Source organism: Flagellimonas olearia (genome assembly GCF_009184425.1).
Classification (GTDB): Bacteria; Bacteroidota; Bacteroidia; order Flavobacteriales; family Flavobacteriaceae; genus Flagellimonas; species Flagellimonas olearia.
The window spans coordinates 230,687-346,029 of the sequence record NZ_WELG01000001.1; the positions used below are offsets into that span (position 1 = coordinate 230,687).

At 44.2% G+C, this 115,343-nt stretch carries 82 protein-coding genes (2 of these 82 running past the window's edge); 54 read left to right on the top strand and 28 right to left on the bottom strand.

The window, feature by feature from the left end:
* A protein-coding gene (locus F8C76_RS00935; protein ID WP_152130061.1) for a bifunctional 4-hydroxy-2-oxoglutarate aldolase/2-dehydro-3-deoxy-phosphogluconate aldolase crosses the window boundary here: on the top strand, nucleotides 1–376 show its 3' portion. 257 nt of this gene lie to the left of the window's left edge; 376 of the gene's 633 nt are visible here — the last part of the coding sequence; its start codon lies beyond the left edge, outside the window; it ends in the stop codon at nucleotides 374–376.
* 26 nt (nucleotides 377–402) lie between these two features.
* Here the strand turns inward: F8C76_RS00935 and F8C76_RS00940 are convergent, their stop codons facing one another.
* On the bottom strand, nucleotides 403–1,689 hold the full coding sequence (locus tag F8C76_RS00940; RefSeq protein ID WP_211372092.1) for an Nramp family divalent metal transporter: 1,287 nt from the start codon (nucleotides 1,687–1,689) through the stop codon (nucleotides 403–405).
* 255 nt (nucleotides 1,690–1,944) lie between these two features.
* Between F8C76_RS00940 and F8C76_RS00945 the strand changes: the two genes are divergently transcribed.
* The 7 genes from F8C76_RS00945 to F8C76_RS00975 all read left to right on the top strand — a co-directional run bounded on the left by F8C76_RS00945 (nucleotide 1,945) and on the right by F8C76_RS00975 (nucleotide 11,601).
* A complete protein-coding gene (locus F8C76_RS00945) occupies nucleotides 1,945–3,186 on the top strand; it encodes an amidohydrolase/deacetylase family metallohydrolase (protein WP_152130062.1) in 1,242 nt (413 codons plus the stop codon).
* Nucleotides 3,187–3,222: 36 nt separating this feature from the next.
* A complete protein-coding gene (locus F8C76_RS00950) occupies nucleotides 3,223–4,842 on the top strand; it encodes an L-lactate permease (protein ID WP_152130063.1) in 1,620 nt (539 codons plus the stop codon).
* A gap of 152 nt (nucleotides 4,843–4,994) precedes the next feature.
* On the top strand, nucleotides 4,995–6,779 hold the full coding sequence (locus F8C76_RS00955) for a PQQ-dependent sugar dehydrogenase (RefSeq protein WP_211372093.1): 1,785 nt from the start codon (nucleotides 4,995–4,997) through the stop codon (nucleotides 6,777–6,779).
* Between the two features lie 350 nt (nucleotides 6,780–7,129).
* Nucleotides 7,130–7,735 carry an MCP four helix bundle domain-containing protein gene (locus tag F8C76_RS00960; RefSeq protein ID WP_129656232.1) on the top strand — a complete coding sequence of 202 codons (606 nt, stop codon included), beginning with the start codon at nucleotides 7,130–7,132 and terminating at the stop codon, nucleotides 7,733–7,735.
* Nucleotides 7,736–7,960: 225 nt separating this feature from the next.
* Nucleotides 7,961–9,253, top strand: coding sequence for a Glu/Leu/Phe/Val family dehydrogenase (locus tag F8C76_RS00965; RefSeq protein ID WP_152130064.1), 1,293 nt, complete (start codon nucleotides 7,961–7,963; stop codon nucleotides 9,251–9,253).
* Nucleotides 9,254–9,296: 43 nt separating this feature from the next.
* Nucleotides 9,297–9,716: a GreA/GreB family elongation factor gene (locus tag F8C76_RS00970; protein ID WP_129656234.1), complete on the top strand. Its 420-nt coding sequence runs from the start codon at nucleotides 9,297–9,299 to the stop codon at nucleotides 9,714–9,716.
* A gap of 16 nt (nucleotides 9,717–9,732) precedes the next feature.
* The gene (locus F8C76_RS00975; protein ID WP_152130065.1) at nucleotides 9,733–11,601 is read left to right on the top strand and encodes a SulP family inorganic anion transporter; all 1,869 of its coding nucleotides are present in this window, start codon (nucleotides 9,733–9,735) and stop codon (nucleotides 11,599–11,601) included.
* Here the strand turns inward: F8C76_RS00975 and F8C76_RS00980 are convergent.
* Nucleotides 11,584–12,285: an arylesterase gene (locus F8C76_RS00980; protein ID WP_152130066.1), complete on the bottom strand. Its 702-nt coding sequence runs from the start codon at nucleotides 12,283–12,285 to the stop codon at nucleotides 11,584–11,586. The two genes, F8C76_RS00975 and F8C76_RS00980, sit on opposite strands and share 18 nt — an antisense overlap.
* 41 nt (nucleotides 12,286–12,326) lie before the next feature.
* Between F8C76_RS00980 and F8C76_RS00985 the strand changes: the two genes are divergently transcribed.
* The 4 genes from F8C76_RS00985 (at nucleotide 12,327) to F8C76_RS01000 (ending at nucleotide 16,910) form a co-directional block, all read left to right on the top strand.
* Nucleotides 12,327–13,004 (top strand): ABC transporter ATP-binding protein, encoded by a 678-nt coding sequence (locus F8C76_RS00985; protein ID WP_152130067.1) that lies wholly within the window; start codon nucleotides 12,327–12,329, stop codon nucleotides 13,002–13,004.
* A 2-nt stretch (nucleotides 13,005–13,006) separates the two neighbouring features.
* Nucleotides 13,007–15,544, top strand: a complete 2,538-nt coding sequence (locus tag F8C76_RS00990) for an ABC transporter permease (protein ID WP_152130068.1) — start codon at nucleotides 13,007–13,009, stop codon at nucleotides 15,542–15,544.
* A gap of 162 nt (nucleotides 15,545–15,706) precedes the next feature.
* A complete protein-coding gene (locus tag F8C76_RS00995) occupies nucleotides 15,707–16,615 on the top strand; it encodes a DnaJ C-terminal domain-containing protein (protein ID WP_129656237.1) in 909 nt (302 codons plus the stop codon).
* A 1-nt stretch (nucleotide 16,616) separates the two neighbouring features.
* Entirely contained in the window at nucleotides 16,617–16,910 is a 294-nt protein-coding gene (locus tag F8C76_RS01000) for a chaperone modulator CbpM (RefSeq protein WP_152130069.1), read from the top strand.
* Between the two features lie 7 nt (nucleotides 16,911–16,917).
* Here the strand turns inward: F8C76_RS01000 and F8C76_RS01005 are convergent, their stop codons facing one another.
* From F8C76_RS01005 to F8C76_RS01015, 3 genes are read right to left on the bottom strand one after another with little or no spacing between them, the layout of a single operon-like run.
* A complete protein-coding gene (locus tag F8C76_RS01005; protein WP_129656239.1) occupies nucleotides 16,918–17,589 on the bottom strand; it encodes an ABC transporter ATP-binding protein in 672 nt (223 codons plus the stop codon).
* A 14-nt stretch (nucleotides 17,590–17,603) separates the two neighbouring features.
* Nucleotides 17,604–18,866, bottom strand: coding sequence for an ABC transporter permease (locus tag F8C76_RS01010; protein WP_152130070.1), 1,263 nt, complete (start codon nucleotides 18,864–18,866; stop codon nucleotides 17,604–17,606).
* On the bottom strand, nucleotides 18,863–19,948 hold the full coding sequence (locus tag F8C76_RS01015) for an efflux RND transporter periplasmic adaptor subunit (protein WP_152130071.1): 1,086 nt from the start codon (nucleotides 19,946–19,948) through the stop codon (nucleotides 18,863–18,865). The genes F8C76_RS01010 and F8C76_RS01015 overlap by 4 nt, the downstream gene beginning before the upstream one ends.
* Nucleotides 19,949–20,235: 287 nt before the next feature.
* Between F8C76_RS01015 and F8C76_RS01020 the strand changes: the two genes are divergently transcribed.
* Nucleotides 20,236–20,865, top strand: a complete 630-nt coding sequence (locus tag F8C76_RS01020; RefSeq protein WP_152130072.1) for a hypothetical protein — start codon at nucleotides 20,236–20,238, stop codon at nucleotides 20,863–20,865.
* Nucleotides 20,866–20,889: 24 nt separating this feature from the next.
* Here the strand turns inward: F8C76_RS01020 and deoD are convergent, their stop codons facing one another.
* The 4 genes from deoD to F8C76_RS01040 all read right to left on the bottom strand — a co-directional run bounded on the left by deoD (nucleotide 20,890) and on the right by F8C76_RS01040 (nucleotide 23,117).
* Nucleotides 20,890–21,594, bottom strand: coding sequence for a purine-nucleoside phosphorylase (deoD, locus tag F8C76_RS01025; RefSeq protein WP_152130073.1), 705 nt, complete (start codon nucleotides 21,592–21,594; stop codon nucleotides 20,890–20,892).
* Between the two features lie 9 nt (nucleotides 21,595–21,603).
* Complete coding sequence (gene deoC / locus F8C76_RS01030) at nucleotides 21,604–22,242, bottom strand: deoxyribose-phosphate aldolase (RefSeq protein WP_152130074.1); 639 nt, start codon at nucleotides 22,240–22,242, stop codon at nucleotides 21,604–21,606.
* A 1-nt stretch (nucleotide 22,243) separates the two neighbouring features.
* Nucleotides 22,244–22,648, bottom strand: a complete 405-nt coding sequence (locus tag F8C76_RS01035; RefSeq protein WP_152130075.1) for a hypothetical protein — start codon at nucleotides 22,646–22,648, stop codon at nucleotides 22,244–22,246.
* An 88-nt stretch (nucleotides 22,649–22,736) separates the two neighbouring features.
* Complete coding sequence (locus F8C76_RS01040; RefSeq protein WP_249042332.1) at nucleotides 22,737–23,117, bottom strand: hypothetical protein; 381 nt, start codon at nucleotides 23,115–23,117, stop codon at nucleotides 22,737–22,739.
* Between the two features lie 107 nt (nucleotides 23,118–23,224).
* Between F8C76_RS01040 and F8C76_RS01045 the strand changes: the two genes are divergently transcribed.
* Nucleotides 23,225–24,046: a universal stress protein gene (locus F8C76_RS01045; protein ID WP_152130077.1), complete on the top strand. Its 822-nt coding sequence runs from the start codon at nucleotides 23,225–23,227 to the stop codon at nucleotides 24,044–24,046.
* Nucleotides 24,047–24,049: 3 nt separating this feature from the next.
* Here F8C76_RS01045 and F8C76_RS01050 read toward each other — a convergent pair whose 3' ends face one another.
* Nucleotides 24,050–24,457 (bottom strand): hypothetical protein, encoded by a 408-nt coding sequence (locus tag F8C76_RS01050; RefSeq protein ID WP_152130078.1) that lies wholly within the window; start codon nucleotides 24,455–24,457, stop codon nucleotides 24,050–24,052.
* An 87-nt stretch (nucleotides 24,458–24,544) separates the two neighbouring features.
* Between F8C76_RS01050 and F8C76_RS01055 the strand changes: the two genes are divergently transcribed.
* The 6 genes from F8C76_RS01055 (at nucleotide 24,545) to F8C76_RS01080 (ending at nucleotide 30,679) form a co-directional block, all read left to right on the top strand.
* Nucleotides 24,545–26,074 carry a sensor histidine kinase gene (locus tag F8C76_RS01055; protein ID WP_152130079.1) on the top strand — a complete coding sequence of 510 codons (1,530 nt, stop codon included), beginning with the start codon at nucleotides 24,545–24,547 and terminating at the stop codon, nucleotides 26,072–26,074.
* Nucleotides 26,052–27,098, top strand: a complete 1,047-nt coding sequence (locus F8C76_RS01060; RefSeq protein ID WP_152130080.1) for a response regulator — start codon at nucleotides 26,052–26,054, stop codon at nucleotides 27,096–27,098. Before F8C76_RS01055 ends, F8C76_RS01060 begins: the two co-directional genes overlap by 23 nt.
* A gap of 68 nt (nucleotides 27,099–27,166) precedes the next feature.
* Nucleotides 27,167–28,009: a universal stress protein gene (locus F8C76_RS01065; protein ID WP_152130081.1), complete on the top strand. Its 843-nt coding sequence runs from the start codon at nucleotides 27,167–27,169 to the stop codon at nucleotides 28,007–28,009.
* A gap of 80 nt (nucleotides 28,010–28,089) precedes the next feature.
* Nucleotides 28,090–28,935, top strand: coding sequence for a universal stress protein (locus F8C76_RS01070; protein ID WP_152130082.1), 846 nt, complete (start codon nucleotides 28,090–28,092; stop codon nucleotides 28,933–28,935).
* 19 nt (nucleotides 28,936–28,954) lie between these two features.
* Entirely contained in the window at nucleotides 28,955–29,806 is an 852-nt protein-coding gene (locus F8C76_RS01075; RefSeq protein WP_152130083.1) for a universal stress protein, read from the top strand.
* An 18-nt stretch (nucleotides 29,807–29,824) separates the two neighbouring features.
* The gene (locus F8C76_RS01080; RefSeq protein ID WP_152130084.1) at nucleotides 29,825–30,679 is read left to right on the top strand and encodes a universal stress protein; all 855 of its coding nucleotides are present in this window, start codon (nucleotides 29,825–29,827) and stop codon (nucleotides 30,677–30,679) included.
* A 7-nt stretch (nucleotides 30,680–30,686) separates the two neighbouring features.
* On the opposite strand, the gene trxA is transcribed toward F8C76_RS01080, so the two are convergent.
* Nucleotides 30,687–30,986: a thioredoxin gene (gene trxA, locus F8C76_RS01085; RefSeq protein WP_129656255.1), complete on the bottom strand. Its 300-nt coding sequence runs from the start codon at nucleotides 30,984–30,986 to the stop codon at nucleotides 30,687–30,689.
* Nucleotides 30,987–31,096: 110 nt separating this feature from the next.
* Here trxA and F8C76_RS01090 point away from each other — a divergent pair, with 110 nt between their 5' ends.
* From F8C76_RS01090 to F8C76_RS01100, 3 genes are read left to right on the top strand one after another with little or no spacing between them, the layout of a single operon-like run.
* The gene (locus tag F8C76_RS01090) at nucleotides 31,097–31,942 is read left to right on the top strand and encodes a universal stress protein (RefSeq protein WP_152130085.1); all 846 of its coding nucleotides are present in this window, start codon (nucleotides 31,097–31,099) and stop codon (nucleotides 31,940–31,942) included.
* A 59-nt stretch (nucleotides 31,943–32,001) separates the two neighbouring features.
* Nucleotides 32,002–32,853, top strand: a complete 852-nt coding sequence (locus tag F8C76_RS01095; RefSeq protein ID WP_152130086.1) for a universal stress protein — start codon at nucleotides 32,002–32,004, stop codon at nucleotides 32,851–32,853.
* A 46-nt stretch (nucleotides 32,854–32,899) separates the two neighbouring features.
* Nucleotides 32,900–33,304, top strand: coding sequence for a hypothetical protein (locus tag F8C76_RS01100; RefSeq protein WP_152130087.1), 405 nt, complete (start codon nucleotides 32,900–32,902; stop codon nucleotides 33,302–33,304).
* Nucleotides 33,305–33,327: 23 nt separating this feature from the next.
* Here the strand turns inward: F8C76_RS01100 and cls are convergent, their stop codons facing one another.
* Nucleotides 33,328–34,734, bottom strand: a complete 1,407-nt coding sequence (gene cls, locus F8C76_RS01105; RefSeq protein WP_152131429.1) for a cardiolipin synthase — start codon at nucleotides 34,732–34,734, stop codon at nucleotides 33,328–33,330.
* 366 nt (nucleotides 34,735–35,100) lie between these two features.
* On the opposite strand from cls, the gene F8C76_RS18630 reads away from it, so the two are divergent.
* The 3 genes from F8C76_RS18630 to F8C76_RS01135 all read left to right on the top strand — a co-directional run bounded on the left by F8C76_RS18630 (nucleotide 35,101) and on the right by F8C76_RS01135 (nucleotide 44,091).
* Entirely contained in the window at nucleotides 35,101–41,385 is a 6,285-nt protein-coding gene (locus F8C76_RS18630; protein WP_170283927.1) for a DUF8202 domain-containing protein, read from the top strand.
* Nucleotides 41,386–41,415: 30 nt separating this feature from the next.
* The gene (locus tag F8C76_RS01130; protein WP_152130088.1) at nucleotides 41,416–42,306 is read left to right on the top strand and encodes a PorP/SprF family type IX secretion system membrane protein; all 891 of its coding nucleotides are present in this window, start codon (nucleotides 41,416–41,418) and stop codon (nucleotides 42,304–42,306) included.
* 177 nt (nucleotides 42,307–42,483) lie between these two features.
* A complete protein-coding gene (locus tag F8C76_RS01135; protein WP_152130089.1) occupies nucleotides 42,484–44,091 on the top strand; it encodes an aminotransferase class V-fold PLP-dependent enzyme in 1,608 nt (535 codons plus the stop codon).
* Nucleotides 44,092–44,119: 28 nt separating this feature from the next.
* On the opposite strand, the gene F8C76_RS01140 is transcribed toward F8C76_RS01135, so the two are convergent.
* The 9 genes from F8C76_RS01140 to F8C76_RS01180 form a co-directional block, all read right to left on the bottom strand.
* Nucleotides 44,120–44,683 (bottom strand): RNA polymerase sigma factor, encoded by a 564-nt coding sequence (locus F8C76_RS01140; protein ID WP_152130090.1) that lies wholly within the window; start codon nucleotides 44,681–44,683, stop codon nucleotides 44,120–44,122.
* 147 nt (nucleotides 44,684–44,830) lie between these two features.
* The gene (locus F8C76_RS01145) at nucleotides 44,831–46,576 is read right to left on the bottom strand and encodes a RagB/SusD family nutrient uptake outer membrane protein (protein WP_152130091.1); all 1,746 of its coding nucleotides are present in this window, start codon (nucleotides 46,574–46,576) and stop codon (nucleotides 44,831–44,833) included.
* 14 nt (nucleotides 46,577–46,590) lie between these two features.
* Nucleotides 46,591–50,070 (bottom strand): TonB-dependent receptor, encoded by a 3,480-nt coding sequence (locus tag F8C76_RS01150; RefSeq protein ID WP_170283928.1) that lies wholly within the window; start codon nucleotides 50,068–50,070, stop codon nucleotides 46,591–46,593.
* 136 nt (nucleotides 50,071–50,206) lie between these two features.
* The gene (locus tag F8C76_RS01155; protein WP_170283929.1) at nucleotides 50,207–51,148 is read right to left on the bottom strand and encodes a FecR family protein; all 942 of its coding nucleotides are present in this window, start codon (nucleotides 51,146–51,148) and stop codon (nucleotides 50,207–50,209) included.
* A gap of 154 nt (nucleotides 51,149–51,302) precedes the next feature.
* A complete protein-coding gene (locus tag F8C76_RS01160) occupies nucleotides 51,303–52,745 on the bottom strand; it encodes a calcineurin-like phosphoesterase C-terminal domain-containing protein (RefSeq protein WP_152130094.1) in 1,443 nt (480 codons plus the stop codon).
* A gap of 158 nt (nucleotides 52,746–52,903) precedes the next feature.
* Nucleotides 52,904–54,688 (bottom strand): PQQ-dependent sugar dehydrogenase, encoded by a 1,785-nt coding sequence (locus F8C76_RS01165; protein ID WP_152130095.1) that lies wholly within the window; start codon nucleotides 54,686–54,688, stop codon nucleotides 52,904–52,906.
* A gap of 14 nt (nucleotides 54,689–54,702) precedes the next feature.
* Complete coding sequence (locus F8C76_RS01170; protein ID WP_152130096.1) at nucleotides 54,703–55,500, bottom strand: ThuA domain-containing protein; 798 nt, start codon at nucleotides 55,498–55,500, stop codon at nucleotides 54,703–54,705.
* Between the two features lie 157 nt (nucleotides 55,501–55,657).
* Complete coding sequence (locus F8C76_RS01175; RefSeq protein WP_129655834.1) at nucleotides 55,658–57,451, bottom strand: ribonucleoside-diphosphate reductase subunit alpha; 1,794 nt, start codon at nucleotides 57,449–57,451, stop codon at nucleotides 55,658–55,660.
* A gap of 3 nt (nucleotides 57,452–57,454) precedes the next feature.
* Nucleotides 57,455–58,729, bottom strand: coding sequence for a ribonucleotide-diphosphate reductase subunit beta (locus F8C76_RS01180; RefSeq protein ID WP_152130097.1), 1,275 nt, complete (start codon nucleotides 58,727–58,729; stop codon nucleotides 57,455–57,457).
* A 535-nt stretch (nucleotides 58,730–59,264) separates the two neighbouring features.
* Between F8C76_RS01180 and F8C76_RS01185 the strand changes: the two genes are divergently transcribed.
* The 7 genes from F8C76_RS01185 (at nucleotide 59,265) to F8C76_RS01215 (ending at nucleotide 68,750) form a co-directional block, all read left to right on the top strand.
* On the top strand, nucleotides 59,265–59,951 hold the full coding sequence (locus F8C76_RS01185; RefSeq protein ID WP_152130098.1) for a TetR/AcrR family transcriptional regulator: 687 nt from the start codon (nucleotides 59,265–59,267) through the stop codon (nucleotides 59,949–59,951).
* The gene (locus tag F8C76_RS01190; RefSeq protein WP_152130099.1) at nucleotides 59,944–61,611 is read left to right on the top strand and encodes a peptidase domain-containing ABC transporter; all 1,668 of its coding nucleotides are present in this window, start codon (nucleotides 59,944–59,946) and stop codon (nucleotides 61,609–61,611) included. Before F8C76_RS01185 ends, F8C76_RS01190 begins: the two co-directional genes overlap by 8 nt.
* 5 nt (nucleotides 61,612–61,616) lie before the next feature.
* Nucleotides 61,617–62,969, top strand: a complete 1,353-nt coding sequence (locus tag F8C76_RS01195) for an HlyD family secretion protein (RefSeq protein ID WP_152130100.1) — start codon at nucleotides 61,617–61,619, stop codon at nucleotides 62,967–62,969.
* Nucleotides 62,953–64,365 carry a TolC family protein gene (locus tag F8C76_RS01200; protein ID WP_152130101.1) on the top strand — a complete coding sequence of 471 codons (1,413 nt, stop codon included), beginning with the start codon at nucleotides 62,953–62,955 and terminating at the stop codon, nucleotides 64,363–64,365. Before F8C76_RS01195 ends, F8C76_RS01200 begins: the two co-directional genes overlap by 17 nt.
* Before the next feature lie 103 nt (nucleotides 64,366–64,468).
* Nucleotides 64,469–65,932 carry a potassium/proton antiporter gene (locus F8C76_RS01205; RefSeq protein WP_152130102.1) on the top strand — a complete coding sequence of 488 codons (1,464 nt, stop codon included), beginning with the start codon at nucleotides 64,469–64,471 and terminating at the stop codon, nucleotides 65,930–65,932.
* 106 nt (nucleotides 65,933–66,038) lie between these two features.
* A complete protein-coding gene (locus F8C76_RS01210) occupies nucleotides 66,039–66,878 on the top strand; it encodes an endonuclease/exonuclease/phosphatase family protein (protein ID WP_152130103.1) in 840 nt (279 codons plus the stop codon).
* 84 nt (nucleotides 66,879–66,962) lie between these two features.
* Complete coding sequence (locus F8C76_RS01215) at nucleotides 66,963–68,750, top strand: alkaline phosphatase (protein ID WP_152130104.1); 1,788 nt, start codon at nucleotides 66,963–66,965, stop codon at nucleotides 68,748–68,750.
* A gap of 51 nt (nucleotides 68,751–68,801) precedes the next feature.
* On the opposite strand, the gene F8C76_RS01220 is transcribed toward F8C76_RS01215, so the two are convergent.
* Together F8C76_RS01220 and F8C76_RS01225 are read right to left on the bottom strand one after the other, a co-directional pair.
* A complete protein-coding gene (locus F8C76_RS01220) occupies nucleotides 68,802–70,034 on the bottom strand; it encodes an amidohydrolase/deacetylase family metallohydrolase (RefSeq protein WP_152130105.1) in 1,233 nt (410 codons plus the stop codon).
* 1 nt (nucleotide 70,035) lies between these two features.
* On the bottom strand, nucleotides 70,036–71,304 hold the full coding sequence (locus tag F8C76_RS01225) for an amidohydrolase/deacetylase family metallohydrolase (protein ID WP_152130106.1): 1,269 nt from the start codon (nucleotides 71,302–71,304) through the stop codon (nucleotides 70,036–70,038).
* A 265-nt stretch (nucleotides 71,305–71,569) separates the two neighbouring features.
* Here F8C76_RS01225 and F8C76_RS01230 point away from each other — a divergent pair, with 265 nt between their 5' ends.
* Nucleotides 71,570–73,768, top strand: a complete 2,199-nt coding sequence (locus F8C76_RS01230) for an outer membrane protein assembly factor BamB family protein (protein ID WP_211372094.1) — start codon at nucleotides 71,570–71,572, stop codon at nucleotides 73,766–73,768.
* Between the two features lie 25 nt (nucleotides 73,769–73,793).
* Here the strand turns inward: F8C76_RS01230 and F8C76_RS01235 are convergent, their stop codons facing one another.
* A complete protein-coding gene (locus F8C76_RS01235; protein ID WP_152130108.1) occupies nucleotides 73,794–74,798 on the bottom strand; it encodes a sterol desaturase family protein in 1,005 nt (334 codons plus the stop codon).
* Between the two features lie 471 nt (nucleotides 74,799–75,269).
* Between F8C76_RS01235 and F8C76_RS01240 the strand changes: the two genes are divergently transcribed.
* The 10 genes from F8C76_RS01240 to F8C76_RS01285 are packed head-to-tail and all read left to right on the top strand — an operon-like array spanning nucleotide 75,270 to nucleotide 95,002.
* Entirely contained in the window at nucleotides 75,270–75,704 is a 435-nt protein-coding gene (locus F8C76_RS01240; protein WP_152130109.1) for a DUF5004 domain-containing protein, read from the top strand.
* A 22-nt stretch (nucleotides 75,705–75,726) separates the two neighbouring features.
* Entirely contained in the window at nucleotides 75,727–76,692 is a 966-nt protein-coding gene (locus F8C76_RS01245; RefSeq protein ID WP_152130110.1) for a DUF4961 domain-containing protein, read from the top strand.
* Between the two features lie 13 nt (nucleotides 76,693–76,705).
* Nucleotides 76,706–79,834 (top strand): SusC/RagA family TonB-linked outer membrane protein, encoded by a 3,129-nt coding sequence (locus F8C76_RS01250; protein ID WP_170283930.1) that lies wholly within the window; start codon nucleotides 76,706–76,708, stop codon nucleotides 79,832–79,834.
* An 11-nt stretch (nucleotides 79,835–79,845) separates the two neighbouring features.
* On the top strand, nucleotides 79,846–81,345 hold the full coding sequence (locus tag F8C76_RS01255; protein ID WP_152130112.1) for a RagB/SusD family nutrient uptake outer membrane protein: 1,500 nt from the start codon (nucleotides 79,846–79,848) through the stop codon (nucleotides 81,343–81,345).
* Between the two features lies 1 nt (nucleotide 81,346).
* Nucleotides 81,347–84,124: a GH92 family glycosyl hydrolase gene (locus F8C76_RS01260; protein WP_152130113.1), complete on the top strand. Its 2,778-nt coding sequence runs from the start codon at nucleotides 81,347–81,349 to the stop codon at nucleotides 84,122–84,124.
* Between the two features lie 43 nt (nucleotides 84,125–84,167).
* The gene (locus F8C76_RS01265) at nucleotides 84,168–87,662 is read left to right on the top strand and encodes a VCBS repeat-containing protein (RefSeq protein WP_152130114.1); all 3,495 of its coding nucleotides are present in this window, start codon (nucleotides 84,168–84,170) and stop codon (nucleotides 87,660–87,662) included.
* 5 nt (nucleotides 87,663–87,667) lie between these two features.
* Nucleotides 87,668–90,355, top strand: a complete 2,688-nt coding sequence (locus tag F8C76_RS01270; RefSeq protein WP_152130115.1) for an ROK family protein — start codon at nucleotides 87,668–87,670, stop codon at nucleotides 90,353–90,355.
* A gap of 14 nt (nucleotides 90,356–90,369) precedes the next feature.
* A complete protein-coding gene (locus F8C76_RS01275) occupies nucleotides 90,370–91,719 on the top strand; it encodes a sugar porter family MFS transporter (protein ID WP_129655870.1) in 1,350 nt (449 codons plus the stop codon).
* A 40-nt stretch (nucleotides 91,720–91,759) separates the two neighbouring features.
* The gene (locus F8C76_RS01280) at nucleotides 91,760–93,709 is read left to right on the top strand and encodes a sialate O-acetylesterase (protein ID WP_211372095.1); all 1,950 of its coding nucleotides are present in this window, start codon (nucleotides 91,760–91,762) and stop codon (nucleotides 93,707–93,709) included.
* Between the two features lie 57 nt (nucleotides 93,710–93,766).
* Entirely contained in the window at nucleotides 93,767–95,002 is a 1,236-nt protein-coding gene (locus tag F8C76_RS01285) for a DUF5005 domain-containing protein (RefSeq protein ID WP_152130117.1), read from the top strand.
* 4 nt (nucleotides 95,003–95,006) lie between these two features.
* On the opposite strand, the gene F8C76_RS01290 is transcribed toward F8C76_RS01285, so the two are convergent.
* Nucleotides 95,007–95,765, bottom strand: a complete 759-nt coding sequence (locus tag F8C76_RS01290) for a GntR family transcriptional regulator (protein ID WP_242502182.1) — start codon at nucleotides 95,763–95,765, stop codon at nucleotides 95,007–95,009.
* Nucleotides 95,766–95,983: 218 nt separating this feature from the next.
* On the opposite strand from F8C76_RS01290, the gene F8C76_RS01295 reads away from it, so the two are divergent.
* A complete protein-coding gene (locus tag F8C76_RS01295) occupies nucleotides 95,984–96,832 on the top strand; it encodes an ATP cone domain-containing protein (RefSeq protein WP_152130118.1) in 849 nt (282 codons plus the stop codon).
* 3 nt (nucleotides 96,833–96,835) lie between these two features.
* Complete coding sequence (locus tag F8C76_RS01300) at nucleotides 96,836–98,206, top strand: MBL fold metallo-hydrolase RNA specificity domain-containing protein (protein WP_152130119.1); 1,371 nt, start codon at nucleotides 96,836–96,838, stop codon at nucleotides 98,204–98,206.
* Between the two features lie 17 nt (nucleotides 98,207–98,223).
* Here F8C76_RS01300 and upp read toward each other — a convergent pair whose 3' ends face one another.
* Nucleotides 98,224–98,877, bottom strand: a complete 654-nt coding sequence (gene upp / locus F8C76_RS01305; RefSeq protein ID WP_152131430.1) for a uracil phosphoribosyltransferase — start codon at nucleotides 98,875–98,877, stop codon at nucleotides 98,224–98,226.
* A gap of 648 nt (nucleotides 98,878–99,525) precedes the next feature.
* Here upp and F8C76_RS01310 point away from each other — a divergent pair.
* The 5 genes from F8C76_RS01310 (at nucleotide 99,526) to F8C76_RS01330 (ending at nucleotide 107,738) form a co-directional block, all read left to right on the top strand.
* Entirely contained in the window at nucleotides 99,526–100,134 is a 609-nt protein-coding gene (locus F8C76_RS01310; protein ID WP_129655881.1) for an RNA polymerase sigma-70 factor, read from the top strand.
* A gap of 70 nt (nucleotides 100,135–100,204) precedes the next feature.
* Nucleotides 100,205–101,332 carry a FecR family protein gene (locus F8C76_RS01315; protein ID WP_170283932.1) on the top strand — a complete coding sequence of 376 codons (1,128 nt, stop codon included), beginning with the start codon at nucleotides 100,205–100,207 and terminating at the stop codon, nucleotides 101,330–101,332.
* A 117-nt stretch (nucleotides 101,333–101,449) separates the two neighbouring features.
* A complete protein-coding gene (locus tag F8C76_RS01320) occupies nucleotides 101,450–104,863 on the top strand; it encodes a TonB-dependent receptor (RefSeq protein ID WP_152130121.1) in 3,414 nt (1,137 codons plus the stop codon).
* 36 nt (nucleotides 104,864–104,899) lie between these two features.
* Nucleotides 104,900–106,339 (top strand): RagB/SusD family nutrient uptake outer membrane protein, encoded by a 1,440-nt coding sequence (locus tag F8C76_RS01325; RefSeq protein WP_152130122.1) that lies wholly within the window; start codon nucleotides 104,900–104,902, stop codon nucleotides 106,337–106,339.
* A gap of 154 nt (nucleotides 106,340–106,493) precedes the next feature.
* Nucleotides 106,494–107,738: an aminotransferase class V-fold PLP-dependent enzyme gene (locus F8C76_RS01330; protein WP_152130123.1), complete on the top strand. Its 1,245-nt coding sequence runs from the start codon at nucleotides 106,494–106,496 to the stop codon at nucleotides 107,736–107,738.
* Nucleotides 107,739–107,899: 161 nt separating this feature from the next.
* Here the strand turns inward: F8C76_RS01330 and F8C76_RS01335 are convergent, their stop codons facing one another.
* A complete protein-coding gene (locus F8C76_RS01335) occupies nucleotides 107,900–108,673 on the bottom strand; it encodes a carbohydrate-binding family 9-like protein (RefSeq protein ID WP_152130124.1) in 774 nt (257 codons plus the stop codon).
* A gap of 137 nt (nucleotides 108,674–108,810) precedes the next feature.
* The gene (locus F8C76_RS01340; RefSeq protein WP_129655893.1) at nucleotides 108,811–109,383 is read right to left on the bottom strand and encodes an RNA polymerase sigma factor; all 573 of its coding nucleotides are present in this window, start codon (nucleotides 109,381–109,383) and stop codon (nucleotides 108,811–108,813) included.
* A gap of 118 nt (nucleotides 109,384–109,501) precedes the next feature.
* Here F8C76_RS01340 and F8C76_RS01345 point away from each other — a divergent pair, with 118 nt between their 5' ends.
* The 3 genes from F8C76_RS01345 to F8C76_RS01355 all read left to right on the top strand — a co-directional run.
* Nucleotides 109,502–110,653, top strand: coding sequence for a FecR family protein (locus tag F8C76_RS01345; RefSeq protein ID WP_152130125.1), 1,152 nt, complete (start codon nucleotides 109,502–109,504; stop codon nucleotides 110,651–110,653).
* A gap of 182 nt (nucleotides 110,654–110,835) precedes the next feature.
* Nucleotides 110,836–114,132, top strand: coding sequence for a TonB-dependent receptor domain-containing protein (locus F8C76_RS01350; protein ID WP_249042333.1), 3,297 nt, complete (start codon nucleotides 110,836–110,838; stop codon nucleotides 114,130–114,132).
* A 9-nt stretch (nucleotides 114,133–114,141) separates the two neighbouring features.
* On the top strand, nucleotides 114,142–115,343 hold the 5' portion of the coding sequence (locus tag F8C76_RS01355) for a RagB/SusD family nutrient uptake outer membrane protein (protein WP_129655898.1). 412 nt of this gene lie beyond the right edge of the window; the window shows 1,202 of its 1,614 coding nt (coding positions 1–1,202); its start codon is at nucleotides 114,142–114,144; its stop codon lies beyond the right edge, outside the window.

Sequence of the window (115,343 nt, forward strand, 5' to 3'; positions counted from 1 at the left end):
CCAGTTTTTGGTGACGCCAAACGTAGAGGTATCCATGATTCCGTTGGCTCACTCCCACGGTGTTCCTGTAATCATGGGGGCACTGACGCCTTCAGAAGTTTGTATGGCCCATGAGCATGGGGCCGACATTATTAAACTATTCCCGGCAGGGATTTTTGGGTTGGATTATTTCAAGGCCATAAAAGGACCATTGAATACTCTGAAATTTTTTGTGGTGGGTGGAATAAGCACCGATAACATCAAGGAATGGATGATGGCCGGTGCCGATGGTTTTGGGATTGGCAGCGAGCTTACCAAAATGGGTGACCCCGGAAACCCAAATGAAATAACTCAAAAAGCCAAAAGTTTCATAGAGCAGATTGAAGCCTGTCAATGATATATTCCGTCTTTTCCTGAATTATGTCAAAAGAAGTCATTGAGTGCAATGACCGCCTTATAGGATATGATCAGTGAAAAGCAGAATGCGGTGACCAGACCGATGTTCATCAACACACTTGCCCTTTGGCTTCCCATAAGTTTTTTGCTGTTGATCAATACAATAATCCCACCTATGACCAAGGGAAGCACAAAAACGTTGGCCACTTGAGTGGCTATTTGGGCAATTATAGGGTTGGCTCCCAGTATAGGAACAATCAGTCCTACCAAACAGGCTACCGCTACCAAAATCTTAAAAGTAGGGGTGTTGGTCTCCATTTTTCCACTCTTGTAGTCACTGATCAATAGAGGCAGTACCATTAAGATTGGAAATATGGAAGATATCCCCGCACTCATGGCACCCATCATAAATACGGCCACGGCCATTTTGCCAGCTACGGGTTCCAAGGCCTGAACCATGTCCAGTACATTGGTGACCACTTTTCCATCATAGAACAAGGCCCCCGTGGCAGCGATCATTATGGTGGCGGAAATGGTCAAAAGAAAAATCGCGGAGACCATGGCATCCTTTCGCTGGTCACTCAAATTGGAAATGCCCCATCCCTTTTCCTTCAATAAGATAGGACGTACCACAAAGGTTGGGGCAGCCATGGTGGTTCCAACAAAGGCGGCCACCATTAAATTTCCACCAGGGGGAATTCGGGGAATCAGTCCCTTCACGATATCCTCCGTGGATGGTAAGACCATAAACATGGAAAGGATAAAGGATAAGCCCATCAGGGTCACGAAAATGACCAATATTTTTTCGAAGAATGAGTATTTCCCTACCAGTAGAAAAATATACATGATGATAATGAGCAAGATGGATATGCCCAGTACGGCCCAATAGTTCTCCTCGTTCAAGCTGGGAAAAAACATGCGCATGAATTCATAAAGGGCGTTACTGGTGAGTCCCAATATCCCGGAAAGGGAACTCCACTGTCCCATGACCACCCCTGCAATGGTCACTATGGCAAGGGGTTTACCCCATTTCAAGTAATTTTTAAAGGCATTTATGGCAGTTTTTCCGGTCACTACGGCAAAACGGCCGTATGCATCCATGAGTATCCAAGAGAAAAACGCACTAAGGCATAACACCCAAAGCAATTGCATACCATACATACTACCGGCTTTGATCATTGCCGTAACACTTCCTGTTCCTATGGTATATCCAATGCAAAAAATTCCGGGTCCTACAGATAATAGGATGGCCCAAAGTTTATAAATAATGGAGGTTTTCCGGGTGGGGTTGCTCCCTGGTTTTGTGTTTTCCAAACTGTTGTCATTTTATGTGCGTGATAAATATAATCACATTTGTATCTCGTTCCACGGAAATTGCATCGCTCCGGGCCAAAGTTTAGTTATGGCTTCAACAATGCCGATCAAAAATGTTATCAGGGAGGCATAACCTCAAAAAAAGACCTCTTAAATGATAACGGAATCGGAAAAAAAGAGGCTGTAGATCAAGGACATGTAGTATATTGAACAGGAATGAATTTTAAGTGACCCATCAAACAACCTAATTGAAGAATGAGAGGAAAAATTATTGTACTTCTGCTTTTTTGTATGTATGCCAGTCATGGTATCACAGCCCAAGAATTTGATATTGCCGTACTGGGGGGGCATGTGATCGACCCAAAAAATGATATCAACGAACCGATGGATGTTGCCATAAAAGATGGCAAGATTGCCTTGGTTTCCAAAAAAATAAATGGGAAACGGGCCAAAAGAACCGTGGATGCCAAGGGTTTGTATGTAGTTCCGGGACTTGTGGATATGCATGCCCATGGATTCTTTGGTGTGGAGGATGGCCATTATCTCAGAAACAGTTTTTATGCGGTATCCCCGGATGGATTTACTTTTCGGAATGGGGTTACCACCATGGTCGATGCGGGAAGTGCGGGATGGAAGTCCTTTAAGACATTCAAGGAGCAGACCATTGATCGATCACATACCCGGGTTCTGGCATTTCTCAATATTGTGGGAGAAGGAATGAAAGGTGGGGCGTGGGAACAAGACACCTACGATATGGATGCAAAACTAAGTGCCCTGATGGCCAAAACGTATCCTGATTTGATCGTAGGGTTTAAAGTGGCACATTTTAGAGGGGATGGCGAAGATTATTTTGTGCCCATAGATCGAGCTATCCAAGCTGGGAACATGGCTGGAAACATTCCCGTGATGCTGGATGGTAAATTGGAAGATGAGGTTCTACGCCGTTTCCGACCGGGAGATATTTTCACACATACCTATGGCCGGCCCATTATTGATACCCTGATCAACAAGGTAAAACCTTTTGTAAGGGAGGCTCGCCAAAGAGGTCTCATATTTGATGTGGGGTATGGAGGAGCAAGTTTCATGTACGCCAATGCCATTCCAGGAACCAAGGATGGCTTTTTTCCAGATGTCATCAGTACCGACCTCCATGGCGGTAGCATGAATGCCGCAATGAAGGACATTATGAGTATTATGTCCAAGTTTATGGCTTTGGGCATGGGTCTGGAAGATATCATCACCGCCGTGACCTGGAAACCTGCGGAAACCATAAAAAGACCTCAATTAGGGAATCTTTCCATAGGGTCCGAAGGCGATGTGGCCATCTTCAATATCCGTGACGGTAAGTTTGGGTTTTATGATCAGCGAGGAGAAAAAATGTCGGGCACCAAAAAGTTTGAATGTCAAGTGACCATAAAAGGTGGTAGGGTCTTTTATGATTTGAACGGACTTACATCACCACTTCCAAGGGTGATCAGTGGGGTTCCAAGAATGTAAAACTTGGAAATGATCGGTAACCTTAAGTTTTGACCCATGAACTGGAACCAAGTTGTAGACCCGTTTGACAATATTGTATGGTCTTTGTTGATTGCCCTAATTCCCATAGGCACCATCTTTTGGGCTTTGGCCGTAAAAAAGATGAAAGGGCATAAGGCTAGTTTATATGCCGCCTTAATGGCAATCTTAGTTGCGGTGTTCATATATGGCATGCCGGTAAAGTTGGCATTGTTGTCCTTCGGACATGGTGTCTTATACGGCCTGTTTCCCATTTGCTGGATTGTGGTAACTACGATTTACCTGTTCAACATCATTGTAAAAAGCGGCCAGTTTGAAATTATAAAACACTCCATGGCCTCGATTACCTCGGACCGGAGATTACAAGCCTTGTTGATAGCCTTTGCCTTTGGTTCTTTTTTGGAGGGAACTGCAGGATTTGGCGCGCCAGTGGCCATTACGGCTGCCATGTTGGTAAGCCTTGGATTCAATGCTTTCTATGCGGCAGGAATTTGTTTGATTGCCAATACAGCTCCTGTGGCATTCGGCGCTATCGGTATTCCCATAACAGTGGCTTCACAGGTTTCGGGAATACCTGAAATGGCCATCTCTCAAATGGTAGGTCGAACGTTGCCAATCCTCTCCTTGGTGCTTCCATTTTATCTGACGATGCTGGTATGCGGGTTTAAAAAATCAAAGGAGGTTTTTCCTGCCATATTGGTTTGCGGGGTATCTTTTGCTTTTTTACAATGGTTCTCCTCCAATTTTTTGGGCCCGGAACTTCCAGATATTATTGCCGGACTGGGTTCCATAATCTGTCTTATTGTTTTTTTGAAATTTTGGAAACCCAAGAATATATGGAGATTTGCCAATGAAGACCCAGAAACACACGCTTCGGAAGGCACCTTTTCCAAAAAACAGATTGCTAGGGCCTGGTCACCTTTTGTGATACTGGCCGTATTGATAATCATTTGGGGTTTGGGTCCCGTCAAGGAAAAGCTGGATGTGATCGGTACGTTCAAGTTTGATATAACAGGACTGCACAATGTAATTGTGGATGGTCAGGGAAATAAGATACCCCATTCGTACAAATTCAACTATTTATCAGCAGCTGGAACCGCTATTTTGATCACCGCACTATTGTCCATACCCATATCGGGGATGAAGTTCAAGGAGGGCTTAAAACTCTTCGGGGAAACCCTAAAGCAATTAAAGTTGCCCATCATTACCGTTTCGGCCATTTTGGGGTTTGCCTATGTGGTGAATGATTCGGGGATTGTAATTACAATTGCCTTGGTGTTGGCGAACACGGGAGTTTTATACCCATTCTTTGCCCCAATCCTTGGTTGGCTGGGTGTTTTTGTGACGGGCTCCGATACTTCTTCCAACGCATTGTTCGGTAAGCTCCAATATGAAACGGCAAAAACAATCGGGGTAGACCCTCTGGTGACCGTAGCTTCAAATACTTCGGGAGGTGTGGTCGGAAAGATGATATCACCACAATCCATCGCTGTAGGTACTGCTGCCGTGGGATTGATAGGTAAGGAAGCCCAACTTTTTAGGTATACGTTAAAACATAGTCTGATAATGCTCCTACTGATTTGCTTGATCACTTTGGGACAGGCATATGTGGTCAAGTGGATTGTTCCAATATGGTGAGGCAAAGAGTTTTGGGCAGGGTAAGCCGGTTTACCGAAATATAAATCTGGCCAAGATTTATCATGCTGATAGTTTCATAAACCGAGTGCAGGGAGGGTATGATTTGGCCGCAAAATGGATTGACTAAATAACCACTATAACATCAAAACTAAATGAATTCGAAAAGTAAAATGATGAGAGGAATGGCTCCGATGGCGGCCCTTACATTTCTTTCGTTGGCGCTGTTCCAGTGCACACCAAAAACCAATGAAGTTGTCCTAAAAGGAGACCTGGATAATGGCGGACTGTTCCTTCCGAACGGATTTGAAGCATTGGTAGTGGTTGATAGTATTGGGCGTACAAGACATATTACGGTCAGTGAAACGGGCGACATTTATGCCCAATTGAGCAATTCCAAAGACGGGAAGGGAACCATTGCCTTACGAGATCTGGATCAAGATGGTAAAGCGGACAGTATTGTACACTTTGGGAATTTTATTGAAAAGGGCAGGGGAGCCACTGGGATTACCATACATGATGGATATTTATATACCAGCACACGAAAATTCATTTACAGAAACAAGATAAAAGAGGGAGAATTGGTTCCAATTAGTGAGACCGAGCTGGTACTTACGGATATGGATCCCAACGTGGGAAGAAATTGGCATACCACCAAGCCGGTCGCGTTTGATGATGAAGGACATATGTACGTTCCTTTTGGAAGCCCCTCCGATGCCTGTCAGGACATGGCACTTTACGGACCGGTAGGCATCCCCAATGGAAAAGGATTGGAGCCTTGCCCTGAACTGGAAATGCATGCCGGAATATGGCAATTCGAGGCCAACAAAATAGGACTCACCCAAGAAGACGGGACAAAGTTTGCCACAGGTATCAGAAGTGTTGTTGGGATGAAATGGAACCCAAAGGATAAAAGTCTGTATGCCGTGGGCAATGGAATTGACAACTTCCATACCATGTTCCCGGATGTTTACTCCAAGTGGCAGGCCGCTGTGCTTCCTTCAGAAAAGCTGATGAAGGTAACCGAAGGATCCAATTATGGATGGCCTTATGCCTACTATGATCATATGAAGAAGAAGAACGTCTTGCAACCAGGATATGGCGGTGATGGGGAAACCATTGGTAGGGCCGCCCAGTTTGATGAGCCCGTAATAGGCTTTCCAGGACACTGGGCCCCTATGGATGTTTTGTTCTACGATGGGAATCAATTCCCCGATCGCTATAAAAATGGGGCATTTATTGCCTTCCATGGATCAACGGATAGAGCCCCTTATCCCCAAGCCGGGTTTGTGGTTTGTTTTGTTCCCTTTGATGAAAATGGGGAATCAACCGGGGAATGGGAGGTTTTTGCAGATGGTTTTGCCAATTTGGAAGTGGTCGCCAATACCAGTGATGCCATATATAGACCTATGGGGCTTTCTACAGGCCCTGATGGTTCGCTTTATATAAGTGAATCCAACAAGGGAAAGATCTGGAGGATTATGTACCATGGCGACAAATCTGGTTTTGGAAGGGAGCAGCTGGCATCAATGGAGGAAATAAAACAAACCAAGTCTTACATTAAAGATCCGGATCCCGTAAAAGATGTTATTTCCGAAGGAGATCTTCATAGTGGAAGGATACTATACAATACCTATTGTGCTGCCTGTCACCAAGGCGATGGCAAAGGGGATAACAATCGTTTTCCACCTCTTCGAGATTCAGAATGGGTAATGGGCGATGAGAGCAAACTGATCGATGTGGTCCTCAACGGAATCCAAGGCCGAATAGAGGTTAATGGAAAATCATATGATGGCCTAATGCCTGCCAATAGTCATTTGGACGATCATGCCATTGCCTCCATCCTTACCTATGTGCGTAAAGCTTTTGGCAATGAATCGCCCCCGGTGAGCGCTCTTGATGTTGAAAAAATAAGAAAGGAAACCACCGATAAAAAATAAAGCTCCTGTTTTAGGTAGCCACATGTATTTTGAATTTGGCTTAGCGTATGGACGCTACCAAATAGGTTAAAATTCTCCCGACCGGGGAGTTTCTCCCCGGTCTCCTCTAAGTTCTATATTTTTTATTTATCATAAAAAATTGATTTTCAGGTTTTTATGAGAGTATCTCATTTTTCGGTTTTTAAGGCATGGACTTTGCCAAATAGAATACCATGCGTTTTGAAACTTGATTTTTCCACGGATTTTGGATAAGTAGTTTCCAAAAATCCTCAAATGGTAATCAAATGAGGGACGGTGCTTAAAATTCCAAGGGAATGGACAAATCATACAATGGAACTTAAAATGGAAATATGGTAGGTAAACTCTCAATACGACAACGGATACAAGTGGGCTTTGTTCTGGCAACGGCTTTTTTGCTGGTTTTGGCTTCCAATTTGTTGGATAGGAAATATTTTTCCACCATCCAGGAAACCGTTAAATCCATATATGATGACCGGATAGTGGTGCAGGACTATATCTATCAATTGCAGGATATGGCCCATGAAAAGGAAATAGCCTTTATAAAAGGTGAAAATTTGGAGGAGAATAAGGATATCAAAGTTTTGTTAAACGATTTTTCCAAAACCAAATTGACCCGCGATGAGGCCAGGTTACTGAAACAATTGGACCATCAATTCTCAGGATTGGAGCCCTTGGAATTGGCCATTTCGACCAAAACTGTTTCGCAAGCTGAAAAAGTCAAGGCATTGGATCAGTTGGATCGAATACACAAAACCTTGGATGGCCTTGAAAAGATTCAACTGGAACAGGGTGGGGTGTTGACCCAGCTTTCCGAAAAAAACTTAAGGGTCAATAAGATGTTATCAAACCTGGAGATAGCATTCTTGACCATAATTGGCGTATCCATTTTAATATTGGTATTCTATCCGGTCAAGGTTTTAGAAACCATCCGCTGAAATTCCACCTATACATCACTAAAATTTATATAACCCATGAAAGAATTGGTTAGGAGCTTATGCTCTACATGTAGGTATGCAACTTATTGCTCTTTGAGCCGGGATAGGTCCAATATCCAACTCTGCAATGAATACGTCCATCGGTACAATGGCACTGGTACTACCCTTATGGTCACCGATGAAATGAGTAATAGTTAAGTGTTCAATACAATTAAAATCCATCAAATGACAACGACAATAACATCGAGAAAAAAACAACCCAAACAAGGGATGTTGGATAATGTCATGAGGCAGTTCAACAACGCTGCGGACATTATAGAATTGAACAAGAATATCCGCAAGATCCTTGAAGTGACCAACAATGAATTTATTGTCCACTTTCCGGTTCGGATGGATAATGGAGAAGTGGAAATATTTACGGGCTACCGCGTACAGCACAATAATGCCCTTGGGCCATACAAAGGTGGATTACGGTACCACCATACGGTGGATATTGATGCAGCAAGGGCCTTGGCCATGTGGATGACCTGGAAGACTTCCTTGGCTGGATTGCCCTATGGTGGAGCCAAAGGAGGTATTCAACTGGACCCAACAAAATATTCCCAAGATGAACTGCAGCGCATTACCAGAAGATTTACCTATGCCCTTGGGGACAATATTGGTCCGGAATTGGATATCCCGGCACCTGATGTGAACACGAATTCACAGACCATGGCCTGGATTTTGGATACCTATATGTCTACCAAATCTCCCAATGAGCGTTCAAAGAATTTGCATGTGGTTACCGGAAAACCTATTGGTACAGGTGGCTCCGAAGGGAGGGACAGGGCAACCGGTTATGGGGTTTTCTTGACCATCAAGTTTTGGGCCGAACATAAAAATGTAAATCTGAAGAATAAAAAGTTTATCGTTCAAGGTTTTGGTAATGTGGGATATTGGGCGGCCTACTTTCTGGAAAAAGAAGGTGCCATACTTACTGCGGTGCAGGATGCCTACGGTAGCATACATAATGATACAGGAATCTCCACGGAAAAACTTTTGGACTATTCAAAGGCCAATAAAGGAAGTATTTTGGGTTTTTCGGATGCTCGCCCAATAGAGAACACCGAGTTCTTTGATTTGGATTGTGATATCTGCATTCCTGCCGCTTTGGGAAATCAGATTACGGTGGAAAATGCACCGAATATAAAAGCGAGTCTGATTGCAGAGGGTGCCAATGGCCCAACGGATGTAAAAGCCGAAGAAATTTTGTTAAAACGGGGGGTGGACATCATTCCAGACATACTCTGCAATTCAGGTGGTGTTATAGGAAGTTATTTTGAATGGTTGCAAAATAGAAATGGCGAAATATGGCATTTGGATGAGGTGATGGAAAAGTTGGAAAGAAAAATGAGGGAATCCTTCACCAAGGTGGTCCATAAGGCAACATCCAAAAACCTGGATATGCGCACAGCGGCTTTTGTCATTGCCATTGAGCGACTCGAAGAAACCTATGTGCAAAGAGGTATTTTTCCATAGAGAGAAGAAATATAAGTACCCATAATGTTTTAAAACAAATACAATGAAATACGGGAGTTTGGTAATTGAAAAAAAAGAATATGTCCTTTTGAAAAGGTTGATGAACGTTTCGGGATATTATAAGGACACAACACTGAGGAGTTCTGTTCAGAAGCTGATGGGGGAATTACAGGCAGCGAAGATTCTGGATGAGGCAGATATGCCGGATGATGTCATTCGGTTCAATACAACCGTTACCATACTCTCCGAAAATGGATGGCACAAAAGGTTTAAACTGGTGGTTCCCAGCAAAAGTGATGTAAAAAACAACCATATTTCAATTTTAACCCCTATGGGATCCGCCGTCATGGGATATGCCAAAGGCGATTCGCTCGTATGGGAATTTCCATCGGGCAATCAGAAACTGACCATTGAAAATGTGGAGCAGGAGAACGAATCCATCAACCTAAACATGATGATCTAAAAACATATAAAATACTATGAGGAAATTTTTTTCCAATTTGAGAGGAGATATATTTGGCGGGGTTACCGCAGGGATAGTGGCCCTTCCCTTGGCACTGGCATTTGGTGTCAGTTCTGGAATGGGACCCAGTGCCGGACTCTATGGTGCTATTTTCATCAGCTTTTTTGCCGCACTTTTTGGTGGGACCAATACCCAGATTTCAGGTCCCACGGCCCCTATGACCGCAGTGAGTATGGTGGTGGTTACGGGGATTCTGGCATTGAATGATGGTAACTTGGAGAAAGCCTTGCCCGCCATATTGATGGTTTTTTTAATGGCGGGTCTCATCCAAATTGGATTGGGACTTGTAGGTATCGGAAAGTATATCCGGTATATTCCTTATCCGGTTGTTTCCGGTTTTATGACAGCCATTGGGGTGATCATCATTGTCACGCAGATTTTACCTTCAGTAGGGTACTATCCAAAGGAAGATATAGGACTTATTGATCAGTATAGGCCCGCGGCCCAAGAAACCCTGCTGAGGAAAATCCTCAAAGAAGAATCAGAGGAAGGAATGCTTGTGCTTGAGGATTTTCAGGAAACCATTGACCGATCTAGTGAAGTCTCTGAAGCTCATATTTTAAAAGAGGCCAAGGCCTTGGTAGGGAAGGATACCTCAGGTGTCATGGGTACTATCAAAATAATCCCGAGGGCATTGCAAAATATCAATTGGCTGGAACTGGCCTTGGCCCTAGCCACAATTGCCATCATATATGGTTTTAAAAAGATAACCACAGCAATTCCGAGTGCATTGGTAGCCTTATTGGTCGTTTCGGGTTTTGCGTATGGACTGAACTTGGAGTATAGACCCATTGAACAGATACCAGGAGGCTTCCCTGTAATTCATCTGGACATGTTCACACAGTTTAAATTGGATTCGGTGGCACCTTATATTTTTACCGCGTTGACACTGGCACTATTGGGGGCGATAGACTCCCTTTTGACCTCTGTGGTCGCAGATAATATGACCAAGACCCAGCATAAGCCCAACAAGGAATTGATAGGACAAGGAGTGGGAAACAGTGTGGCAGCACTATTTGGGGGTCTTCCCGGTGCAGGTGCTACCATTCGTACCGTGGTGAACATCAATGCGGGAGGTAAAACCAAATTATCAGGAATGATGGCCGGGATTCTTTTGTTGGTGGTATTGTTGGCCTTGGGGCCAGTAGCCTCAAAAATACCGGCGGCAGTATTGGCAGGAATCTTGGTAACTGTCGGTATTGGGGTAATAGATTATAGAGGGCTAAGGGCCATACCGTTTTTGCCTAGGGATGCCAAAATTGGTCCCTTTAAGGTCAGCTCCGAGGTGATTATCATGTTGGTGGTGATGGTATTGTCCTCGATTTGGAACCTCGTATATGCTGTAGGAGTGGGTCTAGTGATTGCCTCACTGATGTTCATGAAGAAAATGGGTGATCTCACGGCCAAATGGTCGGATGTAAAAACCTTGGAGGAAGAAAAAGGTTGGGCGGACGAAGTCAACTTTCCCGAAAACCTCAAAAAGGAAGTCTTTATCAAACATTTGAAAGGACCTTTGTTTTTTGGGTTCACCAGTGAGTTTCAACAATTGGCCAAACAGATCCCCAAAACCGCTTCAACGGTGGTCATTCGCATGGACCGTATGCAGTATTTGGACCAATCCGGGCTCTACACCCTCGAAGATGTAGTGATGGATCTTAAAAAATCCAATATCAAAGTACTCTTTGTGGGGGTTTTGGAACAACCCAAATATATGATGGAAAGGGTTAAGCTGATACCATCCTTGGTTTCCGAAAATCAAATTTTCAGCAGCTTTGCGGAATGCACCTCTGCCATAAAAAGCATGTATTTAGAGCAAGGGCGATAGGACTTCCCAAACATTGTCGGCAACCAGTTTTTGTCCTTCCACGGTAGGGTGGATGCCATCACCTTGGTTGAGTTCTGGGATTCCGGCCACATTCTCCAATAGAAAAGGAATCAAATTGATGCCTTCGGATGTGGCCAACTTAGGGAATATGCGCTCAAAGGTCCCGGTGTATTCGGGTCCCATGTTGGGTGGAATCATCATACCGGCCAAAATGATTTTGGCATTGGGAAGTTCACTTTGCACATGATCCACCATGCTTTGCAGATTGGCTTCTGTTTCCGTCAATGGAATGCCCCGGAGACCATCATTGGCACCGAGCTCTATAATAACGATGTCCACATCATCCTCCAAGACCCATTCCAACCGATTTTTCCCACTGGCTGTGGTTTCACCACTCAATCCGGCGTTGATCACGGTATAATTCAATCCCAATGAATCAATTCTTTGTTGGACCAAGGCGGGAAAAGCCTGGCTTTCCTCCAGTCCATAACCCGCGGTGAGGCTATCGCCGAAAAAAAGAATTTTCTTGTTGGAATGTGCAGTTTCGGAGGCTTGGCTTTCCACTTCGGTATCAGCATTTTGTGTTTTGTTGCCAGCGGTCTTTCCTCCACAGCCAGCAAGTAACAGCACCAAAAAATAACAAAACATTAACGGCTTGGGGAAGCATGGGGTTTTCATGGTCATAGTCAATTTTAGTATTTTGAGAGTTTTAACCAAAAGTGTGTATGTCAAAGATATTAAAAGTTCAAAACCTCTCTAAAACCTATCGGAGCGGTGAACATGACCTCAATGTACTCAACAATGTTTCCTTTGAAGTGTCCCGTGGTGAAACCTTTGCCATTGTAGGTCCCTCGGGAAGTGGAAAAACAACCTTGTTGGGGTTGTGTGCAGGACTGGATACCACCGATGCAGGTGAAATATGGCTCTGTGATCGCAACTTGTTCGATTTGGACGAAGATGGTAGGGCACGCTTAAGAAATGAAAATGTGGGTTTTGTTTTTCAGGATTTTCAATTGTTGCCCACACTTACCGCTTTGGAAAATGTGATTGTTCCCCTGGAGCTTCGTGGGATCAGAAATGCATCGGAGCAGGGTAGGGAACTACTGGTCAAAGTAGGCTTGGAGGATAGGTCAGGGCATTACCCTTCCCAATTGTCAGGGGGAGAGCAACAACGGGTTGCCTTGGCACGTGCTTTCGCGAATAAACCATCCATACTTTTTGCAGATGAACCAACCGGGAACCTGGATGATGAAACCGGAACCAAAATAGAGAATTTGCTGTTTGAACTCAATAAGGAACAAGGTACCGCATTGGTCATTGTGACCCACGATCTGGACTTGGCCCAAAAAACCGACAAGAGTATACGATTGCGATCTGGTAAGATTGAAGAAACGGTAGGTTGATTATGGGAAAGAACAACACCGGATTTTCTTGGCTTTTAAAAATGGCCTGGCGGGATGGGAAGGCAAGTTATGGCAAACTGTTGTTGTTTGTGTTCTCCATAACCTTGGGCGTGGCCGCTGTGGTCAGCGTACATTCGTTCAGTAGGTTGTTAAAAGAGAATATAGCTTCACAATCCAAGGCCTTATTGGGAGCCGATTACGTGATTGAAAGCAATAAACCTGTCAACGATAGGGTGATGGGCATTATGGATTCCTTGGGCGGAGCCGATGCGCGTGAGATCAATTTCTCCTCCATGGCGGCTTTTCCAGGGCATGATGGGACCAAACTAGTTGAGGTTAGGGGAGTTGATGACGGCTTTCCCTTTTATGGTGAGTTGGAGACCAAACCAGTTTCCGCGGCAGATGATTTTGGTACCGGAAAAGCCCTAGTGGATGCCACTACGATGCTTCAATTTAATTTAAAAGTGGGCGATAGCATAAAATTGGGTGCTGTAACGCTGCCCATTGGAGGAGCCTTGGAGAATGTACCGGGAAGTACCTCGGTATTTGGAGCTATAGCGCCTCCAGTGCTTATTCCATTTAGGTATATTGAAGCTACAGGACTGGTCCAGACGGGGAGCCGGATTGATTATAAATACTATTTTCAATCGGATGAGGGTCAAGATCTGACCTTGTTGAACGAAACATTGGAGCCTGTCCTTGATGCCGAAGATGCCGATTTGGATACGCATCTGTCCGAAGCAAGACGCTTGGGGCGGCGCTATGAAAACTTTGGTAAGTTCCTTAATCTAGTGGGGTTTATTGCACTACTTTTAGGGTGTGTGGGGATTGCCAGTGGAATGGGAATCTATGTCCAAATGAAAGTAAAATCCATTGCGGTGCTCAAATGTTTGGGCGCAACCAAACGGCAGAGTTATTTGATTTTCTTCGTGCAAATTGCCTGCATGGGTATTATTGGAGGGCTTTTGGGTACGACCCTGGCTTATTTTCTACAACAGTTATTTCCCCTATTATTGGGGGATTTGTTACCCGTTGAAGTAGGGATCACGCTGTCTTTCCAAAGTATAGTATTGGGAATCTCCTTGGGATTGGCCATGTCCATTTTGTTTGCCTTATATCCCCTCATGAGAACCCTTTACGTTTCGCCTCTGCAAACCTTGCGGGTGGTACAAGAACCCCAATCCCGTTCCAAATGGGCCACCACAGCCGTTGGATTGGGCATTGTGTTATTCGTGTTCTGTTTTTCCCTTTGGTTGTTGGGTGATCTTATGCGATCCCTGTTTTTTGTGCTGGGGTTGTTGGTGGTCTTTTTGGTCCTTACCGGAATTGCCCGACTGTTTATGGGAATGTTGAAAAAATTCTTTCCCCATTCATGGAGCTTTATTCCACGCCAAAGCCTTCGGAATTTATTCCGACCGCAAAACCAGACCTTGGTATTGGTACTGTCCATAGGAATAGGAACCTTTCTGATTAGTACCCTATACTTTACCAAGGATATGTTGTTGGAAAAGGCTGCGATAGAGGATCGGGCCAATAGCGCCAACATGATCCTTATGGACATCCAAAGTCAACAAGTGGAGGCGGTTTCCCATACCATTGAAGCATCGGGGATACCCGTAATCGATAAGATTCCGATTGTAACCATGCGGGTTGCCACCTTGAATGGCAAACCAGTGGAGGCCATTCGGAAAGATACCACCTCCCAAGTAAGTAGATGGATATTGAACCATGAATTTAGGGTGACATACCGGGATAGTCTTATCCAATCCGAGCAGATTACCGAAGGGGAGTGGATAGGCAAGGTAGATTCCGACACCAATGTGCCCATTTCAGTGAGCAACAGTTTTGCCGAGATGGCCAAGGTTACCGTTGGGGACCCTGTGGTATTCAATGTGCAAGGAAGGTTGATGAATACCATTGTTAAAAGTGTTCGGGAAGTGGATTGGAATCGATTGCAACCCAATTTTTCCGTCGTATTTCCAGCAGGAGTGTTGGAAAAAGCACCGCAGTTTGGGGTGATGACCACCAGAACAAAGGATGATTTGGGCTCGGCACAACTTCAACAACAGCTGGTGGCCCAGTTTCCCAATGTTTCTATTTTAGATTTAAAACGTATTCTGAACCTATTGGAAGACATTTTGGGTAAAATTGGTTGGGTCATCAACTTCATGGCATTCTTTAGCATTTTTGTGGGAGTGGCCGTCCTCATGGGGGCAATTTATAGCAGTAAGCACCAGCGCGTAAAACAAAGTGCCCTGCTCAGGACCTTGGGGGCCCAAGGCCGTCAGATTTTACAAATGATAGCCATTGAATATGCCATTTTAGGGTTTTTAGGAGCTTTTATGGGTGTGGTGTTGGCCGTATTGGCCAGTTCGCTATTGGCCTATATGTTGTTCGATACCGCCTTTGCACCTTCGTGGATACCGTTTGCCATTATTCTTCCGGCAATTACCCTATTGGTATTTGCTTTGGGTGTGGGTAACAGTATAGAAGTAATCCGGAATTCCCCCCTTTCCGTTTTGAAAAAGGAAAAAGAGTGAAGCTATAGATCTTTAATATGATGCAAACGGTACTGTGGGACTGGTCAATGACAAACATCATGTATTTCTTAAGTAACTTTTGCTTATTTTGAAGGTGCCTGTCCATTTAGGTTGAACAGGAAACTGCAGAAGGACATAAATCTATATTTATTGAATTGACACATGGAGTTTATAGATTATTATAAAGTTCTGGGTATTGATAAAAGCGCCACGGCCGATGCGATTAAAAAAGCGTATCGGAAATTGGCCAGAAAGTATCACCCCGATCTTAACCCCAACGATAAGGAAGCCGAACTCAACTTCAAAAAGGTGAACGAGGCCAATGAAGTACTTTCCGATCCTGAAAAAAGAAAAAAATACGATCAGTACGGAAAAGATTGGCAGCATGCGGAGGAGTTTGAAAAGGCCAAAAGGGCAAGCTCGCAAGGGCGCTCCAGAAGTTCCTCGGGATATACCTATTCCCATGCCGGGGGTTCCGAACAGGATTTTTCGGATTTTTTTGAATCCATGTTCGGCGGTGCTTCCGGTTTTGGCGGAAGAGGGCAAAAAGTTCATTTTAGGGGAGAGGATTATCATGCCAAGTTACAATTGTCTTTAATGGACGTGTACACCACCCAAAAGCAAACCTTGACCGTGAATGGGAAAAACATCCGTTTGACCATACCCGCAGGAATTGAAGATGAACAGACCATAAAAATAAAAGGGCATGGTGGTCCCGGAATCCAAGGTGGCCCGGCCGGAGATCTCTACATTACCTTTTCCATTACCAACAACACGGCTTTTAAAAGGGATGGGGCCGATTTGTACAAAGCTGTTCAAATACCATTGACGAAGGCTGTTTTGGGAGGTGAGATCTTGGTGGAGACCCTCACCGGAAAGGTAAAGCTGAAAGTTGCCCCGGGAACCAACAATGGCACCAAGGTAAAATTGAAGGGAAAGGGTTTTCCCAAGTATAAAAAGGAAGGGGTATTTGGAGATTTGTTCCTGACCTACACGGTCGACATCCCCAAGAATCTGACCGAAGAACAGAAATCCCTATTTGAGGCCTTGGAAAAAACCAACCTAGCGTAAAATGAAACAGGAAAACTACATATCAGTAAAAACATTTTGCCAGCATCATGGGGTGAAGGAATCTTTTGTGTATTCCATGTATGAGTTTGAACTGTTACAAATAGACGACTCAGCAGAAGAAGCTTTGCTTTTGACCGATGAACTACCGGTTCTTGAAAAAATGGTCCGTCTTCACAAAGAATTGGACATCAACCCTGAAGGGGTACAGGCGGTATACCACCTATTACAACAGGTTGAAGGTTTGCAAGAGGAAGTGGCGGCACTTAAAAGAAAGTTGGATAGGTTTGACCTATAAGTAGGCATCAATGCTTAATGATCATTCCGTCCTCCATTTCAATGATACGGTCTGTTCTCTTGGCAAAATCCTCATCATGGGTAACCACCAATAAAGATAACCCCTGTTCTTCTTTCAACCGTTTAAAGATGTTGAACACATTTTCCGAGTTGTGACTGTCCAGGTTGCCCGTGGGTTCGTCACCCATCAATATGGCCGGGTCATTGATCAATGCCCGCGCAATGGCCACCCGTTGCTTTTCGCCCCCTGAGATCCGTGATGCTTTTTGTTGGGCCAAATGTCCAATATGTAGCATGGACAATTTCTCATGGGCATCATGCTCTATTTCGGCCAAGGACTTTTCCGCCAATTTTTTAGCGGGCAGCATTACATTCTCCAAAACACTGAATTCGGAAAGCAAATAGTGGAACTGGAATACAAATCCAATGGATTTGTTTCGGATCCTGGATAGTTCGTTGTGCGATTTGCCCGTGACCAATTGTTTGCTTAGATACAGCTCACCGGTGTAATCCGTATCCATTGTGGACAGAATATAGAGCAAGGTCGATTTTCCCGAGCCCGATTTTCCCATGATCGACGCAAACTCTCCCTGTTTGACGCCAAAGGAAATGTTTTTCAGTACATGAAAATCCTTGGGCAAGTGGAAATGTTTATTGATATTTTTTGCTTCTAGTACCAAGTGCTATGTTTTGGTTAAGTACCTCTTATGATTCGTACAGGATCAATTTTTTTGGCCTTCTTGGAAGGCATATATCCTGCAATGAATGTGGAAATCAATGCAAAGGTGATACCGATGATATAATAGGCCATATTGTAATTGACAGGAAATGTACTTATGGTGGGCAGCGCCTCGGTATGGAATGGGGTCTGGTCAATGATTTTTGATAAGGCCAGACCGATCAACAGTCCCAGAACACCCCCAATGGAGCCAATGATCATGGCTTGACTCATAAAGATGTACTGCACATCCCTACCGGAAAACCCGGTGGCCTTGAGAATGGCAATATCCTTCATTTTTTCATAGATGAGCATGTTCAGGATATTGTAAATGCCAAAGCCGGCCACAATGAGCAGGGTTATGGATACCGCATAAGTGATTAAATTCCGTATGTCCGAACCAGTCTCAAATTGGGCATTGGCCTCATTGATATCCACTGCCTTGGTATTGAACTGTCTTTCCAAGCGTTGCGCCATCAATGCCGCTTCATCCAGATTCAATAGTTTAATATTGATGTCCGTAACATAATTCTCCGCCTCCCCCAAAATCCGTTGTACGGTCTTGAGGTTGGCAAAACTCTGTATATTGTCAATTTCAGCAATACCACTTTGGTATATCCCCACAATCTTCAAGGGGAAAATGTTTCCTGTCACGGTACTTATCTGTACCCGGTCGCCAAGGGATAATGACATTTTTTCGGCCAGTCCGGCCCCGAGCAAAATCCCATTATCATTGTTTTTTAAAGCTTTGGGAGAACCTTCTATAATGTTATCCTGAATGTTGGACAGGCGAACCTCTTCCATGATGTCCACACCCACCAAGTTGCCCCCAAGCTCAATATTGCCCGATAAATAAAATATCTGGGCCTTGAGTTGGGGCGTGGCACCCTTTACATTGGGGTGTTGTTTCAGATAATCCAAAATGGGCAGGGCATTGTGTATCTTTTTCTGACTCTGTTTTGGTTTAATGGAACGTACTACATTGAAAGAGTTCTTGAAGTCTCTAAAAAGGTCCACAGGTTGCTTTTCAGATGGCCGTATCTCGTTGTATAGATGGATATGCGGCGTTTGGTTCAACACCAGATCATCCAACATGCCATTGAGTCCGGTCATAAAACTCACCAAGGTAATGTAGGCCCCAATCCCAAAAGTGACCCCCAAAGTTGCCGTGATGGTGGATTTCATCTTGGAAACAAGATGTGTTTTGGCAATTCCAAGTATTACGGGCCAGTTGGTCATTCTTCAGGGATATAAATGGCCGTGTTTTCAGTGATTCCATCCAAGACTTCAACCATTTCCATGTTTTGGAGGCCTATGGTGATATCTTTTTCACCATCATCGGTAAGCACCTTGGAGGCACCGATGAGATACTCCTTGGGAATAGTTAGGGCTTCCTCCTTTTGGGCAATGACAATGTTTCCTTCACCGGAAAGGCCAGGATACAAAGTGGGTGGTGGATTCACAAAAATGGCTTCGACCATGAAGGTCTGTGAACTTTCATCCTTTCTGGGATATATTTTATACACCTTGGCCTCAAATACGTCCTCACCGTAGGAGTCCAACGTGATATAAACTTTTTGGTCGTTCTTCACTTTCACGATATCCACTTCGTCCACTAGCAGCTCCACAATGAATTTATCACTTCGTCCCACAGCGGCCACCGGTTCAACCGTATTGATGATTTCACCGGGGTTTTTGTAAATGGCATACACCTTGCCGTCTATTTTGCTCACCACGGTGAAATCCTCAGAAGTGGTCAGGGAAGATTTATAGGTGTTTTCGGCTTGTTGCACTTGGGTAGCGAGTTCATTTTTGGTGCGGTCGTATTTTTGTTTCAACAGGCTCAAGCTGTTTTGGGAAAGTTCATAGGCCAGTTTACGGGTATCGTACTCCACTTTGGAGCCGATGTTTTGGTCCCAAAGATTTTTTTGCCTGAAATAATTTATGGAATCATTTTTCAGCTTCAGTTCAGCGGCTTGGATTTCATCCTCGATACCCTTGAGCACTGCGGCACTTCCGCTATAATTTTCACGAGCCAGACGCAATGACAGCTCTGCATTTTTTCTGTTCAGTTCTGGAGAGGTATTGGTGATTTGAAGGATTCGGTCCCCCTTGGCCACTGCGTCACCCTCTTCAACCCATACCTTATCCAGGATTCCCATGACAATGGAATAAGCTTGGTAAAGACTATCGGGCTGCACCGTTGCCGAAGCATATACAGATTCGGTCAGTGACATTTTTTTTGGATAGGTTTTATCTGAAGTATGGTTACATGAAAAAAGAAGCGCGGAACCAAAAATGAACAGAAGTGTCTTTCTCATAGTGGGTTTTGTCAAACAGTCTCCAAATTACCAATAAAAATAGTATTAATACTATGAGTTATGTCAGGATTCAATATCATTTAAATACTTGGAAGCAGGACCGATTGGCCAGAACCAGCTGGACACTTGCATAGAACTTCCAAGGGTTGCTGTTGCAGTAACATAATGCCTGTCAGTTTGTTGAAGAGTGTTGGCATGATGGAAGTCATTTTCCATGCCGGTCCAGTACCCTACCTTGCATAGACCTAATTGTTATAATCCGATAGGTTTACTTAAAAAGTAAAGTCATGAAAAAAATAGTTGTATTGCTTGGTGTGTGGGTACTGGCTTCCTGCTCCAGCACCCGTTTTGTTGATAGTTGGAAAAACAATGAAATTACTTCCTTCCATCCTGAAAAGTTATTGGTGGTGGGAATGACCAGTAATTTGACGGCCCGAAAGATTTTTGAAGATGAATTGCGTATGGCTTTTGTCCAAAAAGGCATAGAGGCCCATGTGAGCGATGGAGTAATTGGCCAAGAGTTTACCGATACCGAAAGAAGCATGCAGGAAATAGAGGGAATGACCCAACAGTTGGTGGATGAAGGATTTGATGCCGTGGTCATATCCGCAGTAAAGGGAGTGGACAATAAGGAGGATTATCGGTCCAGCTATTACCAACTGGGATATAGAAGACCTCATTTTGGTCGTTATTGGTATACCTATCAAGGGATATACTATACTCCAGAATATTATTCCTATTACAAAGTGTACCATGTAGAGACCGCTATCTACAATTTGGGCAGTGGAGAGGACCGTTCATTGGTGTGGGTAGGCTCGTTTGATATTGTGGATCCACAGAACATCACATCCACGGTAGACGATTATGTGGCCAGAATAGTGGAGCAAATGAAAAAAGATCGGGTATTTGGGGATTGATGGACGTATTCCAAAGCTCTTCTATCAGGGAAGGGAAGCCGCCAAGGCTATTTCCACCATATCCCTGAAGGAGGTTTCCCGTTTCATGGCAGAAAGACTTTCTCCAGTGACCAAGGAATCCGATATAGTCAAAATGGACAGTGCCCGTACCTTATATTTGGCCGCTATGGTGTACAATCCGGCGGTTTCCATTTCTACACATAAAATACCATATTGGGCCCAAAGTTTATATTCGTTGGGGTCGTCCACATAGAATTCATCTGAGGAAAGCACATTGCCCGCCTTTATGGGGATGTTTTGTTGTTGGGCATAGTTCACGGCTTTTTGGAAAAGCTCAAAGTTGGCCGTGGGGGAATAATCGGAATTGATGAACCTTGAATTGTTTATGCCCGAGGTGGTGGAGGCAGCCATGGCCAACACCACATCGTTCAATTCCACTTCTTTTTGGTACGATCCAGCAGACCCTACGCGGATGATGTTCCGTACCCCATAATCCTTGATGAGTTCATGGAAATAAATCATGGAAGAAGGCATTCCCATGCCACTTCCCTGTACGGATATTCTTTTTCCTTGATAGGTTCCGGTATACCCCAACATACCCCGGATTTTGTTATAGCAATTGGGATTTTCCAAGAAAGTTTCCGCTATCCATTTGGCCCGTAACGGGTCTCCGGGCATCAACACGGTTTCTGCAATTTCTCCTTTTTGGGCTTCAAGATGTATGCTCATGGGTGTGGATTAGTTCAATAATGCCGGCCCGGAGGAGGTTCCTATTCTGGAAACCCCTAGGGCGATATATTTCAAAGCGGTCTCTTTATCCTTTATGCCTCCTGAAGCCTTGATTTTTGCTTTGTCGCCAACCATTCTTTTCATAAGGATGACATCTTCAAAAGTGGCTCCGCCACTTCCAAATCCGGTTGAGGTCTTTACAAAATCGGCCCCCGCTTCAACAGCCAAGATGCAGGCTTTTTCCTTTTCGGATGTGGTCAGGTAACAGGTTTCCAGGATTACCTTCAATATTTTATCCCCAATGCCCTGCTTTATGGATATGATCTCGTTCCTGACCCTATCATCCTCATTGGATTTTAACCATCCTATATTGATGACCATGTCTATCTCGTCCGCTCCATTTTTCACACAGTCCTTTGCTTCAAAGATTTTGGCCTCGGTGGACATGGCTCCCAAGGGAAAGCCCACAACGGCGGCAATTTTTACCTTGGTGTTTTTCAATTCTTCAGATGCCAAGGAAACATGGCATCCATTAACGCAAACCGCATGGAACCCAAAGCGTTTGGCTTCTTCACATAGGTATTGGATTTCGGATAGGGTCGCCGTGGGTTTTAAATGGGTATGGTCTATGAAATCCGGTAAGTGCATATCAATGGTTAAAAAGCTGTTTCAGCTTAAAGATAGCCAACATCTCAGATTTGTTTTTCCCAGCAAAGGCATGGGCAATGCTCTCTGCGGTTTCTATAATAAGGACCTTGGATTTTGGGGTGAACTTTTCCGGATGGTCCTTGTAGAAGCCTTTAAACGCCTCAAAATACTCATCACTATCTTTTTCCTCGCCTTCCAGCCAATCAAAAACGATTTCTATTTGATAGGCCGCATCTGTGTGGAACTCATCCTCAACATCATCCACATCCAACCAATGTTGCCGCACATATTTTTGCAACCGTGCTTTTTCTATGGGTTTTATTTTGTTGTCGGCCATGGCCACGGCATAAAAAAGCATACCCAGATTTTGATAGAATTCATTCCCTATTTTTTCTGAATTGAGCATATCCAAAGATTTAGTTTCCAGTAAAGGTAGCCTCTTTTCCCTTTGTTTTTTTATGACAACGGTCAGGGTTTTATAAAAGCCCATTGATTTATTTGCCCCTTCGTCCTGTACTGGTATTGCTGCGTCCTCTGTTGGTATTTTTATCTTGATGATACCGTTGGATATCGTCATCATAATAGTTCCGTATGCGTTCATAACGCAATCGGCTTAAATTATAGGATTGATATCTTGAGGGAAGTACAGTTCGCCTTATCCATATACCTCCATCCAAATAGATATAAGCCCTGGAGGAAAGATCATAGTAAATATTTATTTCTGGGAAGAAGACATACCTCACCGCTTCAACCCTATGCGGATAAAACCATGGGGGAGGTGGGTCTGCCAATCTATGGGAGACTATGACCGGACCACAGGACTGGAATGCGAACAGCAGCGAAAACAAGATGGTATAGAAAATAAACTTTTTCATTGTGGGCGATTTAGAATGGTAAGGTAGTACAACGGCTACCTTGGAGTAAATGACCTAGGTCATGAAATACGGTTTCTGCACCTTCTATATTTGATGAAACTTCATTTATGAAAAAAATATTGGTGCCCATAGATTTTTCCGAACACTCGGAGTATGCCTTACAGGTAGCTTCACAAATCGCTAGGGAGCACCATGTGGGAATTGTTGTTTTGCATATGTTGGGAGTATCCGAATCCGTTATGGCCAAATCTGAAGAGGAGGAAATACAGGAGGCAAACTATTACGTGAAGTTGGCCAAGAAAAAAATCAAAAGCTTTTTGGAAAAGGAATATCTCCGTAATATCCCAATTGAAGGCATCATCCAGAATTACAAAATCTTCAGTGAGGTGAACCAAGTGGCCCAAGAGAATGATTGTGGCCTAGTGGTCATGGGCTCCCATGGAACCAGTGGCCTGAGTCGGTTTTTTGTGGGGTCCAATACCGAGAAAGTAATCCGCACTTCAGAAGTCCCCGTATTGGTCATCAAAAGGCCATATGAAAGCTTCAAGGTTAAAAAAATGGCCTTTGCCTGTGATTTGGAACTGGAGAATACTTCGGTGTATCACAAGGTCGCTGCATATGCGGAACTGTTCTCTGCCAAGCTGGAGGTGTTTTATGTGAACATCTTGGGAGCCAATTATATGGGATATTCCGATATAGAAAAGAGAATCAAGGATTTTAATGGCGCTATCGGGGAGGAAGTGCCCATACGGGTCTATAACTACCACAGTGTGGAAAGGGGCATATTCAATTTTTGTTTTGAACAGGGAGTGGACCTTTTGGCCATTACCACCCATGGTAGAAAGGGAATCGCCCATTTCTTGGCCGGAAGTACGGCCGAAAATGTATCCAACCAAGCCAAGCTACCGGTTCTTACCATAAAACTTTAACGGTCAGGTCCTGAACAACAATTCAATTCGGCCCAATAAAATCAGCTCGGACTTGTTGCTTCCGGCAAAGGCTGAGGTTATGGCCCTGGCCGTTGACATGGTGAGCTGTTTTACACGTTCCGGAAATACGATTTTGTGTTCGGTGTAAAAAGCTTCGAACTCTTCATAGATTTCATCACTGTCCTTTTCGTATTCCATCAACCAATCAAAAACGGTCTCAATTTGAAAAGCGGAATCGGTTCCATATTCGTCCTCAATATCATCCACTTCCAGCCAATGGTCACGTACAACCTCTTTTAAGCGATCCATCTCTTTTGCATGGATGCTATGGTCTGCCATGGCCACGGCATAGAAAAGCTTTCCCAAGTTTTGATACAATTCGTTTCCCAGTTTCTTTTTCGAGTCCATCATTTTGATAGTTTTTATGCTTTGAATAAAGATAAACAAGGAAGAGTCCTTCGCTTATGATGTAAATCAGTTATTTGTTAACTTTAGTGAGTGAAGCTGTTCGAAAAAAACAATGTGTTCAGGATTCTAACGGAAGTGATTTCGGAAGGGATACTCATCGTGAACGATCAACAGATTATTGTGGCCAGCAATGTAGTGGCCAACCGTATGTTCGGCTATCAAAAAGGAGAGCTTAGCGGCATGCCCTTGGAAGCCTTGCTTCCCGAAAACGTAAGGGAGCAGCACAAACTGGATGCCGGGGCATTTCTACAAAAGGGCCATCAAAGAAGCATGGGGCAAGGCCTGGACCTTGTTGGGCTTCTGAAAGATGGCAGTGAGTTCCCACTTGAAATAGGGCTTAACCCATTTACCCTGTTGCAGAAAAATTACGTAATGGCCATTATTGTGGACATTTCGGAACGAAAGAGAACCGAGCAGACCATAGATCACTGGTTCCAGATCTTTAATGAGTCGCTCAACGAGATCTATATTTTTGATGTGGAAACCTTTGTCTTCATCAATGTAAACCGTGGTGCCCAGCTTAATTTGGGCTATACCATGGAAGAATTGAACCAGATGTCCGTCCTTGATATCAAGACCGATCTTTCCGAGAAAAGTTTAAAAAGATTGATTGCCCCATTGATCAATAAGAAACGGGAAAAAGTCGATTTTGAAACGATCCATAAAAGAAAAGATGGTTCCATATATCCCGTAGAAGTGCATTTGCAACTGTCATCCATAGGAAAAAAGGAAGTGTGCTTGGCCATTGTTTTGGACATTACCGAACGAAAAAATTATACCCAACATCTGGAAAACAAGGTTGAGGAGCGTACCCTTCAACTTAGGGAAGCCTTGAAGGCGGAGAAGCAGCTGAACGAGTTAAAGACAAAATTCCTTTCCTTGGTCTCGCATGAATTCAAGACACCATTGACCAGTATACTGACCTCAGCTTCCCTGCTTTCTAAATATACCGAGACCGAGCAGCAGGAGAAACGCGATAAGCATATCAACACCATTAGGGAAAAGGTGAAGTATTTGGATAATATCCTTACTGATTTTCTCTCCATAGAACGTTTGGATACCGGTAAGGTGAAGTACAACATTACCTTGTTTCCCTTGAGCAAGCTGATCAATGAGGTGGTCTATAACTCCAATACACTTTTAAAGGAAGGGCAGCGGATTCTATACCCCAAGGATATTGATGGCATAAACGTATTTTTTGATGAAAAGATTTTGGCATTGGCCCTGTCCAATTTGTTGCACAATGCCATTAAATATTCCCATGAAGGCACCCAGATAGAACTTCAGGTCACGGAACAGGGCGAAAACCTCCAAATAGATGTCGTGGATGGGGGACTGGGAATTCCGGAAGAGGACCAGCCCTTTATTTTTGAGCGGTATTTCAGGGCCAGCAATGTGCTGACGAGCCAGGGTACCGGAATAGGATTGAATATTGTAAAACAGCACATGTTCAACCTTGGGGCCGAAATCGATTTTACGAGTAGCTTGGGCCAGGGCTCAACATTTACTTTGACCATACCATTTAAGAACTACGAAGATGAAGAAGATCCTATTGGTTGAGGATGACCCCTCATTACGGGAAAATATAGAAGAGCTTTTGGACCTATCGGGGTTTCAGGTATACTCAACCCCAGATGGGAGAATGGCCGTTGAAATTGCCAAAAAGGAGACCCCGGATATTGTACTGTGCGATATCATGATGCCCGAAGTGGATGGGTATGAGGTGCTGGAGCAGTTCTCGTCCTGTGAGAAGACCAAACATATCCCCTTTATTTTTGTTTCGGCCAAAACCGAACGTCATGAGGTGCGAAAAGGGATGGACCTTGGTGCGGATGATTATTTGACCAAGCCGTTTGAGGAAGAAGAACTTTTGAATGCCATTCGCTCCCGTTTGGAGAAGTCCAAACAGCTGGAAAGCGTTTTTATGAAGCGGGGAGAGCATACGAAAGAACACGACATTAGGTCGCTGCACGAATTGAAGAACTTTTTTCATGATCATGGTCAATTATTTTCCTTTAAAAAGGATGAGACCATTTATGCCATGGGGGAACACTCCAATATGGTGTATCTTATTTTGAAAGGAGTGGTCAAGTGCTGTGGCTTGGATGAGGAGGGCAAGGAACTCATCACTTCCGTATATAGCGAAGATGATTTTTTGGGGTTTACCTCCTTGACAGAGAACTTTCCTTATCGCGAATATGCCATTGCCATGGAAGATCTGGAATTGGCAGGAATTTCCAAAACCCAAGTAAAAGCCATACTCGAAGAAAACCAAAACGTTTCTTTGGAACTGATCAATATCATGGCCGAAGATATGGTGCAGATTAAAAAGCAATTGCTGCAGATGGCGTATAGCTCGGTCCGAAAAAAAACGGCCCAAACCCTGCTCCTGTATTCCCAAGCCATGAACAAAGGAAAGGATACCCCTCTAAAAATTGCCCGAAGTGATTTGGCAGGTGTTGCGGGCATTGCCACGGAAAGCCTGATCAGAACCCTATCTGATTTTAAGGATGAAGGACTTATCTCTATAGAAAACCGAGACATTAGGGTCTTGGACAAAGAGGCCTTAAAACAGGTCCACTAGCCGAAAATGACATTTATCATTCCATCTTTTTTGTGGAATGGCAAACTTGCAGTGTCATTGAGTGGATTATGAAAAATATTTTAATCCCAACCGATTTTTCAGAAAATTCCAAGAATGCGCTTAGGTATGCCCAAGTAGTGTTCCGTTCCTTGGAGTGTAACTTTTATGTGCTTTATGTGGCCCCCTTGGGAGAGACACAAACGGACACTTTTGGAATTTCCCGTCCAAAGGGCAAAGACCTTTCCACTGGGAATGTCAAAGAAATGTTGGCGGATTTGGTGGATAGCTGTAGAAAGTACAGTAAGGATGCCAACCATCATTTTTATACACTGCAAGACTATGGTTTTTTTGTCCAGAGCATTAAAAAGAACCTGGGAGAACATCAAATCGATTTAATTGTGATGGGCACCAAAGGTGCTTCCGGATTAAAGGAAAGGGTTGTGGGGAGCAACGCAGGTGATGTGATTACCAAAGTACAGTGCAATACATTGGTGATTCCGGATGCCGTAATGTTATCCAAGCCCAAAGAAATTGCCTTTCCCACCGATTATAATATTTTCTACACACACGGAATTTTAAGCTCCATGGCGGAAATGTTGAATCTTTCCGCAAGCAAGCTCAGAATTATGAACGTGATCAAAAATGGGGAGGGGCTTACGTTGGAACAAAAAACGAATAAGGAATACCTCTTTGATTATATGGAGGAGACCTTCCCTGACCGATACAGTTTCCATACCATTTCCAATAAAAGCGTAAAATCTGCCATACAATCTTTTGTGGAGAACCAAGCGGCCGATATGATAGTCATGGTGGCCAAGAACCTGAATTTTATTCAGCAAATCCTATTCGATTCCATGGTCGAAAAAATCAGCTTTCATACAATGGTGCCCTTTTACGTTATCCACGAATAAGGTTTCTTCTACATACCGATATTGACCAAAATCATATTTTACCTTTTTTCGCTGTCCTATCTTTGGGAAAAGAGCTTACCATGCGCACCATACTTATTCCCACCGATTTTTCCAAGAACGCCCTACATGCACTGCAATATGCACAGGAACTGTACAAATGTGAGCGTAGCTGCTTTTTTATCCTGCATGCCTATATGGATGAGGTGTATGGGGAATATAAGACCACTTCTTCCGAAGACTTGGAGGAACGGAAACGGATAAAAAAGGAGGAATCCGAAAAGAAGTTGGACCATTTGGTAGGGACCATTTTGGGAAACCCGCCCAATCCATTACATAATTTCGAGACCATTGCCGTTTTTGACAGTCTTGTGGACGGCATCAATGATTTTGTGAACGAGATGAACATAGACATGGTCATTATGGGGACCAAAGGGGAGACCAGTGACCACAAGACCACCTTTGGGAGCTATACCATAGAAGTGTTCAAATATTTAAAATGTCCCGTATTGGCCGTTCCGGAAGGTTTTGAATACAGACAACCCAAGGTCATTCTGTTTCCAACAGACTATATGCTGCCCTATAAGCGCAGGGAGCTCAAACTTTTGGGGAACTTGGCCCGTAAGTTCAAATCTGAGGTGCATTGTCTTTACTTCACGGATTTTGATGAACTCAGTATCAGACAAATGGACAACAAAAAGTTTCTGGAAGGTTCCCTTTCCGATACGTATTTGTCCTTTGGGACCACCTCGGTCAAAAACAAGGCTGACGGAATTATGGAATATGTGAAAAAAAATGAGGTGGGGATGTTGGTCATGGTAAACTCAAGACATTCCTTTTTTGAGGACATGCTCTATCGTTCCACGGTGGACTTGCTTGGACTTAAAGTGGGGATTCCATTTTTGGTGATGCAGAATCTAAATCGATGAACATTTAAAAAAGAAAGGGATGAAAAACATACTCTTACTTACCGATTTCTCCAAGGATGCCTGGAATGCCATTTTTATGGCGGTGAAACTCTACACAGACATGGAATGTAAGTTCCATGTAGTGCATACCTATGAGCCCAAACAAGAAAATATCACCGGATTTAAAAGTAGCACCAGGGCGGGAGTGGTCTACCAATCCCTATCGGAGGCATCTATGGGGCAGCTTGGGGAGGTAACGGACTATTTGGAGGAAAATCACAAGAACCCAAAACATAGTTTTGAAAAGTTGTCCATTGCCGGCGGACTGGTGGAAACCATCAAGGATTTACTTCCTCGCTATGATATCGATACCATTTTCATGGGAACCAAGGGTTCCACGGGAGCTAAGGAAATTTTTATGGGCAGCAATGCGGTAAAAGTCATAAAGCACATAAAAAACTGTTCTTTGGTGGTAGTTCCGGAATCGTATGATTTCCAAAGATTGGAGTCTTTGGTTTTTCCAACCGAGTTTGCCCATTTTTTTCCAAAGAATGTACTGAGACCTTTGTTGAAATTGGTCAAGCTATGGAACTCTGAGGTCAAGATTTTCCACGTGGCACAGACGTTTAGTCTGTTGGATATTCAGAAGGCCAACAAGGAAATCCTGAAAAAGCGATTTGAGGGGCATACCACCTCATTTCACAAAGTCATTATTAAGACCACGGTGGCTGAGGCTATCCGGCAATTTGCTGAGGAGGAAAAGGCCGATCTTATTGTGCTCACCAATTATTCCCATGATTTTTTTGATGGATTGACGCAGGAACCTGTGGTAAAAAAGGTAACTTTTAGAACTGAAATCCCATTGATGGTACTTCCAGATTTTGAAGGATAGCATAGAAACACAACGAATATGACACGGATAGTACTGCCTACAGACTTTTCCAAGAATGCTTGGAATGCCATTATTTATGCATTTTCCATCTTTAAGGATGTAGAGTGTGAGTTCCTTATCCTGAATGCCTACCAAGTTGGGGCATCCGGTTTAACCACCAAAATGGGCAGTACCAACGACACCCGTTTGTTCCGTTTGATGAAAGAACAATCGGAGCGCGAACTCCAGGAGGTTTTGGAGAAGGTGGTTGAGATTGATACTGATCCGAAGCATCATTTTAAGACCCTATCCGTTGCGGACCATCTTGTGAATGCAATTGGGAAGACGGTGTACAACAAGGAAATCGATTACATTATTATGGGGACCAAGGGGGCTACGGGGCTTAAGGAAGTATTTATGGGGAGCAATACATATAAAATCATCAATGAGATTGATTTTTGCCCTGTAATAGCCGTTCCCGAGGAGTACATCGTCAAGGATTCCATTGGGGATATTGTCTTGGCTACGGGGTACGAGCATGTTTTTGAAACCTATGAACTGCATCCACTTTTAAAGCTCACCCAACTTTTCGATTCTGAAATATGGGTGACCTATGCCGGGAATCCTGAAGAACTCACTCCCCAACAAATTGAATCGAAGAGCACTTTGGAGAACCACTTGAAGGACACAAGGTACAAGTTCCTTGAAGTGGAAAAGGGAAGTTCCATTCAAAGTGCCATTCAAAAAACGGTGGAAGAACATAAAGGGGTAGACATGTTGGCCATGATCAACTACGCCCATGGTTTTTTTGAAAAACTTACCCGCGAGGCCGTCATTAAAAAAGTCTCCTTCAATACCCAAGTGCCTTTTTTGGTCGTGCACCTTTTTGAGTGAAATCTACCTACATAAAAGATTTTACCACTTGGACAATCTCCGATTTTTGGAGTACACCGGATTGCCGCCACAATTGTTGACCTTTTTTGAAGAGCAGCATGGTTGGTACACCCCTTACCTGGTATTTACTGGCCAAGGATTGGTTTTTGTCCACATCAATTTTCACGATTTTCACCGAATCCCCCAATTCTGCCTTGACATCCTTAAGGATGGGGGCCAACATTTTACATGGACCACACCACTCTGCGGAAAAATCAATGAGTACCAATTGATCGGAGTCTATCAAAGCGTTAAAATTTCCTTTCATGGATGTACTATTTATAAGATGCAATTTATGAAATCCGTTTTTTTTGTGAATTGATGGATATCATGGTTTAAGATTGCAAAAGCATGTAGGTTTGATTAAATTGGAAGGATATGATGCGGATAGTATTGCCCACGGATTTTTCAGAGAACGCGTTCAACGCCATTGCCTATGCGGCCAAGTTATTGGAAGACACCACCTGCGTCTTTTATCTACTGCATGCCTATACACCGCCCATGTACCGTGTGGACTACACCTTGGGCAGTCCGGGTGAACTTGGACTCCCCGATGACTATAAATACAATGCGGAGGCCGAATTGGAAAAAACCAGAAAACGAATCAAGGCTAAGTTTGATTTTCCAAAGCACGAGTATGTGGTACATGCCGCTTTTAATACCTTGGAAGATGAAATCAATACCATGGTCAATAATGAAAACATGGATTTGGTGATCATGGGTACCCAAGGCGCAACGGGGGCCAAGGAAATTTTGTTCGGGTCGCATACGGTACATGTGATCAATAAGGCCATTGTCCCGGTTTTGGCCGTTCCATCCAGTACGAAAAGTATTCCGCTTCGGAATATATTGTTCCCTACGGATTATGGAATCGACTTCTCAAAAAAGGATTTGGAGTGCTTGTTGGAATTGTCAAAATTAGGGGAATCCACAGTGCATATCATGCACGTTTCAACCTCACAAGGGCTCACGGCACAGCAAAAGAGGAATAAATCCAATCTTGAAAAATTGATGCAAGACCAACCCTGTCAGTTTCATGACCTTCCCGATCAAGAATTGGTGGAAGCCATAAACGCGTTTCAGCAAGAAGTGCCTGTAGATTTACTGGCAATGGTGAAAAATAAGCACTCGTTTTTAGAGCGTCTTTTTGTGGAACCTGTGATCAGGAATATTGGCCTGCATTGCAAAGTGCCTTTTTTGGTGCTACCCCACACGGCAAATTGACCTAAATCATGGCACAGGATAACGATCCCATGTAATTTTAGGGAAAAACCTGAACAGCCATGGACAAAAGAGTCTTGTTGCCTACCGATTATTCAAAAAATGCATTGAACGCCATTAGATATGCGTTGGACCTGTATAAAAATGTACAGTGCGATTTTTATATCCTGAACGCTTTTCAGGCTTCGGGTTATACCTTGGACAGTATGATGGTCCCTGAACCCGGGGAGCGTTTGTACGATTTGGCCAAGGAAGCGTCGGAAGCAGGAATGGAACGACTTATGGGGATGATCAAACTCCATCCGGAAAACCCAAAACATCGGTTCCATTACATTTCCACCTTCAATAGTTTGGTGGAAGCCATCAAGAATGAGATAGCGAAGAAAGATATCGATGTAATTGTTATGGGAACCAAAGGCCTTACCGAATCAAAAGCACGGATTTTTGGGACCAATACGGTATCTGTAATGGAAAGTATTAAACAATGTCCGGTAATCGCAGTGCCCAGTGATTATATGTATGTTCCCCCCAAGGAAATTGCCTTTCCTACGGATTACAAGACAGACTTTAAAAAATCTGAAATGGCCCAGTTGGTGGAAATTGCAAAGCTGCACGGATCAAAAATAAATGTGGTCCATATTGATAAGGACAAGGATGGCAAACTGAGCAAACAAGAGGAAACCCATAAACGGTTGTTACAAGATATTCTGGAAGGGTTGGATTATGAGCTACACTTTTTATCTGCCGTAAAAGTGAGTAAGGGCATCAACCTTTTCATCGAGAGCACCAATTGCGATATGATTGCCTTTATGAACAGAAAGCATTTGTTTTTTGGAAGCATCTTGTCCAATCCCTTGGTCAAGGAGATAGGGTATGATCCCAAAATACCCATTTTGGAGTTGAATGATAATTGAAAAAATGTAAAAAAGGACTGATTGAACACTATAAATAGAATAGATCATGGGCAACGAAAATAAAATAGAAGACTTTCGATATGAGCTTCAAAGATGGAAATCCTATTTCCAGTTCATTGATGATGAGGTATCCTTTATTGAAAAATTACTGAACTCCTATGTTTTTGAGCCTACCACACCAAATTTGTTTGAACGCCTGGAACAGTTCAAGCAAGAGTTCACCAAATCAAAGAAGAAAAAGGAGCAGCTTCAAAAAAAGATTCTGGAACAAGAAAGACATTTGGGGGGTATTTTGGAGTGTACTTCCAAAGTGGATGATATGGGGTACTGTAAGAAACATGAACGGTTACGGAACGAGGTTGGGCAATATTTTGGGGATTATCAAAAGATCAAGGCCGAGGTATACGATTATGCGGGATTGGTATTGAAAAGAAGAAAGCCCATGGATTGATCAGTGCCTTTCCTGTGTTTTGTTCATAAAATAGGGCTCAAGAGCTTGGCCATGCCCTCTATCAATTTATTGATCCAAGGACGATTGCTGAAAGCTTGATAATCGTCCAGCATGATTGATTTGGAGCAATCCTTGAGAAAATCGTCTTTCATCTGCTGGCATAATTTAGCGTCATAGACAATGGCATTGGCCTCGTAGTTTTGCTGTAAGCTACGGTTGTCCAAGTTGGCGGTTCCTATACTTGCAATTTTGTCATCGCAGAGCATGACCTTGCTATGAAGGAAACCGTCCGGATGCAGATATACCTTGATGCCAGACTTTAGATATGATTCAAAGTAGGAGCGGACGCACCAATCCACCAATTTCATGTCAGTAGTGGAGGACATCAACAGTCTTACATCGACCCCGCTTAAGGCAGCGGTTTGCATGCTTTGGAGGATGGCATGATTAGGGATTACATAAGGGTTTATGATATAGACATAGTTCTCAGCATTGTTCATGATGGAGAAATACGCTTGCTCTATAGCCGCGAAATCATCATCCGGTCCGCTTGGAACTATTTGCATGGAGGATCCCTTTTTCTTCGTTTTGTGGATGGTATATGATGAGGTATCCACTTTTTTATTGCTGGCCAAATACCAATCAGAGATAAAAAGCCCGTTCAAATAATCCACGGCCTCCCCCTCGATTCTTAAATGTGTATCATGCCATTTGCCCAATTGGGGGTCTCCCTTAAGATATTTGTCCGAAATGTTGATACCCCCGGTAAAGCCAACCTTGTTATCAATAACAATGATTTTCCTATGGTTTCTATAGTTCAAGGAGGACAGAAATTTGCCAAATCGGAACGGGAGAAACTGAGCGACCTCGACCTTGCATTTTCGAAGCCTATTGAGATATTGTTTGCTTAAGGAGTAACTTCCGATACCATCGTACAGGACCCGAACAGTAACGTTTTCCGCTACTTTTCGTTCAAATATTTCCAGTAGCTTTTCCGCCAAGATACCATCCTCATAGATGTAGTATTGCAAATGGATATGCTCCTGGGCACTTTCCAAAGCCTCAAAAATGCTTTCAAAAGTGTTCTTGCCATCTTTTAGGAGGGTAAGCTCATTATGGTCGGTAACAGGGCACTTTGAAGTCCTGTAGATGAGTTTGGAGATTTTTCTGTTGTATTCGGAGATATTGACCTTGTCAGTACCCTCTTGAAGATGCTTTCTGGTTTCAGCATGATTATTTTGGGAGAACAACTTACTTTTTCTTCGATTTCTACCCAGTAAAAGATAGAGTAACACCCCTCCAACAGGAATGGTAAAGATGGCCAAGAGCCAAGCCAATGTTTTGCTGGGGCGCACCCCATTGAGAAGCAGGCTCACTACAATCACTAGTCCAATGACCATGTAGACAGTTATGAGAATGCTCACTACCATGGTGTTATCGAAAATCTCCAAACTATTTCAAATATAGAGTGCTTGCGGACCCATTTTTATGGGCAAGGCAAATGGTACTTCACGAAAATAGGATATTGTAGGTGAAAATAAGCCGATTTCTCTTTCGGATACATGATGCGGATCAGTCCTAACATTTTATATGGGCATTACCCTAGGAATGCCCATGACTCTGTTTGCTAGTTTGTTGTAAATCATAAAAAAACATGCATTTCATCGATGACACCCTACTTTAATCAACAATTTCATACACTGGATTAGTCTAATACACAACATTTTGTAAGAATATATATATGAAAATCTTCATATTCGACCTTCAAAAAACAACCAGAAACCTTGGTCGATATCATGAAAAACCAACCTCAACCAACCTTTAAAGCAATCAAACCCATATTACTTTTTTTGGCTTTTTGGACACTAGGTTCCCTAGGCCTTTTTGCACAAACCGACCCCAATGGAACGGTAAATGATGATTCTGGGCCCAGTACGCTAATCACCGATCTTAATGCCAATTTAAGGCTTTGGTTGGATGCCACGGATAAATCCACCTTGTATACCACACCGACCGTGGTGGCGGGCCAGAGCATTTCTGAACTGGAAACCAACAATCCGGGCACCGACTATTCCGGCACGGAAATCCAGTTGTGGCTGGATAAATCAAGCTACCATTCCAATGTGGACAACACGGTAAACAGCGCTTTTCCGGAATACGTTTCGGATGGTGGGACAACCAATAACAACCTGCCCACCCTGGAGTTCAGCAAATCAACGTCCGATCACTTGATGATAGACCTGCCCGTTACGGATTCGGGCAATGGGGAGCAATGGACCAGTGATTATTCGGTCTTCATTGTTTTTGAACAATTACAGGATGGGGGAGTGGATGATGCCTTCTTTTCCAATGGGAACACCTTTGCGGATGACAACCACTTTCAAATCAGTGTTTCCGCAGCGACCGGTAACGATTTTGTTTTTAAGTCGAACAATGGAACTCCCGATGTGAAGTATCTGGATTTTGAGACCGAAAAGCAAAACGAGCTTAAACTGTACTCCCTACGCGCGAGCAGTTTGAGTGGAGTCGAGGCCTTGGTAGATGGTGTCCGCACAGATTCTGATGCCTCTTTTACCAATGTAGGACGCAGTTTTACCAGCTATAAAATCAACAAGAACCGAAACAACAATAGGTTCAACGACTCCCGTATAACCGAGGTCATTATTTATGATAGGCGGTTGAGTGATTGCGAATTGGATGAGGTAAACAAATATTTGGGCAACAAGTATGGAAAGGATTTTTCATCTTCATTTGGGGCCTTGTTTGATACCGACACCGATACCAACTTCAACAATACCGTGGTAGGAATCGGGCTCAAAGAAGACATTTGCGGGGGAACCGAGGATAAAAGAAATACGGCCACAAGCAATGGAATGACCTTAACGGTTGATGATGCCGACAATACCGTGAACAGAAACTACATTGCGTTTTCCAATAACAACGGAAGCGAGACCACCAACGATAATGTACCAACCGATACCAACTTGAAAAGGTTGGACAAGGTTTGGATGCTCCAAGAATTTGGAAATGAAGCTTTGGGGGACCAGGCCTTGGACTTTGAGTTTGACATTCCGTCCATATGGAGCCATTTGGCTGAAGAATCCTTTGCCATTTTGGTGGACGGGGATGGAGACTTCTCCAATGCAGAACCCATGGCGGGAGGTATAGTCAATGCGGGCAAGGTCACATTCTCTGATATCACCTTGGGTACGGACACTTCCTTGAATTTGGATATCACCACACCGGTTTATATTGCCTTGGCCATTCAAACCGGCCCTGGCGGAATAGCCGCCAATCTACAAGGGTGGTGGAAAGCGGATGGACAAGTCTACTCGGATGCCGGGACCACTTCGGCCACAAATGCCGATCCCATTTACCAATGGAGTGATTTTAGTATGAATGGAAACGATTTCATTCAGAGCGATTCAGGTAAACGTCCCATATTTAGTGAAGCCACCTTGAACTTTAACCCCCAGGCCACCTTTGATGGAAGCAATGGTACCTTTATGGAAGGTTCGGGCACTTCGGGGCTCCCTAGTGGAAATAGCGCCCGTTTTATGCGGGTGGTCGCAACAACCACAGCTGCCTTTACAGGGAACCATGTACCCTTTGCACATGGAGGCGCCACACAGAACGAAGCCCACTTGATAGCAGGTTCGGTAAACAGCAATGGGCTGATATATAGTTCTTGGGAACCAGTAAACGATATAACAAGCACTAATTTTTGGACACAGGACCATCCCAACATTATTGGAGGTGCTTTTGATGGTGCCTCCTCAACCTATCTACAGGCCAACGGAACCACCCTGGTCACGGATAACGATGGGACACCCCCAACATGGAGTACGGTCAATTTCTTTCTTCGGATTGGGGCGGATGTCGAATTCTCGCCAGGAGAGTTCTGGACAGGAAATATTGCAGAGGTAATGGTCTATGATACTTATCCTTCAGCTGCTGAACAACAACAAGTGGATAGTTATTTGGCTTTGAAATATGGTATTACTCTTGACCAAAGCACAGCAATGGATTATGTGGCAACGGATGGAACGGTTGTTTGGGATGGAACGGTCAATGCCAGTTACAACACGGACATTTTTGGTATTGGGCAAGATGACGCATCTGGTTTGAATCAAAAAGTATCACAATCTGTACATAATGAAAACGGCCCCATATTGGCCACTACGCAAGATTTTACAAATTCAAATGTAAATGGGAGCAGAACGGCACCGGGTGAAGGCAACTTTATGATCATGGGGCATAACAATGCTTCCCAAAACTCCTTCACTTCCAGTTTTGATGGCGGGACCAATAACCGTTTGAACCGTGTTTGGAAGGTAGAGGAGACCGGTACGGTGAATGCAGTGTTCATAGCCATACCCAAATCTGCCATTACCTTTCCTGCGGGTATTCCCAATATTGTGGTTTCAGGGGATGAAACCTTTGATACAACGGATACTTTGGTGGAATTGAACGATGACGGAACCTACTATTGGGCTTCCATAAATCCTAGTGATGGAGATTATGTAACCTTTGCAAGTCCCACCCCCGATTTTACCATCAGCCAAACGTCTTTGACTTTTGATGAAAATGCTGGTTCGGGTACGTTCACTGTTGTTTTGGATGTTAAACCAGCTAGTGATGTCGTTCTGGATATTACCAGTGACGACACCGATGAGGCAACTGTTGACAAATCACAACTGACCTTCACATCTACGGATTGGGACACGCCCCAGACCGTGACCGTGACAGGGATGAATGATGATATTGACCGCAACGATTCAGCAACCATTACCATTGCTGTGAACGATGCCGCTTCGGATGACTCGTTCGATGCCCTTGCGGACAAGACCGTGGCCATCACCCTTACCGATGATGATACAGCTAATTTTACGGTAAGTGAAACCACTTTGACCTTAGATGAAAACGCAGGAGCCGATATCTTCACCGTAGTACTCGATACAGAACCTACAAGCGATGTGGTGTTCAATATCTCCAGTGACGACACCGATGAGGCCACCGTGGACAAGGCTCAGTTGACCTTTACATCTGCTGATTGGGACACCCCCCAGACCGTTACCGTGACCGGGGTTGATGATGATATTGACCGCAACGACTCAGCCACCATCACCATTTCCGTGAACGATGCTGCTTCGGATGATACTTTTGATGCCCTTGCGGACAAGACCGTGGCCATTACCCTTACCGATGACGACACAGCGAATTTCACCGTAAGTGAAACCACATTGACCATAGATGAAAATGCAGGGACCGATACTTTTACCGTTGTACTGGACTCCGAACCGACCAGTGATGTTGTTCTTGACGTAAGCAGTGGTGATACCGATGAGGCCACCGTGGACAAGGCTCAGTTGACCTTTACGGCTTCTGATTGGGACACCCCCCAGACCATTACCGTGACCGGGGTGGATGATGATATTGACCGCAACGACTCCGCTACCATCACCATTGCAGTGAACGATGTCGCTTCGGATGACTCTTTCGATGCCCTTGCGGACAAGACCGTGGCCATTACCCTTACCGATGATGATACAGCGAATTTCACCGTAAGTGAAACTGCATTGACCCTAGATGAAAACGCAGGGACCGATACTTTTACGGTCGTACTGGACTCGGAGCCCACCAATGACGTTGTTCTTGACATAAGCAGTGACGATACCGATGAGGCCACCGTGGACAAGGCTCAGTTGATTTTTACATCTGCTGATTGGGATACGCCCCAGACTGTGACCGTGACCGGGGTAGATGATTTGGCCGTATCCGATGATACTGCCGCAATATCCATCGTAGTGAATGATGGTTCAAGTGATGACACTTTTGATGGGCTCTCCGATAAGATCATTGCAGTTACATTGACCAACGATGACTTTGATTCGGACGGTGATGGGGTTCTTGACGCTGTTGATAACTGTGTTTCCATCTCAAATGCCAATCAATTGGATACTGATTCGGATGGAGAAGGTGATGTATGTGATACAGATGATGATGGTGATGGCACACCAGATGTGGATGATGCTTTCCCCTTGGATCCAACTGAGGATACCGACACCGATGGAGACGGAGTAGGGAACAATGCGGATACCGATGACGATAATGATTTACTTTTGGATGGGGAGGATCCCAATCCATTGGTAGATACCCAGACCACGGCACCTTCCTTGATATTGCCTGTTCCCGGTGAAACCTCCTATGACAATATTACCATACACTATTACGTGCCCGAAGACCCCTTGACCAATAGTGTACAAGTGATCTTTAGTTCAACAGAAGATCCCAACAGTCCTATCACGCTTCAATTGGAAAACCCCTTACGTGACGAATTGAATACCATAATCATTGATGCCAAAGATTTGGCTTCGGCCACTGAAGTGGTTTCAGCAAGCAGCAGTGCTTTGGTCAATGGAGCTTCGTATGATGTTACGTTGAGGTATCAAGATGTATTGGGTAACCCCACAGCGCAGGATACCAATACCGATCATACCATCATTACCGATCTGGAATTTACCCATATCACCATGTCCTCGAACAATGCTTCCTCGGAATTGGCTAAGACTGGGGACCGCGTATCGGTTGAGTTCGGTTTCAACAGACCTGTTGATGAAGTGGCGCTTTCCATTCTTGGGAGTACGCTGATGTTTGATGATAGTGCCTTGATTGGTGAAAACACGTATTTGGGATGGATAGATGTAAATGATACCATGTCCGAAGGTGTTGTTGGATTCACATTGACCGCAAACCCATCCACCGATAATTTGGTGGCAAACAATACGACCGATGGTAGCACCGTGACCATTGATACCACGGAACCACAACCAAGTCTGGTGATTGACGAGTCTCTTTATCTGGGCCCCTTCACCATTCAGTTACAATTTTCCGAACCCGTATTTGATTTGGCACCCTTTCCAGTTGAGATTGCGCCAGGACCTGGAGGGGAAACCATGGCAACCATGGGGGCCCTTCAAGAGGTGACACCCGGATTGGTCTATAACATTCCTGTTACCCCATTGGTTCCCGGAGAGTTGGTTTTTTTCAATGTGAATAATGGTATTGCACGGGATGAAGTCGGTAATTACACCCTTCCCTTGGGCATTGTAAATGGCACCTATTACGACTTGGATACCGATAATGATGGTATAGGGGATAGCACGGATACGGATGACGATAATGATGGCACCCCGGATGCAGAGGACGCCTTCCCGTTGGATGACTCTGAAGACACCGATACCGATGGTGACGGAACTGGAGATAATGCCGACACGGATGACGATAATGACGGCACCCTGGATGCGGATGATGCATTCCCATTGGATGATTCCGAAGATACCGATACCGATGGAGACGGTCATGGAGACAATTCAGATGATGACATCGATGGAGATGGGATTCCAAATGAGGAGGATATCTATCCCAATGGGGAAATCACGGATACGGACAATGATGGTGTTGCCGATGACGAGGATGCGTTCCCCAATAATCTCAATGAAAGTGTGGACAGTGATGGGGATGGAACAGGTGACAATGCGGATACCGATGATGACAATGATGGAACCCCTGATGAAGAGGATGCTTTTCCTTGGGATGCTTCCGAAGATACGGACACCGATGGTGACGGAATAGGGAACAATGCCGATACCGATGATGATAATGATGGTACCCCTGATAGTGAGGATGCCTTCCCGCTTGATGATTCCGAGGATACCGATACCGATGGTGACGGTATGGGTGACAATGAAGATGAGGATGACGACAACGACGGGGTTCCGGATACGGATGCCACCACAGATAATGAGCCAACGATTGTTCCAGCCCAGGCGTTTACACCAAATGGTGATGGAAACAACGATACGTGGGTAGTTCCCGGTATAGAAAACTATCCCAACAATGTGGTGAAAGTCTACAACCGTTCAGGACACGAAGTGTTTGCTGCAAGATCTTACCAAAACAATTGGGGAGGTTATTACAAGGGTAAACATGGTATACTTCCTGCAGGTTCATACCTCTACGTGATCGACTTTGGAGATGGCTCTGCCCCGATGCAAGGCTGGATTTTCATCAATTATTAGACAGATAACAAGACAAAAGCACATATCATCATGAATATATTTCACAAGCTATATCTTTTAATGACCGTTCTATTGTTCTCAGTGGGCATTAATGGGCAACAAGATCCCAACTACACCTTTTACAGGTACAATATGAACATTTACAACCCAGCCTTTGCCGGAAGCTCGGAAGCTGCCGAATTTTCATTGGGAATTCGGAGTCAATGGGCCGGTGTGGAAGGCGCTCCAGAAAGCCAGAGTGCCATTTTTGGCATGCCAGTGGGTAGAAAATTGGGGCTTGGTGTATCCGTTCTCAATGATCGCACCTTCATTGAACAGCAAACATGGGTGGCAGTGGATGTTTCGTATTACATTGATTTGGATGAAGAACATAAACTATATTTTGGAATCAAAGGGAGTGCCAATTCCTACGATGCCAACACGGATGGTCTAATTACCTATGGAATGGGGCAGGATGGTACCTTGCTCAATTACGAAAGTAGATTCACCCCCAATGTTGGGGCAGGGGCCTACCTGAAGCACAATCGATATTTTGTCTCTTTGTCGGTACCAAAACTTTTGACCCCGGATCGTCTACAGGAAAGAAATGGAAATGCCTATTTGGGGGCAGACCGTATGCATGCCTATTTGAGTGGCGGGTATAGTTTTATCCTTGGGAAAACCTTGGACCTGAAGACCGCAGGAATGTTCCGATATGTGGATGCCTCTCCCATGTCCCTGGAACTTACGGCAATATTGGATTTTGGGGAACGCTTTGAGTTTGGAGCATCCTATCGCTTTGATGAAAGTGTAAGTGGATTGTTCCTATTCAATATTTCACAAGGTTTCAATTTGGGATATGCCTATGAGACTTCCCTCCAAAGTGCCATTGAAGGTATTGATAACAGTACCCATGAACTGTTCATGAGATTAAGCCTGTAAAATTCATCACAAAGTATATCGGTTTTGTTCATATCCCCCAAAACAGGCTTAAGTTGGACATTTTTGTTGAATCTCGTTGAAAAAGCTCTACAAACGGGTTATATTTAGTCAATTGGATAAAAATGGGGAGCATGTTTAGAAAGTGTGCCCCAAAAAACAAAACCTAGGGTATACCATATGAAAAGAAGGGCACTGATCAGAAAATTGGGACTTGTTCCCTTGACCGGAGTTTTTGCACAATTGATACCGTCCAGCGTATATGCGGGATGGGGCACGGAAAAAGCCGTTGACAAAGCAGATGTACTAAAGAAAGCCGCCAAAGGCAAGAGTATTTACGAGAAGTTGGGAGTCCGTCCGGTAATCAATGGACGGGGTACCATCACGGTCATTGGAGGCTGCCGGGTACTACCAGAAGTGGAGCAGGCAATGCAGGAAGCCACCTTGGATTATGTGGAGTTCGATGAATTGATGGATGGCGTAGGCCAACGTCTAGGGGAATTGACCGGTGCCGAGTTTGGATTGGTCTCCACAGGGGCCACAGGGGCCATGATGATCGGTACCACAGGAATAGTCACTGGAGGAGACCCGGACAAATTGTGGCAGCTTCCCAACTTGGATGGGATGAAAGATGAGGTCATCATCCCTAGATATTCATGGACCGCTTATGAATCTGCAGTAAGGGGAGTGGGTGTTCGGATGATCACCGTGGACAACAAGGAAGAACTCAAGGCTGCTTTGGGCCCCCGTACGGCAATGGTATTGGTTTTGGCCGGATCAAAATCCATGAACGGACCACTTTCCATAAAAGAGATAGCAAGTGTTACCAAGCCGCTGGGTGTACCCATTATGGTAGATGCCGCTGCGGAAGGATTACCGGTCCCCAATCCCCATATTTCACAAGGGGCCGATTTGGTGGCCTATAGTGGAGGAAAATATTTAGGAGGTCCCCAGTGTGCTGGACTGTTGATAGGACGTAAAGATTTGATCAAGGCCGCTTGGGTGACCAGTGCACCACACCATGGGTTTGCACGAGGATATAAGGTTGGCCGGGAAGAAATCATGGGAATGCTTACCGCCGTTGAAATGTGGATGAAAAGGGACCATGCCAAGGAAAGGGAAACTTGGACCGGTACCTTGGAATACATTGCCGATAAGCTCAACAAAATCCCTGGATTGGAGACATCCATCAGACAACCCCCACCGGAACAACTTTCCAACCCAAGTCCCTCACTTAATGTAAAGTGGGACATGGAGAAAATACCCCTGACCGGATATGATGTGGAGCAGATATTGTGGGATGGTACACCAAGAGTAGCTGTTAGTGGGGCAGGTAGCTTTTTACCCTTTCCTCCCAACATGGAGCCCAACATCCGGATCAATACGTCACAGCTTAGAGAGGGTGAGGAAAAGATAATTGCCGACCGCGTATTTGAGGTTTTGTCCAATCCACCCAAAATAGAGAGAAACTTGGATGCCGCCTCCTTTGATCTAAGTGGGGAGTGGGACGTGGCCATAGAGTTTGCGGCCACCGCTTCAGAACAAACCTTTGTCATTGCACAAAATGGGGAAGACGTAAAAGGGACCCATTACGGCAGTTATGCTTCTAGGGCCTTGCAGGGTAGTGTGCATGGAGATGAGGTGCTCATTCGCAGTTCCCATACTCTGGATGGCGTTCGTCTTAACTTTACCTTCAAAGGAAAAATCCAGAATGGAGAGTTGATGGGAGGGGATGTCAGTTTTAGCGAATACGGAAATGGAAAATGGCAGGCCAAACGTCGCTATTGATGTTTGGCAGTAGGTTGGGAAGTTTTTCTTAGCTATTGAAAAAGATGAGCAGCAGTATTTGCAAACAGTTTTTATAGTGTAACCTGAAAAGACTGAGGGCATTGCTGATATGGGTTTCCACGGTTCGGATGGAGATATCCATTTCTTGGGCAATTTCTTTGTTATTATACCCTTGTACACGACTTAAGTAGAATACTTTTCTACATCGGTTGGGCAACTTGTCCATGGTTTTTAAAAAAAGTTCTTTGGACTCCAGATAATCCATGTGTTCCTCCGGTCCTTCGGAAATTGGCTCGGATTTCAAGGTGTCTTCCGCAGAAACTTTGCGCTGTTCCTGTTTTAGAAAATTGATGGCACGGTATTTTACCCCTCGAAACAGATAGGCTTCTATTTGGTGGATTTGGGTAGTGGCCGATTTTTCCCAAAGACTTATAAAAATTTCCTGGACCAAATCCTCGGAGACCTGATGATCGCCAGTAAAACTATAGGCATAGATATAGAGGCGTTTCCAGTAGAGGGCAAAAATCTTTTCGAGTGCTTTTTCCTGACGATTTTGGAGAGCTTTAAAAATCAATTTTTGGTTTTCCATCATCTGCGGCACCTTGTGTTTGTTGGGGGCGTCTGTAACAAATTTATTAGGGGAAAGTCAACAGATCGCTTTGCGAACATTATGCTTTTGTTACTAAAAAGTATCCCCGGAAAACTGCTGTTTTCTAGGGATACGATCTACTGAAACCTTTTACCAATTTGGGTTTTGGACAAGGTTGGTGTTCAATTGTAATTCTTGTATGGGAATGGGAAGTAGGTAGTCCCGATCTTCATTGAAGGTTCTGTCGTTGAAATCCGGAAGTGGATCTATCAGGTTGTCCGCACTTAACTGGATATCGGTCCCTAATTGAAAATATTTGGCACCGTCAATCTGACCTGTGGGAAGCTCGCCTTCATACACCACCAAGTCAATGGCGCCATTTCCATCCAAGTCATATTCGCCAGCCCCGGGCAAATAAATACCGCGTAAGGGCAAGGTAAGGGACTGTCCTGCTTTCCAACGTCTAATGTCGTTCCAACGGTGACCTTCCATATACAGTTCTACCCTGCGCTCCCTTCTGATTTCCAAAATGAGCCCCATGTTGCTACCATTCACATTAGGATAAAACATTTCTTGATAGGCATCTGGGTTTGCGTTGGCATCGACCACGGATACATTTGGCATGTTTACGCGATTGCGCAATAAACCAACGGATTTGTCCATGTCCTCTTGGGTAGCCGTACCCAGTTCCGCCTTGGCCTCGGCATAGTTCAATAAAACCTCGGCAAAACGGAATACGGGAAGATCGTTTGTGTTTTGGTTGATTCCATCCGAGTTTGCAGCAGTTACAAATTTGGTGAGATGATACCCGGTTATGGTGAAAGACAGGTCTGGAGGCAATTCAACACTTTGACCAATCCTGGTATAACCCGATGTGCGAATGGTCTGGGAAAGTCTTGGATCCCGATCGGCTGTTTCATCCGCAAATGATAGGATGTTATAATCCGCCTGGTCGGTAAAGCGGCTTCCATCTGCATTCAAATAGGAGTTCACTACAGATTTGGGCATTCCAGGTCTTCCCTGTGAACCGGTCAAGGTATAGTAATTTGCCCGATGTCCATTGGTAAGGGGTTCTGTATATTCCCTGGCCAGAATAACCTCGGAAGTTTCGGAGGCCTCGGCCCTGAACAGATCGGCATAATCCGAACTTGGATTACCGGTACTGTACAAGGTATACGGGCTGCTTTCCATCAACTCCTCGGAAGCGGCAATGGAGGCCTGTAGGTATTTCTCATAACCAGGGATGCCATGGTACTTTTCAAAGGTTCCTTCAAAAAGTCCGATTCTGGATTTTAAGGCCAATGCAGTGTACTTGCTTACTTCGTAGGCATACGATTGGTCGTTCATATGGGCAATGGCCCAGTCCAGATCTTCCAAGATTTTATCCACAACAAATTGTCTACTGTCACGGGCTTTGTAAAGATCTTGGTCATCGGCTTCCATGGTCTTGTCATACCAAGGCACATCCCCAAAGTTCATGACCATGTTAAAGTAAAAATAGGCCCTGAAAAAGCGGGCAACCCCACCGTAGCGATTTTTAGCGGATTCATCGTCACACTTTTCATAGTTTTCCAAAAAGTAGTTGATATCACGCAGATTGTTCCAGTTCCAACCGCCACCACTTGAGGGGACAATACGGGAATCGGTCATCAGGTCGCTTAAAGTATTGTGGACAATCTCGCCGCTGTAGCTGTCCGCGGTGAAGATTTCACCCCGGGATGAACTGTTGGGCAATAAAAGATAAAAACCGTTGGTGTACAACTCCAAATCGGAAGCGGTCAAAAAGAAACTGTCTTCACTGACATCCGAAATGGGATTTTTATCCAAATAGTCGTCACTGCAGTTCACAAAGAATAAACTGCTTAAACTGATCAATGCTATATATATTCGTTTCATCGTCTTGGTTAGATTTAAAATTGAACTGAAATACCCAATGAATATGTCTTGGACATGGGGGCTTCCTGGCCTCTGGAATCATAGGAATACGAACCAGAAGGGGAATTCAGGTTAACTTGGTTGCTTGCAATTTCCGGGTCGATGTAATCCGTCAACTTGGTAAAGGTTAGGATGTTCTCTCCGCTGAGATAGAGTCTGATCTTGTCAAAAGGTGTCCGTTCCAAGACCGACTGGGGCAGGTTGTACCCAAACGTTAGGTTCTTAAGTCGCAAGTAAGAGATGTCCTGTAGGTACCGATCATTGATGTTGTACAGGGAATTACGGCCGCTAAGGGCAATGTAACCAAAGCCTCTAGGGTAGTACCCGTTCGGATTTTCAGGGGACCAAATGTCATTGGCCAAATCTTTACGTACAAAAGAGGCATAGGGACGGCTATAAGGCCCCCAGAACAATTGGGAGTTGTAGCCTGGATACCAATCTTGTTTACCTACACCTTGGAAAAATGCCGAGATATCAAAGCCTTTCCAGCTTGATGATATTCTAAAATTATAGAGGTATTTTGGAGCTACGTTCCCAACAATTTTTTGATCTCCTGGATCATCAAGTGTATTGGTACCCGCGTTCACAACACCGTCTCCATTAAGGTCGGCATACTTAACATCCCCGGGCTGTAATCCACCCCTACTGGATATTCTTGCCGTTACGTAGGATTGGTCTACATGTGCGGCCACTTCCTCTTCTGATTGAAAGAGTCCATCAATTTGATACCCCCAGATATCCCCAATGACCATTCCTTCATAAAAGGAGTTCAACAAGTTTTCTGGATTATCAAATTTGGTAATCGTGGTCTCGGAGTTGGAAAGTCCTGCGCTCACACTGAGTTGAAAAGGGGAACCACCCAAATTAAAGCTGTCGGTAAACCCAAGGGACAATTCAAAACCTTTGGTTTCCAGGTCAGCCGCATTCTCTTTTGGAGCTGATGCCCCCAAAGTGGCAGGGAGAACCTGACCGGCGGTAAGCATTCCCAAGGTTTCCCTTTTAAACCAATCAAAGTTTGCGGTAACCTTGTTTTTAAAAAGTCCAAGGTCAACCCCAAAGTCCAAGGTGCGAACCTCTTCCCAAGTAATCTCAACCGGGTTAAGGGCAGGGGAGGAGATAGATTCCAAAGGACTTCCGTTCAATGAGAACGCCTCGTTTACGGAGCGTGACAAAACAGGTTGATAGGAGTAAGGGGAAACTTCCTGGTTACCCAAAGACCCATATGAGGCCCTTAGTTTCAATTGGCTCAAGACTGGATGCAAGCTTTCCATAAAACCTTCATTATGCAGTGCCCATGCCGCAGAAACCGATGGGAAGAAGCCCCATCTGAAGTCTGAGGGGAACCTAGAGGTGCCATCGTACCTGCCATTCAGCTCCAAAAAGTACTTGTTGTCGTAATCATAGGATAGTCTTGAGTATACACCTTGTATGGCCCATTCGTAGGCACTTCCAGTGGCATCATCCGCCGTGGTGCCCAGCCCCAAGGAGTTAAGATCATCGGAAATCAATCCCTGCGTGCTGGCCTGGATGGTCTTGCTGTACATGGATTCTTGTCCAAAACCTGCCATGACATCCATATGATGCTTACCGAAACGCTTGTTGTAATCGGCATATATGTTGAAAGCATCGTAATCGGCTGAGGTATTGAACTCGGTTAATTTATCGGAACTCATGGTCTGTATGTCGTCCACGTATATGCTCCAAGGCACCAAAGTGGATCTTTGAAAAATGTTCTGGTTCATTTTTCGGTAGGCGTAGCTTGCCTTGACGGTAAGTCCATCAACAGGGGTCAGGGTGGCCGTTACAATGTTGGAAAACTCGGAATCCTCAGTTTCTTGTTTGGATTTTCCATGCAATAGAGAGGCATAGAGTCCGTCACCGGCCGCATAGTTGTTCAATTCACTTCGATAGAAATAGGTGCCATCGGGATTGGTGGGCGAATACCAGGGCATGGCATGGTTGTATACCAAATAATTCCAATAGTTACCGTGCCATCCACCTCGGTATCCTCCATATTGAAGGTCATCAAAGCGGTTGAACTGCATATTGTCTGAAACGGTGATCCAATCATTCAGCTTAAACTCAACTTTGGCCCTGTAGTTCTCCTTTTTAAACAGGTCCTCCTGAACTTTTAGGATGCCAATTTCACGGTAGTTTCGGTATGAGAAATATCCTTTCAGTTTTTCACTTCCGCCACTTATCGAGGCATTATAGATTTGGGAAGGTCTGCTCTTTCGAAAGAAAGTGTTCCACCAATCGGTTTTGGCGTAGTGGACATACTGCTGCCGACCATTTCGAGTATCTGTGATCACACGTGCCAAGGATGGGTTGGCAGATACCTCCTGCAATGCGGTGTAATCCGCTTCGGTATATCTGGAGTACGATGCACCACTGCTCGCCTGAAAGAAACTATCCGCAATCTGTATGGCCTCGTAGGGATCGGTTACAAAGTCGGTATTAGTGGTGACTTGACTTATGGCCGTAGTGGCCTCCAAGCTTACTTTTAGGTCACCTTCCTTCGCTTGTTTCGTGGTGATCAAGACCACACCAAAAGAAGCACGGGCACCATAAATAGCTGCGGCACCCGCGTCCTTCAAAACACTGATGTTCTCTATATCGCTTGGATTGATGTCGTTGATATCTCCTTCCACACCATCAATGATGATCAGGGGGTCACCACCGTTGATCGAGGTAAAACCCCGGATATTGATGTTGGGGGTATCTGTAGGGCGACCGTTGGAACGGGTAATGGTAAGCCCCGGTGTCAACCCTTGAAGTGCCACGGCGGCATTGCTCACCGGACGTTCTGCCAAAGCACTGACATCTACCTTGCTGACCGCTGCGCTTAAGGATTCAATGGTTTTTTCCCCATAACCAATAACCACCACCTCATCCAATTGCTCACTATTGGCATCCAATTGAATGGCAATGGAATTTGTATTGGAGTTTACTGTGTAGGTTTGTGTTTCCATCCCAACATAGGAGAACTCCAGAACATCACCGGTTTTGGCTACAATTTCAAAGTTTCCGTCAAAGTCGGTCACAACGCCTTTGTCCGTACCCACAACCAATACATTGGCTCCCATCAAGGGTTCTCCTGTATCGTCTTTTACAGACCCTTTGATGGTCTGTTGCACAGGCTGGGTAGACCTTGGTTTTACATAAACGGTGATATTGCTTTTCTGGATTTGGTACCCCAGCCCATATACTTGGGCCAAATCATCCATGACGGACTTTAGGGGTAGGTTGTTATAGTCGACATTTACCTTGTGCTTGATTTGTTTTACCTCATTGGTATAGATAAAGCTGACCGGGGCTTGTTCCTCAATCTTGGTAAAGATGGTCACAAGATTAATTTGACTTTGGTGTAGATTGATATTGGGAGAGTTCTCCACTTTGGCTTGGGCCGGTAGTGCAAAAAATTGCATGGCCCATAACATCATGATGGTTTTCATAACGTTTCCATTGAAAAAAAATAGTAATTTTGGTTTCATTATATCATACTATGTATTTGGTGAATATGTAGTTAATAGGGCCTTTTCTGTTGGCGCAGAAGAGGCTTTTTTGTTGGGTTCAGTACTATATCATAGGTTATGGTTTTTGGGGTTCTACTTGGTTTTCAGAATTGATTTGGGCACCGGTTAGTAGCTCCAAACTTTCTATGGTCTCTTCCAATGTGGGGTTGATGAACTTACCCGAAATGGTCTTGTTGGTAATATCTTCTGTTGACATGTGCAGTTTCACATTGAACCAACGTTCCACAATGCGAAGGGTCTCTTCAAGGGAATGGTCGTCCAGAACAATGATATTGTCCAACCACGAAATGTCTTTGATGGTACTTTGTTTGGTCACCAGATGATTGCCGGTGCCTTTATCAAACAGCAATTGTTCATTTGGTTTCAATGTGGCCAAGACGTTGTTTTCCTCACTGACTTGAATGGACCCCGTGGCCAAACTGATTTTAATATTAGGATTGTCGGTATAGGCCCTTATGTTGAATGAGGTTCCCAACACCTTGGTTTTTAGGATTGGGGTGGTCACCCAAAAAGGTTGGTCGGGGTTATGGGAGACCTCAAAAAATGCCTCTCCATCCATTTTTACCTGTCTGGTTTCTCCCTCAAAGAATTCGGGATAGGTGATGCTGCTCCCTGAGTTTAAAGTCACTAGGGAACTATCAGGGAGTACCACTTGCTTTTTTTCTCCTAAATTGGAGGTTACCGTAATCAGTTGGGCTTCTTTTTTGGGGAACAATTCCATGTAGGAAATCCCAAGGATGGCCAAAATGGATATAGTAGCCGCTATCCGATAGATCATGCTACGCCTTCCGTTCCGTGCAGTAATTTCTTTGGACGTTTTTATACGAGCAGCGATTCTTTGGTACAACTGTCTCTTCGTACGCTGTTCCATAGTGGGAGGGAACAATTGCCTACCGTAGGTGTTGTAGTATTCCTCAAGCTCCAGCTCCTCACTTTTGGTGCAGGTATTGTCAAGGTACTTTTCTACCAATTCTTGAAAACGTTCCCGATTGATCATAGTTTTTGGTTTCGGTGCTTGTTGTGAAGTCAATAAAAAAGGCCTTGCCACGTAATGCGGAAGACCTTTTTTAATCATTGTTAACCTTTTTTTTATACAGCTTGGGACGGCTTAACAATGAGCTAACAATAGGGGGTTGGATTCGTTTGGGTGGTTAAACGTTTACCGTTTCCACATACACGTTGCCGAAGTTATCCGTAACCTCAATGATGATTTCATCTACTTCATCACTAGGTTCAAAAAAGAACATATGGTCAGTTGAAGCAGGCTCTACCCAAGTTCTTCGTTCGGGCAGTTTTTTACCCAAATGGAGCTCGGTGCTTAAGGGGTCGGTGGTCTTTACGTTTCTCACATGCGCATTTCGGTTTCCGTTTTCATACCAACAGATGTTCCATTTGGGGTTCCAATTCCAGACATTGATACTGCACGAATTTGGGAATTCTGGGTTTGCTCCTCTTTTATAAAACCTGAATTGATGGGTTTTGGGTTTGTCCACGGCTTTATAATACCATGAAAGGTCACTACCGCTCATTTGATATACCCCATATCCATTGGGTGTACCATCACTGCAGATAGGTCCGCTCCACCATGCACCACATACCGCACCATGCACATGCTCAAAACAGTTTTCTTCAAAGGTGTTATAGTTTCTATGGGTATGCCCTGAAAGGATATGGACTTTGTAGGGCGCCAAAAGCTCATAGAGGTGGCTCTTGTTCTTCACTCCGCCAGCAATAGGGATATGGGTACAGACCACCACAGTGCGGCCAGCCTCAATGTATTGGAGATCCTGTTCCAGCCATGCCAGCTGATTTTCGGTGATATAGCCTATGTATTCGCGTTCAACGCCGGTAAAGAAAACGTCATCGAGCACTACATAATGGATTTCACCCCGGTTGAAAGAATAGTACGAAGGTCCAAACAGTCGGTTAAAAGTTCGGGTTGTGGCCTCATCGCTTCGTGAATCCAAATCCATATCGTGGTTTCCAATCACCTGAAAAAATGGAATTTCAGTGGCTTTGATGGCTTTGTTGTAGTCTTCGAACAAATGGAGCCGGTCATATACCAAATCCCCACAACCCACCCCAAAAGTATTGGGGTCGTTCAATTCTTTGATGGTCTTGATGAAATCTGGAGTGGACGTTTTCAGTAATTCCCCAGCTTCGTATTCATTTTGGATTTGGGGATCGGCCAGAAGCAATAGACTGTGTTTGTCATCGGACACTTCATTTTTCTTGAGTTGGAACAGAAACTCATTCTTCTCTTTGCTGGTATCAATGGGTTGGAAGAAAGAAGCGGAACCATTGGACAACTGATTCAAAGTATACCCGGATGGGATACTTAAAAACACAAAGGGCTGTTGGGCAATGCTCCAAAAATCAAAGTGGCCGTTGTGGTCCGTGGCGGTGACCGTGACACCGTCTGAAACCACAATCTTGGACAATCCTTTGCCACTACTGACCACCCTTCCTTTTATCCTGATAGGTTTGGAGCGGGTAACGATACTATCCCAGCTCAAAACTGGAGATATGCCCAGAAGCGAAAATGCCCCTGCGGTCCATCCCATCTTTTTAACAAATGTTCTTCGGTTTTCCATATTCTGTTTTTAAGGTTGTTTATGAATGAGTCAAAGAAAATGGGTAGGGCACGTAGTCCGAACTCTTTGTTTCTTCGTTAAGAAATCCAGAAATGAAAAAGAGAAGCTGTTTGTATTTGGAGGTTCAATGCGTATTTCTACGTTTTCCAGGGGAGGAGTTATGGGACCTTGTGGGGTACTACCCCTATAATTTTTCGGATGATGCCATCGGCTTTGTTCATGGTGTAGAGATTTCCGTCCCCATCTTTTCCTATGCGAAGATCTGTTCGGGATTTCCCGACTATTTTTTTCATATCTGTATGTTCCCCTTTATAAAAAATACCAAGCTCTTGGATGGGAATGGGCTGTGGTTCTTCTGAAAAACCATTGAGGAAAAAGAGTTTTCCCCGTACAATGTCCCCAAAAATATATTGATGGTTGAGTTCCTTGATTGGGCCTTCATAGACATATCCTCCAGAAATGGCATTCCCGGTTTCATGGCCATAGAGGGCAAACGGAAGTTCATACCTCATGTCGTTTGGGGTGAGGTTGTAGGTTTCTTTTATTTGTTTTGGGTTGATGCCAAAGTACCCTTCGCGTTCATTCCAGCCATAATCGCTACCGGGCTTGACCACATTGACTTCTTCCACGGTCAGTTCTCCCACATCTCCCGTGACCAGACGAGCATTTTCTCCCTTCCCGACCCATGTGATTCGATGTGGATTTCTGAATCCGTAAGCATATATTTCTTTCCAGATATCCTTATCGCTTTCATTGGCATAAGGGTTGCCCTTTGGAATTCCATAGTTTCCGTTTCTGGAATTGTTCCCGGTGGGGTCCAATCTAAGGATGGTACCCAGTGGCGAGCGGATACTATGGCATAACTCCGGATATCCTGCAATGGTACTGCCCCCATCCCCAATACCCAAATACAGCATGCCATAATCCGGGTTGTTTTTATCCGTGACATTTGAGAAGATGATGTCCTGCATACCGTGCAATCGGGTAGGGACATCGATTCGGAGAAGTTCTTTCCTGCTTCCTTGAAAAATCGGTTGCGTGGGATCACTGTTCACCCATTCGGTCAGTATCCATTGCATGGCTACTTCAATTCCTTTTCCTAAAGGAAAATCGGATATAATGCCTAGAGGTTTTTCGGTATGGATGGTATAGATTTTTCCGTTTTGTAAATACTCTGGATGGAAGGTGAAGCTTCCAAGTCCCGATGCGAGTCCTGGACCATCGATAAAGTTTTCCGTTCTTTCCTTTAGATCCAGAAAGACGTTGGCCTTACCGTTTTGCAATTGGTAAATACTTCCTCTTTGATCATGAGTAAAGAGTATCGACTTACCATTTTTTAAGGGAACAGAACGCATACTGGCCACTCGGGAAGGGGGATTTTCCCCAGTTTTGGGCATTTTAATGAAATCCTCCAGCACAACGGATAAGTTGGAGTGGTGTACCTTGGGAATTGTGCTTAGGTCCGGTTTGGTTCTTTCGATGGAATCCTTGCTTTTCCCAATACCTGTTTCATTATCGTCAAATAGTAAGCCCAAACTATCCGATGTTTTATGGATATAGGTGAATATGGACTCAACCTCTTCTTGGGACAGGAACGCAAACGAGGGCATATAGCTTTTGTACTGATCAAACAGCTTTGCGGCCCGCTCGTCTTTATCTTTAATTAGCTTTTCGGGATTCTGTACAAATTGAAGCAGCCAATCTTTTTCAATTTGAGTTGTGATTCCTCCCAATTTAGGTCCCATGCCATTCATCTTGAGGTCATGGCACGAAGCGCAGTATTGATGATATAGAGCTTTGCCTTGGATGGCATCCCCGGTCCATTTTGATTCTTTTTTGGGTTGGCATCCCGAGACAAAAATGATTCCGATAAGCAATGCAAAAGCAATCCATGGAATGGTACGACTATCTTTTTTGCGTAGGGGATGCGTTCGGATTGACATAAGGGAACGTTAGGTTATTCACTTTCGGATCTGTCCAAAACGTAAAGTATCCCTCCTAAAACATGGTTCAAAAAACGTTCATCTGAATACGATTCCTTGGTGTGGCCCAAAGCGGTATAGAACATTCGCCCGCCTTCAAAAGGTTTGTACCACGAAATGGGATGTCCGTTCTTATGCTTTCCTCCTTTGTAAGTGGACTCATCCACAGAAATGAGAAGATTGAAATTGTCATCCATCCAACGAAAATTGTACCACTCGTCAAAGCGTTTCCAGATTTGGGATAAATACTGGGTGGACAAGTGCGTGTTATCGTGAACAATGAGGGTAGCTTCTTGTGGTTCTGGATGTCCATCAAAATAACCACCGATCATTTTGCCATACCAGTCCCATTCATATTCGGTTGTGGATGCCCCATGGATTCCCATAAAACCTCCCCCGGATTGTATGAAATTCTTGAAAGCGGCCTCTTGCTTTCGGTTGAATACATTTCCGCTGGTACTTAGGAAGAGGACAGCATCATACTCCTTAAGTTTTTTGGTGTTGAACCAGCTGGATTTTTCCGTGGCATCAACCTTGATTCCGTTCTCAGCGCCTAGTTTTTTTAGGGCCTCAATGCCTACTTCAATGGACTCATGCCGAAAACCTTTGGTCTTTGAGAAAACCAGTAACTTTTTGGAAGGGGCATCTTGGCACCAAACCAAAAGAGGCACAAAGCATAGCATGCAGAGCAGTAATCCTATTCTTTTTGCCTTAGGAAAGGAGCGTCTGGAATTGCCTGAAACTATTTTGTTGAGTAAGCTTTTGGAGTGCATATGGTGTTATTTGGTTGTTTTGTGTTAAAAATACACAAATACAATAATAGGAATGTTTCCGTATAAAAAAAAGCATTGTTAAAACAATGCTTTTTTAATACTGTAAGGAAAATCCAAATGGGATTTCATACAAGTTTATGTTATATAGAGGTATCCACTACGCCTCACAACTGGCACATTCTTTTTTCTGCTTGAATTTTTGTGCAGCATTCATGCTATGTTGGTAATACAGGGATTTTAGCCCCAATTTCCAGGCGGTTACATGGATTTTGTTGATGTCCTTTGTGGGCATGTCCGGGTGCACAATGATGTTCACGGACTGTCCTTGATCTATATGGTTCTGTCTATTGGCCGCTTGATAAATTATATCCAATTGGTCCAACTCTGAATAGGTTTTGAATATGGCCTTTTCTTCTTCGGACAAGAAATCCAAATGCTGTACAGATCCATCCATGTCCCGGATACTTTTCCAAACCTCGGTGTTGTTTTGCCCTTTTTCCTCCAAAAGTTCCATGAGATATGGATTTTTGATGGTCACCTTGATCTTGGCGATATCTTTCACGTAGCAATTGGACCAGATGGGTTCAATTCCCTGGGAAACCTGGCCCAAGATAAACGCAGAGGAAGTGGTGGGCGCTATGGCATTCAATGTGGCGTTTCGCCTTCCGTAGCCTTTCAGCACCTCGGGCTCACCAAAACGTTCGGCCAATGCCTCGGAAGCGCTGTAGGAACGCTCTTTGATGGTTTTGAAAATTTCACTGTTCAGGTTATAGGCTTCTTGACTGTCAAAGGCCAATCTTTTGGATTGCAATAGGGAATGCCATCCCAATACACCCAAGCCCAAAGCCCTATTTTCCTTGGCAAAGTTATAGGCTCGCTCCATAAAAAGGAAGGTTTGACGGTCATCACGATCGGATGAATCCCGATAGGCTTCCAACTTTTCAACAAACTCTGTGATTACAGCGTCCAAGAAGTGAACCATGGTTTCCACGGCATCGGTGTCCTTCCACTTATCGTAATGCAATACGTTGATGCTGGACAATACACAGACAAAGGACCAATCATCGTTGGAAGGCAACATGATTTCGGTACAAAGGTTACTGGCATGGATACGGTGCTCTTTGTCCTTGTAAACATCGGCGGCACCATTGTTGGCATTGTCGGAGAAGAACACATACGGATAGCCCATTTCGCCCCTTCGTTGCAACACTTTGGCCCAAACCGTTCTTTTGTCCACATCGCCATCAATCATTTCCTGCATCCATTGGTTGGTAACGGTAACCCCGTGGGTAAGCTGTTGGATGGGGTTCCCTTCGGTACCGATTTCCAAAAACTCCATGATATCGTTATGATCTATAGGTAGATACGGTGAAAAACGACCGCGACGAACCGAACCTTGGCTTACCACATCTACCATGGATTCAAACAATTGCATAATATGTACGGCACCCGAAGCCTGCCCATTGTTCTTTACTGGGGCGCCCCTGTGTCTGATCTTCCCGAAATAACCCGAAGTACCACCACCCAATTTGGACATCATGCCCACTTCGGACTGGGTATACAGGATATTGCCCATATCATCATCAATGTGGGAGCCGAAACAACTGATCGGAAGCCCTCTTCTTTTACCGAAGTTTGACCACACAGGTGATGCCAAAGAAAAGAAACCTTCGGACATATAATTGTAGAACTTGTCTGCATAGCCCGGAATCCCCAAGATATCCTCGGCCCTTTCGGCAATTTCCCGAATACGGCCCTCTGGGGTAACGCCCTCCGTGAGATACCCCGACGCCAAAAATTGGCGACTGTATTCGTTCAACCATTCAAACCCTTGTGGTTCTTCCTGGGTCTTGAGCTTGGTTAGGGTGCTTTTTCTGGCATTTAAAAGTTCTTGGGTACTGTTGTCTTGACTTTGTTCAACAATGTGGGGGGCTTGGGCTTTGTTCTCCATAATTTAAAAAAGGTCGTCGCTGGTTATACTTTGTGTTCTTTTGCTATAGTTGATGGATCGTTTTACAAAAAAGTCACCATGTTTGGTTCCAATGATCTCATCATCGAACCATTCGGTCTGCTCCAATAGTTTTTGGTCCACATCGAAGATTTTGGCAATGCCAATGCTTTCCAAGGAATTGTTGAATCGGTTTTTGATGAATTCGTTTACCACCGCCTTGGGAAGGAAATCCAGTTCCCCCTCCTCAAAGATCCAATCCACAATTTTGCTCTCGGCTTCAAAGGCTTTTTCACAGATTTCCTGGATCATGCTCTTGTACGCATCGTCAAACCACTCGGGATGTTCTTTTTTGATGATATTGATGACGTCAATTCCAAAATCGCCGTGGATTTGCTCTTCCTTGGAAGTGGCCTCCACCACATTGGAAATTCCCTTGAGCACATTTTTATGCTTGTTAAAGGCCATGATGATCAAAAACTGGGAGAAAAGTGAAACATGTTCAATAAACAAGGAAAATAGCAGAATGGACTCTGCGTACTCCTTATTGTTCTCACTCTTGGCATTTTTCAGGGCCGTTTCCAAGTACTGCACCCGTTTCATGATCACCGGTTTTTTCTTCAGATTCTCAAACTCCTGGTTGAGGCCTAAAATTTCCAATAGGTGTGAATAAGCATCGTGGTGCCTTACCTCACTTTCGGCAAAAGTGGCACCCACGGAGCCTATTTCCGGTTTGGGCATACGGTGATAGATGTCTCCCCAAAACGTTTTTACCGCCACTTCAATCTGCGAAATGGCCAACATGGTATTTTTGATGGCACTGCGCTCCACATCGCTCAATCCCGATTTAAAATCCTGGATGTCACTGGTAAAGTTGAACTCCGTATGGATCCAATAGGAATGACGTATGGCTGGCACATATTCATACAATTGTGGGTACTCGTAGGGCTTTAGGTTAATACGCTTTTCAAAAATGTCCGTCTCGCGCATTTGGGCCCTTTTGTTCCTGTAAATGATGTAGGCCTTGGCCACATCATGGAACTCACTGTCCATCAATACATTTTCCACAACATCCTGGACCTCCTCAACGGTTGGCACATAATGTTCATCCTTTTGCATCCGTTCCAATAGGGTTTCATGAACGCTATTGGCTATGCTCTGCGCATCATTTATCTGACCATGGTCCACTGCGGTCATGGCCTTTAAGATTGCGTTGGTTATTTTGTGCAAATCGAAGGGCTGTGTACTAAAATCCCTTTTAGTAATGTGAGAAATATGCATGAAAGAAAGTGTTTGGATTTGTTCTAACTGAACTACTATGTAAAATTCATATTTTCTTTAGTTTGATTTTATGTTAACACATTTAGGTTCTCAACACTTTTATCAACAATGCATTTAATTATTTGATAATCAATATTTAAGAAGTTGTAAATTAAAATTGGTCCAATCAATGGGGTGTAAGGAAGTATTATCGAACGGTCCCGGAATTACTGTTCCATAAGGTGTTGATACAAGGAACTGTCATCCATTTTCGGAGGATGAATATTTCTACTAACAGGCCTCCATGGCACTTAAAGATTTCTAGGGTTTTTGTCTTGTTGATTGAGAAGAAAGTGGTCAGTTTTCGGGTTCAAAATTACTTTTAAGGCATTCATGGGGTGGTGAAAGTTCTTCCTGAAGGTCTTTTTTGAAGAGACTGATGCTTTAAGATTTTGTTCACTCTTCAAACTCATTTCCGTTAATTGAAAGTTAAACTATTATAATATGATAGTAATACTATTAGTTTTGCCGTTTCTAATTTCAAAGTATTTCAATCATGGATAGGTTGATGCAGTCCATCAAGATGGACATCAATGAAAAACTCTATGTGAAGGATCCCGAATCATCCACATTGGGAAAAAAAATTGTTGAGCAAGGCATTCTCTTGATATACGAGATAGGTTTTGAATGTTTCACCTTTAAAAAGTTGGGGGCAAGGATTGGCTCCAATGAGAGTTCCATCTATCGCTATTTTGAGAATAAGCACAAGTTCTTGCTGTATTTGGCTTCTTGGTATTGGGGTTGGACGGAATACAAGTTGGTGTTTGCCACCCATAGTATTTCAGATCGTAATGAAAAGCTGAAGAAAGCGTTGGAAATACTGGCCCAGACCGTTGAGGAGGATAAATCCTTTACCCATGTCAATGAAGTGGTATTGAACAAGATTGTAATCAGTGAGTATTCCAAATCATACCTGACCAAAGAAGTGGACAATGAAAATAAAGAGGGGTATTTCACCATTTACAAAAGGTTGGTGGATAGACTTAGTGAGATGATTGCGGCCGTGGATCCAGAATATCCATATCCACTTAGCCTGTCCAGTATGGTCATGGAAGGGACCCTGCACCAATTTTTCTTACAAGAACACTTCCCGGCCCTTACCAGTTGCAATGATAAGGTGACTCCCGCCGAATACTTTGTGGACTTAATTTTCCGAACCTTAAAAACAAAGCCCAATGGCTAAGAACATTTTAACGGCATGGCAGCGATTGATTGGTATGCTTACCTTGGATAAGAAGGATATCTTTCAGGTGTTTTACTATGCAATTTTTGCGGGATTGGTGAATCTTTCCCTTCCTTTGGGTATCCAAGCGATCATCAATCTTATTCAAGGTGCGCAGATAAGTGCCTCATGGGTGGTACTTGTGGTCATGGTGACCGTGGGGGTGGCCTTTGCCGGAGCGCTGCAGCTGATGCAGATCAGGATTATAGAAAACGTCCAGCAAAAAATCTTCACAAGATCTTCGTTTGAATTTGCCTATCGATTTCCAAAGATCAAAATGAGTCAGTTTAGCAATCACTATCCGCCAGAATTGGCCAACCGCTTTTTTGACACGCTCACAATTCAAAAGGCGCTTTCCAAAATACTGATTGATTTTCCAGCAGCCTTGTTGCAAATTGTGTTTGGACTTTTGTTGTTGTCCTTTTATCACCCATTTTTTATCCTTTATGGATTGCTGTTGGTGCTACTGATCTATGTGGTGCTCAAGTTTACGGCCCAAAAGGGGTTGGAGACCAGTTTGGAGGAATCCAAAAACAAGTATAAAGTGGCCCATTGGATACAGGAAATCTCCAGATCTATCATCAGCTTTAAACTTTCCGGCAAGACTTCGCATGCCATGGATAGGAATGATTACCTCGTGGCCCATTATTTGGATGCAAGGGAAGGACACTTTAGGGTATTGGTGATACAGTTTATCCAGATGATTGGTTTTAAAGTATTGGTCACGGCAGGTTTGCTGTTGATTGGTGGACTTTTGGTATTGGACCAACAAATGAACATAGGCCAGTTTGTTGCTGCGGAAATCATTATTCTTTTGGTAATCGGTTCCGTGGAGAAACTCATTTTGGGACTGGAAACCTTTTACGACCTCTTGACCTCCTTGGAAAAAATGGGACAGGTGGTGGACAAGGAAATGGAACCACAACAAGGGGAGACCCCTTTTGAAGGAACCAAAGGGCTTACTGTAGAGCTTCAGGATGTGGCATATGTGGTACCTGGGAGAGGCAAGAAGATTTTGGAGAACATCACATTTACGATTACTCCACAATGCTCTATTTTATTGAAGGGTACAAGCGGTTCGGGACGGTCCACATTGCTCCGTTTAATTGCCGGTATCCATGAACCCAGTGAAGGAAAAATCTATGTGAACAATGTGGCCCTCCAAGGCATTTACCTTAATGAATACCGTGCACTTCTGGGGCAATCGTTGACGGAAGAATATCCATTTGAAGGCACCATATTGGAGAATGTGACTTTTGGGGACAAGGACATTCCCATGGAAGACGTATACTGGGCCTTGGAGAAAACGGGGCTTACGCAGTTTGTAAAGGAGCAACCCAATGGACTGCAGACCATGCTTTACCCTGAAGGGAAAAAGATTCCCTATACCATATCCAAGAAAATTGTTTTGGCCCGAAGTGTCGTACATCGCCCAAAACTTTTGATACTCAAAGACCCATTGGATCAATTTGAGGAGAAAGAAGCGGAAAAAGTGATGGATTTCCTATCTGATTCGTCCAATGGATGGGCTCTGGTGGTCGTTAGCGAGAACCAAAAATGGGAGGCTCGCTGCAATAGGATACTGACCATTGAAAATGGAAAATTGATTAACCCAAGTTAAGGACCATGCTGAACATTTCACATAACAAGTTGAACAAGAAAGTAGATCTTTCCCTATACAAGGCAGGAGCCAAGGTTTTTCAAAAACGCCATTACAAACAGTTCAATCGGTTTTTGGCCGCATTTTCCGTAATTCTTTTGGTGATTTTGTTTCTGCCATGGACCCAGAATATATCGGGTAGGGGGTATTTAACCACATTGACCCCGGATCAACGTCCGCAGACCATACAATCCCCAATTCCGGGACGTATTGAAAAATGGTATGTTCGGGAAGGGGATTATGTGGAAAAGGGAGACACGATTCTCTACATTTCCGAAGTGAAGAGTGAATATTTTGATCCGAGTTTGGTAGAGCGCACCGGAAAACAGATCCAGGCGAAATCCATGGCCGTGACCTCCTACCAAGAAAAGGTAAAGGCTTTGGAAACACAGATCAGGGCCCTGACCCAGGAACGAGGGCTGAAATTGGAACAGGCCAAGAACAAATGGGAGCAATCCAAACTGAAGGTAAAAAGCGACAGCATTGACCTTGAGGCGGCCAAAACCAATATCGCCATTGCACAAAGGCAATATGATCGGGTGGTACAATTAGAAAATGAAGGGTTAAAGGCAGTGACCGACTTGGAGGAAAAGCGATTGAAGCTACAAGAAACCCAAGCAAAATTGGTTTCGCAGGAAAATAAATGGTTGGCCAGCAAGAATGAGGTCATCAATGCCAAAGTTGAAATTAATAGGGTGCAGGCAGAGTACACCGATAAGATTTCCAAGGCCCAAAGTGATCTATTCACGGCCCAGTCCAATCAGTTCGACTCTGAGGCCCAAGTGACCAAATTGGAGAATGCGTACACCAATTATGAGATGCGAAACAGTCTTTTGTATATACGGGCACCACAAAACGGGTATATCAATAAAGCCATTCAGTCCGGGATTGGCGAAACTTTCAAGGAAGGGGATCATTTGGTGGGAATCATGCCTTCGGAATACGATTTGGCCGTTGAAACCTATGTGAACCCCATAGATTTGCCCTTGATCAACTTGGGAGAAAAGGTCCGTATTCAGTTTGATGGTTGGCCCGCCTTGGTTTTCAGTGGATGGCCCAATGTTTCCTATGGTACCTTCGGAGGAGAAATTGTGGCCATAGAGACTTTTATAAGTACCAATGGGAAGTATCGTGTGTTATTGGCCCCGGATGAGGAAGATGTTCCATGGCCCAAGGATATCAGGGTAGGGTCAGGTGCCATGACCATGGCACTCTTGGAAGACGTCCCCATTTGGTTTGAACTATGGAGGCAGCTCAATGGCTTCCCACCCAATTACTATCAACCCCAAAACGCAAACGCAGATGGTGCAAAGAAGTAAAATACGGTTTTCCATAGGTATTTTCCTCTTCGCGGTTTGGGGAACCTTTGCACAACAGGATAGCTTGGTGTTGGGGTTTAAAGAATATTTAGGGTATGTGAAAAAATACCACCCTATTGCGAAACAGGCCCAATTGACCTTGAATGTCGGTCAGGCTAATTTAATGAAGGCCAGGGGAGGCTTTGATCCAAAGGTCGAAGTGGATTATGATCGAAAGGAGTTCAAAGGGACCGAATATTGGGATCGCCTCAATACAACCTTCAAGATACCTACGTGGTTTGGTATTGAATTAAAAGGGAGTTTTGACCAACGGGAAGGAACCTACCTAAACACCGATGAATACCTTCCCGAAGATGGCTTGTACAGTGCGGGCATATCCATGTCCTTGGGAAAAGGATTTTGGATCAATGAGCGTATGGCCACCTTGCGAAAGGCCAAACTGTATAGGGAACAGACCAAGGCAGACCAAGATCTAATGGTCAATGAGGTGCTGTATCGCGCGTCCATGGCGTATTTTGATTGGTTGAAAGCGTATCGCGATGCACTGGTGTTCAAAGATTTTTTAGGCAATGCCCAAACCCGGTTTGAAGGGGTAAGGCAGAGTGCTTTGGCCGGGGATGTGGCCATGATCGATACCGTGGAAGCCAAAATAGCGGTAAGAAACCGTGCGCTGGGGTACGAGCAGAGTAAGGTGGATGTATTGAAGAAATCCCTTGAACTATCCAACTTTTTATGGATAGATGATGTACCCGTGGAGTTGCAGCCCGGCGTAACACCAGATTTGGATACTGCAGGTCGGATAGATGGTACGCTGGAGATTTTGGGTAAGCCTTTGGATAGTTTTAGTTTGGAGAAACACCCCAAGCTACGCTCCTTGAACTATAAAATAGAACAGCTTTTGGTGGATAAAAGGCTTAAAGCCAACAAACTGCTTCCTAAACTGGATGTGGAGTATAATTTTATCACCGAAACCCCCGATCAGATAAACTCCCTAATCGTGGATAATTTTAAAGGAGGTGTTACATTTCAGTTCCCATTGTTTCTACGAAAGGAAAGGGGCGATTTAAAATTGGCCAAATTCAAACTTATGGATGCCGAGTTTGAACGGGACAATGCACAGGTGGCACTTCAAAACAAGGTCATCGCCATTTATGGGGAATTGGAATCCTACGAAGTCCAAAACCAATTGATTGCCAATATTGTAACGGACTATACTACATTGTTGAAGGCTGAAGAGCGTAAGTTCAGCTTTGGTGAGAGTTCCCTCTTCTTGATCAATTCAAGGGAGAGTAAACTCATCGACACCTATTTAAAACGCAATGAAATGGAGAACAAATTCTTCCATACCAAGGCAAAATTGTTCAAGAACCTGGCCATTAACCCTAAAATATTGTAGGCTGTTCAAAAACCCCCTTTATCCAAAAAATATAATTTGAACTAGCTGTTTTCAGGGGATGAAGCAATACCTTTGTTAGGCACGCTTTTTTGAATGACCACAAATGAACTTGACCATTGAGAATATTTTATTGGTAGGCTCCCTATTGCTCCTCTTGAGCATATTTGCCGGAAAAACCTCCTATAAATTTGGTGTCCCCACCCTGTTGCTGTTTTTGGCCGTAGGGATGTTGGCCGGGTCGGATGGGATAGGGGGAATTCAATTTGATGATCCCAAGATAGCCCAGTTCATCGGTATCGTGTCCCTTAACTTCATTCTGTTCTCCGGGGGACTGGATACCAATTGGAAAGCCGTAAAACCCATACTCAAGGAAGGAGTGACCTTATCTACCTTGGGAGTTTTATTGACCGCGCTGACCTTGGGAATGTTTGTATGGTATATTACGGATTTTACGTTTTATGAAAGTATGTTGTTGGGTTCCATTGTGTCCTCCACCGATGCGGCTGCCGTATTCTCTATCTTAAGATCCAAAAGCTTGGCATTAAAGGCGAACTTACGGCCCACATTGGAGTTGGAAAGTGGAAGTAACGATCCCATGGCCTATGTGCTTACCATCGCTTTTTTGACCCTAGTGGTCAACCAAGACCAAAGCTTTATGTCTGTTGTTCCCATGTTCCTGCTACAAATGGTTTTGGGTGGGTTGGGTGGTTTTGCCTTTGGAAAGCTCAGTAAGTTCATCATCAATAAAATCAAGCTGGACTTTGAAGGTTTGTACCCCGTGCTGGTCATCGCTTTGATGTTCACTACGTTTTCTGCAACGGATTTTGTAGGCGGCAACGGATTTTTGGCCATTTATATCTGTGCTGTGTATTTGGGAAACCAGGATTTGATCCACAAAAAGACCATCTTGAAAATGTACGATGGTTTGGCGTGGCTAATGGAGATTGTACTTTTCTTGACCTTGGGACTGCTTGTTTTTCCAAAGCAAGTCGTTCCTTTTATGGGCATAGGCCTGCTGATTTCACTTTTCTTAATCTTGGTGGCCCGTCCGGTAGGGGTTTTCTTGAGCCTTTTACCGTATAAAATGAAGCTCAGAAGACGGTTCTATATTTCTTGGGTTGGCTTAAGGGGAGCAGTGCCTATTGTGTTCGCAACGTATCCTCTCTTGGCAGGAATTGATAAGGCCAATATGATTTTCAACATTGTTTTCTTTATATCGGTGACCTCCATACTTATCCAAGGAACCACACTGTCCATTGTGGCGAAATGGTTGCATGTGGCGTTACCTGAAAAAGTAAAAAAAGCAAGCGCTACCGATTTACTGCTATCAGAAAATCCAAAAGCAGAAATGAAAGAGATTTTGGTGACTCCCGACTGTTTTGCCACGGATAAGAAGATTGTGGAACTGGGCTTTCCAAGAAATGCCATCATTGCCATGATCAAACGCGATGATAGCTATGTAACTCCCAATGGCTCCACAATAATTGAACCTTGGGATAAATTGGTGGTCCTTGCCGACCGACCCGAAATCTTTGAGGAAGTAGATAAGACCCTGAAGGGATTGTGAGGCTATCCTTAGCTTTTTAGCAACATTGGATATAATGCATACACTGAAAAAATGGGTAGCTTGCAGTCCAATAATTTTTAGACCGAAACTCACTGAACACCATCCAATGAAAAAACGTATACTCTTTTTATTCTTGTTTATCACTATTGCCATAGGCTATGGTCAGACCATAGATGTCATTTCCTATAACATCAGATATGATAACCCCAATGATAACCCCAACCATTGGGAGAACCGAAAGGATTTCCTTATTTCCCAATTGAATTTCTATGCCCCGGATGTTTTTGGGGTGCAGGAGGGGCTTATCAACCAACTAAAGGATATGGACAGTGGCCTGAAGGATTACACCTATTTTGGCATAGGGCGTGACCATGGTGACGAAAGGGGAGAGTTTACCGCTATTTTTTACAATCAGAAAAATATTGAACTCCTTAAAGAAGGCACATTTTGGTTGTCTACAACACCGGAAGTCCCCTCCAAGGATTGGGATGCAGCATTGCCCAGAATCTGTACTTACGGCTTTTTTAAGGATAAAGAGAGTGGAGCGAAGTTTTTTGTGTTCAATACCCATTTTGATCACGTGGGCGTACAGGCACGCGAAGAAAGTGCTCAACTCATACTGAAAAAGATAAAAGAGTTGAATCCAGAGAATCACCCAACAGTCCTGATGGGTGATTTTAACTTGGAAAGCAACAGTGAAGGCATCCAATTGATTGTTCAAGAGATGAAGGACACTCATATTGAGGCTGGTACCAATGCCTTTGGTCCCAAGGGTACCTTCAACGGGTTTGACTTTACCAAACCTGTGGATAAAAGAATCGATTACATTTTTGTTTCCGAGGGAATCAAGGTGGTCAAAAGTGCCATTTTAAGCGACTCAAAAGACCTTAGGTATCCATCCGATCACTTACCGGTATTTGCCCGATTGGATTTCACTTCTAAATAGTTTGGTAAATCTCTTTGGAATAGATCTCTGTAGTATAAATAGCTTACAGAGGTGTGTCATTTCCATGGCAAAAATCAATAACAAATGAAAAAGGAATTACAGTCAATACTTGTTGTCCTTATCCTATTTCTGGGCTCCAATCTAGCAGCCCAAACAAGCTATAAGGTGCATTCGCATAACGATTATGCACAGGAGCTACCCTTCTGGTTCGCCTATGCCAACGGCGCGGCATCCATTGAGGCCGATGTGTTTTTAAAGGACAATACCCTTTATGTGACCCATACCGAAGCTGAAATTGTGGAAGGAAGAACCTTTCAGACACTTTACTTGGACAGGCTTCAAAAATTGCAGGAATCAGGTAATTTGAAGGACGTTCAAGTACTTATCGATTTTAAATCCGAGGCCTATGCCACCTTGGAAAGGCTAGTGGAGGTCTTGGAAGATTATCCGCAACTCCTAAAAGCGGACAAGGTTCGTTTTGTGATTTCGGGAAATAGGCCCAAACCTGCAGATTACGGGAAGTATCCCAATTTCATTTGGTTCGATCATCAGAATCTGGATGAATTGGACCGCATTGAATTAAATAAAGTGGCTTTGGTCAGTACGAGCTTTAAGAACTATTCGGTTTGGAATGGATATGGAAGAATGACAGCGCCCGACTTAAAAACAGTGGAAGCGGCTATCAATAAAGCCAAAAGTGTGGGCAAACCGTTCCGTTTTTGGGCTTCACCCGATACTAAGACGGCTTGGGCTCGATTGGCTAGGCTAGGGGTGGATTACATCAACACCGACCAACCTGCTTTGGCCCAACAATATTTGACGAGTTTGGAAGCCAACACCTATACACGGGAAACGCCCATTCCGGTTTATCAACCCAAGTATGGGTACGCAATGGAGGCAAAACCCACCAATGTAATCTTGATGATTGGCGATGGCAACGGATTGGCTCAAATAACAGCCGCCATGGTGGCGAACCAAGGAAGCTTAACGCTAACGGAAATCAAGGATATTGGCTTGGTCAAGACCGCTTCCCATGACGATTTGATCACCGATTCTGCGGCAGGGGCAACAGCCATGGCCACTGGGGTTAAGACAAACAATAGGGCTATTGGAGTAGATGCGGATGGAAACGGCCTTGCCAATCTTGTGGATGCGGTGAGTGCTAAGGGGTTCAATACTGCCATTGTAACCACAGATGCCATTTATGGGGCAACCCCTTCTTCCTTTTTTGCCCACAGCGTCGAGCGCGATGATACCGAAGGTTTGGTAGCTGATTTAAACAGCAGTGGACTTGATCTTTTTATTTCTGGAGGACAAAATCAAGAAGATTCCATCCAAAATAAGTTCAAGACCCAATCCCTGGAAAGTTTTGAAACCTTGCAGGGGCCAACGGCCATCTATTTGGGAAACCATAAGGTGCCTTCCATTAGCTCGGACAGAGGAAGCATTTTTCCTGAAGCAGTTAAAAAGTCACTTGAGGCATTAAGGGCTAAGGAACAACCTTTTTTCCTAATGGTGGAGGGAGCCCAAATTGATAATGGAGGTCATTCCAACAGTGTTGGGGATATTGTGGAGGAACTGTTGGATTTTGATAGGGCCATTGCAGAAGCATTGGAGTTTGCAGATACCCATGGGAACACCTTGGTGGTCATCACTGCGGATCATGAAACCTCCGGTTTTGGAATTGTAGGGGGAAATATGAAAGAAGGAAGGGTCCAAGGGGATTTCTTGACTGTTGACCATACAGGAATCATGGTACCCCTATTTTCGTATGGTCCCCAATCCCAGAATTTTCGGGGGGTCTATGAGAATACGGACATCCATCATAAAATTTTGGGGGCTTTGGGCATTGCTGCTGAAAATGGAAAATAAAGCCGCAAAAAGTAGCTTTAAAATGATGGAATGGTATACGGTTTCAACAACCTAATCGATAGGTTTTGCGGACAGTCCATTTAAGTCCCATACAATTTTGCCATCTTTTATGGTGAGTTCCGCTTCCAGTTTTTTGTCGCCTTTGAGCAAATTGTTTCTGGCATCAATATAGCCAAACGTTCCCTCTCTAAGTCGGAGTACGGCTATATCGGCCACGGCGCCCACTCCCAAATGGCCCAAATCGTTGCGGCCAATGGCTTTGGCAGGATACCAGGAACCACGTTTGAATACTTCTTTTAAGGGAATCCCCATATTCAGGAATTTAGACATGACGTTGAGGAAATCTTTCATCCCTGCATTCATACTAAATCTGTGTAGGTCCGTACCAAAGGAGTTGGGCCAAAAGCCTTGCTCAATGGCCGGAATACCCTGGTCAAACCAAAACCCGGCACCCCCGTGTCCCACATCAAAGAGAATACCGCGTTCCTTGGCTTCCATTACCACGGGCAAAATGGTACCATCTTGATTTACAACGGGCTTACGTTCCGAAATGTTCTCAAAAGTATGGGTGATGATATCCCCGGGCCGCATATGGGCCAACTGATCTTCCAAGGTATATTCGGGGAGATGGCACTCCACAAAAATGGGCCGATTGGTTTTTTCCCCAGCCTCAATAGTACGTTCAAAGGGGGTCCAATCCTTACCATTGTAATGCCCAATCTTGATGCCAACGATGGTGTTGGGATATTGGTTAATGATTTCCACGGTCTTGGCCACATTCATTTCGCCGATGTCGCTTTCAAGTTCATCGCCGGTCATACCATGACCTGCAATATTGAGAAAGGCCAGTATACGCGTTTTTGACTGGTCAATGACCTGTTCCTTGAATTGGGGAAAATTCCGCCAACCGGAGGTTCCGGCATCCACTACCGTGGTGACTCCTGCCTTAAAACTGAAATCATCAGGGGACAAACTGTTTATCCCATTGGTAAATTTTTTCGCCTCGGGGCCAACAAAAACGTGGGTGTGCGTATCAATCAAACCGGGTACTACAAAAAGCCCCGTTGCATCTACCACCACTTTGGCCGTCTCGCTGGAAATATTTTGGGAAACTTCGGCTATTTTTCCATCAATAATAGAGACATCGGCAATAGTGTCTACTTGGTTCGCTGGATCAAAAACATGGCCATTCTTAAGGAGTAAGTCAGCCTTTTGGGCATAAAGGTTTGAGGTCAGCAAAGCTGTAATAAGCCCGAATATTATCTTGAAATAGCCTTTGCACATACTACTTCTTACTGAAATCTGTTCCAGCCATTCCGTTCAGGTCCCAAACAACTTTACCGGCTCTTAGGGTAAGTTGGGTCTCCAGCTTCTTTTTTCCTTTAAGGGTGTTTCTACGCACATCCAAAAACCCAAAATCTCCCTCCCGTAAGCTAAATACGGCAATGTCCGCTTCGGCCCCTACGTCCAAATGTCCCAAGTCCGTCCTTCCGATGACCTGGGCAGGTGCCCAAGTTGCTCGGTCAATAACATCTTCCAAAGAGAATCCCATAGCCATAAATTTGGAAAGAACATTGCTGAGGTCCTTCATCCCGGCATTCATACTCTGGGTATGTAGGTCGGTGCTGATTACATTGGCCTTAAATCCTTGTTGGGAAGCAGGCACGGCCTGACGCCAAGAAAATGCCCCACCTCCATGGCCCACATCAAAAACAATACCTCTCTCCTGTGCCTTGAAGACAAAAGGTTTCACCTTGTCGTTTTCATCCACTATGGTTTCACGTTGTGTTGGTCCGTAAGAGTAGGTATGGGTAAAGATATCCCCAGGGCGAAGGTGCTCCATAAAAAGTGATTCTATGGAGTTGGGTGGGTCATGCTCTCCAAAGTCGACCATTACGGGGACGTTGGCCCTTTTACCGGCTTCAACGGCCAAGTCCACTTGGTCAAAACCGCCCCAATAATGGGCTGCTTTTATGCCAACCAAAATTTCAGGATAGAGTTTTGTAATGGAATAAGCCGTCATCTCAGGATTCATGTCGCTTAAATTTTGTTCATCAAACCTACTTTTCATGCCATGACCCACAATATTGAGCAGAGCTAACACCCTCGTCTTGGCCTTGTCTATGGTCTGTTCTTTGAACAAAGGGAAATTTCGCCAACCTGATGAACCCGCATCCACAACCGTGGTTACTCCGGACCTGAAGGTAAACCCATCGGGCATTACACTGGTCTGGGCATTGGCAATATAGTCATCCAACTCGTTGCCCATAAATACATGGACATGCATGTCTATAAGGCCAGGTGTCACAAAATACCCCGAAATATCAATGGTTTTTTCAGCTTTTTTCTCTGAAATGCTCTTGGATACGCTTTTTATCTTTCCATCTTGGATGCCGATATCCATAGGGGTATTGATGTTATTTTTCGTATCAATAAGGTGACCTCCTTTTAGGAGAAGATCATATTCCTGGGCGTGCACCCCCCCCAAGCCAAGGGTAAATAAGAAAATTGGAAGTAAGAAACGCAGTCGGTTGAGGTTGGTGTGGAAATCCATGTGGTTTAGTTGGTTTAGTGAATCTGTTAATATATGGCTTTTGAGACTGGAAAAGTGTTTGAGGGGCAAAAAAGGTTCTTTTGCTTTTCCAGCTTATATTATAGTACACTTGAAAAGGGGGTTACCCTATACTCTGGTTTCGCTATATCGTTGGAAACAAGATGGGTATTTGAAAATCCAATTTGTGATATCAGCGCACAAAATTTAAATTAATGTTCAAAATATGAGCTATATATTTAAGCGACCATTTTTAAAAAGAGCAAAATTGAGAACTAAGAAAATCATTGGATTTACCCTTTTCTTGCAGTTATTGGGTGTGGGATGCGGGGAGAATACCAAAACGGAAAGGACATGGAGTATGTACAAGGCGGATAACGCCAGTACCAGTTATTCTCCATTGAAACAGATACATAAGGAAAATGTTTCAAAGTTGAACCCGGCATGGACATTTAGACCCATGGATGCCGTGGAAGGTACCAGATTTTCAAGGAATGAATCCAATCCTATAGTTGTGGATGGGGTCATGTATACCACTTCGGCCAGACATCGTTTGTATGCGCTTGCTGCTGATACGGGAAAATTGATTTGGTCTTTTGACCCCTTTGATGGAGGAACTGGTGGGGGAGTGAGTAGGGGGGTGACCTATTGGGAAGATGGTGACGACAAAAGAATACTGTTTACCGCGAGCGACCAGCTTTATGCGGTAGATGCGAAAACTGGAAAGCTTGTGACATCTTTTGGTGAACAGGGAAAAGCCAGTATGAATGTTGGACTTAGGGGAGACCCAGATGCCATTTCGGTTATCCCAACATCGCCCGGGATTGTTTATGGTGACCTATTGATCATGGGGACCGAAGTCTCTGAACTATATGGCGCGGAACCTGGATATATCAGGGCATATGATATCAGGACAGGCGCTTTGCAATGGAAATTCCATACCATTCCCAAACCTGGGGAAGTCGGTTATGATACGTGGCCCAAAGATGCCTATAAATATGCAGGCGGTGCCAACAATTGGGGCGGCATGAGTGTGGATGAAAAGAGGGGCATGGTCTTCGTTTCTCTGGGATCTCCCACCTATGATTATTATGGTGCCGACCGGGTGGGCATGAACCTCTTTGGCAATTGTGTGGTTGCCCTTGATGCCGGAACCGGGGAATATATATGGCACTTTCAGACCATTCATCATGATCTATGGGATTACGATTTGGCGGCACCTCCAAATTTGGTAACCTTGGAGCGGGACGGACAAAGAGTGGATGCGGTCGCACAAACCTCCAAGGTGGGATTTTTGTATGTGTTGGATAGGGAAACAGGAGAGCCTTTGTTCCCTGTGGAAGAAAGGGAGGTACCGGCCTCCAATATACCGGGGGAATACGCTTGGCCTACCCAGCCCTTTCCGCTTAAACCCGCACCTTATGCGCGACAATCCATTAGCGTGGATGATTTAAGCTTTTACTCCGAAGCATCCCACGATTCTTTGTTGAAAGAATTCAAGTCGTATCGTTACGAAGGCTTGTTTACGCCACCCGATACCATAGGAACCTTTATGTTTCCGGGCAGTAGGGGAGGCTCAAGCTGGGGCGGCGGAGCTTACGACCCAAATACGGGTGTACTGTATGTGAAATCCAATGATTCCCCTGAAATCAGTATGTTGAAAAGAGTGGAAAAAACAAAAAGTCAGGATGGAAACGCCTCACTGTATGAAAGAGGGGAACAGTTTTACAGTAATTTTTGTTTGAGTTGCCATGGGGCCGATAAAAATGGACAGGAGCCCGACTATCCATCACTATTGGGCTTGGGAATGAAGATGGATAGCGAAGAAGTCTTGAAAAAAATAGAGGAGGGTGCCGGGAAAATGCCTTCGTTTTCCAGTGTGCTTCCCGGAGAGGAAGAAGCTATTTTGGCGTATCTGTTCGAGCAAAAAGACGCAAGGTCCAGACGAGAGGATCGTTGGCTTAAGGAAGTGCAGGCCAATGAAAATGCCAATGCCAATGCAGAGGTGCAGTCAGACACCCTGCCAAGGTATTTGAATATTAGGGCCTATGGGTATTTTAGGGACAGCGAAGGCAGACCCGGAATTAAGCCGCCATGGGGTACCTTGAATGCCATCAACCTGGATACCGGGGAATACATGTGGAAAATTCCGGTGGGAAACTATCCTGACCTGCAAGAGGAAGGAGCACCCATAACGGGAACGGGAGGTTCGGCCGGACCCATTGTGACGGCTGGTGGAATTGTGTTTTTGACAGGAACCCATGATCAAAAACTATTTGCCTTTGATAAAGATAGCGGAGAACTGCTTTGGGAAGCCTTGCTTCCGGCATCGGGAACGGCCACTCCCAGTACCTACATGATGGATGGAAAGCAGTATTTGGCCATTTCCTTGGCAGGAAATGAGGATGAACCAGGAGGCTATATCATGGCTTTTGCACTACCAGAAGGTGAAGGTGTGGGGAATTGAACCTCCATTCAGGATATGGCATGGCTTAAGATATATTAACGGTTTCTTTTTGAAGGTCTAAATATTTTTTACGTACCAGTTTAGCGGTTTGATGGTCTCCTGTATGACTCCACCCCGGAGGCATGAATACATACAATATTTTGTTTTTTAGGCCTGGAGCATTGATCACATCTTTATAAAGAGCCCTGAATTCGCCAAAATACACATCCAAAAAACTTCCCGAATCCATCTCACGGGTTATGCCATATTGAATGGGAAGGTGGTCTTTCTCATCTTGATAGGTTCCAAAAATCCTATCCCAAATGTTCAAGAGATTACAGAAGTTGGTGTCCATATACAGGGGGTTTCTACCGTGGTGTACACGATGGTGCGAGGGGGTTAAAATAAGTTTTCCAAGGAAACCTAAACGTCCCTTTTGCAGCACATGCTCGCCAACATGGATGAAGGTGGCATAGGTAATATCCAGCAGAAGAATGGAAAAAAACAGTTTTGGGTCAACTCCTAAGAGCATGCATGTTGCGGTTCGGACAAAATCAGCATATGGGAATTCGAGAAAAAAATGCGCATGGTTTACGGATAAGTTCATGGTCTCCGCCGCATGGTGAGGGGAGTGTAGGCACCACAGCAAACGTATCTTGTGACCAAAATAATGATAAATAAAGCTGCCCAATTCCCAGACCACATAACCGTAGATAAACCAATACCAAGTGTATGTGGTCTGAAAAGGCGCATACTCTTGAAAGAAACCAATACACCATACCATGGTTCCCAAGGAAAGAATACGGCCAATAATCCTATTGAAGACAATAATGAAGAAATTTACTTTGTACGTTCTTAATTGTTCCCTTTCCCTGAAAAAGACAATGAAGAACTCTACAAAAAGTAAAATGGGCAATGCTAGGAAAACACAGGATATGATACCATCAAAGCTTTTGAAAAAGGCGTAGTTTTCTGTTTTTAGGGCTTCCAGTATGCCGGTGAAGCCTAGAAAATTCATTGTTTCCTCAAAAATTGCATTTAAAAAATCCATAAGCGGTTGTATTTCCATCCGTTCAAATATATAATTTTTTATGTATGAACATATGAACATGTTTATAGATAAACGGTTTACGAAAACGTTTTAATGGTTCTATTGGGGCAGCATGGCGAGAGTTGGTTATAAGCAATAACTTTGTGCTATCAATAATTCAAGACTTCGTCTAGTAATGAATTGGCAAAAAAGAAACATTTTTTTTGGCAACATGCAATAAATATCTATATTTGAACATATGTATGAACATATGAACATAATGTACCTGATTCTTGGTTGACCAAAGATGGATTGGGTTGTGTAAAAGAGATGATATTTAATAGAATTATTTGAGTTGTTGGGTTTAGTTCTAAAAATGGATGATGGGAAGAAGGAAGTGTCGATTCAATGCTTTCGGTCTTCCCATTTTCATTTGATGACTTGTTCAACAAAGTGTACCGTTAACTAAACTATCCTTCAAACTATGTATTTATGAAATGTTTGCGATTGATTTTATTGCTGTCGGTCATGGCTATTTTAAGTTGTGATGACGACCCAGAACAAAACCCCGAAGGGTTTACCGAGTTCGTCACCAATATTGATGGTGATTGGAAGATTGACCAAGTGCTCCAGAATGGAAACGATATCACCAATTTTATCGATTTTCAATCTTTTTCCTTGCAATTATCGTACGAAAATGGGATGCCATCGTCGTATACCCTTTCCAATCTAACAACACCTTTTGCTTTGGGGCAGGCAAGTGGGAACTGGTCATTTGATGACCCTGTATATCCTACCAAGATCAATTTTTCGGACGGTACAAGCCTGGATATTCAGGGTGCGGTGCTTTCCGGTGGGGATGAGCTTACAGTGACCGTTCCTATGGGCTGTACCTCTAATACCTATACGTATCGATTGAGCAAATAACCAGAAACTAACATGCACTGAAATGAAAAACAAACTATACAAACTAAAGCGCATCCTGTTTCAGCCAAAAGCACTGTTTCTGTTGTTTTTGTTGTTGAGTATGTGCATTACCATTACCAATGTAAATCAACCCTCTTCCATGGGTGTAGGGGAAAGAATGGACATCACCATCGATGTTGATGTGGCCCCAGCCGAAGATGCGGCCCACAACATTATATTTGGCGTTTTGGCTCCAGAGGCCTGGGACATAGCGTCCAATGCCACGGTTTCCTACACCTCTGATAATGGGGATGGGACCATGCGATTGGCCAATGGTGCCGACCCAGATTACGCCACTCCCATTATGGACCTTGCCGGAATCGGTGAAAATTATGGTCTGGTAGAGTGGGTGGTGTTCATCTCCGATGAAACGGTATCCGGTGCCAATGGCGTAAACTTTTCCGGACAGATCCAACTTTCCATGGATGTCGGGACGGATAACCTTAAAACTCAACTGGGATATATTGTGGGAACTTCGGGATATGGCATCACTGCGGGAGAGACCGATATAAGGTTCACTTCTTGCATGGAAGTGACCGGAGGGTCCAATCCGTTGATAGATTTATGTGGTCCTCTTCCTTTTCCCGTGACCTTTCAACCTGCGGAATATACCTATGATGACATTATCCATATTGGGTTTGATGCCACAAAAGGACCCGAAGGGTCGCCAACAGCGCTTTCGGGTGCTACTGATGTATATCTATGCGCCAAAGCTGTTATAGATGGTCAGCCTGTTGAGGTCTGCGATAATAGCGATATTACCAAAATGCACAGTACAGGCAATGACCAATGGCAAATATCCATTTGGCCCAGACAGCTTTTCAATGCTTTGCCAAGTCAGGAAATTACGGATATCACCTTCAGTTTCATCAACCAAAGTGGAGATGTAGAGGTCAAGAATCCTGATACCGGGGAAGACTTTCAACTAATAGCCAACTGTACAAATTAAAAACATGACGATTATGAAAAACAGAACAAAAGGCCTTATTGTCATTTTTTTGGTGCTTGGCAATCTTATGACCTTTGCGCAAAATATTACCATTCAAGGGGTGATTACCGGAGAGGACGATGGTCTTCCGTTACCAGGGGCCAATGTAGTGGTGAAGGGTATGGCCATTGGTGCCTCCGCCAACTTTGATGGGGAGTATACCTTGGAAGTCCCGAGTGGGGATGTAACCTTGGTTTTCAGCTATCAGGGATTTAGTTCACAAGAAGTTCCGGTAGGCGGACAACGAACCATCAATGTAGCTCTGAAAACGGATGTGAACGAATTGGACGAAGTGGTCATCATCGGTTACGGTAGTACAACCAAGAAAGATCTTACGGGGTCTATTGCCACGATTAAATCAGAAGATTTGGAATCAGTACGTTCCACTACCGCCGATGATTTTGTACAGGGAAGGGTATCTGGACTGTTATTGACCCAAACTTCGGGTCAACCTGGAGGTGCCACTTCTGTCAGGATTCGAGGAAGTAGTTCTATCAATGCCAGTAATGAACCTTTATACGTGATCGATGGTTTTCCTGTGGACAACAACAGCGACAACCTTTCCGCTGGTGTGGCCGAGGGGCCTTCCATCAATGCCCTTTCTACCTTGAGTGCCAACGATATTGCCTCCATAGATGTGTTGAAGGATGCTTCCGCTACCGCCATTTATGGTTCCCGTGGGGCCAATGGGGTCATCATAATTACCACCAAAAGAGGATTGAACGGGGATGCCCAAATCAATTACGACACTTATTTAGGGGTGAGTGAGGTTATAAAAAAGCTGGATGTACTCAATGCATCACAATTTGCTTTTTACGTGAACGAGTCAAGATATAATGGTTCAGGAGATCCCAGGTTCTATACAAACCCAACCTCTTTTGGAGTGGGTACCGATTGGCAGGATGAAATTTTTAGGACTGCCATTACCAAAAGCCACGACCTTTCCATAAAGGGAGGGAACCAAGATATCAAGTATGCTGTTTCCGGGTCATATTTAGACCAGGAAGGGGTGGTTATTGAAACCGATTTTAAACGGTACAATTTTCGGGTAAACCTCGATTTTAAGGCTACGGAAAAATTGTCCATTGAGAACTCTTTGAGTTTGAACAGGACCAATTTCAACACGGCCAGGACCGAGACCACAGGCGGGGTAGAGGTGGCCAGTAGTGCCATAACCGGGGCATACCAGTTTAATCCCCTGTTACCTGTTTTTGACCCTGAAGGAAATTATACCAAAGGAAATTTCATTGTTCAGGACGATGGGACCTTTGTGAATGACGTGAGCAATATCCAAGAGCAGATTCCCAACTTCCCAAGTCCGGTAGCTTATCAAAAATTGACCGAGAGCAAGGGTAAGGCCACCAGGATATTGGACAATTTGGCCATTAAATGGGATGTGGCCAAAAATCTCCAATTGAAGACCACTTTGGGAGTGGACTTGAACATCAACGAACAGTTTTATTTTAGGACCGAGGAAATCGATTTTGGAAATTCACCGGGGGCTTTTGCGGCCCAGGCCAAAAATACGGCCACCAGCTATTTGGCGGAATCCACTTTGAATTATACCAATACCTTTGGCAATAGACATCGTGTGAATGCCTTGGTAGGGGCTTCATGGCAAGATTTCACCATTGAATCCCTTTCAGGGAATGCTTTGGGATTCCCAACGGAAAATTTTGGTTCCAACAACTTGGGACTTGGATTGAACCCAGGGGTCAGTTCCAATATCATAGAGTCCAGATTGATATCCTACTTTGGAAGGGTCAACTACATTTTGGACAACAAATACATCTTTACGGCCACTTCACGGGTTGATGGTTCGTCCAAGTTTGGTGATGGCAATAAATATGGATTTTTCCCATCAGGAGCTTTCGCATGGAATGTTTCGGAAGAAGATTTTCTTCAAGATTCCGGACTCTATCTAAAACTGCGTTTGGGGTATGGAATCATAGGAAACGAGTCCATCGCACCCTATTCTGCACAATCCACATTTAAGCCTACCTATCATTCCTTTAATGATAATGAGGTGGTGGGGCAATTGCCCAGCACACCGGCCAACAGTGCCCTTAAATGGGAGCGCACCGAGCAATATAATATTGGTCTGGACCTCGGTTTTTTCAATGACCGATTGGGATTCACCATTGATGGATACCGAAAAAACACGGAAGATTTGTTGCTGAACCTCCAAGTACCTTCACAAACCGGATACATTCAAAGTGTGGTCAATGCGGGAAGTGTACGTAACGAAGGAATTGAATTGGGCATCAATGCACAAATGTTCAAGGGGAAGTTCAATTGGGACGTTAACCTGACTGGGGCCTATAACAAGAACAAGATTTTGGATTTGGCCGGCTTGGACAATATTCCAACAGGCTTTGGAATTCTGGGCATTACCAATTGGCAGTTGCTTGTGGAAGGTGGCGAGATTGGGGCATTCTACGGCTATGTTTCCGATGGCATCGTTCAATTGGATGATGACCCTGCTACAACCCCAAGGTTTGCAACGGACACCTTCACCCCCGGAGAGCGAAAGTATAAGGATTTAAATGGTGATGGGGTCATTGATGCCGATAACGACAGAACCTTCATCGGAAATCCCATTCCGGAATACACCTTTGGGATAAACAATACCATAACCTGGAACAACTGGGATCTTAATATATTTATGCAAGGGGTGTATGGCAATGAAATAGCCAACTTCAATAGAATCAACCTTGAAAATTTAAATGGTCAAGGAAATGTATTGTTGGAGGCCTTCTCCAACCGATGGACCCCGAACAATCCCAGCAATACCTATACCAGGGCTGCCGATGGTCCTCGGAACATTGTGTTTTCCGATCACTATGTGGAGGATGGCTCTTACTTAAGATTGAAATCCGCCACTTTGGGGTATTCCATACCGGGCAAATTTTTGTCCAGGATGAAAATCAACAAACTTAGGTTTTACATCACAGGCAAGAATCTGTTTACCCTTACCGATTATAGCGGAGTGGACCCTGAGGTCAGCTTTGGGGGGCAGAACAACAACCTAAGTGCAGGAGCGGATTTTGGGGGATATCCTACCTCAAGGACATTTCTTTTGGGTCTTAACGTAAACTTTTAAAAGTCAAAATCATGAAACAATTCAAAAATTATAGAATGTACTTCGCCACCCTGATTTTGATCTTGGGTTGTGAAAGTGCCTTGGAAGAGGAAGTGAAGACCTTTTATACCGAGGATACATTTTACCAAACGGAACAAGACGCCAAATTGGCCATTAACGGGATATACGGGCATTTGGGGGCCACATTTGATGAAACGTTGAATGCCAAGGGCCTATATTTTGCCAACTATTGGACGGCCAATGCGCTTTTGTCGGATGAAGGGGAAACCAGCTTCAATAGGGGAGATGGGTACAATCAACTCTCAGCTATGGCCCATACACCGGAAAATACCATAGCATTGGAGATTTGGTCCAATCTTTATCTGGGTATCAACGCAGCCAACATGGCCATCGTTAACATCCCGGATGTTGAGATGGATGAGGACACCAAGGATGACTTATTGGGTGAAGCCCATTTTTTGAGAGGGTTACTCTACTTTGAATTGGTCCGTTTCTTTGGCGAGGTACCATTACAACTGGAGCCTCAAAAAGTATTTACTTCAAGTGCTTTCTTGGGTAGGGCGTCCATTTCGGAAGTCTATACCCAGATTTTTGAGGATCTGTCCATGGCAGAAAGTAGCCTTCCCTCCGAACAGGTTGGGGTGGACAACGGCAGGCCCACCAGTTGGTCGGCCAAGGCTTACATGGCCAAAGCGGCCCTTCAACAAGGGGAAAACCTTCAATTGGCAAAAACTAAACTGGAAGAAATCATGACCAGTGGACGATTTGGGCTTTGGGAGGACTACGCGGACGTTTTCAAAATTGCCAACAACAACGGTAAGGAAGTCTTATTTGCCATAAGCTTTTTGGAGGGTACCGATTTGTTCACAACCCTTTGGGAAGGCGGACATTTGGTCTACAGGACACTCCCTGGAGGTGTCTATGGCGGTAGACCCAACGGTGGAGGCTTGGAGATACCAACCATGGCCCTGTACAATTCCTTTGATGATGAGGATAGAAGAAAAGAAGTGACCTTCATGACCGAAGATGTCATCAACGGGGAGTTGGTGGAATTTGACTCTCCCCATATCGTAAAATATTGGGACCGGGTAGCAGAGCCCTTGGTGAACAATACGGCCAATGACCTCCAACTTATTCGCTATGCGGATATATTGCTCATGTACGCCGAAGTGTTGAATGAACAGAACAATGGAAGTACTCCCGCAGCGTTGGATGCCATCAACGAAGTAAGAGAAAGGGCAAGATTTGCCGATGGCGTGGAACGCAATATACTTCCTGATCTATCTGCAATGGGATACGAAGCTTTCAAGGAAGCCATTTTGGAAGAACGAAAAAAGGAGCTTACCTGGGAAGGTCATCGTTGGTTCGATTTGGTAAGGTTTGGGAAACTGGAAGAAAAAGTTACCGAGGCCAAGCCCGGGGTTCCCGTGGCAGCAAGACATAACCTGCTTCCCATACCCCAAAGAGAAAGGGATATTAACCAAAATCTGACACAGAATTCGGGTTATTGATATGAACAACACTTTTTTTAAAACCCTCAAGGTGGTTTGTACGCTACTGGTGACCTTGGGTGGTTTCTCGGCCTTGGCGTCTGAAAACATAGCAAAGGAAGCCACTGTGAAAGTCTCTTCCCAACTGGAAGGAAATGAAGCCTCCAATTTGATGGATGGGCTGATTCGCCTGGATGGACAGGGGGAATGGGCCTGTGTTGGCGAACGTAAGGCATGGGGAGCCAATACATTACCTTGGCTCCAGATGGATTGGGACAGACCACGTAGCATCAACAGCATTGTCATTTATGATCGTCCCGGTCTGGAGGAACATACCGCTGGAGGCGTTTTAAGGTTTAGTGATGGTTCACTGATTCGCGTAAACACGATTCCGAACAATGGAGATGCCAAGAAAGTGGAGTTCCCAACAAAAACAGTGGAATGGGTCCGCTTTGAGGTCACCGATGGGGAAGGACTCAACCTTGGTCTATCCGAAATGGAAGTGTTTGCTTCGCCCACTGATAGCACAAATCCCTTGCATTGGGTGAATCCGTTTGTGGAGTCGGCCAAAGGCCGGTATTTTTTCTTCACTCCTGGTGCACACCCCATGGGAATGGTGGCTGCGGCACCGGTGACCCGCAATAAAAATCAATACGGTGGTGGGTACAGTTACAATTCCACGGAAGTATTGGGCTTCGGACAGATTCACGGTTGGTGCCTTTCAGGCATCCAAGTTATGCCCACCTTGGGGATCATAGACCCTACCTTGGGAGATCAAGGTTGGAAATCCAGTTTTAGTCATGACGATGAAGTGGCCATGCCGGGATATCAACGTCTGTATCTGAAGAAACATCATGTTTGGACAGAACTGACCAGTACCAAGCGCACTACCCTATATCGCTTTAAGTATACCCTAGCGGACAAGGCCAGCATATTGACCAATTTGGGAGGCTATTTGGGGAATTCAACCATGATCAATGCAGATGTTCGGAAGGTCAGCCAAAATGAACTGGAAGGCTCCTTTGATTCAGCTGGAAGATTTTGGGGCGGACCTGAAAAAGTAAAAGTGTTCTTTGTTATCCAATTTGATAAACCGTTCCAGACCTTGGAAGGATGGAAGGATAAGGAAAGATTCAACAATATTACCACCATAAAAGGCTCAGATACCATGACCCGTAGGGATTCTGTTGTTTTTGCCGGAATTACCCAGAGTTATTGGAATGCACCCACTACAGGAGTTGCTGCCACCTATGATGTAAAAGCAGGGGATGAGGTTCAAATGAAAGTGGCCATTTCGTACACCTCTGTGGAAAACGCCCGTAAAAATCTTCAAACCGAAGCACCCCATTGGGACTTTGACCGCTATAAGGAAGAGACCTTCAAGGTGTGGGAAGAGCAGCTGGGGAGAATTGAGGTAAAAGGTGGAACAGAACAACAACGGGTAAAATTCTACACGGACCTATGGCACATTTTGTTGGGAAGAAGAATCCTGAATGACGTCAGCGGGGATTATCCCGATTATACCCAAGGAGAACGCCAAGGAAACTTTACAAAAGCCGACCTAAAAATAAGAACCCTTCCAAAGGACAAAGATGGCAAGTCAAGGTTCAACATGTACAATTTTGATGCGCTTTGGCTCACCCAATGGAACCTGAACATTGTTTGGGGGTTGGCCTGGCCGGAAATTTTGGACGATTTCTCGGCGTCTTTGGTCCAATATGCCGATAATGGCGGACTGTTGCCCAGAGGGGCCATAGCAGGGGGGTATTCCTATATCATGACAGGAAACCCGGCAACAAATATGCTGGTGAGTACCTACATGAAGGATTTGATGACAAAAACAAATCCCAAACATGCCTTCCAAGTGATGAAACGCAATCACATGCCCGGTGGTATGATGAGCGATTCTGCAGAAGACCTCGAGTTTTATATGGCCAACGGCTACTGCCCGGATAATGCAGGAAAGACTTTGGAATGGGCCTTTCAGGATTGGTCGCTTTCCCAAATGGCAAAGAAGATGGGGAAGACAAAGGATCATGCCTATTTCTCAAAGAGAGCTGAAGGCTGGTCCAAATTGTTCCATCCCGACTTAAAGCTAATACTACCCAAAGACAGATTGGGAAATTGGCTTCATACAGATTTGCTCTCAGGTCAGGGTTGGGTAGAATCCAACGCATGGCAAGGAACCTGGTCGGTTTCCCATGGTATTACGGAATTGTCTAATCTTATGGGAGGGAACGATGTCTTGGCCGATAAGCTCAACTTTGCTTTTGAGCAAGCAGCCCCTCAGGATTTTGTGTTTGGGTATTCGGATGGATATGTCAGTTACGCCAACCAGCCGGGCTGTTCCAATGCCCATGTCTTTAATCATGTGCAAAAACCATGGCTTACACAATATTGGGTGAGAAGGGTGAATGAACAGGCTTACGGTGCCACGACCGTGGACCAAGGTTATGGCGGACATGATGAGGATCAAGGCCAGATGAGTGGCGTAAGTGCGTTGATGTCCATGGGACTTTTTAGCCTAACGGGGAACAATTCCCTCACACCAAAATATGAAATTACCAGTCCGGTTTTTGATGAGATAACCATAAAACTCAACCCAAACTATTACGAGGGGAAGGAGTTTACCATTAAAACCTTGGATAACAGTAAAGAGAATAGCTATATCCAAAAGGCGATTTTGAACAATGAACCGCTCCAAACATTTTGGTTCACTCATGATGTTTTTCAAAAGGGAGGGGAACTTATTCTGCAACTTGGGCCTGAACCGAATACCAATTGGGGAATTCAAAATTGAACGCATAGCGTAAAGGAACCTTTCATAAAAGAAGGGATTGACAATGAAAAAAGGGATTATAACATTGGGGATTTGGTCTTTTGTACTCTTGATTTTGGGTGCGTCGTGCACAGAGGGTACAAAGCGGGGGGAATATCTCTTCCAGCCCGTGACGGCCAAAGCCTCTGGAATCCATTTTTCCAATGACCTTCCCTTGGATGACGATTTGAATATCCTTAACTACATCTACTACTTCAATGGTGGGGGTGTTGCAGTAGGCGACATCAATAATGATGGATGGGACGATCTTTTCTTTACAGGGAATCAGGTTTCCAACAAATTGTATTTGAACCAAGGTGATTTAAAATTCAAGGACATCACCGGTGAAGCAGGTCTGGAGTCCAAAGGATGGTCTTCCGGAGTGAGTATGGTGGATATCAACACGGATGGTTGGTTGGACATTTATGTGTGCCGGTCTGGACATTTGGACCCTGAGCAGCGAGAAAACCTACTCTATATCAACCAAGGAGATGGAACTTTCGAGGAAATGGCCCAGGAATATGGGTTGGCAGATTCTTCGTATTCCACACAATCCGCTTTTTTTGATTATGACAGGGATGGTGATCTGGACATGTATCTGCTTAACCATATGCACCAGATGACCGGGATGAACAATCCAGTACCTCGAAAACTGAACGGGGAATCCGAAAGCAATGACAAACTGTATCGGAATGATGGCATCGGTCCAATGGGGCATCCGGTCTTTACGGATGTTTCCCAGGAAACAGGAATCACTATCGAAGGGTTTGGTCTTGGGGTAGGTGTGAGTGACCTCAATCAAGATGGGTATCCGGACATTTACGTGTCCAACGACTTTATTTCCAATGACATCCTGTATATCAACCAAGGGGATGGGACTTTTAAGGACAGCTCCAAAGAGCTTCTCAATCACCAAAGCCATAATGGGATGGGCAATGACATTGCTGATATAAACAATGACGGTCTAACCGATGTTTTGGTATTGGATATGCTGCCTTCGGATAATCGCCGTAGAAAACTGATGCTGAACAAACCCAACCACAACCTTTTTGAATTCAGCAAAAGTGTAGGCTATCAACCCCAATACATGCGAAACACCTTCCAATTGAACAATGGGCCTCAAGCACCGTTCAGTGAGGTGGGCCAACTCATGGGGATTAGCAGTACGGATTGGAGTTGGGGTGGATTGATGGCTGATTATGATCAGGATGGTCTAAAGGATATGTTCATCACCACGGGCTACCTCAAGGATATGACCGATTTGGACTTCATCGTGTATCGCAGAAAGCAATTCAAGTTTAGGACCAGGGAGGAAGCGGACAGTATATACTTGGCCAGTATCAACAGACTGCCCGAAGTAAAGCTCCAGAACTATTTTTACAGGAACAATGGGGGATTGGAGTTCACCAATACTTCGTCCACATGGGTCCCTGAATCTCCTGGCTTTTCAAATGGGGCCGCGTACGCGGATCTGGACAATGATGGAGACCTGGATATTGTCACCAACAATATCAATGAGAAAGCCACTGTACTGGAGAACACCTCTTCCCACAGCAAAAATAATGGGGGACATTCCCTAAAACTTAATTTTAACGGGCCACAGTCCAATCCAAAAGGAATAGGGGCAAAAGTATGGGCCTATACAGGCAGTGAGGTTCAGTTTTCAGAGAATTATACCACCAGAGGATTTCAATCCAGCGTTGCACCCTCACTGTATTTTGCATTTCAGAAGGACCAAAGCGTGGATAGTCTTGTGGTGGCTTGGCCAGATGGAAAGCGAAAGTCCTATGCGAGTGTAGCCATGGACACCATTTTAACCCTTCAGTATACCGATGCTTCTGAGGTATCTGAGTCGATTCGTACCGTAGAAAAACAACAAATGTTTTTCAAGACTGATGGGATCATCCCTTTTGAACATCAAGAAATTCCTTTTTCTGATTTTGATATAGAGCCGCTCATTCCACAAAAATTTTCCAGCAATGGACCTTCCCTTGCGGTTGCCGATGCCAATGGGGATGGTTTGGATGACCTTTTCATTGGAGGCTCGCATGGTTTTTCAGGGCAGCTGTATATCCAACGCAAAGAGGGACGCTTTGAAAATAAAACCTTTGAAAGTAATGCAGAGCATGAAGATGCGGGGGCGATATGGTTTGATGCGGACAGCGATGGAGATAATGACTTATATGTGGTCAGTGGAGGGTCGGAATTCTCACTGATGAAGCCAAGACATTATCAGGATAGACTGTATATAAACGATGGTCAGGGGAATTTAACCATGGCCGAAGATGCTTTGCCCAACATGAACACGAGTGGAGGCTGTGTGGTTGCTTCGGATTATGACCAAGACGGGGATTTGGACCTTTTTGTAGGTGGAATGGTTGTTCCCGGAAGTTATGGTTTGGCCCCCAAAAGTTATGTATTGGAAAATAATCAAGGGAAGTTTACCGATGTTACCCATTCAAAATTGGGCGAACAGGAATTGGGGATGGTTTCCGCGGCTCTTTGGACGGATGTGGACAATGACGGTTGGATAGATCTATTGGTTGTAGGGAAGTGGATGCCGGTAACCCTGTACAAAAACCAAAAAGGAAGTTTTCAAAAGGTTGTGTTGCCCAGTTCATCCGGTTGGTGGAACAGCATCAATGGCGGGGATTTTGACAATGATGGGGATACGGACTACATCATCGGAAATCAAGGGACCAACAGCGTGTATAACGCTTCGGAGGAATACCCCATGGAATTGCATGTTGGGGATTTTGACAAAGATGGCAGAGTGGACCCCTTGATGACCCAATACGGTCTAAGTCCCGATGGAATTATGATGAGCTATCCATTGGCATCCAGGGACCTGTTAGCCGAACAAATGGCTTCCATAAAAAGTAAATACAAGAACTACCGTTCTTACGCCGATGTCCAGATTGAAGAAATCCTTCAGAACAATATGGCCGGGAATCCCATCAAAAGAACAATGGAGCAATTGGAGAGCATATATGTTGAAAACCTGGGGGAAGGCAAGTTCAATATAAAACCCTTGCCCATGGAGGCCCAATGGGCCCCGATTATGGGTACCACCATCACAGATATTGACTTGGATGGTAACTTGGATGTTATCCTAATTGGCAACTTTTACGAATACGAAGTAGGTTATGGACAAAACGATGCCTTTTTGGGACTTGTCTTAAAAGGGGATGGCGAAGGAAACTTCAAACCGAAGAATCATAAAAATACCGGTTTTATGGTCAATGGGAATGCCCGCGCTTTGGTCCGGGTACTCGGGAAAGAGGGGGAACTGTTGGTTTCCTCCATCAATAATGATAGCCTTAGGATACACCGCACCAATCAAGGTTTGGAAAACCTGATAATGGTCCCGCAAGATGCGCAATCGGGCATCATCACCTTGGAAAATGGAAAACAACGAAAAATGGAATTCTATAATGGCGAGGGGTATTTATCCCAATCCACTAGAAAGGTGCAATTGCCCAAGAATGCCAAGATTGAGTTTAACACAAAACAGAATTAAAGTCCATGCAGGACCAAAACAAATATTATCTGGGGATTGATATAGGAGGTAGCCATTTTGCCCTTGGTGTGGTGGATGCCTCACAAATGGGCTTGCTTGTGGAAACGGTGGAACGTTATCCTGTGGACAGTGATTTGCCAGCACAGGATTTTTTGGACCAATTGGTTTCTGCCATCAAGGGATCCATTAAAAAGTTCCAAAAGCCAATTAATGGCATTGGCCTTTCCGTTCCCGGTCCATTTGACTATACCAATGGGGTTTCCCATATCCGTGGACTCAACAAATACGACGCATTGTTTGGGGTCAACTTGAAGCTCTTTCTTTGGGCTCATTTACAAGATACTTTGGCGTCCTCCGGGAACATTGCCTTTATCAACGATGCGGACAGTTTTGTCCTAGGGGAGGCCTATACCAACAATCTGGATAAAGGAAGGGTTTTTGGGGTGACCTTGGGCACGGGAATAGGCTCGGGCTTTGTCATTGACGGAAATGTGGTCACCGAACATGCCAACATACCCCATGACGGCAATATGTATAACCTTCCCTTTAAAAGCAAAAGAGTGGAGGATTGGATTTCCACCCAATGGTTTTTGGAAACTTTTACCAAGACCACAGGAATCACTGTGGACAATGTGAAGGAAATTGCCGAACAAGCGGAAACCTTGGAAAAGGCCAAGGGAATCTTTGAACAATACGGACAGCATTTGGGTGAAGTGATGACTTCTCTTTCGGAAGAGTTCAAACCAGATGCCCTTGTTATTGGAGGAAGCATATCCAAGAGCTATCACCTTTTCAGCCAAGCTTTTGAAGCTTGTTTCCCGGTCCTCCCCAATATTCATATTACAAAAGGCACGGCCCATGCGGCCATTTTGGGTGCCGTTATACATTTAACCATTAAACAGAATAAATTGAGCACAAAAAGAAACACGGAGCAGTATGTGATGCCAATGCAGGCAGATGGGTCAAGAACAGGTGAAGGCTATATGGTGTACCCCTCTTTTGAGATTTCCATGGGGACTGTTTCCATGGGCGTGGAGAGCCTCGTGGATGAACTTCCCAAAACAGGATGTGTTCTCATAGACGGTTATATGGGCGCATACTGGAAAGAATTTATGGCACGATTGTCCAGCGAACTGCAAAAGAAAAACGTAAAACATATCAACTATGATATGGCTTCGGCATACAAGGAAGTTTCGGCCATAGAGGAAATGGTTGCACCCTATTTGGGGGGAGACGACCCTGTTTTTGGAAAGATATTTCCCGGAGATCTAAAAGAATTTTTCGATGAGGAAAAATTGCGATCTATCATACCAGAGGAGGGTGTCCTCAATATTATCTATGGGCCGGGAGCAGCCTTAAGTGGTTGGAAAGGGACCATTGTTTATATGGATATCCCAAAGAATGAGATACAATTTCGTTCCAGGGCAGGGCAAGTTGCCAATTTGGGCAATATCATGGTGGCAGATAAAAAGCATCAATACAAGCGTATGTACTTTATTGATTGGCCGGTCCTGAATAAGCATAAACACCAATTATTAAAGGATATGGATTATGTTGTGGACGGGCAGTTTGAAGGTGATGTATCATGGTGTTCGGGAGATACCTTGCGAAAAGCGCTTCAGGAAATGTCTGCCCATGCCTTTAGGCCAAGACCTTGGTTCTCACCCGGGATTTGGGGAGGGGATTGGATGAAGGAAAAAATTGAAGGACTGGCGCAAAATGTGCCCAACTATGCATGGTCCTTTGAACTCATTGCGCCAGAAAATGGGATTGTTATTTCAAACAACGGTGCCCGATTGGAGATTTCCTTTGATTTTTTGATGTTTCAGGATAATCAGGCCATTTTGGGCAAAGCGGCAGATATTTTTGGGACGGATTTCCCCATACGGTTCGATTATTTGGATACGGTGAATGGACAGAACCTATCCGTGCAGTGCCATCCCACTTTGGAATACATGCGGGAAAATTTCGGGGAAAACTTTACCCAGGATGAAACCTATTATATTTTGGATGCCGAGGCCGGTGCCCAGGTGTATCTCGGCTTTAAGGAAGGGGTGCAAAAAGAGGAATTCCAAGAGGCCTTGGAGCAGAGCCATGCCCAAGTGAAGCCCATGCCAGTTGAAAAATATGTACAGACGTTCGATGCCAAAAAGCACGATCTTTTTCTTATCCCAAATGGAACCGTGCATTGTTCCGGCATCGGGAACCTAGTACTGGAAATCAGTAGTACACCTTACATCTTTACGTTTAAGATGTATGATTGGATGCGCATGGATCTGGATGGAAAGCCAAGGCCACTGAATATTGAGCGTGGTGTGGCCAACCTGAACATGGAGTGCCAAGGGGATAGGGTAGAAGTAGAGTATATTTCCAAACCACAAGTGGTACAATCCGGTGACCATTGGAAGAAGGTGAAATTGCCAACCCATTCAAAGCATTTTTATGAAATCCATAGATTTGAGTTCACTGACAAAATGATCATTGATACGGAAGAACAATGCCATATCCTTAACTTGGTGGAGGGGACAAAGATACGGGTGGTGGCCCAAAACAGGAGTATGGATATCCATTATGCCGAAACCTTTGTGGTCCCCGCTGCGGTAGGGCGTTACACGATTGAGAATTTGGGCAAAGGAGAGGCAAAAGTGATCCAATCCAATGTAAAACCAGAATTCTGTAAAACCGGATTTTAATCATTGACTAAAGCATGGAAGCACAAAAAAACAACTACCTGTTCAAGATTACCGCCATTGGCGCATTGGGAGGTTTTTTATTTGGTTATGACACAGCTGTGATATCGGGTGCCATCGGTTTTATGGAAACCAAATTTTCACTGACCCCTTCACTAAAAGGTTGGGCTGTATCCAGTGCCATTTTGGGTTGCATTATAGGTGCCCTGACCGCTGGTTATGTGGCTGACCGGGTTGGTCGGAAAAAGGCCTTGATCATAACAGCTCTGTTGTTTGCCATATCAGCCATAGGGTGTCTACTGGCACCAAGTTTCACCCTTTTGGTCATTGCGCGCATTATTGGAGGTGTAGGTGTTGGAGCGGCTTCCATGCTGTCTCCGTTATATATATCGGAAATTTCGCCGGCGGAAAAAAGAGGGTCCTTGGTCTCCCTATATCAATTGGGGATAGTCTTGGGAATCATCATTGTGTATTTCTGCAATTATTTGGTGGCGCAAGCAGGGGATGAAGCTTGGAACGTTGCATATGGATGGCGCTATATGTTGGGGTCAGAGGCTTTGCCTGCCCTATTGTTTTTGGGTGCCCTGTTCTTGGTTCCGGAAAGCCCTCGTTGGTTGTCCAAGAACGGGAACAATGCGGAAGCCCTTCGTATTTTGGAAAAGCTGAATCCCAAGGAGAAAGCCATTGAAATCCATCAAGACATCCAGAAAGCCTTGCAACAGGAAAAAGGTAGATTATCCGAACTCTTTGAAAAAGGGTTCCGTACTGCAATCATTATTGGGGTGATTTTGGCTCTTTTTTCACAGATTACGGGTATCAACGCCATCATGTACTACGCCCCTGAAATATTGAAATCTGCAGGTTTTGGGGTGGATTCAGCCCTTATGCAGACCGTTCTGATAGGAGTGATCAATTCAATTTTCACCTTTGTGGCGATCAAATACATCGACAAGGCGGGGCGGAAAAAACTATTGCTATGGGGAATTCTGGGAATGATTGTTTGCCTGTTGGTTATTGGGGGCTTATATCAGTTTGATGCCCTTGGAGGACCTTGGCTGTTGATTTTCATTTTGGGATTTGTGGCCTGTTTTGCATCTTCTTTAGGACCTATTCCCTGGGTGTTGATTGCAGAAATTTTTCCAACAAAAGTGCGGGGTGTGGCCATGTCCATATGCATCATGGTCCTATGGGTAGGGGTTATGCTCATATCACAGTTCACACCCGTATTGTTGAGTGATCTTGGTCCCTCCTATACGTTTTGGTTGTTCATGATAAACGCCATTTTCCTATGGGTATTCACGTATAGGATGATTCCGGAAACCAAGGGCAAGACCTTGGAAGAAATTGAAATGGGATGGAAGAAATAAATAGGTCATTATGAAAATGTGTTCAAAGATCTTATGGTTTATGGTGACGCTTCTGCCCATGTTGGTATGTGGTCAGATAGAGTTGCCCCCAATTTTTTCTTCCCATATGGTATTGCCTAGGAATAAGCAAATTCCTATTGAAGGGAAGGCAGAACCAAGGACTACATTGACCATTACCATTGGAAGCCAAAGACATACGGCAAAAGCGGATAAAAATGGAGTTTGGAAAGTGAATCTGCAACCCATGGCTGCCGGAGGACCTTTCGTCCTTCAAATTGAAGATGATCAAGGGAGGGAATTGACCTTGGACAACCTATTGGTCGGTGACTTATGGCTGTGTGCAGGTCAATCCAACATGCAGTACACCCTGAATATGCTGCAGTATAAGGAAACCCCGAATGACAACTATGATTCCCCCAACCTTAGGTTGTGTTCGGTATGGGTAGACCGGGATTATCTTCCCAGGAAAAATGTATCCAATGCCGTATGGCAGGAAGTGTCCAAGGAAGTTGCCCGGAACTTCAGTGCCGTCGGTTATTTTTTTGGGAAAGACCTCGTTGGGGAACAAGAAGTTCCCATAGGCCTTATCAGTAGCAATTTGGGAGCTACGGCCATTGAAACCTGGATGGGAATGGATGTCCTCAAGACATTTCCACAGTTTGATGAGGTTACGCAAAAGATTGGTAAAATCAACAAAAGCTTTAAAACCTTGGATGCTGAGTTGGCAAAATTCAGAAAGAAATGGGATGAGAAGTATTATTTAAAAGGGCCTGGTATTGAAGAGAAATGGTACAAGGAAGGCTATGATTATTCCAATTGGGAAGAATGTACCCTGCCTGCTTTCTGGGATGATTTTGGATACGCTTCGCATGATGGTAGCATGTGGTTCAAGCGAACCTTTGATTTGGATTCCATTCAATTGAAAAAAGATGTCAGTATCGTTCTTAACCAAATTGATGATTACGATAGGGTATGGGTCAACGGGGTACAAATAGGGGAGTCTTTTGGGAAAAGTAATTTCAGGAATTATTCCGCACCAAAGGAAATTCTTCGTGAGAAAGGAAATGTACTCACGGTACGTGTCTTTGATGTCGGCGGGAAAGGAGGAATCTACACCAATGCTTTTTGGGGCAATTCCATTCTTAATGGGACTTGGAAATATAAAAAGGGGGTGAGTATAGATCATAATCGGTTTCCACAACCGGAAGTGGCCAATGGCAGTCCATTTTCGCATCCCATGCTCCTGTACAATGCCAGTATAGCACCATTGCACAAACTACCCATAACCGGGGTGATCTGGTACCAAGGGGAATCCAATGAATCCAGGGCCGTGGAATATGGTTCACTATTGCAGGCCATGATCCAAGATTGGCGTAAGCAATGGAACAATCCCCAAATGCCTTTTCTAGTGGTTCAATTGGCAAACTATAGACAAGAAGATACTCAACCAAAGAATAGTCAGTGGGCCGAATTACGGGAGTCCCAAATGAAGGCCACCACTCTGGAGAATGTGGACATTGTGACCGCAATCGATATTGGGGATGCCAATGATATCCATCCTTACAATAAAAAAGAGGTGGGAAGGCGATTGGCCCTATTGGCAAGGCATTATGCCTATGGTAAAACCTTGGGAAAAGGCCCTGTTTATAAAAATAGTATCCGGTCGGATTCATCCATCACCATCGATTTTGAGACTTATGGTAGCCCAATAAAGAGTACGGACAAATATGGTTATGTAAGAGGTTTTGCCATTGCTGGAGCGGATGGAAAGTTCTATTGGGCCAAAGCCAAGGTTTTGAATGATACCCAAGTAGAGGTATATCACGAAGATATCAAAAAACCAATGTATGTCAGGTATGCGTGGTCCGATAACCCGGGACCATTGGATTTGGTGAATGGGGATGGGCTTCCAGCCTTTCCTTTTAGAACCGATGATTTTGAGTTGAGTACAGCAAAGAATACATACCAATACGATCCCCATGCATTTTAGCAGTGGGTTGTTGTAGAATCAGTAAACAATAGGTCTTGATACCTAAAATGAAGATATATGAAATACATAAAATCAATTTATTCCTTGAGTCAACAAGTAATGGGCATTGCAGCGATTGCATTGTTGTGCGCCTCCTGCATGGATAAAAAGGAAACAAAGGAGAACCAAGAGGAGAATAGAGCAGAAGTAAATGTTGGTATGGCGGAGAAATCAACAGCGTGGAGCCAACTCTTCATTAAAAATGAAGGGTGGTTTGGAGGAGATGGTATTTTTGGGATTCCAATGGATGGCAAGGAGTTTATCCCAGCAACAGATGGCACGGTGACCCTTTTTACTTTTGGGGATACCATGATTGGTCATCATGACGGGGAAACCCTCTTGCCAGACGATTTTTTGATGATCAATAACTCGGTGGGAATCCTGAAAGGAAAAGAACCGGATTCGGAAAAAATTACGTTTCATTGGAAAGAAACAACAGAAGGTAAGGCTGAGGGACTTTTCAAACCCAATACGCCGAACGCAAGACCCCATGATTACTATTGGTTGGGGGATGGTTTTGTCAATACGGAAGGGGATGGCAATCTATATATTTTTGCATATCCTGTACGGGAAAAGGACACTGCCGGGATTGGAGGATTCACATTTGAGCAGGTTGGGGTGAACCTATTACAGATTCCGGAGAACAGTCAGCCCCCATATACAGATCATAAGCAATTGGAGACCCCATTTTTTGATTCGGAGACCCAAACCTCATTTGGTAGCGCTATTTACGTGAATACAGAATCGGCAGGGGCACCAAACCCTGATGGTTATATCTACACTTATGCGGTATCTAATCAAGATGGGACAAAGGGACTGCTGGTGGCCAGGGCCTTGCCCAAGGATTTTGTCAAGTTTGGGCAATGGAAATTCTGGAATGGGTCCGATTGGGTAGCCAATATGGCGGATGCTGCATTGATTGCCCGGGATGTTTCCAATGAAATGAGTGTTTCCCCATTATCGGACGGAAGTATCATACTCACCTACCAGCGCTATACCATGGGGCCGGAAGTAGCCATACAAGTTGGAGAGTCCCTTGTAGGACCGTTTGGAGAACCTGAAATAGTGTATAAGACCACTGAAAATGACACGAACAAAACGTATTTCACCTATAACGCCAAGGCTTATCCGCATCTTTCCAAACCGGGAAGTCTGTTGGCCAGCTATAATGTAAATTCATTCGATTTTTGGGCGGATATTTTAAAAGACCCAAATCTTTATCGACCACGATTCCTTGAGATTCCTTTGGAATAGGGTCTCAACGTTTAATGTCTATACTATAGGTGAATTGATCGGCCCGGTAATACCCAATGTTGTATTCTATGGGCCTGTTACCGGGATCGTAGACCACCCTTTTTCTTTGGAGAATGGCTGAGTTTACGGGTACCCCTAACTTTTCGGAAAGGGGTTTGTTGGCCAAAATGGCACTTATCTGTTCTCTGGAGAGAACTGGGACAGTATGGTATTCATGCTCCAAAATGTCGTAAAGATGGCGTCCAAAATCCTCATTCCCCGTGATGCCTATTCTGGGATGGAAGTAACTTATGAAATACACAAAAGGACCATTGTCCAATCCTCTGAGCCTTTCCAGTTTAAAGACTTCCTGGCCTTCCTTGATTTCCAGTTCCCCGGCAATTTCCATATCGGCCATAATCTTGGAGACCTTGATCTCATAATTTCTGAAATCAATCCCTTGGGCATGCATTTCCTGACTGAAACTTACCCAATTGGACAGTTTGGTCTCTACCTGTTTTTTGGCCACTTTGGTACCGACTCCTTTTTTTCTGATCAAAAGCTTTTCCTGGACCAATCTGTTGGTGGCCTGCCGAATGGTGTTCCGTGAAATACCCAGTCTTTTGGATAAATCTACCTCTTTGGGCAAAAATTTTCCATTTTGATATTCCGGGTCATTGATCATGTCTCGAAGTATCTCCTCAACCTGCAAGTGTAAAGGCACAGGGCTATCATGGTCTATGCTGAGGGACTTAAGGTCGTCCATGTTCTTTTGTTCAGACATGAAGCAAACTTATAAAATTTGTTCTAATAACTACCTATTCCGGGCAATCGGATTTTATTAGGGTTCTTTATAAGTCAATCCGTTAAACGGAATTTACCCAATTTTTTGCCTGATTGGTAACGTGTATTGAGTTCCATAACAGAATTAAGTCCCAAGCGCATTAACGGGTAAGGATATTTTCAAGATATTTATGGAGGATTTTCCACATCAAAAAGAGTATGCAAAAACAGGAATTCGATATTATAAAATCCACAGGGGAGAAGACCAAGTTCTCCGTTTCAAAATTGGAAAACTCCCTAAAGGCCAGTGGGGCAGATGATGCTTTGGTGAAAAAAATCGTCAGTGTGGTCATGGACGAGCTCTACCCAGGAATCTCCACCAAGGAAATCTATAATAGGGCATTTGCCATGCTCAAAAAAACTAAATCGGTTTGTGCTTCAAAATATAAATTGAAGAAGGCCATTTATGAACTGGGCCCCACGGGATTCCCTTTTGAACGGTTCATAAGCGGTATTTTATATTATTCGGGATACACCACCCAAGTGGGGCAAATGGTGCAAGGCACCTGTGTGTCCCATGAAATAGATGTGTTGGCTCATAAAGACGGAACCTTGAACATTATTGAATGCAAGTTTCATGGTGAGGATGGCCTAAAGTGCAATGTAAAGGTACCGTTGTACATTGCTTCCAGATACCATGACGTTAAAGGACCGCTCGAGTCGGAAAAGGAAAAAGAATATAATAATACTGCGGGATGGGTGGTTACCAACACCCGTTTCACCATGGATGCGCTCCAGTATGGAAAATGTGCGGGATTAAAACTATTGAGTTGGGACCATCCCTCCGGGAATGGATTGAAGGATAGGATTGATCGGCTGAGGTTGTATCCCATTACGGTCTCCACTTTACTATCGGCAAGGGAAAAACAGTTTTTGTTGAACAGGGATATTGTGTTGTGCCGTCAATTGTTGGAAGATAGTTTTTATTTGGACCATTTGGGGGTTTCCAATGGTAGAAAGAGTAGGATCATTAACGAAATGCAATCCCTGTGTCATACCCAGATTTAGTATATGGAAAAACTTAAAATTCATTTTTTGGGTGCTGCGGGTACCGTAACGGGGTCCAAGTTTTATTTGGAAACCGATGAAATCAAGATACTGGTAGACTGTGGAATGTTCCAAGGGAACAAAGAACTTCGGATACAGAACTGGGAAGCTTTGCCCATTGATGTTTCACAGATAGATATGGTCCTGTTGACGCATGGGCATTTGGATCACTGCGGATATCTTCCCCTATTGGTAAAACAGGGATTTCAAGGAAGTATTTTGGGAACGGCACCCACTTTGGAGATTGCCAAGATCATTCTTGAAGACAGTGCCAAAATATTGGAAGAAGAAGCGGAAAGAGCCAATAAGGAAGGGTACAGTAAGCATGACCCGGCACTTCCGCTGTTTGACCAGCACGACGTGATGGCCACCTTAAAACTCTTTAAAAGTATAGAAGAGGAGGAAGATATAGGGCTTTCACCCCATTGTTCGGTACGTTTCAGATATAATGGCCATATCATTGGTTCAACGTTTATTGAGATTGACCTTTTTGGCAAAAAGTTGGTGTTCTCTGGTGATGTGGGACGTTTAAAGGACGACCTACTTGATTCGCCCAAACGTCCACAATGGGCCGATTATATTTTTGTGGAAAGTACCTATGGTGACAGGGAACATCCCGAAGAAGATTTGGAGGCTATTTTACAGGAACTCATCCAAAGGACCATTCAAAGAAGGGGTACCTTGATCATTCCATCTTTTGCTGTGGAGCGATTGCAATCCCTCATGTATTTGTTGTATAAACTTTACGATAGGAACAAAATCCCCAACATTCCCATATTCGTGGACAGTCCCATGGGAATAAACGTACTGGAGGTCTTTGGTCGATTTCCCAAATGGCATAAGCTTGCCCCGGAAGAATACCGTAATATGTGCAACCATGTTACTTTGGTAAGCTCATATCGCGAAACATGGGAAACCATTGATGATCCCAGGCCCAAAATCGTCATTGCGGGTAGTGGCATGGTTACGGGGGGAAGGGTGCTTACCTATATCAAACAACTGGCGGATATGGATTCCACCTCCATATTGTTGGTGGGATATCAAGCCGAAGGAACCCGGGGCAGGGATTTGTTGGAGGGCGCACAGGAATTGAAAATGTTTGGAAAATATGTGCCGATCAAGGCCAATGTGCAGCATTTGGAAAGTTTATCGGCCCATGCAGACCAAAAGGAACTGTTGCATTGGCTTGAAGGCGTGGACAATGTGCCGGAAAAAGTGTTCCTCATACATGGGGAAACCGAGGCCATGGCTGTTTTTAAGACCAAGATTGAAGAAGTGTTCGGATGGCACACCCATATTCCTGAACTCCATGAAACCGTTGAAATTTTCCTTTGACCCCATGGGTGGGGGCATCATAATTTGATTCCATAGCTCAAATCACCCGCATCACCCAAACCGGGAACAATATACCCTTTGCTGGAAAGCTCATCATCTATGGCCGCTATCCATAACTGTGTATCCTCCGGGAATACTTTTTTTACCTTTTCAACACCTGGCTGGGATCCAATTACGGAAATGATATGGATTTTTTTGGGCGTACCATGGCCTTTTAAAACATTGAGTACATTTTCCAAGGTCTTTCCCGTGGCCAACATGGGGTCTGTCAGCACCAATACTTTATTCTCCAGGCAAGGTGCGGCAAAGTACTTGACCACCACTTCAAAATCATCCGAATCGTTGGGATGATGGCGGTATGCGGAGATGAATGCATTTTCGGCAGCATCAAAGTAGTTCAAAATGCCATGATGTAAGGGCAAACCGGCCCTGAGTACGGAACAAAGCACCAATTGATCTGTACAGCTCTGGATTTTTTTTGAACCCAATGGGGTGATGACTTCTTTTTCCAGATAGGTTAGGGTCTTGCTCATCTCATAGCCCAAGACCTCACCGATCCGTTCAATGTTCCTTCGGAACCGCATGGCGTCTTTCTGAATCCCCACGTCCCGTATTTCAGAAATAAAGGTGTTTAGCACGGAAGGGGATGTATCAAAACGGTTGATGATCATATCGAAAGTATCAGTAGGATTAAAGGTCTTTCGTAAAAATAACACATAATACTTCTGGTTTTACATGATGTCGCTTATAGCACCTTCCTGATTTATATTGGGCATAATGATACTATTAAGGATACTGCGCAAAGGATTAAAAGCGTAGAGAAGTAACACAAAGGTGATATAATGATAATCTGCGATTAACTGGGACGGGGTAACTTGAACATTTACCCTGTAAATTGAACTTTTTTAAAATCCTGAGCGTGTCTGGCTTTTAACATATTGTATGTTTCTGTAAATCAATCAAGTAAATTAGACTTCATGATTTAGCACTCTCATTTATAAAAAAAATGGCCAACAATAAGTTATATTAGCGAAATTCTTGATTTTATTAGAGAAAAGCGGTTGAAGAGAAATTCTAGGATACGACTGTTTTGAAATATCACAAAAAAACATTGTAATTTTAGGATTTTATCCAAAGAATATCGTTAAAAATTTGAAAATTTACAGAAATTTTCGAGAATTGGCGGTGATGTACTTGATGATACGCTTAATATAGAAAAAAAATGGATGCGTATGGAACGCGTTTGAAGGCATCCAAACACAACAGTTCGGGTAAGCGGCATTAAAAGTATTTCCCCCTATTTTTTCTATCGCCAGAAAATGAATAAAGATTTTTACAGCGCAGAGGACTTTCAGTTTTCCCAATTTAAAAAAGGGGATAACCGCGCTTTTGAGTTTTTTTTCAATAAGTACTTCAATGATATCGTAGGGTTCAGTCAAAAGTTTATTGGCGATCGTGACAAGGCCAAGAGTGTATCCCAAGATGCATTTATCAAATTATGGACCAACCGGGATAAGATCATTAAGATAGGAGGTATCCGCTCATTTTTGTTTACTTCGGCCAAAACCGATTGTTTGAACCTGCTTCGCCATAAAAAAGTCAAGAGAAGGTATGAATCCTTGAAACTCCAGGAAAAGGAAAGATTATTGGATATGGAAATTCTGGATTCTTTAAGGTTTGATTCCATGACCTTTTCCGAGCTTGAGGAATTGGTTGAAAAGTCCATTGCCGAGATGCCTGAAAAATGCAGGCAGATCTTTATGAAGAAGCGCATGGAGAACAAGAAGAACAAGGAGATAGCTGAAGAAATGGACATCACCCTAAAAGCAGTGGAGGCCAATATGACCCGGGCACTAAAATTTCTCAAATTAAGACTCGCCAGCTACATTCCCTACATCCTGATTTTAATTTTTTTAACGCTTTTTTAAAAAAAACTTAACTCTTATATAGGGTAGCATGTCTTTGAGGTGTACCTACTACAAACACCAAAGACTTTCAATGGAATATCGTTTGATAACCAAATACCTGTCGGAAGCAGCTTCCGAAGCCGAGGTGGCAAAAATTTTCCAATGGATAGAAGCCTCTCCCAATAACAAGGAGGCTTTCATGGAAATAAAGAAAATATGGGCCTTGGGAACCAAGGGCGATGCAGATATTGAAAAAGCTTGGTATGAAATACAAGAGCGTCTCAGCATCATGTCGCGCAGAAGAAAAAGGACCAATGTCCTTAAATACGCTGCCGTTTTCATTGGACTGGTTGCTGGAGCCTATGTTTGGTTGTTCCAAGAACCCGCGGAAAACCCAGGGTTGATCATTGAGGACAGTGCCGTGGTTCTTAGTACCGGTGACAATACCTCAGAGAAGCTCAACGTAAATTCCGAGCAGAACTTTGCAACCCAAGGCGGAAAGGTGTTTGCAACCCAGATAGGGAACAAAATTGTATATAAGACCAACGAGTCCATGAAGGAGTTGGTGTACAATGAAATAAAAGTACCTCATGGAAAAACGTTCCAGTTGGTACTTTCAGATGGTTCCTTGGTGCATCTCAATTCGGGTACCTCCATGAAATTTCCGGTCAACTTTCTGCCAGATCAAGAAAGAAAGGTATTCTTGGACGGAGAAGCTTATTTTGAGGTGGCCAGAGACGAGAAACGCCCCTTTTTGGTGGAAGCCAATGATATAGATGTCCAAGTTCTGGGAACACATTTTAATGTAAGCTCCTATAAAGGTACCGAACCTTTTGCGGTATTGGTGGAAGGAAGTGTTTCGGTGTCGGATAATCATCAGGAAGAAAACTCTGGGGCTTCCCAGGTCATTGTGCCTGGACAAAAAGCATCATTGACCTCCAACGGATTTGCTGTGGAGGAGGTAGATGTGAACGATTACTTGGAATGGAGACAGGGAAGATTGATTTTCAACAACGAGTCTTTCCAAGAAATTGTCTACAAAATTGAAAGAAGGTACAATGTAGAGATCAGTAACGCCTACACAGAACTGGATCCCATAAAGTTCAATGGTAAATTTGGAAACGAAACCATCATTGATCTATTGGATACGTTCAAGGAAAGTGCTGGATTTGACTACTATATTGAAGATAATAAAGTGATAATTAATCAACCCAACTAAAAACCACTTGCCAATGAATTAAAACAAACTGACTCAAAAAAAGGGAACGCGGCCACGTTCCCCTAAACAAATGATTTTAACTGAAGGATTGTTAATCAATCAAAATCTCTCAAAATTATGAAAAACAACCATTGGTTTTCCTGTTTTTTGGAAAACATTTTAAACAAGAACCGAACATTGAAGGTTTCGATCTTATTATTTATATGTGTCTTGTTCAATCTCCATGCGAGTTCATATTCCCAGAACACAAAAGTGACGGTGAGTGTGAACAACGCCCCTATTGAAATGGTATTGGGCCAGATAGAGAACCAAAGTAAATTCAAATTCTTTTACAAAACAGGTGAAGTTGATGTGAACAAAAAGGTGACCATCAATGTGAAGAACATCGCTATCAAAGATTTGTTGCAAAAAATCTTTGTTGGGGACAATATCTCTTTTGTAACCGTAAAGAACCAGATTGTCTTGAAGAGCAACAGACCTACAAAGCCTGTTTTTTCTGGAAAAACCCCTATGGCCAATGCGGAGCAACCTGCTCCACAGATTTCCATTAGCGGAACCATAGTGGACAGTAACGGAGTTCCTATTCTTGGAGCCTCGGTCATAGAAAAAGGGACCACCAATGGTACCGCGGCCGACTTTGATGGGAACTATGTGCTACAGGTTTCCGGTCCTGACGCCGTTTTGGTATTCAGTTCATTGGGATTCTCTACCCAAGAGATTGCCGTAGGAACCGCCACTACCTTAAATGTGACCTTGATGGAAGATGCACAGAGTCTTGATGAAGTGGTCATTGTGGGGTATGGTACCCAGCGTAAAAGTGACTTGACCGGTGCCATTTCATCTGTTTCATCGGATGATGTACAAGGACAGCCTGTTGCCAACATCAACGAAGCGGTTCAGGGAAGAATACCTGGTGTGGAGATTACTTCCAGTTCAGGTGAACCTGGGGCACCCCTACAGATCAGGGTTCGTGGTATGGGTACTTTTGGAAATACCGGTCCACTATATGTTGTGGATGGTATGCCGGTAAACGTTACCGATGTAAACTCCATAGACCCAAATTCAATTGAGTCCATGGACATCTTGAAAGATGCCTCTGCTTCTGCCATTTATGGTTCCAGAGCTGCCAACGGGGTGGTTTTGATCACTACCAAAGCAGGAAAAAGTGGTAAACCTAAAGTGACCATAGACAGTTACTACGGTATTCAGGAGTTTACGGATTTCATTCCTTTATTGAACTCTAGGGAATATGCACAGTTGAACATTGATGCTTCTGCTGCGGCCGGAGCTACCGTAGAACCCGCATTTGCAAATCCTGAAAGCATCACAGTAGATACAGATTGGCAAAAGGCAGCCTATCAGGCGGCTCCTATCCAAAACTATAATGTATCCATATCAGGAGGTAGCGAAAACGCAAAGTACTCTGCTTCTGGTGGCTATTTTGACCAGGAAGGTATCATGGTGTTCAGTAACTTCAAAAGATATACTGCCCGTGTAAAGAGTGAATTCAAGATTGGGGAAAAATTGACTATTGGAGAGTCCATTAACCTTAGTAGGGGATTAGGACTCAATATGGGTCAAGGAAACAACTTGGATTTTGCCTACTTATTGGGAGCTTCACCAACCATGCCTATTTTCAGGGAAGGAAACCTTGGAGGGTACGCCGGTCCAAATGCGGCTGAAACCGGAAGGAACAACCGTGAAAACATTGTGGGTAGAAGGAACTTCAGACGTACCTATACCACCATCAATAAGATTTTGGGAAGCTTGTATGCCGAATATCAGATCATTCCTAATTTGAAGTATCGTTTGAACTTGGGTATCAATGCTGGTTTCAATACCTCTAAATTGTATGTGCCCAAATTTGAGATGGAGAACAGGACCAACCTTGTTCAGCAATTGACTGAGAGCAAGAGAGAGTCTTACGAATATTTGGTCGAAAATATTTTGACCTACGACAAGCAATTTGAAGATTTCTCCCTTTCCCTTTTGGGTGGATATACAGAGCAGAATGCCTTCTATAGCAATATAGGTGGGTCCATTCGCGAATTCCCTAGCAATGAGCTACAGGTGATTGACGCAGGAACGGGAAGCTTCACTATTCAAGGAAACGAGTCTGAATGGGCTTTGAGATCATATTTGGGAAGGGCCAACATTACTGTTTTGGACAAGTATCTGTTTACAGCCACCTTCCGTCGTGATGGTTCTTCAAGATTTGGTAGCCAGAACAGATATGGTAATTTCCCATCCGTAGCTTTGGGATGGAACATTTCCAGGGAAAACTTCATGTCTGCCATACCAGCCATCAGCAACCTAAAGTTAAGGGGAAGCTGGGGTAAATTGGGTAACCAGGATACCAATGACAATTATGTGAACCAGACCACCATTGATACCACACCAAGGTATATTTTGGGAGCAGGTCAAGGCATAGCCGCCGCCGCCGCGGTTACCAGCTTGGGTAACCCAGCCTTGAAATGGGAATCCACAACACAGACCAACGTAGGTGTTGATTTAGGATTGTTGGATGGATCTATTTTCTTCACCGCAGATTACTGGGTTAAGGATACTGATGGCGTTTTATTGCGTACTCCGATTTCCGTGGCCACTGGTATTGAAAGATCCTTAGGCCCATACGAGAACTCTGCAGGGATCAAAAACTCCGGTTTCGAGTTCTTGTTGGGATACAGAAAAGATCGTAACGATTTCAACTATGAGGTATCGGTCAACTTATCCACGGTTAAGAATGAGGTGACCAGCTTGGGAGATGGAACAACATCCATCATCAACTTGGTGAACAATGCCTATAATTACGGAACCTTTACACGTACCACAGTTGGAGAGAGCATGTCCAGCTTCTATGGTTATGTTGCTGATGGAATCTTCCAGAACGATCAAGAGGTGGCCAGCCATGCCACACAGCCTGGTGCCGCACCTGGAGATGTTAGGTTCAAGGACTTGAACGGAGATGGGGCCATCACCGATGCAGATAGAAAGGTGATAGGAGATCCATTCCCTGACTTCAGCTATGGAATCAACGGAAGCATGTCCTACAAGAACTTTGATTTGAGCTTGAGCTTCCAAGGTGTTGCCGGAAAGGAACTTTACAATAGCCAGAGGGCCTATTTGGAAAGTATGGACGGTGAGCATGAGCAAATGGCCACTACATTGAACCGCTGGACCGGGGAAGGTTCCACAAATACGTTCCCAAGAGCGGTACGTGGAAATCCTAACGACAACACGCGTCCTTCAACACGTTTTCTTGAAAATGCTTCTTTCTTGAAATTGCGTAACATCCAAGTAGGGTATAGATTCCCAAAAACAATCTTGGATTCTGTTGGACTGACCAATGCCAGGGTTTATTTAAGTGCCCAAAATGTGTTCACCATTACCGATTACTCAGGATATAACCCTGATGTACTTGGTGGATCTGGTTGGGCGACCAACGATTTGAATCCTCTAGCAGTAGGGGTTGATACGGGAACTTATCCTTTGCCAAGAACCATACAATTGGGTGTGCAAATAGGATTGTAGGAAACCGAGGAAAATAAATCGAAAAAAATAGAGATCATGAAATATATATATAAAATACTTACTCTTAGCTGCTTGGCATTATCTCTAGGCAGTTGCGAAAAAGATTTTTTGGATAAAACTCCGCCAGATGCCATTCCAGTTGACGGGTTCTTTAACTCGGCCGAACGTGCGGAGCAAGGGGTAAATGCTATTTATGCAACCCTGCAGACCACTGAATTGTATTCTAACACCATGTCTAAATTGTACACTCCGCCAACAGGTGAGGTGGTGCTTACCAATACTGGTGGTTATGGATTCAATGATTTTACCTATTCCGCTGCCGATGGTATCCTAATGGACGTGTACGGAAAGCTGTATGAAGGCGTATTTAGGGCCAATACAGTAATCAAAGAAGTACCTTTGATGGAAGACATCGATGCAAGTCTTCAGAGTAGGTTGGTGGGAGAAGCCAAGTTCTTACGTGCATTTTATTACTGGCATTTGACCACCCTTTGGGGAGATGTGCCCCTGTTCACAGAACCTTTTGAGGTGCCTTCGGACGCTTTGGTGGCAAAATCAACCAGGGCTGCCATCTATGAGGTGATGATTCAGGATTTGATAGATGCGGAAGCAGTGCTTCCAGAAGTTTACGGAGCCTCGGATTTGGGTAGAGCCACCAAAGGAGCTGCACAGGCCCTTTTGGGAAAAGTCTATCTGTATGATGAGAACTATGAGCAGGCCGAAGCTTGGCTTGGTGAGGTAATCGATTCAGAGCTGTATGACTTGGTAGAGAACTTCGGAGATGTTATCAATATCAACAGTGAGAACAATGTGGAGTCCGTTTTTGAAATCCAGTTTGCCGAAGTGGGTGAAGGCGATGTTGGTACCTTAAGGGTATCTTACAACAACCCACAGGTAAATGGAGGTTTTGGAAACAATTTGCCCACACAGACCATTGTTGATGCTTTTGAAGATGGTGACCCAAGACTTAACGAATCCATCTTTATTGATGGCGATGTTTTTGCCCCTGAACTAAGTACAGAGAGCTTGAACTTGGATACCTATCAATCCGTATGGTCCGCAACAGGATATAACCTTAAAAAAGGTTTGTTCCCCGTAATGTACGTGAACAACAGAGGGACCAACTTCCCGGCCATCAGATATGCAGATGTATTGTTGATGTATGCAGAGGCTGCCAATGAATTGGATATGAGGGATGTTGCCCGTGATGCGGTGAACGAAGTTCGTGACCGTGTGGGAATGACCTTGTTGGATGCAGGAACCACAGGGACCAAAGAAGCTTTGTTCGATGCCATTGTGCATGAAAGACAAGTGGAGTTGGCCTTTGAATACCATCGTTTCAATGATTTGAGAAGATGGGGATTGGCCCAAACTGTCTTGGGACCCAATGGTTATGCAGAACGAAACAGATATTACCCATTACCTCAGGAAGAAATAGATACCAATGAAAACCTTGTTCAAAGACAAGGATGGTAATTGATTCATTTTGAATGACAGAGGAAATTTAAAATAAGTATACAGTGAAGAGTGCCACAGGAGTAGGTTCTGTGGCACTCGGACACTGTTGTTTTAGAAAACTTGGGAGGAAATGGATGATCATGGAATTGGAATAACCCAAAAACAATAACAGATGATTACAAGGAGAAAATTATTGAAAAACTTATCGGCTGTTCCGGTAGTAGGTGGATTGGTAGGTACCGGAATGGTATCGGCCTGTGAATTCAACAAGACCGACTCAGGAGCTGGAACAGAAGAAGCGACCAGGAACTTTTTTGAGGAACTGGGCGTGACACCGGTAATCAATGCGGGGGTTACCATGACCTTTCTATCGGGCTCGTTGATGCGTCCAGAGGTGATGGCGGCCATTAACTCCACCGCCCATGATTTTGCCAATATGTACCAACTACAGGACAAGGTAGGTGAAAAGATAGCCGAAATGCTCAACGTGGAAGCCGCTATGGTGACCTCGGGAGCAGCCTGTGCCATGGTATTGGGTACTGCTGCGACCATAACAGGTATGGATTTGAAGAAGAGAAGGCAATTGCCGGACCTTCCCGATCCACGTCCGGAAGTTATCATGCAGAAAAGCCATAGATATGTCTTCGATCAAGCAATTCCTACAGCAGGTGCTCGGATTGTAGAGGTGGATGGTGCCGAGGAAATGGAAGCTGCCATCAATGAGAACACGGTAATGGCCTTGTACTTCAATGCGGCAAGCGGACCAATTTTACACGAAGAGTTCGTAGCCATAGCCAAGCGTCATAATATACCCACGTTTATTGATGCCGCTGCTGATGTACCCCCAAAGGAAAACTTGTTCAAGTTTCAAAAAATAGGTTTCGACCTGATTACTTTCTCAGGAGGAAAAATGATCAGGGGACCTCAGAGTGCCGGACTTCTTTTTGGTAGAAAAGACCTTATTGAAGCGGCCAAGTTCAACCATAGCCCCCATGAGGCCCCAATAGGTAGGCCAATGAAAGTCAACAAAGAGGAGATTTTTGGGATGTACGCAGCCCTTAAGGCCTATTTGGAACTGGATCATGAAAAGGAATGGCAAGATTGGTTGGACCGTATTGAACGTATCAAAACCAAGATAACCACCATTGAGACCGTAAGTGGGGAGACCCATGTAAGCCCTGGTCCTGCAAATGCCTTTCCAAGTATGTTGGTGAGCTGGGATCAAGAAAAGGTGAAGATGAGCCCAAAAGAGGTTAGTGATGCTTTAAAAGCGGAAAACCCAAGTATTGTAACCAATATTAGAAGAGGAAGAGATGGTGCCGAGGACAGATTGAGCGTTGGTGTTGTGCTTCTAAAGCCGGAACAGGTAGACTACGTGGCCGAACGTTTGGCCGACGTATTGAGTAAAGCCGTATAAGGCTTTAAGATATTTGGTCATTGTGAATCCAAATGCAATGGCCCCGCTACTCTTCAAGTGGCGTGTAAAATCGAGCAATCATTGGAATTGTTTGGTTAGTTTTTTAGATTGTATGGGGCGCAGGTGACAACCAGCGCCCCTTTTTTGTATTTGAGGTTCCTTTATTCCAAAACCATATAACCAAAATATTCAGGTCTGTGGAAAGCCGGTGATTCTGCCATAGTGGAACTCCAACAAGCAAAAGTCGAATTTTCGGCATTGTTCCTCCAATCCTTCTCGGTATGGTCTTCTTGGGAAATGATTCGGTAAAAATTTAATCGGTACACGTTGTCAGGCGTATTTTCAGGGTATTGTAGCAATTTTAATGGAATCTTCATGGAACCACTCCATGTATTGGTGCCTTGGTCTTTAGAAGCATTATGTACCACGCCCATGGCATTGGGGTCCAAATGTTCTGAGCTGAATTTTCCATCGCTTTTAAAGTTATTATGGATGGTTGCCAAAAACATGGCATTATTGGGGTTTAATTGAATCTCTACATAATCTTCCTTTGGTTCTTTTCCTTTGCTGATAAATAGCTCAAAGACCTCTTGGGTATACATTCGGGTATTGTCCTCTGTAAAATGGTTCTGGTCCATTCTGGGGTTATCCCTGCACTCAAATTTTATTTCAAGAAATTCATTATCGTATTTTACCATCACCAAGGTCTCTTCCGGGATGGGCTGTCCGCCAACACTGTGTTTGAAATTTAGGTCCTTTAATTGGGTAAACGATTTCTTGTTTATAGTGAGTGTTGGAAGTTTTTTGGTTTTCTCGTCGTTCATGGTCTGGTTGGTTTGGATGGCCTTATTGTCATTGTCCAGCTGTTTCGTGACACCGCAGGATAAGGTTAATATGGAGCAGAGTAGTAGAACAGTGGGTTTTGCGTTTTTCATGGTTTAAAAGGATGTTATTCAGTTTTGATTAATTATTCGGTTAAAGGCTGGTAATACAAATGTTCCCAGTTTTCCAGAGATTACTTTATGAAATCGGAAAACCTTGTTTATTAGGATATTCACTGTTTAATTCGACTCTAGGCATTGTACATGAGAAAAAAAATGGTCTCGTATTTTTGGCCCAATTTTTTCTCAAGAATCTTAAAGGCACGGGTCATATGTGCCTCAATGGTCTTTATGGAAATTCCAAGATGATCCGCAATTTCTGTATGTGTGAGCCCTTCTTTTTTGTTGAGTAGAAAGATATGTCTACACTTGGTGGGAAGATTGTTGATTTCCAGATTTACCAATCTAATGATTTCCTCAAGATTATCTTCTTCCTTTTCCACAACGATGTCTATGGCCTCTAGATATTTTTTCTCTAGATAAAGAACAGATTTGTTCTTCCGGTATTCATCAATGAATTCGTTATATACGGATTTGTATAGAAAGTTTTTGATTAAAAAATTTGGATTGAGCTTTTTTCGTTTTGTCCAAACCCTTACAAAGACATTTTGTACAATATCCTCTGCTTTTCCATGGTCGTTGGTAAGGGTATAGGCATAGGCACAAAGTCTTTGGTAATAGGTGTCCATCAAGTATTCATAAGCCTTTTCGTCACCCTTGATCAACCTTTTGGTCAAAAGGTAATTATTGTCGGTATAGTCCATTTAGAGGTTGATAATTTTCCATCTACTTTATCGTTTTCGCCCGAAAAATTATAAAAAAAATCATAAAAAAATACAGGGTCAAAAAACTTTCACACGTATTTAAGAATAATTGCAAGGCATGAATTCGACCCAAGGGCATAACTTAATCATCAAGTTCCTCAACAAGGAAGCCAATCGCAGGGAATTGGAGGAGTTGGATGACTGGTTGAGTGACCAAAACAATATCACAATCTTTAATAATTTAGTTAGAATCCACTACCTAACAACGAGTTGCATGGCAGATTACGACTTACATAAAGCCAAGGAATCCATAAAACAGAAAGTGAAGTCCAACAAAAGAAAGGGCAGACTTCATACATACACCAAAATTTCCATTGCCGCATCCATATTGCTTGCTATCGGATTGATTTTTGGTGGCCGTTATTTTAAGAAAGAGACTGTAAGTGTACCCAATAAAATTGTGATTGGCTCCGATAAGGCGGTGCTCACTTTGGAAAATGGGGACCAAGTAGCGCTGGAGAAAGGCAAAAGTTTTCAAAAGGGTACCATGCGGAGTAATGGGGAGCAGATTGTTTATGGAACGCATGAGCGGACAGATGAAGGAGATGATGTTTTGTACAATTACCTGACCATACCTAGGGGAGGTCAGTTTTATCTTCAATTGTCCGATGGTACAAAAGTTTGGTTGAACTCCGAGACCAAGTTAAAGTATCCCGTGACGTTTTACCAGGGGCAGACCCGCGAGGTAGAGCTTGTGTATGGAGAGGCCTATTTTGAGGTTACACCAAGTACCCAAAACAAGGGTTCAGACTTTAGTGTGGTGTCCAATGATCAGACGATAAGTGTTTTGGGTACCGAATTCAATGTAAGTGCTTACAAGGATGATGATGAGATCGTGACCACCTTGGTAGGAGGTAGGATTGCATTGGAAAAAGGAAATTCCAGAAAAACGCTTCGTCCCAATCAACAATCACGAATCCAGAAAAACATGGACCAAATAGAAGTCATTGATATGGATGCCTCCCAGGCCATCTCTTGGGTAAATGGGGTGTTCATCTTTGACGGGGAGTCCTTGGGCGAGATCATGAAAGTGCTCTCGCGGTGGTATGACATAGATGTGATATTCGAGTCGGCCCAACGCAAGGATTTCAATTTTACAGGAATATTGGAAAGGACCAAATCATTTGACGATATCTTGACATTGATTGGTGTGGCAAGCCAAGGCGAGGTCAAATTTGAAGTAAAAAACAAAACTGTACATATAAAATAGGACAGTATGTAAGGAAATGCTGATTGCATAAAAAAAGGAAAAGGCTAACACATTCCACCGTAATAGCCTTTGTCCTCAGCGGATTAATTAAAACTATGTCTAACTAAACCAATTGCTAATTTATGAAAATTAACTTGAATTCGGGCCGATCTAAAACAGGTTTTCGGCTCCTAAAGTTTCTGATGAAAACTTTTACCTTTTTATTTTGCACGCTGGCTTTTGCCTTGGGACCCAAAGAAGGGTTTTCCCAAGACGCCGACATTTTGATCGCCAAGGATCGAATGCTCAGTGCAAAACAGGTTTTCAAACTTATGAACAAACAGGCCGACTATAAATTTATTTATAGGAACGACTTGTTGGAAGATGCTCCGGAAGTTCCAGTAAAACAAGGTGTTGTAAAAGCAAAACATCTTCTGGACATGTTGCTTACCCCTATAGATTTTACATATGAATTCACCACAAACAACACCATTGTGGTTCGGAAGAGGGAGAAATCAGAAGTTAAGGTCGAGGAATCAAAAGTGGAAACGGTAGAACGCTTGCAGCAACAAGTGAGCGGTACTATTTTGGACCAACAGGGAATTCCATTGGCCGGCGCGAATATTATTGAAAAAGGAACGACCAATGGTACCCAGACCGATTTTGATGGGAATTATGCCATCTCTGTGGATGACAATGCCGTTTTGGTCATTAGCTATATTGGCTTTCAAACCCAAGAGATTCCTGTCAATGGTCAATCAACCATCGATATTACCTTGGTGGAGGATGCCAATCAGCTTAGCGAAGTGATCGTAACCGCCCTGGGTATCCAGAAAACCAGGAAGTCTTTGACTTATGCGGCCCAGGATATCGATTCTGATGAATTGAACCGGGTAAAACAGACCAACCCTATGAACAGCTTGTCCGGTAAGGTGGCCGGTGTGGCCATTACCAGAAGTTCATCTGGGGTAGGGGGTTCGGTTAAGGTTACCTTGCGTGGTAACAACTCTTTTGGCAACAACCAGCCTTTGTATGTAGTGGATGGTGTGCCTTTGAGTAACCCAACAGCGTCTCAGCCTACGAGTACCTTTGGTGGTGGTAGGGACGGTGGAGACGCCCTTTCCCTGATCAACCCGGACGATATTGAGTCCTTGACCGTATTGAAAGGTGCTTCCGCATCGGCACTTTATGGAAATGCGGGTCTTAACGGGGTAATATTGATTACTACCAAGAAAGGCCGGGATGGTACCTTTAAAGTGGATTTTTCATCCAACATTACGGTGGATAGGGCTGCTTACATGATTGATTTCAGTGATGCAGCACAGCAGAATGTTGATGATTTTCTGGAAACAGGTGTAAACAACATCAATTCCGTGTCCTTGTCCGGTGGAACAGAAAAGGCGCAGACGTATTTCTCGTATAGCAACAGCTTTGCTTCGGGGATTCTTCCAGATAACACGCTAAAGCAACATACCATTAACTTAAGGGAAACCGCCAAGTTTTTTGATGATGTGTTGACCATGAATGCCAGCATTATGGCATCTACCCAACAAATACGCAATAGGGCTGTTTCAGGATTTTATTTCAATCCTTTGGTAGGGACTTATGTGTTTCCAACTGCCGATGGACGCCTATCGGATTATGCCGATTTTGAGGAGTACAACCCAGACAGGAACATTCAGGTGCAGCGTTGGGTAAGACCGTTGTCCGATATTGAGCAAAACCCGTATTGGATTGTCTACAGGAACCCAAGAGAAGATACGAACAGAAAGTTGTTGGCTTCCTTGAACTTGAATTTTAAGGTAAATGATTGGTTGTCTATCCAGACCAGGGGAACCTATGATCAATCCTTGTTGGATTTTGAGCGCAAGGCTTATGCTTCCACACAGGCTACATTGGCCCATGAGAACGGTAGCTACACCTTTAATAAGCAGGATATCCGTCAGTTGTATGGTGATGTTATCGCCAATATCAATTACGATATCACTGAAACCCTTTCCTTTACCGCCAACGTTGGGGGTAGTGTAAAGCGAAATACCACTGAAATCCTTAATGCGGACTCTGGATCACAGGGAGGGCTTCAATTTGCGAATGTATTTACCCTTCAAAACTTTAATGCCAATTCGCAGGTAGCACTATCGCAAACGTCATTGAACAGACAGATAAACTCTGTTTTTGCGAGCACCACTTTCGGGTATGATGAAAAGATCTTCATCGATCTTACGGCCAGAAATGACTGGTCATCTACCTTGCCACCGGAGAACAATTCGTTTTTTTATCCGTCCGTAGGTCTTACAGGTGTGTTGAGCGAGATGTTTGATTTTGGCGAGAAGATTTCTTTTGCCAAAGTAAGGGGTTCCTATGCCGAGGTGGGGAATGATTTCTCCCCTAACCAGATCAATCCCAACAGGACCATTCTGTTTGGTAATGGCATCAGTCCTACCGATCCTATCAGACCTTTCCCTGGAACCACACCTAAGCCAGAAAAGCAGAAGTCTTTTGAATTGGGTACCGAGTGGAGGTTTTTCAACAATCGTTTGGGCTTTGATGTGGGGTACTATAACACCAAGACCGTTAATCAGTATTTCCCCTTCCCAACTTCCGTAGCGGTTATTGGGGCGCCCAATGCAGGCTTGAATTCAGGAGAGATCGTCAACAGGGGTATTGAAGCCACGGTTTTTGCCACGCCTATCCAAAGTGAGGATTTCCGTTGGAAGACCACATTGAACTTTGCACGAAACAAGAACGTAGTGGAAAGTATCTATGACGGTACGGTTGCCGATGGACTTATTGAGCCTACGTACTTTACCCTTTCCGGGGCAGGGAACAATTCCTTTGCTTCCTATTTGGTAGAAGGAGGTTCCTTTGGGGACATCTATGGCCGAGTGGTGAAAAGGGACGAGCAGGGTAGACCTGTTGTAGTTGATGGTGGTTTGGTGGAAAATGACCAAAACTCCGACAATGTTATCGAAGGTTTGGAAAAAGTGGGTAACGCCAACCCAGACTTTACTTTGGGGTGGAACAACTCCTTTAGCTATAAAAACTTCAGTGTTGACTTTTTGATTGATGGGAAGTTTGGTGGTGAGACCATGAGTATGACCCAGGCTGCTGTGGAAGGCTTGAGCAACAACACAGCGCGTGAGACAGCCAATGGAGCCATCGAAGTGGTTGATATCAATGGTAATCCAGAAACTTGGACGGCACAGCAATACTACGGTGCTGCAGGTGGAAGGAATGGTTTTACAGGTGAATACGTCTATAGTGCCACCAATGTACGGTTGGCCGAATTGGCGTTGGGCTACACCTTTGATTTGGGAGAAGAATCTTTCTTCAGCAATGTGAGCGCTTCCTTGGTGGGAAGCAATCTGTTCTTCTTCTACAAAGATGCCCCACATGACCCCAATGTCAGTTTAAGTACAGGCAATGCACTTCAGGGAGTGGATGTTCTAGGTCTTCCCTCCACAAGGAGCACAGGTCTAAACGTAAAACTAACTTTTTAAAAAAAACTCATGAAAAATATATATAGATTGGGCGTTTTGGCAGCTACTTTAGGGTTTTTGGCTACGTCCTGTACTGAGAATTTTGAAGAACTCAATAAAAACCCAAGGGAAATAACCCAAGAGCAACTCGAAGGGGATTTTCAACATGTGGGATCCAAATATAAGCCCGTGTTTGAAAGTATCTATATTTTCAATCCCGGATGGCAATACCAGCTCCAGCAAAACTTGAATGCCGATGCCTACGCAGGATATTTGACCCCTCCAAACCCTTTTCAGAACGGGTCCAATAACACGACCTATAACTTGGTGAGTGGTTGGAACAATACCATCTGGTCCGTTCCTTATTCCAATGTCATGAACAATGTCAAGGACATTGAGGGTCTTACCCAAGGGGAATATCCAACCCTTTATGCGGTATCCTTGATTTTGAAGGTAGAGGCCATGCATAGGGTTTCGGATGTTTTTGGTCCTATTGTGTATACCAATTTCGGTGATTTGGACAATGCTGGGGTATATGACTCACAAGAGGAAGCCTATGATGCATTTTTTGCCGATTTGGATACCGCCGTGGATAATCTTATGGCGGATATCGATAGCCCAAGATTTTCGGCGTTCGACCTCGCTTACGGAGGAGATTATTCAAAGTGGGTGAGATTTGCCAATTCCTTGCGGTTGAGGCTCGCTATCAGAATTTCCAAAGTAGCCCCTGAAAAGGCCAAGTTGCAAGGTGAAAAAGCCTTGAGCCACCCGCTGGGTGTAATGGCCGGCAATGACGATGGATTCTTTGTGACCAGCACCAACAGCCATCCATTGGCCCAGATTGATAATTCTTGGGGGGATACCCGTATGAACGCATCCATGGAGTCTATTATGGGTGGATATAACGATCCTCGTATCAATGCCTATTTTTCGGAAGTGAACCCAGGGGATTCGGAAACAGAACCCATTGTTCCCGGAACACTTAAAGGAATCAGGAATGGATTGCCTTTGTTGGATGGATATGCGGATGCATCGGCCCAAAAGGCCGACTATGTAAGATTTGCGGTAATCAATGACGATTTGACCCAGTACACGGCACAACTAATGACGGCTGCTGAGGTGGCTTTCCTAAAAGCGGAAGCTGCTTTGAGGGGATGGAGTGGTGCTGGTGATGCCCAGGCCAACTATGAGATGGGAATTGCCCTTTCCTTTGAACAGAGAGGTGTTGGCAG

Coding starts and splice junctions, on each gene's coding strand:
- F8C76_RS00945 (WP_152130062.1), top strand. CDS start 1,945: ATGAGAGGAAAAATTATTGTACTTCTGCTTTTTTGTATGTATGCCAGT.
- F8C76_RS00950 (WP_152130063.1), top strand. CDS start 3,223: ATGAACTGGAACCAAGTTGTAGACCCGTTTGACAATATTGTATGGTCT.
- F8C76_RS00955 (WP_211372093.1), top strand. CDS start 4,995: ATGAATTCGAAAAGTAAAATGATGAGAGGAATGGCTCCGATGGCGGCC.
- F8C76_RS00960 (WP_129656232.1), top strand. CDS start 7,130: ATGGTAGGTAAACTCTCAATACGACAACGGATACAAGTGGGCTTTGTT.
- F8C76_RS00965 (WP_152130064.1), top strand. CDS start 7,961: ATGACAACGACAATAACATCGAGAAAAAAACAACCCAAACAAGGGATG.
- F8C76_RS00970 (WP_129656234.1), top strand. CDS start 9,297: ATGAAATACGGGAGTTTGGTAATTGAAAAAAAAGAATATGTCCTTTTG.
- F8C76_RS00975 (WP_152130065.1), top strand. CDS start 9,733: ATGAGGAAATTTTTTTCCAATTTGAGAGGAGATATATTTGGCGGGGTT.
- F8C76_RS00980 (WP_152130066.1), bottom strand. CDS start 12,285: ATGACCATGAAAACCCCATGCTTCCCCAAGCCGTTAATGTTTTGTTAT.
- F8C76_RS00985 (WP_152130067.1), top strand. CDS start 12,327: ATGTCAAAGATATTAAAAGTTCAAAACCTCTCTAAAACCTATCGGAGC.
- F8C76_RS00990 (WP_152130068.1), top strand. CDS start 13,007: ATGGGAAAGAACAACACCGGATTTTCTTGGCTTTTAAAAATGGCCTGG.
- F8C76_RS00995 (WP_129656237.1), top strand. CDS start 15,707: ATGGAGTTTATAGATTATTATAAAGTTCTGGGTATTGATAAAAGCGCC.
- F8C76_RS01000 (WP_152130069.1), top strand. CDS start 16,617: ATGAAACAGGAAAACTACATATCAGTAAAAACATTTTGCCAGCATCAT.
- F8C76_RS01010 (WP_152130070.1), bottom strand. CDS start 18,866: ATGACCAACTGGCCCGTAATACTTGGAATTGCCAAAACACATCTTGTT.
- F8C76_RS01015 (WP_152130071.1), bottom strand. CDS start 19,948: ATGAGAAAGACACTTCTGTTCATTTTTGGTTCCGCGCTTCTTTTTTCA.
- F8C76_RS01020 (WP_152130072.1), top strand. CDS start 20,236: ATGAAAAAAATAGTTGTATTGCTTGGTGTGTGGGTACTGGCTTCCTGC.
- deoD (WP_152130073.1), bottom strand. CDS start 21,594: ATGAGCATACATCTTGAAGCCCAAAAAGGAGAAATTGCAGAAACCGTG.
- deoC (WP_152130074.1), bottom strand. CDS start 22,242: ATGCACTTACCGGATTTCATAGACCATACCCATTTAAAACCCACGGCG.
- F8C76_RS01035 (WP_152130075.1), bottom strand. CDS start 22,648: ATGCTCAATTCAGAAAAAATAGGGAATGAATTCTATCAAAATCTGGGT.
- F8C76_RS01040 (WP_249042332.1), bottom strand. CDS start 23,117: ATGAAAAAGTTTATTTTCTATACCATCTTGTTTTCGCTGCTGTTCGCA.
- F8C76_RS01045 (WP_152130077.1), top strand. CDS start 23,225: ATGAAAAAAATATTGGTGCCCATAGATTTTTCCGAACACTCGGAGTAT.
- F8C76_RS01050 (WP_152130078.1), bottom strand. CDS start 24,457: ATGATGGACTCGAAAAAGAAACTGGGAAACGAATTGTATCAAAACTTG.
- F8C76_RS01060 (WP_152130080.1), top strand. CDS start 26,052: ATGAAGAAGATCCTATTGGTTGAGGATGACCCCTCATTACGGGAAAAT.
- F8C76_RS01065 (WP_152130081.1), top strand. CDS start 27,167: ATGAAAAATATTTTAATCCCAACCGATTTTTCAGAAAATTCCAAGAAT.
- F8C76_RS01070 (WP_152130082.1), top strand. CDS start 28,090: ATGCGCACCATACTTATTCCCACCGATTTTTCCAAGAACGCCCTACAT.
- F8C76_RS01075 (WP_152130083.1), top strand. CDS start 28,955: ATGAAAAACATACTCTTACTTACCGATTTCTCCAAGGATGCCTGGAAT.
- F8C76_RS01080 (WP_152130084.1), top strand. CDS start 29,825: ATGACACGGATAGTACTGCCTACAGACTTTTCCAAGAATGCTTGGAAT.
- trxA (WP_129656255.1), bottom strand. CDS start 30,986: ATGAAAGGAAATTTTAACGCTTTGATAGACTCCGATCAATTGGTACTC.
- F8C76_RS01090 (WP_152130085.1), top strand. CDS start 31,097: ATGATGCGGATAGTATTGCCCACGGATTTTTCAGAGAACGCGTTCAAC.
- F8C76_RS01095 (WP_152130086.1), top strand. CDS start 32,002: ATGGACAAAAGAGTCTTGTTGCCTACCGATTATTCAAAAAATGCATTG.
- F8C76_RS01100 (WP_152130087.1), top strand. CDS start 32,900: ATGGGCAACGAAAATAAAATAGAAGACTTTCGATATGAGCTTCAAAGA.
- cls (WP_152131429.1), bottom strand. CDS start 34,734: ATGGTAGTGAGCATTCTCATAACTGTCTACATGGTCATTGGACTAGTG.
- F8C76_RS18630 (WP_170283927.1), top strand. CDS start 35,101: ATGAAAAACCAACCTCAACCAACCTTTAAAGCAATCAAACCCATATTA.
- F8C76_RS01130 (WP_152130088.1), top strand. CDS start 41,416: ATGAATATATTTCACAAGCTATATCTTTTAATGACCGTTCTATTGTTC.
- F8C76_RS01135 (WP_152130089.1), top strand. CDS start 42,484: ATGAAAAGAAGGGCACTGATCAGAAAATTGGGACTTGTTCCCTTGACC.
- F8C76_RS01140 (WP_152130090.1), bottom strand. CDS start 44,683: ATGATGGAAAACCAAAAATTGATTTTTAAAGCTCTCCAAAATCGTCAG.
- F8C76_RS01145 (WP_152130091.1), bottom strand. CDS start 46,576: ATGAAACGAATATATATAGCATTGATCAGTTTAAGCAGTTTATTCTTT.
- F8C76_RS01150 (WP_170283928.1), bottom strand. CDS start 50,070: ATGAAAACCATCATGATGTTATGGGCCATGCAATTTTTTGCACTACCG.
- F8C76_RS01155 (WP_170283929.1), bottom strand. CDS start 51,148: ATGATCAATCGGGAACGTTTTCAAGAATTGGTAGAAAAGTACCTTGAC.
- F8C76_RS01160 (WP_152130094.1), bottom strand. CDS start 52,745: ATGGAAAACCGAAGAACATTTGTTAAAAAGATGGGATGGACCGCAGGG.
- F8C76_RS01165 (WP_152130095.1), bottom strand. CDS start 54,688: ATGTCAATCCGAACGCATCCCCTACGCAAAAAAGATAGTCGTACCATT.
- F8C76_RS01170 (WP_152130096.1), bottom strand. CDS start 55,500: ATGCACTCCAAAAGCTTACTCAACAAAATAGTTTCAGGCAATTCCAGA.
- F8C76_RS01175 (WP_129655834.1), bottom strand. CDS start 57,451: ATGGAGAACAAAGCCCAAGCCCCCCACATTGTTGAACAAAGTCAAGAC.
- F8C76_RS01180 (WP_152130097.1), bottom strand. CDS start 58,729: ATGCATATTTCTCACATTACTAAAAGGGATTTTAGTACACAGCCCTTC.
- F8C76_RS01185 (WP_152130098.1), top strand. CDS start 59,265: ATGGATAGGTTGATGCAGTCCATCAAGATGGACATCAATGAAAAACTC.
- F8C76_RS01190 (WP_152130099.1), top strand. CDS start 59,944: ATGGCTAAGAACATTTTAACGGCATGGCAGCGATTGATTGGTATGCTT.
- F8C76_RS01195 (WP_152130100.1), top strand. CDS start 61,617: ATGCTGAACATTTCACATAACAAGTTGAACAAGAAAGTAGATCTTTCC.
- F8C76_RS01200 (WP_152130101.1), top strand. CDS start 62,953: ATGGTGCAAAGAAGTAAAATACGGTTTTCCATAGGTATTTTCCTCTTC.
- F8C76_RS01205 (WP_152130102.1), top strand. CDS start 64,469: ATGAACTTGACCATTGAGAATATTTTATTGGTAGGCTCCCTATTGCTC.
- F8C76_RS01210 (WP_152130103.1), top strand. CDS start 66,039: ATGAAAAAACGTATACTCTTTTTATTCTTGTTTATCACTATTGCCATA.
- F8C76_RS01215 (WP_152130104.1), top strand. CDS start 66,963: ATGAAAAAGGAATTACAGTCAATACTTGTTGTCCTTATCCTATTTCTG.
- F8C76_RS01220 (WP_152130105.1), bottom strand. CDS start 70,034: ATGTGCAAAGGCTATTTCAAGATAATATTCGGGCTTATTACAGCTTTG.
- F8C76_RS01225 (WP_152130106.1), bottom strand. CDS start 71,304: ATGGATTTCCACACCAACCTCAACCGACTGCGTTTCTTACTTCCAATT.
- F8C76_RS01235 (WP_152130108.1), bottom strand. CDS start 74,798: ATGGATTTTTTAAATGCAATTTTTGAGGAAACAATGAATTTTCTAGGC.
- F8C76_RS01240 (WP_152130109.1), top strand. CDS start 75,270: ATGAAATGTTTGCGATTGATTTTATTGCTGTCGGTCATGGCTATTTTA.
- F8C76_RS01245 (WP_152130110.1), top strand. CDS start 75,727: ATGAAAAACAAACTATACAAACTAAAGCGCATCCTGTTTCAGCCAAAA.
- F8C76_RS01250 (WP_170283930.1), top strand. CDS start 76,706: ATGAAAAACAGAACAAAAGGCCTTATTGTCATTTTTTTGGTGCTTGGC.
- F8C76_RS01255 (WP_152130112.1), top strand. CDS start 79,846: ATGAAACAATTCAAAAATTATAGAATGTACTTCGCCACCCTGATTTTG.
- F8C76_RS01260 (WP_152130113.1), top strand. CDS start 81,347: ATGAACAACACTTTTTTTAAAACCCTCAAGGTGGTTTGTACGCTACTG.
- F8C76_RS01265 (WP_152130114.1), top strand. CDS start 84,168: ATGAAAAAAGGGATTATAACATTGGGGATTTGGTCTTTTGTACTCTTG.
- F8C76_RS01270 (WP_152130115.1), top strand. CDS start 87,668: ATGCAGGACCAAAACAAATATTATCTGGGGATTGATATAGGAGGTAGC.
- F8C76_RS01275 (WP_129655870.1), top strand. CDS start 90,370: ATGGAAGCACAAAAAAACAACTACCTGTTCAAGATTACCGCCATTGGC.
- F8C76_RS01280 (WP_211372095.1), top strand. CDS start 91,760: ATGGTGACGCTTCTGCCCATGTTGGTATGTGGTCAGATAGAGTTGCCC.
- F8C76_RS01285 (WP_152130117.1), top strand. CDS start 93,767: ATGAAATACATAAAATCAATTTATTCCTTGAGTCAACAAGTAATGGGC.
- F8C76_RS01290 (WP_242502182.1), bottom strand. CDS start 95,765: ATGTCTGAACAAAAGAACATGGACGACCTTAAGTCCCTCAGCATAGAC.
- F8C76_RS01295 (WP_152130118.1), top strand. CDS start 95,984: ATGCAAAAACAGGAATTCGATATTATAAAATCCACAGGGGAGAAGACC.
- F8C76_RS01300 (WP_152130119.1), top strand. CDS start 96,836: ATGGAAAAACTTAAAATTCATTTTTTGGGTGCTGCGGGTACCGTAACG.
- upp (WP_152131430.1), bottom strand. CDS start 98,877: ATGATCATCAACCGTTTTGATACATCCCCTTCCGTGCTAAACACCTTT.
- F8C76_RS01310 (WP_129655881.1), top strand. CDS start 99,526: ATGAATAAAGATTTTTACAGCGCAGAGGACTTTCAGTTTTCCCAATTT.
- F8C76_RS01315 (WP_170283932.1), top strand. CDS start 100,205: ATGGAATATCGTTTGATAACCAAATACCTGTCGGAAGCAGCTTCCGAA.
- F8C76_RS01320 (WP_152130121.1), top strand. CDS start 101,450: ATGAAAAACAACCATTGGTTTTCCTGTTTTTTGGAAAACATTTTAAAC.
- F8C76_RS01325 (WP_152130122.1), top strand. CDS start 104,900: ATGAAATATATATATAAAATACTTACTCTTAGCTGCTTGGCATTATCT.
- F8C76_RS01330 (WP_152130123.1), top strand. CDS start 106,494: ATGATTACAAGGAGAAAATTATTGAAAAACTTATCGGCTGTTCCGGTA.
- F8C76_RS01335 (WP_152130124.1), bottom strand. CDS start 108,673: ATGAAAAACGCAAAACCCACTGTTCTACTACTCTGCTCCATATTAACC.
- F8C76_RS01340 (WP_129655893.1), bottom strand. CDS start 109,383: ATGGACTATACCGACAATAATTACCTTTTGACCAAAAGGTTGATCAAG.
- F8C76_RS01345 (WP_152130125.1), top strand. CDS start 109,502: ATGAATTCGACCCAAGGGCATAACTTAATCATCAAGTTCCTCAACAAG.
- F8C76_RS01350 (WP_249042333.1), top strand. CDS start 110,836: ATGAAAACTTTTACCTTTTTATTTTGCACGCTGGCTTTTGCCTTGGGA.